Annotated in this window: 107 protein-coding genes (2 of these 107 cut by a window edge); 73 read left to right on the top strand and 34 right to left on the bottom strand. The window is 69.8% G+C overall.

Features of this window, described 5'->3' with window-relative positions; genetic code table 11:
• From GV015_RS14300 to GV015_RS14255, 10 genes are all read left to right on the top strand, one after another.
• Positions 1–822, top strand: the 3' portion of a protein-coding gene (locus GV015_RS14300) for a CaiB/BaiF CoA-transferase family protein (protein ID WP_159878958.1). Its footprint begins 465 nt before the window's first position; the window shows 822 of its 1,287 coding nt (coding positions 466–1,287); its start codon lies beyond the left edge, outside the window; it ends in the stop codon at positions 820–822.
• A complete protein-coding gene (locus GV015_RS14295; protein WP_159878956.1) occupies positions 822–1,601 on the top strand; it encodes an enoyl-CoA hydratase/isomerase family protein in 780 nt (259 codons plus the stop codon). Before GV015_RS14300 ends, GV015_RS14295 begins: the two co-directional genes overlap by 1 nt.
• 57 nt (positions 1,602–1,658) lie before the next feature.
• A complete protein-coding gene (locus tag GV015_RS14290; RefSeq protein ID WP_159878954.1) occupies positions 1,659–3,602 on the top strand; it encodes a GAF domain-containing protein in 1,944 nt (647 codons plus the stop codon).
• Between the two features lie 145 nt (positions 3,603–3,747).
• Entirely contained in the window at positions 3,748–4,908 is a 1,161-nt protein-coding gene (solA, locus tag GV015_RS14285) for an N-methyl-L-tryptophan oxidase (protein WP_159878952.1), read from the top strand.
• Positions 4,909–4,912: 4 nt separating this feature from the next.
• Complete coding sequence (locus tag GV015_RS14280) at positions 4,913–5,863, top strand: ABC transporter permease (RefSeq protein WP_159878950.1); 951 nt, start codon at positions 4,913–4,915, stop codon at positions 5,861–5,863.
• A complete protein-coding gene (locus tag GV015_RS14275) occupies positions 5,860–6,840 on the top strand; it encodes an ABC transporter permease (RefSeq protein ID WP_159878948.1) in 981 nt (326 codons plus the stop codon). The genes GV015_RS14280 and GV015_RS14275 overlap by 4 nt, the downstream gene beginning before the upstream one ends.
• Positions 6,837–8,408, top strand: a complete 1,572-nt coding sequence (locus GV015_RS14270) for an ABC transporter substrate-binding protein (RefSeq protein ID WP_159878946.1) — start codon at positions 6,837–6,839, stop codon at positions 8,406–8,408. The genes GV015_RS14275 and GV015_RS14270 overlap by 4 nt, the downstream gene beginning before the upstream one ends.
• Before the next feature lie 57 nt (positions 8,409–8,465).
• The gene (locus tag GV015_RS14265) at positions 8,466–9,335 is read left to right on the top strand and encodes an ABC transporter ATP-binding protein (protein ID WP_159878944.1); all 870 of its coding nucleotides are present in this window, start codon (positions 8,466–8,468) and stop codon (positions 9,333–9,335) included.
• Positions 9,332–10,105 (top strand): ABC transporter ATP-binding protein, encoded by a 774-nt coding sequence (locus tag GV015_RS14260; RefSeq protein WP_159878942.1) that lies wholly within the window; start codon positions 9,332–9,334, stop codon positions 10,103–10,105. The genes GV015_RS14265 and GV015_RS14260 overlap by 4 nt, the downstream gene beginning before the upstream one ends.
• A 36-nt stretch (positions 10,106–10,141) precedes the next feature.
• Positions 10,142–10,567 (top strand): cupin domain-containing protein, encoded by a 426-nt coding sequence (locus tag GV015_RS14255; RefSeq protein WP_159878940.1) that lies wholly within the window; start codon positions 10,142–10,144, stop codon positions 10,565–10,567.
• A gap of 14 nt (positions 10,568–10,581) precedes the next feature.
• Here the strand turns inward: GV015_RS14255 and GV015_RS14250 are convergent, their stop codons facing one another.
• Positions 10,582–12,405: a GAF domain-containing protein gene (locus GV015_RS14250; protein ID WP_159878938.1), complete on the bottom strand. Its 1,824-nt coding sequence runs from the start codon at positions 12,403–12,405 to the stop codon at positions 10,582–10,584.
• Positions 12,406–12,589: 184 nt separating this feature from the next.
• Here GV015_RS14250 and GV015_RS14245 point away from each other — a divergent pair, with 184 nt between their 5' ends.
• The 6 genes from GV015_RS14245 to GV015_RS14220 all read left to right on the top strand — a co-directional run bounded on the left by GV015_RS14245 (position 12,590) and on the right by GV015_RS14220 (position 21,135).
• Positions 12,590–13,864, top strand: a complete 1,275-nt coding sequence (locus GV015_RS14245; protein ID WP_124769450.1) for a hydroxymethylglutaryl-CoA reductase, degradative — start codon at positions 12,590–12,592, stop codon at positions 13,862–13,864.
• Positions 13,861–14,841 carry a hydroxymethylglutaryl-CoA lyase gene (locus tag GV015_RS14240; RefSeq protein WP_159878936.1) on the top strand — a complete coding sequence of 327 codons (981 nt, stop codon included), beginning with the start codon at positions 13,861–13,863 and terminating at the stop codon, positions 14,839–14,841. Before GV015_RS14245 ends, GV015_RS14240 begins: the two co-directional genes overlap by 4 nt.
• On the top strand, positions 14,838–15,512 hold the full coding sequence (locus GV015_RS14235) for an FMN-binding negative transcriptional regulator (RefSeq protein WP_159878934.1): 675 nt from the start codon (positions 14,838–14,840) through the stop codon (positions 15,510–15,512). Before GV015_RS14240 ends, GV015_RS14235 begins: the two co-directional genes overlap by 4 nt.
• A complete protein-coding gene (locus tag GV015_RS14230) occupies positions 15,509–16,978 on the top strand; it encodes an amidohydrolase (protein ID WP_159878932.1) in 1,470 nt (489 codons plus the stop codon). The genes GV015_RS14235 and GV015_RS14230 overlap by 4 nt, the downstream gene beginning before the upstream one ends.
• The gene (locus tag GV015_RS14225; protein WP_159878930.1) at positions 16,978–19,827 is read left to right on the top strand and encodes an amidohydrolase; all 2,850 of its coding nucleotides are present in this window, start codon (positions 16,978–16,980) and stop codon (positions 19,825–19,827) included. Before GV015_RS14230 ends, GV015_RS14225 begins: the two co-directional genes overlap by 1 nt.
• Before the next feature lie 123 nt (positions 19,828–19,950).
• Complete coding sequence (locus GV015_RS14220) at positions 19,951–21,135, top strand: ATP-binding protein (RefSeq protein ID WP_159878928.1); 1,185 nt, start codon at positions 19,951–19,953, stop codon at positions 21,133–21,135.
• Here GV015_RS14220 and GV015_RS14215 read toward each other — a convergent pair.
• The gene (locus GV015_RS14215) at positions 21,124–21,669 is read right to left on the bottom strand and encodes a CGNR zinc finger domain-containing protein (RefSeq protein WP_124769443.1); all 546 of its coding nucleotides are present in this window, start codon (positions 21,667–21,669) and stop codon (positions 21,124–21,126) included. The genes GV015_RS14220 and GV015_RS14215 overlap by 12 nt on opposite strands.
• Before the next feature lie 25 nt (positions 21,670–21,694).
• On the opposite strand from GV015_RS14215, the gene GV015_RS14210 reads away from it, so the two are divergent.
• Positions 21,695–21,913 carry a hypothetical protein gene (locus GV015_RS14210; protein WP_159878926.1) on the top strand — a complete coding sequence of 73 codons (219 nt, stop codon included), beginning with the start codon at positions 21,695–21,697 and terminating at the stop codon, positions 21,911–21,913.
• Between the two features lie 102 nt (positions 21,914–22,015).
• Complete coding sequence (locus GV015_RS14205; protein WP_079706065.1) at positions 22,016–22,480, top strand: carboxymuconolactone decarboxylase family protein; 465 nt, start codon at positions 22,016–22,018, stop codon at positions 22,478–22,480.
• A 6-nt stretch (positions 22,481–22,486) separates the two neighbouring features.
• Here GV015_RS14205 and GV015_RS14200 read toward each other — a convergent pair whose 3' ends face one another.
• From GV015_RS14200 to GV015_RS14175, 6 genes are all read right to left on the bottom strand, one after another.
• Entirely contained in the window at positions 22,487–22,672 is a 186-nt protein-coding gene (locus tag GV015_RS14200) for a hypothetical protein (RefSeq protein WP_159878924.1), read from the bottom strand.
• Positions 22,673–22,710: 38 nt separating this feature from the next.
• Positions 22,711–23,514, bottom strand: a complete 804-nt coding sequence (locus GV015_RS14195) for an ABC transporter ATP-binding protein (RefSeq protein ID WP_159878922.1) — start codon at positions 23,512–23,514, stop codon at positions 22,711–22,713.
• 34 nt (positions 23,515–23,548) lie between these two features.
• Positions 23,549–24,625, bottom strand: a complete 1,077-nt coding sequence (locus tag GV015_RS14190) for an iron chelate uptake ABC transporter family permease subunit (protein WP_236555478.1) — start codon at positions 24,623–24,625, stop codon at positions 23,549–23,551.
• Positions 24,622–25,665, bottom strand: coding sequence for an iron ABC transporter permease (locus GV015_RS14185; protein WP_236555586.1), 1,044 nt, complete (start codon positions 25,663–25,665; stop codon positions 24,622–24,624). Before GV015_RS14185 ends, GV015_RS14190 begins: the two co-directional genes overlap by 4 nt.
• Complete coding sequence (locus tag GV015_RS14180; protein WP_079706331.1) at positions 25,665–26,690, bottom strand: iron-siderophore ABC transporter substrate-binding protein; 1,026 nt, start codon at positions 26,688–26,690, stop codon at positions 25,665–25,667. The genes GV015_RS14185 and GV015_RS14180 overlap by 1 nt, the downstream gene beginning before the upstream one ends.
• A gap of 240 nt (positions 26,691–26,930) precedes the next feature.
• On the bottom strand, positions 26,931–27,758 hold the full coding sequence (locus GV015_RS14175; protein WP_079706061.1) for an AraC family transcriptional regulator: 828 nt from the start codon (positions 27,756–27,758) through the stop codon (positions 26,931–26,933).
• Positions 27,759–27,880: 122 nt separating this feature from the next.
• On the opposite strand from GV015_RS14175, the gene GV015_RS14170 reads away from it, so the two are divergent.
• Genes GV015_RS14170 through GV015_RS14160 form a run of 3 tightly spaced genes read left to right on the top strand, consistent with a single transcriptional unit; the run spans position 27,881 to position 30,533 of the window.
• Complete coding sequence (locus GV015_RS14170; RefSeq protein WP_079706060.1) at positions 27,881–28,558, top strand: response regulator transcription factor; 678 nt, start codon at positions 27,881–27,883, stop codon at positions 28,556–28,558.
• Positions 28,521–29,912, top strand: coding sequence for a cell wall metabolism sensor histidine kinase WalK (locus GV015_RS14165; RefSeq protein WP_236555477.1), 1,392 nt, complete (start codon positions 28,521–28,523; stop codon positions 29,910–29,912). The genes GV015_RS14170 and GV015_RS14165 overlap by 38 nt, the downstream gene beginning before the upstream one ends.
• A gap of 57 nt (positions 29,913–29,969) precedes the next feature.
• Entirely contained in the window at positions 29,970–30,533 is a 564-nt protein-coding gene (locus GV015_RS14160) for a hypothetical protein (protein WP_159878918.1), read from the top strand.
• An 83-nt stretch (positions 30,534–30,616) separates the two neighbouring features.
• Here GV015_RS14160 and GV015_RS14155 read toward each other — a convergent pair whose 3' ends face one another.
• Positions 30,617–32,446 (bottom strand): DEAD/DEAH box helicase, encoded by a 1,830-nt coding sequence (locus GV015_RS14155; RefSeq protein ID WP_159878916.1) that lies wholly within the window; start codon positions 32,444–32,446, stop codon positions 30,617–30,619.
• Positions 32,447–32,538: 92 nt separating this feature from the next.
• Entirely contained in the window at positions 32,539–33,375 is an 837-nt protein-coding gene (locus GV015_RS14150; protein WP_159878914.1) for a DUF1206 domain-containing protein, read from the bottom strand.
• Between the two features lie 116 nt (positions 33,376–33,491).
• On the opposite strand from GV015_RS14150, the gene GV015_RS14145 reads away from it, so the two are divergent.
• Together GV015_RS14145 and GV015_RS14140 are read left to right on the top strand one after the other, a co-directional pair.
• A complete protein-coding gene (locus tag GV015_RS14145; RefSeq protein WP_159878912.1) occupies positions 33,492–34,424 on the top strand; it encodes an alpha/beta fold hydrolase in 933 nt (310 codons plus the stop codon).
• Positions 34,425–34,597: 173 nt separating this feature from the next.
• Positions 34,598–36,079, top strand: a complete 1,482-nt coding sequence (locus GV015_RS14140) for an MFS transporter (protein ID WP_236555475.1) — start codon at positions 34,598–34,600, stop codon at positions 36,077–36,079.
• A gap of 21 nt (positions 36,080–36,100) precedes the next feature.
• On the opposite strand, the gene GV015_RS14135 is transcribed toward GV015_RS14140, so the two are convergent.
• Positions 36,101–36,649, bottom strand: coding sequence for a dihydrofolate reductase family protein (locus GV015_RS14135; RefSeq protein ID WP_159878910.1), 549 nt, complete (start codon positions 36,647–36,649; stop codon positions 36,101–36,103).
• Positions 36,650–36,767: 118 nt separating this feature from the next.
• On the opposite strand from GV015_RS14135, the gene ligD reads away from it, so the two are divergent.
• A complete protein-coding gene (ligD, locus tag GV015_RS14130; RefSeq protein ID WP_159880305.1) occupies positions 36,768–37,793 on the top strand; it encodes a non-homologous end-joining DNA ligase in 1,026 nt (341 codons plus the stop codon).
• A 64-nt stretch (positions 37,794–37,857) separates the two neighbouring features.
• Here the strand turns inward: ligD and GV015_RS14125 are convergent, their stop codons facing one another.
• Entirely contained in the window at positions 37,858–38,178 is a 321-nt protein-coding gene (locus GV015_RS14125; RefSeq protein ID WP_064295440.1) for a hypothetical protein, read from the bottom strand.
• A gap of 261 nt (positions 38,179–38,439) precedes the next feature.
• Here GV015_RS14125 and GV015_RS14120 point away from each other — a divergent pair, with 261 nt between their 5' ends.
• Both GV015_RS14120 and GV015_RS14115 read left to right on the top strand, forming a co-directional pair.
• On the top strand, positions 38,440–39,483 hold the full coding sequence (locus GV015_RS14120) for an NAD(P)-dependent alcohol dehydrogenase (protein WP_064296121.1): 1,044 nt from the start codon (positions 38,440–38,442) through the stop codon (positions 39,481–39,483).
• A gap of 21 nt (positions 39,484–39,504) precedes the next feature.
• Positions 39,505–40,728, top strand: coding sequence for an MFS transporter (locus tag GV015_RS14115; RefSeq protein WP_079706054.1), 1,224 nt, complete (start codon positions 39,505–39,507; stop codon positions 40,726–40,728).
• On the opposite strand, the gene GV015_RS14110 is transcribed toward GV015_RS14115, so the two are convergent.
• Both GV015_RS14110 and GV015_RS14105 read right to left on the bottom strand, forming a co-directional pair.
• Positions 40,725–41,492 carry a PIG-L family deacetylase gene (locus GV015_RS14110; RefSeq protein WP_159878908.1) on the bottom strand — a complete coding sequence of 256 codons (768 nt, stop codon included), beginning with the start codon at positions 41,490–41,492 and terminating at the stop codon, positions 40,725–40,727. The genes GV015_RS14115 and GV015_RS14110 overlap by 4 nt on opposite strands.
• Positions 41,489–42,721 (bottom strand): glycosyltransferase, encoded by a 1,233-nt coding sequence (locus tag GV015_RS14105; RefSeq protein WP_159878906.1) that lies wholly within the window; start codon positions 42,719–42,721, stop codon positions 41,489–41,491. The genes GV015_RS14110 and GV015_RS14105 overlap by 4 nt, the downstream gene beginning before the upstream one ends.
• Before the next feature lie 139 nt (positions 42,722–42,860).
• Here GV015_RS14105 and GV015_RS14100 point away from each other — a divergent pair, with 139 nt between their 5' ends.
• The 5 genes from GV015_RS14100 (at position 42,861) to GV015_RS14080 (ending at position 46,529) form a co-directional block, all read left to right on the top strand.
• Positions 42,861–43,283: a VOC family protein gene (locus GV015_RS14100; protein WP_370281952.1), complete on the top strand. Its 423-nt coding sequence runs from the start codon at positions 42,861–42,863 to the stop codon at positions 43,281–43,283.
• Positions 43,284–43,799: 516 nt separating this feature from the next.
• Positions 43,800–44,633, top strand: coding sequence for a DUF222 domain-containing protein (locus tag GV015_RS14095; protein ID WP_159878904.1), 834 nt, complete (start codon positions 43,800–43,802; stop codon positions 44,631–44,633).
• A complete protein-coding gene (locus GV015_RS14090; RefSeq protein ID WP_159878902.1) occupies positions 44,609–45,073 on the top strand; it encodes an HNH endonuclease signature motif containing protein in 465 nt (154 codons plus the stop codon). Before GV015_RS14095 ends, GV015_RS14090 begins: the two co-directional genes overlap by 25 nt.
• A 149-nt stretch (positions 45,074–45,222) precedes the next feature.
• Positions 45,223–45,948: a TetR/AcrR family transcriptional regulator gene (locus GV015_RS14085; RefSeq protein ID WP_124769425.1), complete on the top strand. Its 726-nt coding sequence runs from the start codon at positions 45,223–45,225 to the stop codon at positions 45,946–45,948.
• A 65-nt stretch (positions 45,949–46,013) separates the two neighbouring features.
• Positions 46,014–46,529 (top strand): CarD family transcriptional regulator, encoded by a 516-nt coding sequence (locus GV015_RS14080; protein WP_064296128.1) that lies wholly within the window; start codon positions 46,014–46,016, stop codon positions 46,527–46,529.
• A gap of 66 nt (positions 46,530–46,595) precedes the next feature.
• On the opposite strand, the gene GV015_RS14075 is transcribed toward GV015_RS14080, so the two are convergent.
• Positions 46,596–46,994, bottom strand: coding sequence for a hypothetical protein (locus GV015_RS14075; RefSeq protein WP_159878900.1), 399 nt, complete (start codon positions 46,992–46,994; stop codon positions 46,596–46,598).
• 67 nt (positions 46,995–47,061) lie between these two features.
• Here GV015_RS14075 and GV015_RS14070 point away from each other — a divergent pair, with 67 nt between their 5' ends.
• Positions 47,062–47,901: a siderophore-interacting protein gene (locus GV015_RS14070; protein ID WP_159878898.1), complete on the top strand. Its 840-nt coding sequence runs from the start codon at positions 47,062–47,064 to the stop codon at positions 47,899–47,901.
• Positions 47,902–47,944: 43 nt separating this feature from the next.
• On the opposite strand, the gene GV015_RS14065 is transcribed toward GV015_RS14070, so the two are convergent.
• Positions 47,945–48,943 (bottom strand): NAD(+)/NADH kinase, encoded by a 999-nt coding sequence (locus GV015_RS14065; protein ID WP_236555474.1) that lies wholly within the window; start codon positions 48,941–48,943, stop codon positions 47,945–47,947.
• A 160-nt stretch (positions 48,944–49,103) separates the two neighbouring features.
• Between GV015_RS14065 and GV015_RS14060 the strand changes: the two genes are divergently transcribed.
• Positions 49,104–49,877 carry an alpha/beta hydrolase gene (locus GV015_RS14060; protein ID WP_159878896.1) on the top strand — a complete coding sequence of 258 codons (774 nt, stop codon included), beginning with the start codon at positions 49,104–49,106 and terminating at the stop codon, positions 49,875–49,877.
• A 42-nt stretch (positions 49,878–49,919) separates the two neighbouring features.
• Here the strand turns inward: GV015_RS14060 and GV015_RS14055 are convergent, their stop codons facing one another.
• Positions 49,920–50,381 carry a DUF3817 domain-containing protein gene (locus GV015_RS14055; RefSeq protein WP_159878894.1) on the bottom strand — a complete coding sequence of 154 codons (462 nt, stop codon included), beginning with the start codon at positions 50,379–50,381 and terminating at the stop codon, positions 49,920–49,922.
• A 197-nt stretch (positions 50,382–50,578) separates the two neighbouring features.
• On the opposite strand from GV015_RS14055, the gene GV015_RS14050 reads away from it, so the two are divergent.
• Positions 50,579–51,628: an LLM class flavin-dependent oxidoreductase gene (locus GV015_RS14050; RefSeq protein ID WP_159878892.1), complete on the top strand. Its 1,050-nt coding sequence runs from the start codon at positions 50,579–50,581 to the stop codon at positions 51,626–51,628.
• 6 nt (positions 51,629–51,634) lie between these two features.
• Here GV015_RS14050 and GV015_RS14045 read toward each other — a convergent pair whose 3' ends face one another.
• Complete coding sequence (locus GV015_RS14045; RefSeq protein WP_159878890.1) at positions 51,635–52,849, bottom strand: sensor histidine kinase; 1,215 nt, start codon at positions 52,847–52,849, stop codon at positions 51,635–51,637.
• A 104-nt stretch (positions 52,850–52,953) separates the two neighbouring features.
• Here GV015_RS14045 and GV015_RS14040 point away from each other — a divergent pair, with 104 nt between their 5' ends.
• A complete protein-coding gene (locus GV015_RS14040; RefSeq protein WP_079706041.1) occupies positions 52,954–53,688 on the top strand; it encodes a response regulator transcription factor in 735 nt (244 codons plus the stop codon).
• 27 nt (positions 53,689–53,715) lie between these two features.
• Here the strand turns inward: GV015_RS14040 and GV015_RS14035 are convergent, their stop codons facing one another.
• Positions 53,716–56,160, bottom strand: a complete 2,445-nt coding sequence (locus tag GV015_RS14035; RefSeq protein WP_159878888.1) for an ATP-dependent DNA ligase — start codon at positions 56,158–56,160, stop codon at positions 53,716–53,718.
• A gap of 111 nt (positions 56,161–56,271) precedes the next feature.
• On the opposite strand from GV015_RS14035, the gene GV015_RS14030 reads away from it, so the two are divergent.
• The 3 genes from GV015_RS14030 to GV015_RS14020 all read left to right on the top strand — a co-directional run bounded on the left by GV015_RS14030 (position 56,272) and on the right by GV015_RS14020 (position 60,042).
• Positions 56,272–57,252, top strand: coding sequence for a Ku protein (locus GV015_RS14030; RefSeq protein WP_079706039.1), 981 nt, complete (start codon positions 56,272–56,274; stop codon positions 57,250–57,252).
• Between the two features lie 32 nt (positions 57,253–57,284).
• Complete coding sequence (locus GV015_RS14025) at positions 57,285–57,767, top strand: VOC family protein (RefSeq protein ID WP_371416572.1); 483 nt, start codon at positions 57,285–57,287, stop codon at positions 57,765–57,767.
• Between the two features lie 91 nt (positions 57,768–57,858).
• The gene (locus GV015_RS14020) at positions 57,859–60,042 is read left to right on the top strand and encodes an ATP-dependent DNA helicase RecQ (RefSeq protein WP_159878886.1); all 2,184 of its coding nucleotides are present in this window, start codon (positions 57,859–57,861) and stop codon (positions 60,040–60,042) included.
• A 7-nt stretch (positions 60,043–60,049) separates the two neighbouring features.
• Here GV015_RS14020 and GV015_RS14015 read toward each other — a convergent pair whose 3' ends face one another.
• The 7 genes from GV015_RS14015 to GV015_RS13985 form a co-directional block, all read right to left on the bottom strand.
• A complete protein-coding gene (locus GV015_RS14015) occupies positions 60,050–61,552 on the bottom strand; it encodes an MFS transporter (protein WP_256377216.1) in 1,503 nt (500 codons plus the stop codon).
• 114 nt (positions 61,553–61,666) lie between these two features.
• A complete protein-coding gene (locus GV015_RS14010; protein ID WP_159880301.1) occupies positions 61,667–62,428 on the bottom strand; it encodes an ABC transporter ATP-binding protein in 762 nt (253 codons plus the stop codon).
• A 17-nt stretch (positions 62,429–62,445) separates the two neighbouring features.
• Positions 62,446–63,267, bottom strand: coding sequence for an ABC transporter ATP-binding protein (locus GV015_RS14005; protein ID WP_079706034.1), 822 nt, complete (start codon positions 63,265–63,267; stop codon positions 62,446–62,448).
• Positions 63,264–64,130, bottom strand: a complete 867-nt coding sequence (locus tag GV015_RS14000) for an ABC transporter permease (RefSeq protein ID WP_159878884.1) — start codon at positions 64,128–64,130, stop codon at positions 63,264–63,266. Before GV015_RS14000 ends, GV015_RS14005 begins: the two co-directional genes overlap by 4 nt.
• Entirely contained in the window at positions 64,127–65,095 is a 969-nt protein-coding gene (locus GV015_RS13995) for an ABC transporter permease (protein ID WP_079706032.1), read from the bottom strand. Before GV015_RS13995 ends, GV015_RS14000 begins: the two co-directional genes overlap by 4 nt.
• Before the next feature lie 62 nt (positions 65,096–65,157).
• A complete protein-coding gene (locus tag GV015_RS13990) occupies positions 65,158–66,651 on the bottom strand; it encodes an ABC transporter substrate-binding protein (protein WP_191941141.1) in 1,494 nt (497 codons plus the stop codon).
• A gap of 50 nt (positions 66,652–66,701) precedes the next feature.
• The gene (locus GV015_RS13985; RefSeq protein WP_079706031.1) at positions 66,702–67,466 is read right to left on the bottom strand and encodes a DUF1684 domain-containing protein; all 765 of its coding nucleotides are present in this window, start codon (positions 67,464–67,466) and stop codon (positions 66,702–66,704) included.
• 150 nt (positions 67,467–67,616) lie between these two features.
• Between GV015_RS13985 and GV015_RS13980 the strand changes: the two genes are divergently transcribed.
• Entirely contained in the window at positions 67,617–68,081 is a 465-nt protein-coding gene (locus tag GV015_RS13980) for an N-acetyltransferase (protein ID WP_086473201.1), read from the top strand.
• Here GV015_RS13980 and GV015_RS13975 read toward each other — a convergent pair.
• From GV015_RS13975 to GV015_RS13965, 3 genes are all read right to left on the bottom strand, one after another.
• Positions 68,078–68,824, bottom strand: a complete 747-nt coding sequence (locus tag GV015_RS13975) for a GTP pyrophosphokinase family protein (protein ID WP_082916274.1) — start codon at positions 68,822–68,824, stop codon at positions 68,078–68,080. The two genes, GV015_RS13980 and GV015_RS13975, sit on opposite strands and share 4 nt — an antisense overlap.
• A gap of 111 nt (positions 68,825–68,935) precedes the next feature.
• Complete coding sequence (locus tag GV015_RS13970) at positions 68,936–69,391, bottom strand: VanZ family protein (RefSeq protein ID WP_159878882.1); 456 nt, start codon at positions 69,389–69,391, stop codon at positions 68,936–68,938.
• 97 nt (positions 69,392–69,488) lie between these two features.
• On the bottom strand, positions 69,489–69,860 hold the full coding sequence (locus GV015_RS13965) for an RNA-binding S4 domain-containing protein (RefSeq protein WP_079706027.1): 372 nt from the start codon (positions 69,858–69,860) through the stop codon (positions 69,489–69,491).
• Positions 69,861–69,898: 38 nt separating this feature from the next.
• On the opposite strand from GV015_RS13965, the gene GV015_RS13960 reads away from it, so the two are divergent.
• The 4 genes from GV015_RS13960 to GV015_RS13945 all read left to right on the top strand — a co-directional run bounded on the left by GV015_RS13960 (position 69,899) and on the right by GV015_RS13945 (position 72,566).
• A complete protein-coding gene (locus GV015_RS13960) occupies positions 69,899–70,597 on the top strand; it encodes a CDP-alcohol phosphatidyltransferase family protein (protein ID WP_079706026.1) in 699 nt (232 codons plus the stop codon).
• A complete protein-coding gene (locus GV015_RS13955; RefSeq protein WP_086473205.1) occupies positions 70,590–71,111 on the top strand; it encodes an FHA domain-containing protein in 522 nt (173 codons plus the stop codon). Before GV015_RS13960 ends, GV015_RS13955 begins: the two co-directional genes overlap by 8 nt.
• On the top strand, positions 71,111–71,815 hold the full coding sequence (locus GV015_RS13950) for a MerR family transcriptional regulator (protein WP_079706024.1): 705 nt from the start codon (positions 71,111–71,113) through the stop codon (positions 71,813–71,815). Before GV015_RS13955 ends, GV015_RS13950 begins: the two co-directional genes overlap by 1 nt.
• Positions 71,816–72,017: 202 nt before the next feature.
• Entirely contained in the window at positions 72,018–72,566 is a 549-nt protein-coding gene (locus GV015_RS13945) for a MerR family transcriptional regulator (protein ID WP_064297014.1), read from the top strand.
• 213 nt (positions 72,567–72,779) lie between these two features.
• On the opposite strand, the gene GV015_RS13940 is transcribed toward GV015_RS13945, so the two are convergent.
• Entirely contained in the window at positions 72,780–73,646 is an 867-nt protein-coding gene (locus GV015_RS13940; protein WP_079002579.1) for a ParA family protein, read from the bottom strand.
• Positions 73,647–73,719: 73 nt separating this feature from the next.
• On the opposite strand from GV015_RS13940, the gene GV015_RS13935 reads away from it, so the two are divergent.
• Both GV015_RS13935 and GV015_RS13930 read left to right on the top strand, forming a co-directional pair.
• Positions 73,720–77,127: a pyruvate carboxylase gene (locus GV015_RS13935; protein ID WP_159878880.1), complete on the top strand. Its 3,408-nt coding sequence runs from the start codon at positions 73,720–73,722 to the stop codon at positions 77,125–77,127.
• Positions 77,128–77,216: 89 nt separating this feature from the next.
• Entirely contained in the window at positions 77,217–77,708 is a 492-nt protein-coding gene (locus tag GV015_RS13930; RefSeq protein WP_064297012.1) for a peptide deformylase, read from the top strand.
• A 54-nt stretch (positions 77,709–77,762) separates the two neighbouring features.
• On the opposite strand, the gene GV015_RS13925 is transcribed toward GV015_RS13930, so the two are convergent.
• Positions 77,763–79,592, bottom strand: a complete 1,830-nt coding sequence (locus GV015_RS13925; protein WP_159878878.1) for a long-chain fatty acid--CoA ligase — start codon at positions 79,590–79,592, stop codon at positions 77,763–77,765.
• Positions 79,593–79,778: 186 nt separating this feature from the next.
• Between GV015_RS13925 and GV015_RS13920 the strand changes: the two genes are divergently transcribed.
• The 3 genes from GV015_RS13920 to GV015_RS13910 all read left to right on the top strand — a co-directional run bounded on the left by GV015_RS13920 (position 79,779) and on the right by GV015_RS13910 (position 82,908).
• Entirely contained in the window at positions 79,779–80,732 is a 954-nt protein-coding gene (locus GV015_RS13920) for an ROK family glucokinase (protein WP_064297010.1), read from the top strand.
• A 26-nt stretch (positions 80,733–80,758) separates the two neighbouring features.
• On the top strand, positions 80,759–81,442 hold the full coding sequence (locus tag GV015_RS13915) for a 1-acyl-sn-glycerol-3-phosphate acyltransferase (RefSeq protein WP_064297009.1): 684 nt from the start codon (positions 80,759–80,761) through the stop codon (positions 81,440–81,442).
• Between the two features lie 119 nt (positions 81,443–81,561).
• Positions 81,562–82,908, top strand: a complete 1,347-nt coding sequence (locus GV015_RS13910; RefSeq protein WP_056005400.1) for a class II 3-deoxy-7-phosphoheptulonate synthase — start codon at positions 81,562–81,564, stop codon at positions 82,906–82,908.
• Positions 82,909–82,995: 87 nt separating this feature from the next.
• Here GV015_RS13910 and pknB read toward each other — a convergent pair whose 3' ends face one another.
• Complete coding sequence (gene pknB, locus GV015_RS13905; RefSeq protein ID WP_236555473.1) at positions 82,996–84,942, bottom strand: Stk1 family PASTA domain-containing Ser/Thr kinase; 1,947 nt, start codon at positions 84,940–84,942, stop codon at positions 82,996–82,998.
• 130 nt (positions 84,943–85,072) lie between these two features.
• Here pknB and GV015_RS13900 point away from each other — a divergent pair, with 130 nt between their 5' ends.
• Positions 85,073–85,414 (top strand): Rv2175c family DNA-binding protein, encoded by a 342-nt coding sequence (locus GV015_RS13900; RefSeq protein WP_064297006.1) that lies wholly within the window; start codon positions 85,073–85,075, stop codon positions 85,412–85,414.
• Between the two features lie 25 nt (positions 85,415–85,439).
• Here GV015_RS13900 and GV015_RS13895 read toward each other — a convergent pair whose 3' ends face one another.
• The gene (locus tag GV015_RS13895; RefSeq protein ID WP_064297005.1) at positions 85,440–86,540 is read right to left on the bottom strand and encodes a polyprenyl synthetase family protein; all 1,101 of its coding nucleotides are present in this window, start codon (positions 86,538–86,540) and stop codon (positions 85,440–85,442) included.
• A gap of 75 nt (positions 86,541–86,615) precedes the next feature.
• On the opposite strand from GV015_RS13895, the gene GV015_RS13890 reads away from it, so the two are divergent.
• The 24 genes from GV015_RS13890 to GV015_RS13775 all read left to right on the top strand — a co-directional run bounded on the left by GV015_RS13890 (position 86,616) and on the right by GV015_RS13775 (position 113,739).
• Positions 86,616–86,990 carry a DUF3040 domain-containing protein gene (locus tag GV015_RS13890; protein ID WP_064297004.1) on the top strand — a complete coding sequence of 125 codons (375 nt, stop codon included), beginning with the start codon at positions 86,616–86,618 and terminating at the stop codon, positions 86,988–86,990.
• A gap of 314 nt (positions 86,991–87,304) precedes the next feature.
• Positions 87,305–87,736 (top strand): division/cell wall cluster transcriptional repressor MraZ, encoded by a 432-nt coding sequence (gene mraZ / locus GV015_RS13885; RefSeq protein ID WP_064297003.1) that lies wholly within the window; start codon positions 87,305–87,307, stop codon positions 87,734–87,736.
• A 139-nt stretch (positions 87,737–87,875) separates the two neighbouring features.
• Entirely contained in the window at positions 87,876–88,829 is a 954-nt protein-coding gene (rsmH, locus tag GV015_RS13880; RefSeq protein WP_159878876.1) for a 16S rRNA (cytosine(1402)-N(4))-methyltransferase RsmH, read from the top strand.
• Positions 88,826–89,419, top strand: a complete 594-nt coding sequence (locus tag GV015_RS13875) for a hypothetical protein (RefSeq protein ID WP_159878874.1) — start codon at positions 88,826–88,828, stop codon at positions 89,417–89,419. The genes rsmH and GV015_RS13875 overlap by 4 nt, the downstream gene beginning before the upstream one ends.
• A 73-nt stretch (positions 89,420–89,492) precedes the next feature.
• A complete protein-coding gene (locus tag GV015_RS13870; RefSeq protein ID WP_079706019.1) occupies positions 89,493–91,265 on the top strand; it encodes a penicillin-binding protein 2 in 1,773 nt (590 codons plus the stop codon).
• A 26-nt stretch (positions 91,266–91,291) separates the two neighbouring features.
• The gene (locus GV015_RS13865; protein ID WP_236555472.1) at positions 91,292–92,836 is read left to right on the top strand and encodes a Mur ligase family protein; all 1,545 of its coding nucleotides are present in this window, start codon (positions 91,292–91,294) and stop codon (positions 92,834–92,836) included.
• Positions 92,836–94,242: a UDP-N-acetylmuramoyl-tripeptide--D-alanyl-D-alanine ligase gene (murF, locus tag GV015_RS13860; protein ID WP_079706326.1), complete on the top strand. Its 1,407-nt coding sequence runs from the start codon at positions 92,836–92,838 to the stop codon at positions 94,240–94,242. Before GV015_RS13865 ends, murF begins: the two co-directional genes overlap by 1 nt.
• Positions 94,239–95,336 carry a phospho-N-acetylmuramoyl-pentapeptide-transferase gene (mraY, locus tag GV015_RS13855; RefSeq protein ID WP_079706018.1) on the top strand — a complete coding sequence of 366 codons (1,098 nt, stop codon included), beginning with the start codon at positions 94,239–94,241 and terminating at the stop codon, positions 95,334–95,336. The genes murF and mraY overlap by 4 nt, the downstream gene beginning before the upstream one ends.
• Positions 95,333–96,844, top strand: coding sequence for a UDP-N-acetylmuramoyl-L-alanine--D-glutamate ligase (gene murD, locus GV015_RS13850; protein WP_159878872.1), 1,512 nt, complete (start codon positions 95,333–95,335; stop codon positions 96,842–96,844). The genes mraY and murD overlap by 4 nt, the downstream gene beginning before the upstream one ends.
• On the top strand, positions 96,822–98,126 hold the full coding sequence (gene ftsW / locus GV015_RS13845; RefSeq protein WP_236555469.1) for a putative lipid II flippase FtsW: 1,305 nt from the start codon (positions 96,822–96,824) through the stop codon (positions 98,124–98,126). The genes murD and ftsW overlap by 23 nt, the downstream gene beginning before the upstream one ends.
• Positions 98,123–99,220, top strand: a complete 1,098-nt coding sequence (locus GV015_RS13840; RefSeq protein WP_159878871.1) for a glycosyltransferase — start codon at positions 98,123–98,125, stop codon at positions 99,218–99,220. Before ftsW ends, GV015_RS13840 begins: the two co-directional genes overlap by 4 nt.
• A 27-nt stretch (positions 99,221–99,247) precedes the next feature.
• Positions 99,248–100,660 carry a UDP-N-acetylmuramate--L-alanine ligase gene (gene murC / locus GV015_RS13835; protein WP_079706014.1) on the top strand — a complete coding sequence of 471 codons (1,413 nt, stop codon included), beginning with the start codon at positions 99,248–99,250 and terminating at the stop codon, positions 100,658–100,660.
• A 10-nt stretch (positions 100,661–100,670) separates the two neighbouring features.
• The gene (locus GV015_RS13830; RefSeq protein WP_159878870.1) at positions 100,671–101,759 is read left to right on the top strand and encodes an FtsQ-type POTRA domain-containing protein; all 1,089 of its coding nucleotides are present in this window, start codon (positions 100,671–100,673) and stop codon (positions 101,757–101,759) included.
• 159 nt (positions 101,760–101,918) lie between these two features.
• Complete coding sequence (ftsZ, locus tag GV015_RS13825) at positions 101,919–103,175, top strand: cell division protein FtsZ (protein ID WP_159878869.1); 1,257 nt, start codon at positions 101,919–101,921, stop codon at positions 103,173–103,175.
• Positions 103,175–103,888, top strand: a complete 714-nt coding sequence (locus GV015_RS13820) for a YggS family pyridoxal phosphate-dependent enzyme (protein ID WP_236555467.1) — start codon at positions 103,175–103,177, stop codon at positions 103,886–103,888. Before ftsZ ends, GV015_RS13820 begins: the two co-directional genes overlap by 1 nt.
• A gap of 44 nt (positions 103,889–103,932) precedes the next feature.
• A complete protein-coding gene (locus GV015_RS13815) occupies positions 103,933–104,448 on the top strand; it encodes a cell division protein SepF (RefSeq protein WP_079706012.1) in 516 nt (171 codons plus the stop codon).
• Positions 104,449–104,455: 7 nt separating this feature from the next.
• Positions 104,456–104,752 carry a YggT family protein gene (locus GV015_RS13810; protein ID WP_064296991.1) on the top strand — a complete coding sequence of 99 codons (297 nt, stop codon included), beginning with the start codon at positions 104,456–104,458 and terminating at the stop codon, positions 104,750–104,752.
• 174 nt (positions 104,753–104,926) lie between these two features.
• Complete coding sequence (locus GV015_RS13805) at positions 104,927–105,568, top strand: DivIVA domain-containing protein (RefSeq protein ID WP_079706011.1); 642 nt, start codon at positions 104,927–104,929, stop codon at positions 105,566–105,568.
• Positions 105,528–106,208, top strand: a complete 681-nt coding sequence (gene lspA / locus GV015_RS13800) for a signal peptidase II (RefSeq protein WP_159878868.1) — start codon at positions 105,528–105,530, stop codon at positions 106,206–106,208. Before GV015_RS13805 ends, lspA begins: the two co-directional genes overlap by 41 nt.
• The gene (locus GV015_RS13795) at positions 106,205–107,128 is read left to right on the top strand and encodes an RluA family pseudouridine synthase (protein WP_159878867.1); all 924 of its coding nucleotides are present in this window, start codon (positions 106,205–106,207) and stop codon (positions 107,126–107,128) included. The genes lspA and GV015_RS13795 overlap by 4 nt, the downstream gene beginning before the upstream one ends.
• 191 nt (positions 107,129–107,319) lie before the next feature.
• The gene (dnaE, locus tag GV015_RS13790) at positions 107,320–110,784 is read left to right on the top strand and encodes a DNA polymerase III subunit alpha (RefSeq protein ID WP_194718966.1); all 3,465 of its coding nucleotides are present in this window, start codon (positions 107,320–107,322) and stop codon (positions 110,782–110,784) included.
• A 61-nt stretch (positions 110,785–110,845) separates the two neighbouring features.
• On the top strand, positions 110,846–112,216 hold the full coding sequence (hisD, locus tag GV015_RS13785) for a histidinol dehydrogenase (protein ID WP_159878866.1): 1,371 nt from the start codon (positions 110,846–110,848) through the stop codon (positions 112,214–112,216).
• Positions 112,216–112,698: a transcriptional regulator NrdR gene (nrdR, locus tag GV015_RS13780; RefSeq protein ID WP_064296987.1), complete on the top strand. Its 483-nt coding sequence runs from the start codon at positions 112,216–112,218 to the stop codon at positions 112,696–112,698. The genes hisD and nrdR overlap by 1 nt, the downstream gene beginning before the upstream one ends.
• A 3-nt stretch (positions 112,699–112,701) precedes the next feature.
• Positions 112,702–113,739, top strand: a complete 1,038-nt coding sequence (locus GV015_RS13775; RefSeq protein WP_159878865.1) for a quinone-dependent dihydroorotate dehydrogenase — start codon at positions 112,702–112,704, stop codon at positions 113,737–113,739.
• A 69-nt stretch (positions 113,740–113,808) separates the two neighbouring features.
• Here the strand turns inward: GV015_RS13775 and GV015_RS13770 are convergent, their stop codons facing one another.
• Positions 113,809–114,296 carry the 3' portion of a DUF3043 domain-containing protein gene (locus GV015_RS13770; RefSeq protein WP_064296985.1) on the bottom strand. 112 nt of this gene lie beyond the right edge of the window, so only the last 488 of its 600 coding nucleotides appear in the window; its start codon lies beyond the right edge, outside the window — the gene reads right to left on this strand; it ends in the stop codon at positions 113,809–113,811.

Raw genomic sequence — 114,296 nt, 5'->3', positions numbered from 1 at the left:
TACGGTCAGACCGGACCGTACCGTGGCCGACCGGCCTACGACAACAGCGCCCAGGCGACCGGCGGTCTGTGGTCGATGAACGGTCCGGCCGGCGGACCGCCGACGAGGGTCGGCACCATCATCGGCGACCTCGCAGCGAGCCTGTACGGGACGATCGGCGTCCTCGCGGCGCTCCGGCACGCCGACGCCACGGGGTACGGGCAGCTCGTCGACATCTCGCAACAGGACTCGGTCCTCACCCTGACTGAGAACGCGGTCGTCGCCTACACGACCGAGGGCACGGTGCCGGTCCCGCTCGGGAACGCGCATCCCTTCGTGCGCCCCTACGAGGCGTTCCCCTGCCGAGACGGCTTCGTCTTCTTCGGCGGCTACACCGACAAGTTCTGGCGGATCTCCTGCGAGCTGTTCGGAGACCCGGGGGAGTACGAGGCCCACCCCGAGCTCCACGCGATGGGCGACCGGTTCGACGAGGAGGTCTACGAGCGCGCGGTCCGTCCCCTCGTCGAAGGCTGGTTCGCGGACCGCACTAAGGCGGAACTCGAGGCGCTCGCCGGGGACCTTGTCCCGCTGAGTGCGGTGAAGGACATCGGCGAAGTGGTGGCCGACCCGCAGATCGCGGCTCGGGACATGGTCGTCGAGACCGCCTATCCCGGATTCGGCGACCTCCGGACCTTCGGCTCACCCGTCAAGCTCGACGCGACCCCACCGAGGACGAACGGCCGAGCGCCGTCGACGGGGGCCCACACGGCCGCGGTGCTCCGGGAGCTGCTCGACTACGACGAGGCCGCCATCGACGAGCTGCGGGCGGCGGGGACCATCTGATGGGCGGAGTTCGACTGGACCGGTCCGGAGCGACCGCCGTCATCACGATCGACCGCCCGGACAAACTCAACGCGCTGACTCTCGCGATGTACGACCAACTCGGCGAAGCGTTCGCCGAGTTCCGCGACGACCCGCGCATCGGTGTCGCGATCCTGACCGGTGCCGGCGACCGGGCGTTCTGCGTCGGAGCGGACCTCGGCGAGTCGATACCGGCCCTGGCCGACGGCCGGTTCGACATCAGTGAGTGGGACGACGCGCATCAGAAGCACACCCGTCTCGACAAGCCGGTGATCGGCGCGGTCAACGGGCTCTGCCTCGGGGGCGGGTTCGAGATCCTGCTGTCCACCGACATCCGCATCGCCGCTGAGCACGCGGGGTTCGCGCTCCCGGAGACGGGTGTCGGCGTCGTGCCCGCGGGAGGCACGCTGAGTCGTCTGGTCCGCCAGATCCCGTACGCCTTCGCGATGGACCTCATGTTGCGTGGCGACCGCATCGACGCGGCGACCGCCCTCCGGTACGGCCTCGTCAACCGCGTCGTCCCGGCGACGGAGCTGATGGACACCGCGCACGAGGTCGCCGACGAGTTGCTCGCGAAGAGTCGCACCGCCGTCGCCACCGTCAAACGGGCGGTCCGCGAACTCTCGGACCTGCCGCTCGAGCAGGCCTTCCACCGTGAGGCGGTCCTCGGTCAGGAAGCCTTCACCAGCGAGGACGCCCGGGAGGGGCTCGTCGCGTTCGCCGCCCGCACTCCGCCCGTGTTCCCCTCGCACGACTCCTAGACTGAGGCCATCCTGCCCGAGGCGGACGTGTCCCGCCCCCACGCTGATGGAGTCCGCATGAGTCCGGCGATCGGCTCCGACGAACCGCGCCCGAGCGTCGCCGCTGCGACCTCGGGAGCGTCACTCGCGCTCGACCTCCTCGCGGCGTCCCGCGACAAGCCCGGGCGTCCCGGCGCAGGCGTCCGGGACCTGCTCGCCAGGGCCGGTGTCGCCGGAGCCGAGGCCGAGGCGGTGGTCGAGTCCGTCCGCGAGTCGCAATTGCGTGGCGCACGGTTGCGGCGTCGGGCGAACGAGCTCGAGGCGCTCTTTTCGACCGCGCGAGAGCTCGTCCGCCTGCAGGACGTCGACGAGGTCCTCGGCCGCCTGGTCGAGCGTGCGCACCAGCTCATGGGCACCGACGTCACCTATCTCTCCGAGGTCGAGAACGCCCGCGGAGACCTCCGGGTGCGGCACTCCGTCGGGACGGTGACGCCCGGGTTCCGAGACCTGGCCGTCCCGGCCGGGGTCGGGCTCGCCAGCCTGGTCGCGGGGACGCGTGAGCCCGCCTGGGTCGCGCGGTACGAGACGATGACCGAGGTCGGCCACGACGACCGCATCGACGCCGCCGTGCGGGCGGAGGGACTCGTGTCGTTCCTCGGTGTCCCGCTCGCGGTCGGGGACGAGGTGCTCGGCGCGCTCTTCGCGTGCAACCGGTTCGGGTACGACTACACGCCGGACGACGTCCTCCTGCTCTCGGCGTTCGCCGACCACGCCGCGGCCGTCCTGCACACGGCGCGGGCGCTCGCGGAGCGGGCGGCAGCCGTCGTCCGCGCCGAAGAGGCCTACCGTGACCTCGAACGTCACCTCGCCGCGACGGAGCTCGCGAGCGGTATCCATGAGGAGCTCACCTCGGCGGCGATGTCCGGCGGAACGGTGGTGGACCTCGTCGTGACCCTCTCCCAACGACTCGGACGACGAGTCTGGGCGCTTGACGACCAGGCGAGGCTCCTCGACGGCGGTGGTGAGCTGCCGAGCAGACCGGTGCTCCGCGACGCGGTCGGTCGGAGCCAGCTGAGCGGGCACGCCGAGCTCGTGGAAGCCCGAGGGCACCGCTGGCTCGTCGTGGCGATCGTCGGGGCCGACCGCGTCCTCGGGTCGATCGTCGCGGAGGCCGGTTCCGGTCCCGACGACAGCGTCCTCCGCCGCGCGCTGGAGCGGGCCGCCCAGGTGGCCGCGTTGGTCTCCTTCAAGCGCGACGCGGTGATCGCGTTGCGAGCCGAGCGTCGAGCGCGCTGGCTCCTGGCGGTCGTCGACGGTGCGGACGACCTCTCGGCGGACGTCGAACCTTCCCTGCGTGCCATGACGCCGGGAGCCTGCGCGGTCGTCGACGTCCTCGAGCGGGACGTCGCCGACGCGGCGTTCGTCGCCGCGGGTGCCGTCGGCGAGAACGGCGTGGTCGCCCGGCGCGATCACCGGGTGATCGTCGCCTGGTCGGTCGCGGACCCTGTCGCCGAGACGGAGCGGCTCCGACGGCTGCTGGCCGACCGGCTGCACGAATCGGCGCTCACGGCGGTGGTCTGCACCGGCCTCGGCGGATGGGCGGAGGTCGGCCCGGCCGTCGAACGCGCGACGGCCGACCTGCGGTTCCTCCTCCCACTCGGCATCGAGGCTGCAACGGTGCCCTCCGACAGTCTCGCGCCGTATCACGCGCTCACCTCGGGCGAGCCGACAGCGGTGATCCGCTTCGTGGACGAACTGCTCGGGCCCATCCTCGACTGGGACGAACGACGCGGCACCGCCCTGTTCGACACGCTGGCCGGCTACTTCGACGACGGCGAGAGCCGCCATGCGGTGGCGAGACGCCTCCGCATCCACCCGAACACGGTGCAGCAGCGCCTCGATCGCATCCGCTCACTCCTCGTCGGGGACTGGGACGACAGCGAGTACCGCTTCCGGGTGCAGGCCGCGGCGCGACTCGAGCGACTCCGGCGGTCGCTGCGCGACGTGCACTCGACCAGCTGAACCCGTGCGGTACGCCGACCGGCGCCGTCCGTCGTTCCGACACACTCTCGGAGCGGAAACATGGGTGCTCGGTCCATAGGTCGGTCTCCGGCGCTCCAGCACACTTGCCTGAATCGATCGGGCAAGCACGAGGGAGCACCACCGGATGGAATCGTTCGACGTCGCGGTTGTCGGCATGGGAGCTCTCGGCAGTGCCGCCGCCTACCACCTCGCCCGTCGGGGCGCGAAGGTCGTCGCCTTCGAGCAGTTCGAACTCGGGCACGTCCGCGGTGCCTCGCACGACACCTCGCGGATCGTCCGGTCGTCGTACGGCGCACCGCAGTACGTGCGACTCGCACAGTCGGCGTACCGCGACTGGGCTGACCTCGAGCAGGAGTCTGGCGAGCGGTTGCTCACCATCACCGGTGGGGTCATCTTCCTGCCCGTCGACGGGCCCTACTCGGCCACCGACTTCACCGCGGCCCTGGAGGAGTGCGGGGTCCCGCACGAGCTGCTGACGCCGGCCGAGGTGCAGGCGCGGTGGCCGCAGTTCCGGATCCCCGAGAACGTCGAGACGGTCTACACCGCCGACACCGGCATCGCCCACGCGGCGCGCACCGTGGCGACGCTGCAGCTCCGTGCTCGAGCACTCGGGGCGGACATCCGCGACCGCACCCGGGTCGACGCGCTGACCCCCGACGGCGACGGGGTCGTGGTGCAGACCTCCAGCGGCCCGGTGCGTGCCGGCAAGGTCGTCCTGGCCGCCGATGCCTGGGCCAACGAGCTGCTCGAACCCCTCGGTGCGGCGATCCCGCTCGACGTGATGCAGGAGCAGGTCACCTACTTCCGCCCGGCCGACGCCGATCAGCTCGATCGCGAGCGGTTCCCGGTGTGGATCTGGGAGGACGAGGAGTGCTACTACGGTTTCCCGACCTTCGGGGAACCGACGGTGAAGGCCGCCCGCGACGTCTCGGAGAACCGCATGTCGCCGGCGGAGCGCACCTTCGTCCCGTCGCCGGAGCTCACCGGGCAGCTGGCCGACTTCATGGCGGACCTCGTGCCGGCGTCGGGCCCCGAGCTCCGCACGGTGACCTGCCAGTACGCGCTCACCCCGGACCGGAACTTCGTCCTCGGCCCGCTCGAGGAGCACCCGGACGTCATCGTCGCCCTCGCCGCCGGTCACGGCTTCAAGTTCACGCCGGCCTTCGGACGCATCCTCGCGGAGCTCGCGCTCGACGGGGAGACGAGCGACGACATCGCGAGCTTCGCCCCGTCCCACGCCCGCAGCGCCGACCGCGTCTCACCGATGCCGACCTCCGCGAGCTGATCCCATGGCGCGATACATCGTCTCCCGGGTCCTGTCGTCGCTCTTCGTCCTGTTCGTCCTGTCCGTCCTCGTCTTCTCGATGGTCCGGGTGATCCCAGGCGACCCCCTGTCGGCGTTCGCGGACCCCTCGAACCCCGACCCGGCCGCGCTCGACGCCCTCCGCACGGAACTCGGCCTCGACCGACCCTGGCTGTCGCAGTACCTCGCGTGGCTCCTCGGCGTCCTGCAGGGGGACTTCGGGCGAGCCATCACCGTCCCCAACGAGGTGTCCAACCTCATCGCCCAGCGCCTCCCGCTCAGCCTCACCCTCGCCGTCATGGCGACCCTGTTCGGGACCGTCCTCGGCATCCCGGCCGGTGTCCTCGCAGCGACCCGGTGGCGTCGGGCCCCCGACAACGCGGTGCGCGGGCTGTCCTTCGTGCTCCTCGCGACCCCGCCGTTCGTGCTCGGCACCGTCCTCATCCTCGTGAACTCACTCACCCTGCGCCTGCCGCTCGTGGGTACCGCGGGGGCGAGCGGGGATCCGCTGCGACTCGTCGGGGTGCTCGTCCTGCCGGCGCTCCTCATCGGACTCGTCCTCGCGGCGATCGTCGCCAGGTACACCCGCGGCACCCTGCTCGACACGCTCGGACAGGACTTCGTCCGCACGGCGCGGGCCAAGGGGGCGTCACCGTCCCGATTGGTCGGGCGGCACGCGCTGCGCAACGCCCTCATCCCCGTCACGACCGTGATCGGCATCGAACTCGCCGCGCTCGTCGGCGGGACGGTCGTCATCGAGACCGTGTTCGCGCTCCCCGGGATGGGCTCGCTCCTCCTCACCGGCATCCGCTCGTCCGACTACCCGATCATCCAGGCGACCGTGCTGCTCATCGGCGCGGTCTACGTGCTCATCAACTTCATCGTCGATCTGATCTACCCGCTGATCGACCCACGAGTGAGGGTCCACACGTCATGACGGTCACCCGCGCCATCGCGCTCGCGAAGATCGACGGCCGCCGCCGTCGCAACGGGTTCGGTCCCGCCTTCTGGAGTGGGTCCGGCATCCTCGTCGGCATCCTCCTGCTCGCCGGGTGGATGACCCTCGCGCCGCCCTACGACCCGTTCGCCGCCTCCGGACCTGCCCTCGCCGCGCCGAGCCTCGACCACCTGCTCGGCACCGACAACCTCGGCCGCGACAACCTCACCCGCCTGGCGCTCGCCGCCCGGACGAGTCTGCTCATCTCGGGCGCCGCCGCCCTGCTCGGCGCCGTCATCGGTACGGCCCTGGGACTGGTGGCCGGGTACCTCGGCGGCTGGGTCGACGCGATCATCATGCGGATCGTGGACGCGGCGCTCGCGCTGCCGGCGATCCTCGTCGCGCTCGTCGTCGGGGTCGTCATCGGCACCGGGCCGTGGCCGCTCATCATCGCCCTCGGCCTCGTGTTCGCTCCGGGCTTCGCCCGCGTCATGCGGGCCCCGGTCATCGCCCTGCGCGAACGGGACTTCGTCCTCGCAGCGACGCTCAGTGGCGTGCGGGGACATCGGGTGATCGTCGAGCACCTGCTGCCGAACGTCCTGACGCCACTGTTCGTGCAGTTCGCGTCCGTCGCCTCGCAGGTGGTCCTCATCGAAGCCGCGCTCAGCTACCTCGGTCAGGGTGTCCAGGCGCCCGAACCCTCGGCCGGCCGCATGATCAGCGAGTTCACGCGCTTCATGCAGGTGCAGCCCCTCCTCATCGTCCTGCCCTCCCTCGTGATCATCCTGCTCTCGGCGGCCTGGAACCTCCTCGCCGACGGGCTCCAGGACCACTTCGCCCCGAGGCGGGAGCCCGCCTTCTCGCTCGGCCGCCCGCGCGGGCGTCGGGGAGCGGCAGCGGCGCACCACGGCACGTCATCCCGCACCACCATCGACGCGGCGTCCACGGACGACGCTCCAGAGAAGAGGCAGCAATGAAGACACGCATCCTCGCGGGGACGGTCGCCATCGTGGCGGCGTCCCTCGCGCTCAGCGGCTGTGCGCCCGGCGGATCCACGGCCGACGCGGGCGGCGACCCGGTCGCCGGTGGCACCCTGCACTGGGGTGTCCCGGCCGAGCCGTCGGCCGGCGGTCTCGACCCGATGGCCGCGAGCGCGATCGCCGCCGAGGTCATCAACGCCGTCGCGTACGACACGCTGCTCGCGAAGGACGACGACGGCGAGGTCATCCCGGCGCTCGCCACCGAGTGGTCACAACCGGACGAGCTCACCTGGGTCTTCCAGCTGCGGGACGACGTCACCTTCGCCGACGGCAGCGCGTTCAGCGCCGACGACGTCGTCTACTCCTTCAACCTGATGAAGGAGGCGACCACCTCGGCGAGCACCTACCTCGCGAACGTGTCGAGCATCGAGAAGACCGGTGAGACCGAGGTCACGTTCCGGTTCAGCGCACCGGACGGCACCTTCGTGGACGCGGTCTCCGCCCGCCAGACGTTCTTCGTCGTGAGTGAGGAGGGCTATGGCGCAGCGACCCCGGACGAGCGGCAGCGGACCACCTTCGGGACCGGCGCGTTCCAGGTGACCGATTGGAGCGACGGCGTCAGCGTCACGATGGAGAAGAACGAGAACGCCTGGCAGGACACGAAGCCGTACCTCGACGAGATCGTCTTCGATTTCATCCCCGACGAGTCCGCACGCCTCGCAGCGCTGCAGCAGGGCAGCATCCAGGCCGCGTACTTCACGGACGGGAGCCTCGCCGACCAGGCGGTCCAGGCCGGATTCACCCTCGGGGAGGCCTCCTACCGCCAGAACCTCGCGATCTACATCAACCCGGAGACCGGGCCGCTCGCCGACATCGACGTCCGTCGGGCCGTCGCGTTGTCCCTCGACCGCCAGGCCCTCGTCGACACGGCGATGCTCGGCTACGCCGCGCTGTCGTTCGTGCCACCGGCGGGCGACCCCGGCGCGCTCGACCCGGAGGGTCTGCCGTACTACGAGCGCGACGTCAGCCGCGCGAAGGAACTCCTCGCGGACGCCGGCCAGCCGAACCCGACGATCACGCTCAGCTACATGGGCGACGTCGCGCAGTCGCACCACCCCGTCTACGAGATGATGCAGCAGCAGCTCGCCGAAGCGGGCATCACCCTGAAGCTCGACGCGAAGCCGCTGTCGGAGATCGCCCCGGTCTTCACGACCGGTGAGAGCTGGACCGATCTCGTCGCCATCCCGGGCAGCCCTCGTGCTGCGTCGCTGTTCTACTACGACCCCGTGCTCGTCGACGGCGGTGTCTACAACCACTGGGAGGGCAACCCGGAGGCGGACGCCGCGCGCGAGCTGTTCCAGCGGGCGAAGAGCGAATCAGATCCGACCGAGTACGCGAAGCTCGTCGACCAGCTGGCGGAGGAAGCGGCCGAGCAGGTGCTCGAGATCGTGCCGGTCGCTGTCCCGGTCTACTTCGAGGTCTGGGACAGCGCCAAGCTGCACGACTACCAGAGCGACGCCTACTACTCGCGGTACCGGCTCGACGAGGCCTGGCTGAGCCAGTAGTCCTGTCGTCCACCCACCGTCCCTCCCGCCCCAATCGAGCGAAAGCTGGTCTGACCCATGGATCGAGACGTCGACGCCCTCCACGTGGAGGGGCTGAGCATCGCCTACGGTGGCGCTGCGCCATCGGTGCAGGACGTGTCCCTGCGTGTCGGTCCGGGGGAGATCGTCGGGGTGATCGGCGAGTCCGGGAGTGGCAAGTCGAGCATCGCCCTCGCGATGATGGGGCTGCTGCCGGACTCGGCGACGGTCACGGCGTCCCGCCTCGACGTCGCGGGGACCGACATGCAGGGCGCCACGGAACGGGACTGGTCGGGGCTCCGCGGTGCGCGCGCCTCGATGGTGTTCCAGGAGCCGATGTCCGCCCTCAACCCGTGCATGCGGATCGGGGCGCAGATCGCCGAGGTCCTCCGCATCCACGGGGTCGCCGACAGACGGCAGGCCCGGGCGCGGGCGTTGGAGATCCTCCACCTCGTGCGGATGCCAGACGCGGAACGCCGGCTCGGCTACTACCCCCACCAGCTGTCCGGCGGTCAACGCCAACGAGTCGTGATCGCCATCGCGGTGGCCGCCGGACCGACCCTGCTCGTCGCGGACGAGCCGACGACCGCGCTCGACGTGACGGTGCAGGCACAGATCCTGGAGCTGTTGCGGACCCTGCGCGACGAGACGGGGATGGGCGTGCTGTTCATCAGCCACGACCTCGGCGTCATCGGGCAGCTCTGCGAGCGGGTCGCCGTGATGTACCGCGGGCGGATCGTCGAGACCGGTCGCGCTGAGCGGGTCCTCGCGGACCCGCAGCATCCGTACACCCGGGCGCTCCTCGAGAGCATTCCGCGACCGTCGGTGCCGGTGCGGTCGCCGCTGGCGGTCATCCCCGTCGACAACGACTTCGCCGAGGCGCCGGCGGTCTTGGAGGAGGTCCGATGAGCGACACCCTGCTCCGCGTCGACGGCGTCACGCAACGGTTTGGCCACGGTGAGCATGCGACGCTCGCGCTCGACGACGTGTCGCTCGAAGTGCGTCGGGGCGAGACGCTCGGACTCGTCGGAGAATCCGGCTCCGGGAAGAGCACCCTCGCCCGGGCGATCCTGCTGATGCGGCGACCGAGCTCGGGCCGCATCGAGTTCGACGGTGGCGACGTCTCGCGGCTCCGCGGGTCGGCGCTGCGGACGCACCGGCGGCGGGTGCAGATGGTGTTCCAGGACCCCAACGACTCCCTCGACCCGCGCTTCACGGTGGCACGTTCGATCGCCGAACCGCTCGTCGCTGCGGGGATGGGCGCGGCCGCGCGTCGAGCCCGGGTCGTCGAGTCGCTCCACCAGGTGGGGTTGCCAGGGGACGCCGCGGGGCGCTTCCCGCACGAGTTCTCCGGCGGGCAACGGCAGCGCATCGCGATCGCCCGGGCCATGGCGGCGAAGCCGGAGTTCGTCGTCCTGGACGAGCCGACCTCGGCCCTCGACGTCTCCGTGCAGGCGCAGGTGCTCAATCTGCTCGTCCGCCTCCAGGAGGAGACGGGCGTGACGTACCTCTTCATCACCCACAACCTCGCGGTCGTCCATCACGTCGCGCATCGGGTGGCGGTGATGCGCAACGGTCGCGTTGTGGAGGAGGGGACGGGGGAGCAGGTCATGACCCGGCCTCAGGACGCCTACACGCGCGAACTCCTCGAGTCGATGCCCGTCCTCTACCGGACCTGATCCCACCACCGATCGACGACCACCAGGAGGAACCGGATGCGCGTGCAACGACTCGGCGACAACGCTCACGAGGTGGCGCTGTACGAGGGCCCTGGCCGGATCGAGCTGGAGTGGTACTTCCAGCAGACCACGGCCCTGCCGTCATCGGTCATGCGGTATCGCCTCGAACCCGGGACGGCCGAGGGCGAGCACCTCCACCTGGAGGGTGCCGACGCGAGTTGTTCGCCGAACAGCTCCGACGAACTGTACGTCGTCACCGCGGGTGAACTCGTCGTGACCTCGGGTGAGCACCGGAGGCTGTTGCGATCCGGCGACGCGTTCTACGCGCCGGCCGGGCTCGTCCACGGTGTCCGCAACGAGTCCGACGCCGTGGCCGAGATGATCCTCGTCTTCGGCACGCCGACGGGGAACCCGTTCCCGCAATCGGGCGAGGAGGCCTTCTCCATGGACACGGACCGCTGAACCGGCGACCTCGCCTACCGTCCGGCCTGCAACTGCTCGCGGAGCTCGTCGAGGCGGACGGCGATGCCGAGCCGGAACATGCGCTCGTCCTCGCGCCAGGAGGCTCCGAGGACCTGGTCGAGCCGGTCGAGACGCTGCAGGATCGTGTTCGTGTGGAAGTTCAAGGCGCGCGCCGTGCGGGTGGGGCTCGCGTTGTTCCGCACGAACGCGCGCAGCGTCCCGAGCAGGTCGGCGTTCCGCTCGGCGTCGTAGCGCCGGACGAGTCCGATGGTGTCGCGCAGGAAGTCCGCGAGCGCCCGCGCATCGGTGTCGAAGATCGCGGAGTAGGGCAGGAAGTCATCGGTCGATGCGGTGAGGTCAGAGAGCTCCAGTGCGGCGATGAGTCTGGCGGTGCGCATCGCGCTGGTGAACGCGGAGGTGAGGGCGTCGGGGGCGGTGCGGGGCACGACGGCGACGACGGGCTGCTGGATGCTGCCGGCGACGTGTCGGCGGACGGCGTCTGCGTCGAGCGGCCGACGGCCGGAGGAGTGTGCGGCGACGACGTACCCGCGGTACTCGCCGACGAGCGCATGGTCGTCGAGTCGGCGGCCGAGCGCTCGGGCGGCGGTGGTCTGCTGGTCTCCGGGGACAGCGAGGAGGAGCAAGGAGTCGAGTTCGTGCAGGTCGATGCCGAGGCGCCTGGCTCGTCGTTCAACGTCGGATCGGCGTTCGGGCACGTCGTCGAGGAGGTCGGCGATGAGTTCGCTGCGGACCCGGTGGTCCGCGCCCGAGGCCGCCTCCTGCTGCAGCTCGAGGAGCGCCGCGACCTGCGCCGCGCGTTCGACGGTGCGGAGGTCCACGGCGCCGAGCTCGAAGTCGCCGTCACCGAGGATGAGGGCGCCGAAGTGCTGGCTGCCGGCGGACAGGGCGGCGACCGCTCCGACACCGCCGCTCGCGACCAGGACGCAGTGGCCCGAGCGACGGCTGTCGGTGATGGCCGCGCGCGTGACGTCGTCGAGGTCGAGCATGCCGGGGGAGAGTGGGAGCCCGGCTGCCGCGATCACCCGGTCCTGCGCGTCGGTCACGGCGACCGCACGGCCGAGTGCCGTCGCGAGCGTGTCCGCGACGGGTGCGAATCCGCCCCCGGCGAGGACCGCCTGGACGAGTTCCTGGTGGACGGTGTTCGCCCGATCGCGTTCGACGAGGTGGGCGGTGAGGTCCGCGAGGTTCCGTCGGCTGGCGTCCTCGGAGTCCTGCAGGTCGCGGAGGGTCTGCGTGGTCTGGAGGATCACCGAGGCGTGGTCCGCGAGCGCCGCCAGGAGGGCGACCTCATCGGGGGAGAAGTCCTTCCGGTCGCGGTTGCCGACGAAGAGGACGCCGAGGACGTCGTCGCTCGTGAGCATCGGCACGCCGAGCAGGGAGACGAGCCCCTCCGCTGCGACCGCGTCGTCGATGCCGCGCTCGTGTCGATCGGTCGAGTAGTCGGAGTAGTCCGCGACCCACTGGGCCGTGCGCGATTCGACGACGACGCTCGCGAGCCCGCGCCCGGGAGGGACGCGGAGCGTCTGGAACGACGGGCTGACGGAGCCACTCGTCTCGCGGACCCGCAACTCGTGGGTGACCGGGTCGAACTCGGACAGGTAGGCCAGATCGACGCCCATCATCTGGTGGGCGCGCTGGACGAGTCTGGCGAGCACGGCGTCGCTGTCGCGGAGCTCGGCCAGTTCGCGGGCGCTCGAGAACAGGGCTGAGAGCTCGTGCTCGCGGCGTCGCAGCCGGATCAGCTCCCGCTCGGTGTCGTGGACGGGTTCGGCGTCGACGAGATCGGTGGCCGTTCGTACGTCGGCAGGCTCTCGCATCGGGTCTCCTGACTGGTCCCTCAGGAGTCTAAAGCGATGGCCGGTCCAGTGGGGTGTGGGATCCACCCACACGATCGCCGATCCGCTGAGTCTTCCACCCATCGTCGTCGACGATCACCGCTCCTAGGGTCGACTTGACCGCAGCACCGAGGATCCGGTGTCTGCCTGTACCGAAGGGCGACCCATGCCGAGAAACAGCCGAATCCAGGGGCTGCGCGACCACACGCCGGACGAGCGGCTCGACCTCGTCGCCGAGGGGGCCGGGATCGCGGCGGAAGCGCTCGCCGCACTGCGACCCGATGCCGGCTTGTCGATCGCCCAGGCGGACCACCTCGTGGAGAACGTCGTCGGCGTCATCGCCGTCCCGGTGGGCGTCGCGACGAACTTCACCATCGACGGCGAGGACCGACTCGTCCCCATGGCGACCGAGGAGCCGAGCGTCGTCGCCGCGGCTTCCAACGCCGCCCGCATCGCGCGCGTGCACGGCGGTTTCCGGACGTCGTCGTCGGGCGACGTCATGATCGCGCAGATCCAGATCCTCGACGCGGTCGACCCGCACGCCGCGCGGCTCCGCGTCCTCGAGGCCCGCGACGAACTGCTCGCCCTCGCGAACGAGCTCGACCCGATCCTCGTCTCCTTCGGCGGCGGCGCCCGCGACATCGACGTGCGGATCCTGCCGACGCGGGTGGGGACACAGGTCATCGTCCACCTCCACGTCGACGTCCGCGACGCCATGGGCGCGAACGCCGTGAACACGATGGCCGAGGCGATCGCACCCCGCATCGCCGAGATCGCCGGATCGCGGACCCTCCTGCGGATCCTCACGAACAAAGCCGACCAGCGCATCACCCGTGCCAGGGCGGTGTTCGACGCCGACCTCCTCGGCGGTGCGCAGGTCGTCGCCGACATCGTCGCCGCGAGCGCGTTCGCCGAGGCCGACCCGTACCGGGCGGCCACGCACAACAAGGGCATCATGAACGGCATCACGGCCGTCGTCCTCGCCACGGGCAACGACACCCGGGCGGTCGAGGCCGGCTGCCACTCCCACGCGGCGCGGTCTGGTCGCTACGCGGCGCTGTCGCAGTTCGAGCAGGACGCCGACGGGAACCTCGTCGGCACGATCGAGGTCCCACTGGCCGTCGGACTCGTCGGTGGAGCGACGAAGGCGCATCCGACGGCGCAGGCGGGCGTGACCCTCCTCGGCGTCGAGACGGCTCGGGAACTTGCGGCGGTCATCGCCTCCGTGGGCCTCGCCCAGAACCTGGCCGCGTGTCGGGCGCTCGCCGCCGAGGGCATCCAGCGCGGCCACATGACTCTGCACGCCCGGACGATCGCGGCGAGCGCCGGTGCGACCGTGGACGAGATCGGGGCGGTCGCGGCGAGGATCGTCGCTGACCGTCGGATCCGGGTCGAGTACGCACGCGAGGTGCTCGACGAGCTCCGGGCGACCTCGGCATGAGCGGCCTGCCGCAGCCCCGGATGGAACCGGTCGACGGTCTCCCGACGCGGGTGCGCGTCTACGAGGTGGCGCCGCGCGACGGGCTGCAGGCCGAGACGGACATCCTGCCCACGGCGGTGAAGGCGGAGCTCTGTCGGCGTCTGTACGAGGCGGGGTCGCGGGACCTCGAGGTGACGAGTTTCGTGCCGGCCACCTGGATCCCGCAGTTCGCGGATGCGGAACGGCTCGTCGCGGGCCTCGACGTGCCGACGGGTGCGCGGGCGGTCGGCCTCGTGCCGAACCTGCGCGGCCTGCATCGGGCGATCGACGCGGGTGTCCGGGAGGTCTCCGTCGTCGTGAGCGCATCGGAGTCGTTCGCCAGGGCCAATCTCAACACCTCGCGCGAGGGTGCCGTCGAACGGGCCGAGGAGGTCGCCGCCGCCGCGACCGCGGAGGGCGTGCCGGTGCGCGGCTACGTGTCGATGGCGTTCGGGGACCCCTGGGAGGGTGCGGTCGATCCGGCGACGGTCGTCGAGGCCGCCGTGCGGCTGTACCGCGCCGGGTGTTCGACCGTCGCCGTCAGCGACACGATCGGGGTCGGGACGCCCGGGCTCACGACCCGGGTCGTCCGGGACGTGCTCGCCGCCGGGATCCCGGTCGAGGCGGTCGCGCTGCATCTGCACGACACCTACGGGCAGGGACTCGCCAACGTGTACGCGGCGCTCTCGCTGGGCGTAGCCGAGTTCGACTCCTCCGTGGGTGGCCTGGGTCGCTGCCCGTACGCGAAGGGCGCCACCGGTAACCTCGCAACCGAGGACCTCGTGTGGATGCTCCACGGGCTCGGGATCGAGACCGGGCTCGACCTCGGGGCCCTCGCCGCGACGACCGCCTGGTTGGCGCGCGTCCGGGGCGTCGGAGCCCCCTCGAACGTGGCGACGGCCCTGGCGGCCGCAGCGTCCGCGGTCGACACCCCGAGCACCGCAGGAGGCGGCAGATGAGGCACACCACCGAGTACGTCCAGGACGACGTCGAAGCGGTCCGCGCACTCGTGCGCGAGTACCCCTGGGCGACGGTCGTCAGTCACGTCCCCGGTCGTGGGCTCGTTTCATCGCACTATCCGGTCCTGCTCGAGGAGGACGAGGACGGGATCGTGCTCCTCAGCCACGTCGGGCGGCCGGATGAGCGACTGCACGAGCTCGGTCAGCACGAGGCCATGGTGATCGTCTACGGTCCCCAGGGGTACGTGTCGCCGAGCTGGTACGACACGTCGCCGGCCGTCCCCACCTGGAACTTCGCGGTCGCGCACCTGTACGGGGTGCCCGAACTGCTCTCGGACGAGGAGAACCTCCAGGTGCTCGACCGCCTCGTCGCCCACTTCGAGCGTGTGCTGCCCGAGCCGTACCTCATGAACGGGACGATCGCGAACAGCGAGTACGCGGCACGCATCGTCCATGGGACGGTCGGATTCCGCCTGCGCGTGACCCGGTTCGAGGCCAAGGAGAAGATGAGCCAGGACAAACCGGCCGAGGTCGTCGAACGGGTCGTCACGGCGCTCGGGGAGCCGGGTCCGTACCAGAACGTGACCCTCGCCGCCCGCATGGCGGCCCTCCACGGGCTCGACGCAGGGACAGCTGCGCCGACCACCCACGACGGGACACCGGCACGGTGACCGCGACCGACCTCACGCTCCGGAACGCACGGCCCTCCGGCGGCGAGCCCGTCGACATCCTCGTCCGCGACGGTCGGATCGCCGGGATCGGACCGGCCGGGACGGCCCCGGCGTCCGGCGAGGTCGTGGACGTCGCCGGACGCACGATCGGACCGGGGCTCTGGGACGCGCACGTCCACATGACCCAGTGGGTGATCCAGCGGCGACGGATCGATCTGACCGACACCGCCAGCGCGGCCGACGTCCTCGTGGCCGTCCGTCGCGCGGTCGACACCGGTGCACCCCTCACCGACGGGTTCCTCATGGGGTACGGGTTCCGCGACGGACTGTGGACGCAGCCGGCGACGCTCGCCGCGCTGGAGGCCACCGAATCGGACATGCCCGTCGTCCTCGTCAGCGGCGACCTGCACTGTGCCTGGATGAACACGCGCGCCGCCCGACGGCTCGGCCTGGACCTCGACGCGAGCGGTGTCGTCACCGAAGCGCCGTGGATCGAGGCGCTGCAGCGGATCGACCAGCACTCGGGGCTCGCCGCGCACGCCTACCGGGACGCCGCCGACGCGGCAGCCCGACGCGGCGTCGTCGGAGTCGTCGAGTTCGAGAACACCGACAATCTCGGCGAATGGTCCGAGCGCATCGCGGACGGCGCGACGAGCCTGCGGATCGAAGCCGCCGCGTGGCCCGACCGACTGGAGTCCGTCATCGCGGCGGGACTTCGCACCGGCGACGCGATCGACCCGGCCGGACTCCTCACCATGGGGCGACTCAAGGTCGTCGTCGACGGTTCCCTCAACACGAGGACCGCCTGGTGCTGGGACCCGTATCCGGGCGTCGACCCGTCGAGTGCGCACGCCTGCGGGGTCGAGAGCGTCTCGGTCGACGAGCTCCGCCGACTGCTGGAACGTGCAAGGGGCGCCGGGATCGAGGCTGCCGTCCACGCGATCGGCGACCGAGCCAACACCGAGGTCCTCGACACCTTCGAAGCGCTCGGGATGCGCGGCGTCATCGAGCACGCCCAGCTCGTGCGCGAGCAGGACTTCGCCCGGTTCGCGAGCCTCGGGCTGATCGCGAGCGTGCAGCCCGAGCATGCGATGGACGACCGGGACGTCGCCGACCGCCACTGGAGCGGCCGCACGGGTCGCGCGTTCGCGTTCGGATCCCTGCACCGCGCAGGCGTCGGCCTCCGGCTCGGCTCGGATGCTCCGGTCTCGCCACTCGACCCGTGGCAGGCGATCGCCTCCGCGACGAGCCGGAGTCGCGACGGCCGCGACGCCTGGCACCCCGAGCAACGGCTCCCGCTGGACGTGGCCCTGGCCGCGAGCGTCCGCACGTCGATCGCGGTCGGGCAGCCCGCCGACCTCGTCATCACGGACCTCGACCCGTTCGACGCCGACGCCGAGCGGCTGCGGTCGATGCCGGTCGCCGCGACCCTGCTCGGCGGTCGCTTCACCTGGCGCGCGATCTGATGGCAGCTGAGACCGAGACGGAGACCCCCACCGTGACACCGCAACCCACCGCGACGCCGACCCACTCGCAGCTCTTCACGAACGCCCGGGTGTTCACCGGCACCGACGAGACGGACGTCGCCTCCGCGTTCCGCATCGTCGACGGCCGCTTCGACTGGGTGGGGGAGGCGTCTGCGATCGCGGGGGAACCCGCGGTCGACCTCGGCGGACGCACCGTGCTCCCCGGCCTCATCGACAGCCACACCCACCCGGCGCTCATGGCCGCCACCGCTGTGGCCGCCGAGTGCTTCCCGCCGTCAGTGGTCTCCATCGACGGACTCGTGGAGCGGCTGCGAGAGCACCAGGCGACGCTGACCGCGCCGAGCGCCTGGGTGCTCGGCCGAGGGTTCGACGACACGAAGTTCCCCGAGGGGCGGATGCCGACCACAGCCGACCTCGACGCGGTGTCCGCAGAACGCCCCGTCCTCGTCTGGCGCTGCGACGCCCACTCCGCCGTCTGCAACACCGCGGCGCTCCGCCTCGCGGGCATCACGGCCGCCACACCCGACCCGGCCGGTGCGCGTTTCGAACGCGGACCGGACGGCGAGCCGAACGGTGTCCTCACCGAGATCGCCGCGGTCGAGGCGGTCGCGAGGTTCATCCCGGTGCCGGAACGAGACGAACAGGTCGCCTCGCTCGTCGCGATCGGCGAGGAACTGGCCTCGCGAGGGATCGTCGCCGTGTGCGACCTGCTGTCCAACCGACTGCACGACCCCCTCGACGCCTTCCGCGCCGCTGCCGCCAAGGGGCTCCGCACCCGCGTCGCCCTCTACCCGGGCTGGGACCCCTCCGCGCCACTCGCCGAGCTCACTCCGGACGATCGCGAGGGGCGGATCCGCATCGGCGGGGTGAAGGTCGTCCTCGACGGGGCCTACTCGAACCGCACCGCCTGGGTCGCCGAACCGTATCCCGAGTCCTGCGACCACGGACTCCGACTCGTCGAGGACGACGACGTCCTCGCAGCCGGCGCCTGGGCTCGCCGCAACGGCGTCCAGCTCGCGGTGCACGCCATGGGTGACCGCGCCCTCGACCGCGTCGCGAGCCTCTTCGAAGACCAGGAGCCCTGGCTCGACGGCATCCCCTCCGTCCGCATCGAGCACGCGACCATCATCAGCGAGGAGTACGCCGAACGGCTCCGCTCCGCGCGCATGACGTTCGGGATCGCCACCCACACCGTGTTCTTCTTCGCCGAATACGACGGCTACGAGCTCGCCCTCCGCGCCGAACAGGTCCCCGACGCCTACCCGATCGCCCGGTTGTTCCGCACCATCGGGCCGCTCGCGCTCTCCTCCGACCGCCCGGCCACCGCCTGGAGCGGCGCCGACGACGTCATGCTCTCCGTCGAGGCCGCCGTCCGACGCCAGGCCTACAACGGCGCCGACTTCGTCCCCGAGGAGGCCATCAGCGTCGCCCAGGCGCTCCTGCTGTACACGGGACGAGCCGGCCTGCTCTCGCCGCTCGAGAGCGTCGGTCGGATCGCCACGGGATACGACGGCAGCTTCGCCGTCCTCGACCGCGACGTCTTCTCCGTCCCCGCGGACGAGATCGCCACCGTCCGGGTCGCCGAGACCTGGATCCGCGGCGAGCAGGTGTACCGGCGCTCGCCGCAGGACGAGGGGGGTCCGCTCATGACCGGCTTCCAGGAGGACGCGACCGCGATGCGCGACGAGCTCGTGGCCGTCCGACGCGAACTGCACCAGGCCGTCGAGATCGGCCTCGACCTGCCCGTCACCCAGGGGATCATCCTGCGCGAACTCGAGGGCCTCGGCCTGGAGGTCACGACGGGCACCGGGCTCTCCTCGGTCGTCGCCGTCCTCCGGGGCGGCGCCCCCGGCCCCACCGTGTTGCTCCGTGCCGACATGGACGGTCTGCCGGTCACCGAGGCGACCGGGCTGCCGTTCGCGTCGACGTCCGGGGCCATGCACGCCTGCGGCCACGATCTCCACATGGCGGGTCTCCTCGGCGCCGTCCGCCTGCTCGTCGCCCGTCGCGCCGACCTCGCCGGCACGGTCGTGTTCATGTTCCAGCCCGGGGAGGAGGGCCAGGCCGGCGCGCGGCTCATGCTCGATGAGGGTCTGCTCGACATCGCCGGAGAGCGACCCGTCGCGGCGTACGCGCTGCACGTCGACTGCAGCACCCCACGCGGGCAGCTCGTCACGCGGGAGGGCGCCATGATGGCGAGTGCCAACGTGTTGCAGCTCACCCTCCGCGGGACGGGCGGTCACGCGGCGTTCCCGCACCTCGCCGTCGATCCGGTGCCGGTCGCCGCACACCTCATCCTCGCCGTGCAGACCTTCGCGGCCCGTCGGCTTCCGGCCACCGACCAGGCCGTCATCTCCATCACCCGGCTGAGCAGCGACTCCGAGGCCAGCAACGTGCTCGCCTCGGCCGTCAGCCTGGAGGCGAACATCCGCACGCTGTCGAAGGCGACGCTCGAGACGGTGCGTGAGCAGCTGCCCGAGCTGCTGACCGCGATCGCCGAGGCGCACGGCTGCACCCTCGAGTCGACGTTCATCGCGTCCTACCCCGTCACCGTCAACGACCCGGAGGAGACGCGGTTCGTCCTCAGCACGCTCGACGCACTCGTGGGGCCCGACCGGGTCATCCGGCAGGAGGTGCCGTCGATGGCGTCGGAGGACTTCGCCTACATCCTCGACGAGGTCCCCGGCACGCTCGTCTTCGTCGGTGCCGCCCCCGATGAGGGCTCCGTCGCCCTGCATTCCGAACGCGCGGTGTTCGACGACGGTGTCCTGGACCTGCAGGCCGCGGTGCTCGCCGAACTCGCCTGGAGGCGCCTGCAGCTCGCCTGAGCGACGGTCGACCGTCCGGGTGGCGAGTGGGACATCCCGGACGTATCCGACAGTCGAGGCAGCGCATGTGCCCTGGATGGGTAGCATGGACACGTTCCGGATTCCGACGACGAAAGGGCGCGCGTGATCACCGCAGAGGACATCACGAGGCGCTCCGCGATCGCCGAATACCAGGTCGTCGGTCGTCCGCCCGAGACGGACCTCGAGAGCCTCGTCCACCTCGCCGCGGCGATGTGCGGCGTGCCGACCGCCGTCATCAACATCATCGACGACCGGTTCCAGCACCAGATCGCTGCGGTCGGGTTGGAACCGGCGAGCTGCTCGCGTGAGGACTCGATGTGCGCGGTCGTGTTCCAACAGCAGGTGCGGACGATCGTCCGAGACGCTCGTGAGGACCCGCGCTTCGCGGCGAACCCCTTCGTCACCGGTGAGCTCGCCAACGTCCGCTTCTACGCATCGAGCCCGCTCGTCACCCCCGCCGGCGTCCCGATCGGCACCCTGTGCATCTTCGACGACCGTGTCCGTGAGCTGACTCCGGAACAGGGCAAGGCGCTCGACCTCCTCGCGAGGCAGGTCGTCGACGTCCTCGAGCTGCTCCGCCTCACCTACGAGCTCGGCCAGTCCAACGAGCAGCTCGCCCAGTTCGCCGGCCAGGTGAGCCACGACCTGCGCAACCCGCTCATGGCGGTCTCCGGGTTCCTCGAGCTCGCGACCGACAGCCCGGAGATGGCGAACGCGCCGCACGCGGCGAAGGCGCTCGCGCGAGCCGAGTCCGCCGCCGATCGGATGGCGGCGATGATCACCGACCTGCTCGACTTCGCCCGGATCGGTGGCGCCCGTCCGCGACGCGCCCCGATCGACCTCGGGCCGCTCGTGTCCTCGGTGGTCGAGGACCTCGATGCGACCATCACCTCGACCGGCGCGACCGTCGACGTCGACACGCCTTTCCAGGTGCACGGCGACGAGACGTTGCTGGGCGCGCTGCTGCAGAACCTGATCGCGAACGCGGTGAAGTTCAGTGCGGCCGCCGGAGTCGTCCCGCACGTGCTGGTGCAGGCCGAGCGGGTCTCCGCCGGGGTGCTGGTCGCGGTCGAGGACAACGGTCCTGGTGTCGCTCCGGAGCAGCGTGAGCGCGTCTTCGACCTCATGGAACGCGCGGCGGGGAGCGAGGTCGCCGGCCTCGGCATCGGCCTCTCGACCTGTCGACGCATCGTCGAGGCGCACGGTGGCCGGATCGAGATCGACGAGTCGGGGCTCGGGGGAGCGAGCGTCTGGTTCCTGTTGCCCGACGCCCGATCAGCGGCCTGAGCCGCCCGCGCGTGCGCGGTGCCTGCGGACGCCCGACCGGTTGGCGCACCGCACCGAGCAGTAGCGCTGACGACCGTTGCGGGTGACGTCGACGACGACCCGCCGGCAGGTGTCGCCGGGTTCGGTCCCCGCGGCACACCGACCGAGACGCTGCATCCCCCTCGTCGTCAGGTGGAGGGCGGTCCCGACGCTGATCACCGCGCCGAGGACCTCGGGGAGCGCCTGGTGCTCGTCGCGGTAGTGCAGGTGCCACCCCTCGCCGTCATGGTCCGTCAGCCGCGGGAACGCGGCCGCAGCGGCCATCTGACGGTTGAGCGCGGCCGCCCTGGCCTGATCGTCTGCCGCGTCGACGACGGTCAGCCACTCGTCGACGACCCGGCGGACGCGGGCGTGGTCATGGGGGACCTCGGTGAAGGGCATCGTCATCCCGTGCTCCCGGGTGCGGGCGACGATGGCGTCCCGGTCGTCGGGCCAGTCGTTCGCCAGCGAAGCGGCCAGGAGGACGGCGTACGAGCCGTAAGGGTTGAGATGCATAACGCCATTACATCATGGTGGAGTCATGACCCTCCTCGACGCACCCCCGCAGTCCTCCGAACCGTCGCCGAACGCCGTCGACGCCTGCCGCCACATCTGGGCGACGGAGTCGGCGCACACCACCTCGGAGGGGTCGCTGCGCTACCTCCGGTGCGCCGCCTGCGGCAGTCGTCGGGTGGAACTGCGACCCCACGGCGACGCACCGGCGGAGCCGGTCACGCGCCAGGACATCCCGCCGCGGTGACGCATCACCGAGACCGTCCACGCTGACGTCCTCCCGCCGCGCGCGTTAGCGTTGGAGGAGTGGTCTGCGGGACCGCACCCGCCCAGTGACGAGAGGAACCCCATGAGCGCCGACGTCTGGCTCGACAAGGAATCACCCGAGGTCTATCAGGCGCTCGTCGAGACCGGACGTGCCGCGGGTCGCGCGGCACTCGACGCCGGCATCGACAAGCGGCTCATCGAGCTGATCCGGATCCGGGCCTCGCAGATCAACGGTTGCGCGTACTGCCTGCGTCTCCACGTCGCTGACGCGATCGCGCTCGGCGAGACCACGGAACGCCTCGCCATCCTGTCCGCCTGGCGCGACAGCGAGTACTTCAGCCCGGTGGAGCAGGCCGCACTCGCGATCACCGAGGACGTCACCCTCATCGCGGATGTGCAGCACCGCCGGCGCCTGCCGGACGACGACCTGTCGACGCTCACGAACGGTCAGATCGCCGCGGTCCGGTGGCTGGCGATCGTCATCAACGCCTTCAACCGCGTCTCGATCACGAGCCACTACCCGGTGCACCCGGAGCAGGCGGACTGACGGCGCTCAGTCCTTCCGGCTCCTCGCGCCACGGAACCACGCTGCGACGCGGGTGCGCAGTCCGTCGGAGTACTCGTTCGAGAGGTCGAGGGTCTCTCTGCCGAGATCGCCGCCGTTCCTGATCGATTCGAGCGCACGCAGCGCCCGGGCCTCCTGCTCGGCGGCTCGCTTCCTGCGGTCCTCATCACCCATGCGCCCAGCCTAGACGCGGTCGACGGTGACGCCCCCGTTCAGACCGTCACGTGGTGACGGCCGATCGGCAGCATGAGCGGCTTGCCCGAGGTCGGGTCGGTGATGACCTGGTTCTGCAGTCCGAACACCGCGCGCACCGTCGACTCCGTCAGCACCTCGTGGGGTGTCCCCGCCGCATGGAGGCGCCCACCGGCAAGGGCGACGAGGTGGTCGGCGTAACGTGCGGCGAGGTTCAGGTCGTGCAGCACCATGACGATGGTCGTCCCGCGGGAACGGTTGAGGTCGGTGAGGAGGTCGAGCACCTCCACCTGATGGCTCACGTCGAGGAAGGTGGTCGGTTCGTCGAGGAGGAGCAGGTCGGTCTGCTGCGCGAGCGCCATCGCGATCCACACGCGCTGACGTTGTCCGCCGGACAGCTCGTCGACGTGCCGGTCCGCGAGCTCGCTCGTCTCGGTGGCGTCGAGCGCCGCAGCGACCGCGACGTCGTCCTCGGTGCTCCAACGAGAGAGGAGGCCCTGGTGCGGGTGTCTGCCTCGCCCGACGAGGTCGGCGACCGTGATCCCCTCCGGCGCGATGGGCGACTGGGGGAGCAGGCCGAGCGTACGTGCCAGCTGCTTCGCCGGCAATCGGTGCACGTCCTTACCGTCGAGGACGACGCGGCCGCTCCGAGGCGTCAGTAGGCGGGACATCGAACGCAGCAGCGTCGACTTGCCACAGGCGTTCGCGCCGACGATCGCCGTCACCTCGCCGGGCGGCACGAGGAGGTCGAGTCCGTCGATGACGGTCCGGTCGCCGTAGCCGAGCGCGAGTCGCTCGACGAGGAGCTGGTGTTCCGTGGTCACAGGGTGCCTCCGGGATGTCGGGGTGGCGTGCCGGTCACAGCGAGCCACCGGCGCGGTTGGTGCGGATGATGAGCCAGATCAAGAACGGTGCCCCGAGCACCCCGGTCACGACGCCGACGGGGTAGCGCGCGCCGAGGAGGTACTGCCCGGTGAGATCGGCAACGAGGACGAGGAGGGCGCCGACGAGCGCGGCGGGCATGAGCATCGACCCGCCGCGTCCGACGATCCGCGAGGCGATGGGGCCGGAGAGGAACGCGACGAACGCGATGGGGCCCGACGCCGCTGTCGCGAACGCGATGAGGCCGACTGCCGCGACGATCACGATCAGGCGGGTCCGGTCGACGCGGACGCCGAGTGCGGCGGCGGTGTCGTCGCCGAGTCGGGTCGCGGCGAGGTTCCTGGACTGGGCGAGGAGGACGGGGCCGAGCACGAGCAGCGCGACGACGACCGGACCGACCTGCGACCAGCTCGTCCCGTTGAGACTGCCGGTCAGCCACCGGGTCGCCTCCTGCAGGTCCCACTGGGCCGCCCGCGACAGGATGTACGTCGTCACACTGTCGAGCATGGCGGCGACACCGATGCCGATCAGGATGAGTCGGGTTCCGGCGACGCCGCCGCGGTAGGCGAGGACGTACACGAGGACCGCGACGGCGAGGCCGACGACGATGGCGAAGACCGACACCTCGGTCGCACCGAGGGAGAGGGTGACGATCGCGAATGCGGCGGCCGCGCTCGACCCGGCGCTGATGCCGATGATGTCCGGGCTCGCGAGGGGGTTCCGCAGCATCGTCTGGAAGGTGACGCCGGCCAGACCGAACGAAGCCCCGGCGATGACCGCGAGGACCGCCCGGGGGAGCCGCAACCGTCCGACGGTGAAGGAGGCGCCCGGCACGTCCTGACCGAGGACGACACGCACGACGTCGCTCGGCGGATAGAAGGTGTTGCCCACCATCAGGGAGATCAGGAAGACCGCGACGATGAGTGCGGCGAGGGTGGTCATGACGGCGACCCGGCGACGGCGGCGCCCCCGGCGTCCACCGACAACGCGGTCGAGGGTCGAGGGCGTCCGTCCACCGAGGCCGGGCGCCGCGACGGGTTGGCGCTCGGTCACAGGGCGCTCACCTTCTGCCGACGGACGATCGCGATGAAGATCGGAGCGCCGATCAACGCGGTGATGATGCCCACGTCGATCTCCGCGGGGCGGGCGACGATGCGGCCGAGGACGTCGGCGACGGTGAGGAGGATCGCCCCGACGACGGCTGAGAAGGGGAGGAGCCACCGGTGGTCGACGCCGACGATGAGCCGACAGGCATGCGGCACGACGAGCCCGACGAAGCCGATGGGACCGGTGACCGCGGTCGCTGCCCCGCAGAGCACCACCGAACCGAGGGCCGCCGCACCGCGTGCGATGGCGACGCGTTCACCGAGGCCGGCGGCGAGCTCGTCGCCGAGCGCGAGGGAGTTGAGACCGCGTGCGGACAGCAGGCAGACGAGGAACCCGACGACCAGGAACGGCAGCACCTGCTCGAGTTGGACGACGGTGGCACCACCGACGCCACCGATCTGCCAGGACCGCACACTGCTCGCGATGTCGCCGCGGGGCAGCACGACGGCAGTGATGACGGAGGCGAGCGCGGCGGACGTCGCGGCGCCCGCGAGGGCGAGCTTGAGCGGTGTCGCGCCACCTCGGCCGAGCGAGCCGACCGTGTACACGAAGACCGCCGTGGCTCCGGCGCCGATGATCGCGACCCAGATGGTGGTGCTCGCCGCTGCGAGCCCGAAGTATGCGAGCCCGGTCACGACGGCGAGGGAAGCGCCGAGGTTGATGCCGAGGATGCCGGGGTCGGCCAACGGGTTCCGGGTGACGCCCTGCATGACGGCTCCCGAGACGCCGAGGGCGGCACCGGCGAGGACGGCGAGGAGCGTCCTCGGGATGCGCTTGGCCACCGCGGCCTGATCGAACCCGTCCACGCCGCCCGAGAAGGCGCCGAGCACGGCGGACCACTCCACGTCACGCGATCCGACGGTGACGGAGAGGAGCATCGCGGCGAGGAGGACGAGGGCCGCGACGAGGAGCCAGAGCCCACGAACCCGCCTCGGGCGTCGCACGACGGCGACACCCGAGGCGGGTGGGGTGGCGGTACCGGTGATCACGCCGCCTGGTCAGCCGCCTGCGCGAGCAGCTTCAGGTAGTCGTCGAGGATCCAGGAGATCGAGAGCGGCGTCGGGTTGGCGGCGGTTCCGAGGGGGCTGGTGCCGGGGAGGGCGACGATGGCGCCGTTCGCGACGGCGGGCATCTGCGACAGCAGCGGGTCGGCCTCGAGCGCCGCGATGAGCTCGTCGCCGCCGTACGTCACGATGATGTCGACATCGCTGAACGCGTCGGCCTGTTCGGCGCTCTGCGTCAGGGAGAACAACTCGGTCTCGGCGGAGGCCGTCGCGACGCTCTCGGGGAACGCGAGGCCCAGGTCCTCGAAGAACGCGGTGCGGGTGTCGTGGGTCGTGTAGTAGCTGACCTCGCTGAGATCACTGGTGTCGACGTGGGTGAGGAACATCGCGGTCTTGCCCTCGAGCTGCGGGTACGCCGCCGCCGCGTCGCTGATCTCGTCCTCGAGCTGCGTCACGAGTGCTTCGCCCTCGTCGGCCATGCCCATCGCCTCGCTGTTGAAGAGGATGGTGTCGCGCCAGGACGTGCCCCAGGCGGTCTCCGGGTAGGCCACGACGGGGGCGATCTCGGTGAGGGTGTCGTAGTCCTCCTGCGTGAGCCCCGAGTAGGCGGCGAGGATGACGTCGGGGTTCGTGTCGGCGACGGCCTCGAAGTCGATCCCGTCGGTCTCGTCGAAGAGCACCGGGGTCTCGGCGTCGAGCGCTTCGAGTTTCTCCTCGACCCAGGGGAGCATGCCATCGCCGTCGTCGTCACCGAAGTTCGCAGCGGCCATCCCGACGGGCACGATGCCGAGGGCCAGTGGAACCTCGTGGTTCGCCCAGTTCACGGTGGCGACGCGCTCCGGCTTGGCGTCGATCGTCGTGGTGCCGAGGGCGTGCTCGATCGTGATCGGCGTGAAGCCGTCGCCACTGCCGGTGCCTTCTTCGGCCGATGACGACGAGCAGGCCGCGAGGCCGATGGTGAGGAACGCCGCCGCGGAGAGGGCGACGAGACGTGATGCGCGCTGCATGGGGTCCTTTCGGGTGCTGCTGGCTGACACCTGCGTGCGGGCACGACGAACGACGGCGTCGGAGGACGTCGTCGAGGGGTCGGGCATGGCGGCCGTGAACGGCCGGCGTCACACGCGAGGAGGGGATGATGAAGGATTGCCTAACCAAAGTTAGCTGGCATCCCACCCTGACGCAATCGAGCGGATCCGACGTGTTCCTTCGCGAATCGGACAACCGATCGCGGGTGCATCGATCCGTCCTCAGCGGTTCCGGAATCGCCCGGGGCTCATGCCGGTGACGCGGCGGAAGGCGGTCCCGAACGCCGTCGACGAGCGGTACCCGACGGCGGTCGAGACCTCGTCGATGCTGTCACCCGCCGTCAGTCGGGTGATCGCGTGCTGAGCTCGCGCGGCGGCGACCCACCGGGTGAACCCCAACCCGGTCTCGGATTCGAAGGCGCGCGTCACCGTCCGCGTGCTCACGCCCAGCCGGGTGGCCCATTCGGCGAGCGAGGTCGTGTCGGACGGGTTCGTGCGCATCCGCTCGGCGATGGGTGTCAGGAGCGCCGACCGGGGGAGTCGGAGGAGCAGTTCGTGCTCGGCCGGCTCCAGCACGTCCACGATGGCCGCCTCGGTGGTGGCACGCGCGCGGTCCTCGAGCTCGGCGTCGCCGAGCCGGTCGAGCAGGAGGCGCAGCAAGGGCGTCACTTCCACCGCGGTCGGCTGCTCGGAGATCGTGGGGACGCGGTCGACGCTGAACATCGCGGCCCGCTGCCAAGTGCCGGCCGGGGTCCATCCGGTGTGGCGGACACCGGCCGGGATCCAGAGACCGTGGTGCGGGGTCACGGTCCAGACGCGCTCGCCGACGGTCGCGGTGGATGCGCCGCGATCGTTCCACAGGAGCTCGTGCGTGGGGTGGGAGTGCTCGTCCCAGTGTGTGTCCCGCGCGATCCGCTCGGTGTTGCCGCGGATGACGAACGGCACGGGGATCGCGCCGGCCTCGTAGAGGGGGAGTCTGCGACGCGCCGGTGCCGTGTCCGTCGCGTCGAGGGACTGCTCCCACGGGTCGGCGGCGGCGGGGACTGGCACCGCTCCAGCGTACGGGGGTCCACGCCGGACCGTCCCGCTTCAGCGCTGCTTCAGCTTGTCCGCGCCAGACTGGGACGCGCCGCTCGACCGTCGACCGGCACGGAGCCTGGAGGTCGCACCGGATGCGGATACTCGTCGTGGACGATGAGGTGCGACTCGCCGACGGCGTTCGGAGGGGACTCGAGGCGGAGGGCTTCGCCGTGGACGTCGCGGCGAACGGCGTCGACGGACTCTGGATGGCCGGAGAACACCGCTACGACGCGATCATCCTCGACATCATGATGCCGGGCCTCAGCGGCTACCGCGTCTGTCAGCAGCTCCGCGACGCGGGCGACTGGACCCCGATCCTCATGCTCACGGCGAAGGACGGCGACTGGGACCAGGTCGAAGCCCTCGACACCGGTGCCGACGACTTCCTGAGCAAACCCTTCTCCTTCGCGGTGCTCGTCGCGCGGATCCGCTCACTCGTCCGACGTGGATCGCGGGAGCGGCCCGCGGTGCTCGAGGTCGGCGAACTGCGGCTCGACCCGGCGTCGAAGCAGGTCCACCGGGGCGACGTCCCGATCGACCTGACCTCGCGCGAGTTCGCGGTCCTCGAGTTCCTCATGCGACGCGGCGGCGAGGTGGTGTCGAAGCGCGAGGTGCTGCAGAACGTGTGGGACGACGACTTCGAGGGCGATCCCAACATCGTCGAGGTCTACGTCGGGCATCTCCGCAACAAGGTGGACCGCCCCTTCGAGCGGGCTTCGATCGAGACGGTGCGTGGGTTCGGATACCGGTTGGCGGGCGGACGTGGCTGACGGCGGGCCGCACGGAACGGTCGCGCCCCGACAGCGGCTGTGGCGTTCGGTCCGAGCCCGCGCGGCACTGGGATCGGTGCTCGCGGTCGGACTGTTCCTCGGGGTCGGCTCCGTGGCGTTCGTCGGCCTGTTCTCCGCGGCGCTCCGTTCCGGCGTCGAACAGAGCGCCTCGGCCGAGGCGGAGGGCGTGTCGGCGCAACTGGTCGCGGCGGACGCGACGACGCTGCCCGAGGACGACGGTCGACTCCTGGTCCTGGTCGAGGACGGCCGTGTCGTGGACCGGACGGACGACGAGATCGAGCTCCCGACGCCGATCCCGGACGGTGACGTGTTCGTCTCGGTCGTCGACGACGAGCCGGTGGTGTTCGCAAGTGAGGACGTCGACGTCGACGGCCGTGACCTGGTCATCCTCGCGGGCCGCTCCCTCGAGGAGACCGACGACGCCGTCGGACTCGTGTCGATGCTCCTGCTCATCGCTGTCCCCGTGCTCGTCGCCCTCGTCGGCGGCCTGACCTGGCTGCTCGTCGGGCGTGCGCTGGCGCCGGTGGAGCGGATCCGCCGCGAGGTCTCGGAACTGGGGGCCGGCGAACTGGATCGACGGATCGCGGTCCCCGCCACGGGCGACGAGATCGGTCGCCTGGCCGGGACGATGAACGGCATGCTCGAGCGGCTCGAGGACGCCCAGACGGCGCAGCGGCGGTTCGTGTCGGACGCCTCGCACGAGCTCCGCTCACCGCTCGCGGTGATCAGGCAGTACGCCGAGGTGGCGGCGCTCCACCCGGACCGGGTCGACCCGGCCGAGCTGTCCTCGACGGTCCTCGAGGAGGGCGCCAGGATGCAGGGGCTCGTCGAGTCGCTCCTGCTGCTCGCGAAGCTCGACGAAGGGGCGACGGGCAACGCGCGGCGCACGGTCGACGTCGACGACCTCCTGTTGACGGAGGCTGCACGTCTCCGATCCGCCGGTGGACTGCGCGTCGAGTCCGCGGCCGTCGCGGCGGCGAGGGTCGACGGCGACGAGGTGCTCCTCGCCCGCGTGGCGCGGAACCTCGTCGACAACGCCGTCCGGCACGCACGCTCCGTGGTCCGAGTGGGATCCGCCACCGACGGTCGGATCGTCAGGATCTCCGTGGAGGACGACGGCCCCGGTGTGCCGGTCGAGTCCCGCGCACACGTGTTCGAACGGTTCGTCCGCCTCGATGAGAGTCGTTCGCGCGACGCCGGTGGTTCGGGCCTGGGCCTGGCGATCGTGGCCGACGTCGTGCGGCTGCACGGCGGGTCGATCGAACTCGTCGACAGCGCCGCGCTCGGCGGGGCGGCGTTCATCGTCACGCTCCCGGCGTCGTCCGCTTCCTGAACGCGGCTTCAGCTCGCTTCAGGTCCGCTTCAGCGCTCCTTGGACAGTCTGGGGCACATGAACGAGAACACCGCCTCCCAGCCCACCGATCCCACACAGCCCACCGCAGCCACCGAGCGCATCGAACCCGTCGAGCGCGTCGAGGCGACCGACCACACCGCCATCCCCGCGACCCCGGCGACCACCGGCAAGCCGGCCTTCTGGCGCCGGAAGCCCGTGTGGATCACCGCGATCGTCGTCGGGGCCCTCGCCCTCGGCGGAGCCGGCGCCGCCTACGCGGTGGACGAGTTCGGAGACACCGACGACGACCGCGCCACCGCGGCGTCGAACACCGACCGCGACGGCGGCACCGCCATCGACGACGGTGACACCACGGCTGCCACCGATGACCGTGATGTCCGTGACGCCGACGACGTGCCGCTCACCGACACCGAGTTCGACGCGGCCTCGAAGGCAGCGCTCGCCGAAGCGAAGGGCGGCACCGTGACCGATGTGGACCGCAGCGACGACCCGGGCGAGGCGTTCGAGGTCGACGTCCTCCTCGAGAACGGCGACGAGCTCGAGGTCGCGCTCGACGCGGACTACGCCGTGGTCACGAGCGTGCTCGACCCGCGCGACTGACGGACGCACCCCGCCGGGTGCGGAACGACGAGGGCCGGACGGAATCCTGGGATTCCGTCCGGCCCTCGTCGTGTGCGTGCGAGCTAGGAACGCGGCTTGCGGTCGTACGAGCCGCCACTCGTGCCACCCTCGTCGTCGCGTCGGCGGGCGGGGCCGCCACGGTCGGGACGGAGCTCGATGAGCTTGCCGCTGATGCGGGTGTTCTCGAGACGGTCGAAGACGTCGTTGCCGAGGCTCGCGGGGAGTTCGACGATCGAGAAGTCCGGCTTGATCTGGATCGCGCCGAAGTCCTCGCGCTTCAGACCGCCCTCGTTCGCGAGCGCGCCCACGATCTGACGCGGGTCGACCTTCTGGCGACGGCCCACCGCGATGCGGTACGGAGCCATCGGTCCGCTGGACGGACGGCTGCGACGCTCGGGACGGTCGCCCTGATCGCCGCGGTCGCCGCGGTCGAAGCGTGAGCCGCGGTCGCCGGAGTCACGACGGTCGCGACCGGCGCGGTCGTTGCCACGGTTGGTGTTGTCGAACTCCTCGCGGCGGCGGCGCTCGTCCTCGGCCGAGAGGAGCAGCGGCGTCTCGCCCTGGGAGACGACGGCCAGGGCCGCGGCGACGTCGGCCTCCGGGACGTCGTGGTGGGAGACGTAGTGGCCGATGATCTCGCGGAAGCGCTCGATGCGGTCGGTCTGGCCGAGTGCTTCGGTGATCGCGTCGTCGAAGCGGGTGAGGCGCGTGGCGTTGACATCGTCGACGCTCGGCAGCTGCATCTGCGTGAGCGGCTGGCGGGTGGCCCGCTCGATGGCCTTCAGGAGGTGGCGCTCGCGCGGCGTGACGAAGCTGATCGCGTCACCAGTGCGTCCGGCGCGGCCCGTGCGGCCGATGCGGTGCACGTAGGACTCGGTGTCGACGGGGATGTCGTAGTTGACGACGTGGCTGATGCGCTCGACGTCGAGACCGCGCGCGGCGACATCGGTCGCGACGAGGATGTCGAGCTTGCCGGCCTTCAGCTGGTTGACGGTCCGCTCGCGCTGCACCTGGGCGACGTCGCCGTTGATGGCGGCCGCCGAGTAGCCGCGCGCCCGGAGCTTCTCCGCGAGCGTCTCGGTCTCGTTCTTCGTGCGCGTGAAGATGATCATCGCGCTGAAGTTCTCGGTCTCGAGGATGCGGGTCAGGGCGTCGACCTTCTGCGGGTACGAGACCGTCAGGTAGCGCTGCGTGATGCTGGCCGAGGTCGTGGTCTTCGTCTTGACCGTGATCTCTTCCGGGTTGTTCAGGTACTTCGCGGAGATGCGACGGATGGACGACGGCATCGTCGCGGAGAACAGCGCGACCTGCTTGTCCTTCGGGGTGTCGGCCAGGATCGTCTCGACGTCCTCGGCGAAGCCCATCTTCAGCATCTCGTCGGCCTCGTCGAGCACGAGGTACTTGAGCTCCGTGAGGTCGAGGGTGCCCTTCTCCAAGTGGTCCATGATGCGACCCGGCGTGCCGACGACGATGTGGACGCCGCGACGGAGGGCCGACAGCTGGACGCCGTAGCCCTGGCCGCCGTAGACGGGCAGGACGTGGACGCCGCGCAGGTGCGTGGCGTACTTCTCGAACGCTTCGCAGACCTGGAGGGCGAGCTCACGGGTCGGTGCGAGGACGAGCGCTTGCGGCGTCTTCTGCGTGATGTCGAGGCGGGACAGGATCGGCAGGGCGAACGCCGCGGTCTTGCCGGTGCCCGTCTGTGCGAGGCCGACGACGTCGCGTCCCTCGAGCAGCAGCGGGATGGTGGCCGCCTGGATGGCGGACGGGGTCTCGTAGCCGACGTCCTTGAGTACCTTGAGCACCGCGTCGTCGAGGCCGAGGTCGGAGAAGGTCTGCGTAGCGCCGGCGGGTTCCGCCTCGGGCTGCGTCGTGGAATCAGAAGACGTCATACTCCTAACGGTAGTCGCAACGCAAGCGTTTGCAGGACATGGTCTGGAGCCGACCCGTCCGCGTCGTCGCCCGAGGCGCCCACCTCACCGTCCTAGAGGCTGCCCCAGCGCGCCCGGGCGCCGCAGAAGAGTCCGTAGGCGATGAGCCCGACGCCGACCACGAGCAGGATGACGACGCCGAACGGGAGCGCGGCCAATGCCGAGATGGCGCCGTCCATGCCGGAGGCCTTCTCGGGGTCCTGGGTCGCAGCGGCGACGATGAAGAGGATCCCGACCGTGACGAGCGCGACGCCCTTCGCGATCCACCCGACGACGCCGAGGACGACGACGGCGCGCTTCGTCGTGCCGGTGGGCGGGTGGACGTCCTCGAGGAACTTGCGGGTCGCGCCCTTGAAGACGAAGAAGCCGCCGATGCCGATGACCACGAGGCCGACGACGATGACGACGAACACCCCACCGGGGGAGGATAGGAGGGTCGCCGTGAGGCCCTGGCTGGACTGCGAGGAGTCCTGGCTGCCGCCGAGGGCGAAGGTCAGCGCGGTCGATCCGACGGCGAGGTAGGCGATCGCGCGTCCGGCGGTCGAGATCCGCTTGCTCCACCGCTTGCGGGTGTCGGATTCGCGCACGAGGAAGGCGGAGATCGCCGTCCAGAGACCGAGGGCGAACAATCCGACGGCGACGACCCAGATGATCACGATCCCGCCGGGCGTGCCTGCAAGCGTCTTGAGCGCACCCGATTGGTCCGCGTCACCGCCGCCGCCGGATCCACCGCCCGCGCCGGACAGGGCGATGGAGATCGCGATCCCGCCGATGAGGACGTGGAGCAATCCGTTGACGGCGTGGCCGGTGCGGGCGAGGGTGCGGAGGGTCGTGCTGTTCTGTGCGGTTCCAGCGGCTTGGTCTGCGGCGGCGCGTGCGTTCTCAGGCATCAGACCACGGTAGCGGCCGGGTTCCCGACCGGAAGGGGGGTTGCGCGCCGCACCGGGGGACCGGCGTCGTCGATCGAGCACCGATCCGAGCGGTACCTCGTTTCCGAATGACACGCATGCCCGTGAACTCCTCGCGTCCTGCCCCGCCGGACGACCCCTCCGTGATCACCGCCGACGCGACCGCGCTCGGCCTGCGACGCGTCACGGTGGACACCGACATCGGACCGGTCACCGTCCGGGCGGGTCGCGAAGCGGGCGGACCGGCCATGATCCTGCTGCACGGCGCCGCCGGCTCCTGGACCACGTGGTCACCCCTCCTCCGTGCCGACGACGAGCGGGGCGCGGTCGTCGACGACGTCATCGCCGTGGACCTCCCGGGGTGGGGCGAGTCGGCTCTACCCACCGCCGACCCGGTGACGGTCGGAGACCTCTCCGCAGCCGTCGCGACCGTCGCTCGCTCGCTCGGCTACCGGTCCTGGCGCGTCGTCGGGCACTCGCTCGGCGGGTTCGTCGCGCTCGACCTCGCCGTCCGCGAGCCCGAGGCGACGATCCGGGTCGACCTCGTCTCGCCGACGGGGATCGGAGTCGTCGAGGCGATCCGCCAGCCGGTCGGTGGCGGCGCCCGGCTCCCGTGGTTCGCGGGCATGCTCCTCGCGATGCGCATGCTGCAGGCGCTCGGCGAACACGGACCCGGGCTCGTCCGCGCGCTGAACCGGATCGGCCTGCTCGCACCGCTCATGTCGCCCCTGTTCGGACGACGCCGGGACCTCGACCGGTCGGTCGTCGATGCGCTCGCAGCCGACGTCCGGCCGGCGTCGTTCCTCCTGGCGGCCCGAGCGGCCGCCGCCTACGACCTGCACGTCTGGCGCGGCGTGCGGTGTCCTGTCCGCGGCATGATGGGCGACCGCGACGTCTTCATCGGGCCCGACGACACAGCCGTCCTCACCGCCCTCGTCCCGGACCTCCGGCTGCGCACACTGCCGGCGACCGGGCACTTCGCGGCGGTGGAACACCCGGAGGCCGTCCTGGAGCTCATCACCTCGGAGTGATCCGCGTGGCCTCACGGGTGCAGCGACGTCGGCATCCGCTATCCTGGTCCTCTGCCCGACTTCGTGGTTGGGGTGGTTGATCGTCCGCACCGTGCTGCACTCGCGCCGTGTGCCGAGCATCGATCTGGGGCTGGAAACCCCCAGCACCCCCACCCCTCGCACGGAGGTCCTCCTTGTCTGCATCCGCAGCCACCGCATCGCATCCCACCGAAGCACCGTCCGGTTCCCCGGCCCGCCGCTGGTGGGTTCTCGTCGTCCTCGCGATGACGCAGCTCATCGTCGTCCTCGACGGCACGATCGTGAACATCGCCCTTCCAGCAGCCCAGCAGGAGCTCGAGCTGTCCGACACGCAGCGTCAGTGGGTCGTCACGGCCTACGCGCTCGCGTTCGGCGCCCTGCTGCTGCTCGGTGGCCGCATCGCCGACTACTGGGGTCGGAAGCGCACCTACCTGGTCGGTATGGTCGGCTTCGGCGCCGCGTCGGCCTTCGGCGGGTTCGCCCAGAGCGGGACCGAGCTCATCGTCGCTCGCGGTCTGCAGGGCGTCTTCGCAGCGCTCATGGCACCTGCCGCACTCGCGCTCCTCACCGTCACCTTCTCCCACGGACGCGACCGCAACACGGCCTTCGCCGTCTTCGGCACCGTCGCCGGTGCGGGAGCGGCCGTCGGCCTCATCCTCGGCGGCGTGCTCACCGAGTTCGTCGACTGGCGCTGGTGCCTCCTCGTCAACGTGCCGTTCGTGATCGTCGGGCTCATCGCCGGCCTCATCCTCGTGACCGAGAGCAAGGCCGAGGGCGACAACCGCTACGACTGGCTCGGCGCGATCACCGTCATCCTGGGCCTCGGTTCCCTCGTCTACGGCTTCACGCTGGCCGAGGGCGGCTGGGGGAGCGCCGACACCATCGGCTTCCTCGCGCTCGGTGCGGGACTCCTCTCCCTCTTCGTCTTCATCGAGATGCGTGTCGCGCAGCCCCTGCTCCCGCTGCGCATCGTGGCGGACCGGGTCCGCGGCGGTGCCTTCCTCATGCAGATGATCGTCGGCAGCGTCATGATCGGGGCCCTGCTCTACCTGACGTTCCACCTGCAGATCGTGCTCGGCTTCCCGCCGCTCGAGGCCGGCATCGCGACCCTCCCGATGACCGTCGCGATCATGATCGTCGCCCCGATCGCCACGAAGCTCCTGCCGGCCATCGGCCCGCGCCCGCTGCTCATCATCGGTCCGCTCATCGCGGCGGCCGCTCTCGTGTACCTCAGCCGCATCACGGCCGACGGCGACTACTTCGTCCAGGTGCTGCCGGCGCTCCTCGTGCTGGGGATCGGCATGGCGATGATCTTCGTCCCGATGCAGAACCTCGCGCTGACGGGCGTCGCACCGCACGACGCCGGTGCGGCCTCCGCCACGGCGAACGCCTCCATGCAGATCGGTGGGTCGATCGGCCTGTCGGTCTTCACCACGGTCTACGCGAGTGTCACCGACCAGGCGACGGTCACCGATCAGGCGTCACAGCTCGTGGCGTTCACCCAGGGCTACTCGGCGGCGTTCATCGCGGCTGCGGTCGGCCTCGTGATCGCGAGCGTCATCGCCATCGTCTGCATCCGCGGTCGCAAGGAGGACCTCCTGCCCTCGGGCGACCAGCAGGCCGTCCACCTGGGCTGAGTCGGCCGTGCGGCGACCCGCCTAGGCGCGGGGAGCGTACGTCGAGAGCACGTTGCCGGAGCTCGTCCGCACCGAGTGGACGAGCTCCAGGCGTGTCACCGGGTCGCTCGGTTCGAACAGATGACGCCCGGCACCGGCGACGACGGGGTGGATCATGAGGGTGAGCCGGTCGAGCAGACCGGCGAAGAGGAGCTGCCGCACGACGGAGATGCTCGCCTGCACCGCGATGCGCCCGCCGTCCTGCCGCTTGAGCTCCTCGACGAAGGACTCGAGCGTGCCGGGGATGAGCGTCGCGTTCTCCCAGGACAACGGGCCCGCCAGGGTGCGTGATGCGACGTGCTTCCGCACGGGGTTGATGAAGGAGCCGAACGGGTCGTCGTCGCCGACCGTCGGCCAGAACCCGCTCCACTGCTCGTAGCTCACGCGTCCGAGCAGGACGTCGTCGATCGGCGCGATCGCCTCGGTCATCATGGCGCCCATGTCGGCGTCGAAGTGGTCGAACTGCCACTGATCGGGCGACTCGACGACGCCGTCGACGGATTGGAAGAGGGAGGCGTGGACCTCGCGCATGGTGGCTCCTCGGCAGGGTGGTGACGGCGAGTTCGATGGACAGCTCCCGTTCTACTCCGCTGCGGCGACGAGCACCACCCTCGTGACCACGCCGGGCGGGGCGCGTACGGTGTCCGACATGGCCAGCACCGCGATCGTCCTCACCGTCCCCGGACCGCACGGCGACCGCGAGGTGCGTCTCTCCAGTCCCGACCGCGTGCTCTGGGAGGAGTCCGGTGTCACGAAGCGGGAGCTCGCGGAATACCTCATCGAGGTCGCGCCGGCCTTCCTCGCCGCCAACGGCGACCGCCCGGTGTCCCTCCAGCGGTTCCCGGGCGGTGTGGACGGTGAATGGTTCTTCTCGAAGAACCCGCCGAAAGGAGCACCCGAGTACGTTCGGGCGGTCGACGTCGTGTATCCGAGTGGCCGGCGGCATCCGCAACTCGTCCTCGACGAGGCCGCTGCGGTCGTCTGGGCCGCGCAGATGAACACGGTCGTGTTCCATCCGTGGCCGTCACGGGCATCGGACACCGACCATCCCGACGAACTGCGGATCGACCTCGACCCGCAGCCGGGGACCGACTTCGCCGACGCCGTGCGCGTTGCGGGCTCGCTGCGGGAGATGCTGACGGAGGTCGGACTGACCGGGTTCGTGAAGACCTCCGGCAACCGAGGTGTCCACGTGTTCGCGCCCATCGTGCCGGAGCACGAGTTCCTCGACGTCAGGCACGCCGTGATCGCGGCGGCTCGGGAACTGGAGCGACGGTATCCCGACCTCGTCACGACCTCGTGGTGGAAGGAGGAGCGCGGTGAACGCATCTTCGTCGACTACAACCAGGCGAACCGCGACCGGACGATGGCCGGCGCCTACAGCCCCCGTGCGCTGGCCTCGGCGACCGTCTCATGTCCGGTGACCTGGGACGAACTCCCCGAGATCGACCCGGGCGCCTTCACCGTGCGGGCCGTCCCGGAGCGACTCCGGACGACCGGAGACCCGTGGGCCGGCATGCACGACACCGCCGGGCGCATCGACGTCCTCCTGCAGTGGTGGGAGCGGGACCTCGAGCAAGGACTGGGGGAGCTCCCGTTCCCTCCCGACTTCCCGAAGATGCCGGGCGAGCCGCCGCGGGTGCAGCCGAGTCGCGCCAGACACTCCGAGGACTGAGCCCACCCGGACACACGAACGCCCGGTGATCGTGGATCACCGGGCGTTCTGCTGAATCAGGGCGCTATTCGGCCTTGCCGAGGGCGAAGCGGACGCCGCCCTGCTCGTCGATCTGCGCGTCGAGGACCGCGTCGCTCAGGGCGACGGCTGCGGACTCCTCGAGGAAGACGGTCGCTCCTGCGCTCTCGATGACCTGGTCGGCCTCGTGCGGTGTCGCCGTCATGGTGACTTCGAAGTTGTTGTCGTCGGAGCTGCTGCTGATGCGCAGTCCGGCGCCGTGCGTGAGCGACGACGCGTCGTCCGGGACGACCAGTCCCGGGGTGAGTGGTGCGTTCTCGGCGAGGGTCTTGACGACTCGGCCGGCGTTCTCGGTCAGGGTGAGCATGTGTGTTCTCCGTTCCGTTCGCGAATACGAGTTCCCCACCTTGCTCGGGTTCGCGGCAGGATGCCACCCTGAGGCCGATCCTCTGCGGGAACTGCCAAGCAACTCTGCAGGGATTCACACCTCCGCGCCGCTCGTAGCACAGCTCGGGTGATCGTCCCTTGGGGGTTCGTCCGGTGGAGTGGGCTGCTAGCGTCGAACGTGCTGTCCGGCGCGTGCATCCCGCCCCACGGCACCCCCAACACCCCCAGCCCGAGGAGTCCTATGACCACCGTCGCCGCCATCATCAAGCCCACCGCCGACGCGCCTTTCGAGGTCGGCACCATCGAGCGCCGTGCGCCGCGCGCCAACGACGTCGTCATCGACGTCCACTACGCCGGCATCTGCCACAGCGACATCCACCAGGCCCGCGAGGAATGGGGCAAGGCCATCTTCCCGATGGTCCCCGGCCATGAGATCGCCGGCATCGTCACCGAGGTCGGCGACGCGGTCACCAAGCACCAGGTCGGCGACCGCGTCGGCATCGGATGCTTCGTCGACTCCTGCCGCGAGTGCGAGAACTGCCTCGCCGGCGAGGAGCAGTTCTGCCTGAAGGGCAACGTCGCCACCTACAACGGCCGTGAGTACGACGGCGAGCCCACGTACGGCGGCTACAGCAAGCAGATCGTCGCCGACGAGAACTATGTGCTGAGCATCCCCGAGGGCATCGAGCTCGACGTCGCGGCACCCCTGCTGTGCGCCGGCATCACCACCTACTCGCCGTTGAAGCACTGGGGCGCCGGTCCCGGCAAGCAGGTCGCCATCGTCGGGATGGGTGGCCTCGGTCACATGGGCGTCAAGATCGCCCACGCCCTCGGCGCAGAGGTGACCGTGCTCAGCCAGACGACCTCGAAGGAGGAGGACGGCAAGCGCTTCGGGGCCGACCACTACTACGCGACCGGTGAAGAGGGCACCCTGAAGTCGCTCCGCGGACGCTTCGACCTCATCATCAACACGGTCTCCGCCGACCTCGACATCGACGCCTACCTGTCGACGCTCAAGCTCAACGGCTCGATGGTCTTCGTCGGACTGCCCGAGAACACGCAGCAGTTCCGGGTGTTCTCGCTCGTCGGTGGCCGCCGCTCGCTCGCCGGCTCGAACATCGGCGGCATCCGCGAGACGCAGGAGATGCTCGACTTCTGCGCCGAGCACGGCATCGGCTCGCAGATCGAGCTCATCGGTGCCGACGAGGTCGAGGGTGCCTACGACCGCGTGGTCCGCAGCGACGTCCGCTACCGCTTCGTCATCGACACGGCGACGATCGGCTGATCGCACCGATACCCTGAGAGCATGATCCGGCTCCCGTTCCGTCGTCCAGGCGGAGCGGGAGCCGTTCCTCGTGAGCCCCTCGGCCGCGAGGTCCTCGTCCTCGGCGGTGTCGCGTTCTTCGTGATGCTCGGGTTCGGTGTCGTGATCCCGGTCCTGCCCGTGTACGTGCGGAGTTTCGGCGTCGGCTACCTCGAGGTCGGGGCGGTCGTTTCGGTCTTCGCGCTCATGCGGCTCATCGCGAACCCGTTCGTGGGTGCGCTCGTCGATCGGATCGGCGAGCGGGTGGTGCTGGCCACCGGCATCGGGATCGTCGCGGTGTCGAGCGCGCTCGTCGGGCTCGCGGCGGACTATCCGCAGCTACTCCTGCTCCGCGGGGTCGGAGGTATCGGGTCGGCGATGTTCTCCGTCGCCGCGATGACACTGCTGCTGCGCACCACCCCACCGCACCGTCGTGGACGGGCGGTCGGGTTCTACCAGGGCGGGTTCCTCGTCGGCGGCATGGCCGGACCGGCCGTCGGTGGCCTGCTCGCGACCATCTCGCTCACGGCACCCTTCTTCTTCTACGCCGGGACCCTCGCGGTCGCCGGCGTCCTCGGACTCGTGATGCTGCGCGGCAGTCGGATCGCCGCGCCGGTCGAGACCGCCACGCAGGCCGAGCCGTTCCGCACCGTCCTCGCCGATCGCCGGTACCAGGCGGCGCTCCTCGCGAACTTCGCGAACGGATGGGCGTCGATGGGCGTCCGTGGCGCACTCGTGCCGGTCCTCGTGGTGGAGGCGCTCCATGAGGAGGCCGCCTGGACCGGGATCGCCTTCGCGATCGCCGCTGTCGCCCAGACGCTCGCGCTCGGTCCCGCCGGCCGCTTCGTCGACACCGTCGGGCGACGACCCGCGATGCTCGTCGCATTCCCGGTCGCGGCAGGGGCGCTGCTCGCCATGCCGTTCGTCGGTGAGCTCTGGCTGCTCGTCGTCGCCCTGTGCGTCTACGGCGTCGCGGCGGCCTTCCTCGGGACTGCTCCGGCGGCTGCCGTCGGAGACGCCGCGGGTGGTCGGGGAGGCCGGGCCGTCGCGGTCTTCCAGGCGACGTCCGATCTCGGCGCCATCGTCGGCCCGCTGGTCGCCGGCGCACTGCTCGACGCCTTCTCGTTCCCCGCGGCCTTCGGTTCCGCGGTCGTGCTCATGCTGCTCGTCCCCGTGCTCGCGGCCCGCATGCCGCGGGAGCACCGGAACCAGCCGGCGACCACCTAGCGGGACCGGAGTCGCAGACCCACCGAGGTGGTGATGCCCTCGCGCTGACCGCCGGAGTGAACGAGCTGCTCGCCGTCGACCGTCAGCTGGCTGGCGTGTTCCGCGAGTGCCGCGGCGACGATCGGGAGGCGGTGATCGAGTGGGAACCACACGGCGTCGTCGCCCAACGATTCCAGGTCGGTGCGGTGGTGCACGAGTTCCGCGAACGGCACCCCGCTCTTCCGCGCCGCGACGATCGCGGCCTCGTGCATGCGGAGGTGGTCAGGGTGCCCGTACCCGCCACCGTGGTCGTAGCTGATCACCAGGTCCGGCGAGACGTGTCCGATGAGCGCGACGAGGTCGTCGGCGACGAAGTCGAGCGGAGCGAGTGAGAACGCGCCGGGGGAGACGTCGTCAGCGGGGCCGGCGAGTCCCTCGCGCACCCACCGCATGCCAGAGTCCACGTACCGCGTCGACGTCCCCGGCCGGGCCGCCGGACCCGTACCCAACCAGAACTGCTCGGCCACGCCGAGCGTCCGGCAGGCGGCGGCGAGCTCCGACTCGCGGTGGGACGCGAGTGCAGCGGAGCCGGCGAGGGACCGGAGCGGGCCGTCGACGACCTCGCCGCGCTCGCCTCGCGTGGCCGTCACGAGGACGACGCGAGCCCCCTTGTCGACGAGCTCGGCGATGAGCGCACCCGAGGCGAGCGTCTCGTCGTCGGGGTGCGCGTGTGCGAGCAGGACGGTGCGCCCGCTGTCGACGAGCGGGAGGAGTCCGCGGTTCACGAGACGGAGGTCGCCGGAGCGGAGGCGGCGGCCGGAGTGGTGTCGAGCAGGGTCCGGTAGACGTCGACGAGGGCGTCGCCCGAGCGCTGCCAGTCGAACCGTTCTGCCCGACGTCGCGCTGCCGAACCGAGCTGCGCGAGGCGCTCCGGGTCGCCGAGGATGGACGAGACGGCCGCACCCCAGACCTGCGGGTCACGGGAGTCGATGACGATGCCCGTCTCACTGTCGACGACGGCCTCCCGCAAGCCGCCCGAGGCCGCCACGACGGTGGGCACGCCGCTCGCCGCGGCTTCCAGTGCGACGAGACCGTACGTCTCCGAATGGGAGGGGACGAGCACGAGCGAGCTCTCGCGGAACAGCGTGGCGAGCCCGACGCGCGACTGCGGCCCGACGAATCGGACGTCGTCGGCGACGCCGAGGTCGCGGGCGAGGGCGGCGAGTTCCTCGGCGTAGCGGTCGTAGTCGACCGAGACGTCCCCGGCGATGACGAGTTCGGGGCGGAGCTCGGGCGCGACCGCGGCGATGGTCTCGATGGCGAGGTCGAAGCCCTTCAGCGGGTGCAGGCGACCGGCGACCACCGCGGTCGGACGACCTGCACGAGGACCGTCGAGCGGGTGGAACAGCGTCCCGTCGACACCGGGTGGCACGATCGACACCCGATCGGGGCGGGCTCCGAGCCGGGTGATCGCGGTGTCGGCCTCGGCCGCGCTGATCGCGACGACTGCGTCCGACTCCGCGGCGAGCCGTGCCTCGCCGGCCAGGCGCCCGGGGGACTCGGCGCGCTCGCCGTGCGAGAGCGGCGTGGTGGACTCGGCGGCGATGCTGTGGAAGCTCTGCACGTGCGGGATCCCCAGCTCCCGCGCGAGGGGAAGTGCGGCCATGCCGGAGAACCAGTGGTGGGCGTGCAGGACGTCGTATCGCGGCAGTCGGGCGAGTTCCGAGCGGAAGTCCTCGACGAACTCCTCGTGCCGACCCTTCGCGACCGGCTCGACGGGACCGGCGTCGAGGAAGCGCAGGGTCACGCCGGGGGCGAGGGAGGCGGCGGACGGCTGGTCGGCCGAAGACCGCCGGGTGATGACGTCGACCTCGTGGCCCGCTGCGCCCATCGCGACGGCCTGATGACGGACCACGACGTTCATCCCGCCGGCATCACCGGAACCCGGCTCGTCACCGGGACTGGTGTGGAGCGAGATCATCGCGATGCGGAGGGGCTGGGGTTGCGAGGGCACCAGACGAGCCTAGTAGTCGTGGGCGTCCCGGCCCCTCGTGACGGAGACACCGGAACGTGCTCGCGCATCCGACGTCGGAGCGTGAGAATGATCGCGAGACGAGCGCGACGATGCGCCCGCCCAGGCGAAAGGGACGATCATGACGACGCTCAACCCGTACCTCGGCTTCCGCGGGACAGCCCGCGAGGCGATGGAGTTCTATCAGGGGGTCTTCGGCGGCGAGCTGCTGCTCTCGACCTTCCGTGACTTCGGTGCCGAGGTCGAGCCGGACGAGCTGGATCTGGTCATGCACGCCCAGCTCACGGGTGATGCTGGTGTGGTCTTCATGGCGTCGGACACCCCGAAGCACATGGACTACAGCAGGGGCAGCGACTTCTCGATGTCGCTGAGCGGGCCGAACGAGGACGAAGCGCAACTGACCGGCTACTTCGACAGCCTTGCAGCCGGCGGGACGGTTCAGCAGCCACTCACGGTGGCGCCCTGGGGTGACTCCTTCGGCATGCTGCAGGACCGCTTCGGGGTCGCTTGGATGGTGAACATCGCCGCCCCTGCAGCCGCGTAGCCGGGGAACCCTTCCAGCTGGAGACGCCCGGCGAGGGACCTCCCGTTCCGGTGATCTTCTCCCGGTCCCTGATCTTGTCGAAGGGCTCGCGTAGGCACTTCGACAGGCTCAGTGACCGGGAGAGGTGCACTCGCATTCACTCCGTTCGCCGAGCAACCCTCTCCGGTCCCTGAGCCTGTCGAAGGGCGCGCCAGAGACCCCGCGAAGCCGGTATCTCTCTTCCGGTCCCTGACCCTGTCGAAGGGCTCACGAGCAACCTCCTGCTCCGGTGATCCTCTCCCGGTCCCTGAGTAACCTCTTCCGGTCCCTGAGTAACCTTTCCCGGTCCCTGAGTAACCTCTTCCGGTCCCTGAGCCTGTCGAAGGGCACACGAGTGACCTCCGGCTCCGGTGATCCTTTCCCGGTCCCTGAGTAACCTCTTCCGGTCCCTGAGCCTGTCGAAGGGCACACGAGGGACTTCCACAACCGGAACCACTTACCATCTGGAATGTCAGTGGTCCATGGTGAACTTGTTCCATGACCGAGACCACCCCCGCCGCCGCGATCCGCGCTGGCGACGAGTACGCCGCGCAGCTGGCTGAATTCTCGGACGAGTGGGCGGAGCTCCACCGGCAGCAGGCCTTCCTGGACGCGCGGAAGGCGCGCCTCCTGGCCCGCTCCGCCGCCTATGCCGATGCCTTCGCGGACGCCACGGTCCCGGCTATCTTCCCGCCGGCTGAACGTCAGGCGCTCTCACGCCGGTCAACGTGCGCGGCCCTCGCGATGGCGACCCGGATGCCGGAGCGGACGGTCCAGCTTGCGACGAACGACGCCGAACGTCTGGTGAATGACTCACCGGCTGTGCTGGCGTCGCTCGAGGCCGGCCGCATCTCGGCCTGGCATGCGAAGGTGATCACCGACCAACTCCGCGACGTCCCGATCGCAGGCCGCGCAGCGTTCCTCGACCAGGTCCTGCCAGAGGCGGAGCGCATGACCGCCGCAGGCCTCAAGAGCCGCGCCCGCGTCCTGCGGGAGCGTCTCCACCCGGAATCCATCACCGCCCGCGCCGTCCGCGCCGAGGCTGACCGCCGGGTCGAGTTCGAACCCGCAGCCGACGGCATGGCCTGGGTGCACCTCTTCACCACCGCACCCATCGCGCAAGGCATCATCGAGCGGATCGAGGCGGCTGCCGCGGAATCGCGCAAGGCCGGTGACACCCGCACGTGCGCGCAGCTGCAGGCCGATGCCCTCGCGGCGCTCGCGCTCACCGGAGTGACCCCGGACGACGTCATGTCGAGCCCAGTGCTCCGCACCCGATCGAGGTGCAGGAGCACATCAAGCCCACCGTGCAGATCACCGTCCCGGCATTGAGCATGGCCGGTGTCAGCGACGCTCCGGCCACCCTCGACGGCTACGGCCCGATCGACCCGGAGACCGCCGCACGTATCGCAGTGAACGCGCCCAGCTTCACCCGGATCCTCGTCCAGCCGGAAACAGGTGCGATGCTCTCCGTTGGGCGGGGCCAGTACCGCGTTCCGGCCGACCTCCAACGCGCGGTCCGCCTGCGAGACGGCACCTGTCGCGCACCGGGCTGCGGCAGGCGAGCCAGGGCCTGCGACCTCGATCATTCGGTCGCCTGGCAGGACGGCGGCGCAACAGATGTCGGCAATCTCGCCTGCCTCTGCCGACATCACCACCGGATGAAGCACCTCCCCGGGTGGGACCTCGCGCATCGGCCGGGCGGGGTCCTCGACTGGACGACACCCGACGGGAAGCAGTGTCGGACCGAACCGGATCCCGCACCGTTCTGACCGTTTCCGGCCCCTGAGCCTGTCGAAGGGTTCCTCGTGGGCACTTCGACGAGCTCAGTGACCGGGAAATGTCTGTCCGCACCGCTTCGGTCCCCGAGCCGACACCTGTCTCGGACAGTTGTCCGAGAAGTCGTGGTACACTGGTGGGAATGCCTCGCACATCAGGAGTTCCCGCCCTCGGTGTCGAGCAGTCCACCACTGAACGTCCCGCTCCGCCGTCGCGCGTCGAGCGCTTCGCTCCCGTCCTCCGAGTGACGGGCGACCCACGTGCCGAGCGCACCAGGCAGACGATCTTCGACGCCGTCGCCACCATCCTCGCCGGTCGGCCGGAACGCGTGTCCGTCGGCGACATCGTCCGGGTCGCCGGCATCAGCCGCAGCTCGTTCTACGCACACTTCTCCAGCCTCGACGACCTCACCGCGGCCTACCTGCGGGTGCAGTTCGCCGGCCTTGCCGCGTCCGGTGTCTCGGTGCGTCCCGCCGGGGAGTCGCTGGGCAGCGCCGAGCGCGCCCGCGAAGCCTACCGACGCCTCGTCGCCCAGCTCCTCGAAGACGCACCGCTCTACTCGAGCGTGCTCGAGCTCCCCGTCGCCCGCAGTGCGTTCGACGACCTCGTCGGCGAGCACGCCGACCACCTCATCGGCTCGCTGCTCGAGCGCACCGAGGTCCCGGTCGGCATCCCGGCGGGCCTGGTCTCCGCCTATGTCGCCGGTGGCACGCTCTCCCTCGTCGACGGCTGGCGCCGCGGACGCATCGACGTCTCGGACGACGAACTGGTCGAAGCCCTGGTCGCCCTGCTGCCCGCCTGGCTGCTCGACGAACGTCCCGTCGGCGCGTCACCGCCACCACCGACCCCCGAACCATCCGGCCGCTGAACCGCCGGAGCACGACGACGCCGGTGCGCGAGTACCGGTGACGACCTGAGAAGAGAAGAGGAACCATGCAGTTCATCGTTGGAGAGACCCTGGTCTACCCGCACCACGGAGCGGTCACCATCACCGAGTTGTCGAAGGTGACGATCAAGGGTGTCGAGCAGGACGTCATGACGCTTCGCGTGCACACGTCCGAGCTCACCATCAAGCTGCCGATCGCGAACGCCGACCTCGTCGGTGTGCGCGACGTCATCGACCACGACGGCGTCCAGGCCGTCTACGGCGTGCTCCGCGAGCCGTTCGTCGAGGAGCCCGGCAACTGGTCGCGTCGGTACAAGGCCAACCAGGAGAAGATGGCCAGTGGTAACGTCCACCGCGTCGGCGAGGTCGTCCGCGACCTGTGGCGTCGCGACCAGGACAGCGGCGTGTCGGCCGGCGAGAAGCGCATGCTCCAGAAGGCGCGCCAGGTGCTCGTCTCCGAACTCGCGCTCGCGCAGTCGATGACGGACGAAGAGGCGTCCGCGGGCCTCGACGAGGTGCTCGCCTCGTCGATCGCGACCCCCGAGGCCGTCGCCGCCAAGTAGGACCCATGTACACGAGGAGCGCCCCGCCGGTTCGGCGGGGCGCTCCTCGTCGTCGTGGAGGGCGCCTCAGTTCCCGGTGTTGCCACTCACGATCGCCAGCACGCCGACGACCGCGATGGCGATGATCGGACCGAACGACAGGGCGGCCTTGGTGACCGTCCAGGCACGGCTCTCGCGTTCCGGTGCCGGCAGTTCTGCGGGCGACACGTAGACCGGCGCCTGCCCACCGTCACCGGAAGCGCCGCCGCTGAGCTGCAACACCCGCGTGTCCGTCCACGCTCGTCCGTCGAAGTGGACCTGGCGTTCCTCGTCGGTCGGGTGCGGGTACCAGCCGGCGGCTTCGGCCTGCGACGGCTTGTCCCGCTGGAACCGCAGCACCCTCGAGTCGCCCCAGGTCTCGCCGTCGAAGTGGAGTTCCTTCGTCGGGTCGTCGGGGTGCGGATACCAGCCTGCGGTCGTAGCCATCCCTCAAGTATGACAGCGGGATCGGGGATGCCGAGACCGTCCGATGGGCGGCAGAATGGAGACAATCATGACGACGACACCGCGACCTCGAGCCCCACGTCCACAGATCATCCTCGAGGTGGTCCGCAGTTCCTGGGTCACACCGCACCTCGTGCGCCTCACCCTCGGCGGTCCCGGCTTCGCCGACTTCCAGCCCAAGGACGCCACCGACAGCTACGTGAAGATCTCCTTCGCCAAGCCCGAACTCGGCCTCGAGCCGCCGTACGACCTCGCGGCGCTCCGCGAGACGCTGGCACCCGCCGACCTCCCGGTCACCCGCACCTACACGGTGCGACGCGTGGACCAGGCGGCGGGCACCATGGACATCGACTTCGTGGTGCACGGCGATGAGGGGATCGCCGGCCCGTGGGCCGCTGCCGCTCAGCCGGGAGACCGCGTCGTGCTCGCCGGCCCCGGCGGTGCCTACCGGCCCGACCCGACCGCCGACTGGCACCTCTTCGCGGGCGACGAGTCGGCGATCCCCGCGATCGCCGCCGCCCTCGAGGCACTCCCGGCGGATGCGACGGGGCTCGCGTTCCTCGAGATCGGTGGGCGGGACGACCTCGTCGACCTCGACCACCCGGCCGGGGTGCAGCTCATCTGGGTCGGCCGTGCGGCCCGCGACGAATCGACGGCTGCGCTCCTCGCGACCGCCATCAGCGGACACCCGTGGCCCGACGGACGCGTGCAGGTCTTCGCCCACGGCGAGCGGGAGTCGATGAAGGCGTTGCGCGAGGTGTTCCTCACCCAACGAGGGCTCGACCGCTCCCAGCTGTCACTGTCCGGGTACTGGGCCTACGGACGCACGGAGGACCGCTTCCAGGCGGAGAAGCGCGAACCGATCGGGGTCGTCCTGCCGACGTCGTGACGCCCGCCCCGCCCCGGCGCCGCGCTGCGGGCGGGCGCGGGACTCAGTGCGAGGGGTCGGCCGGCTTGCTCCGCGTCCGGCGGACCCGCGACGGACGCTCGACGCGCGCGCGGATGTCCGGTGGAACGAGGTCGAGCAGCTGATCGCGCCGCAACGGGAGGTCGAGCAGGCTGAGTTTCATCCGGCCCTTGCGCGAGTGCCGGCTCGGGTCGAGACGGACGACGTTGGCTGCGTCGCGCACGAGCCGGACGGTCACGACCGCGCCACTTGCAACATCGGCGAGGACCTGGCCGTCGATCTCGACGGCGGCCTGCTTGGTCGCCGTCCCGATCGAGAACTGCAGGCGCTCCGCCGGCCCGAGGATGAAGGAGCGGTCGATGCCCGACATCGGGGCGACCGGCGTCACGACGGTGGCGGCGACGGCGGGGGAGAGCACCGGTCCGCCGGCCGCGTAGTTGTAGGCGGTCGATCCGGTCGGGGTGGCGATCACGATCGCATCGGCTTTGAAGTACCCGTAGGCGGTGCCGTCCACGGCGAGGTCGGCCATGACCACGCCGGTTCCCGGGCGCCGGGCGATGGAGACGTCGTTGAAGGCGAGGAGATGGGCGACCTGCTCGCCGGTGGTGATCGTCACCTCGAGGCCGTGGTGCGGTTCGAGGGAGAACTCGTTGTCGCTGACCCGTTGGAGCGCCTCCGCGAGTGCGGCCGGTTCGACCTCCACGAGGAAGCCGACGTTGCCGTAGTTGACGCCGAGCACCGGTGCGGACCGGCCGGCGAGCAGCCGCATCGCCCCGAGCATCGTGCCGTCGCCGCCCATCGCCACGGCGACGTCGACCGACGACGCGAAGGCGTCCTCGTCGAGCAGTTCGACGTCGTCGCCGAGCCGGTTGGCCTCGGCGCGGAGTCCGACGAGGCGCGCGCCGTGTTCGAGCTGCCATGAGCGGAGGATGCGGACGGAGTCGTCGATGTTCTTCGTCGGGTGCGTGATGAGGCCGATCGTCATCGACGGCCCGGTGGGGTGCTTCGTGCGAGTGGTGGTCACCCGTCGAGCATAGGCCGATCGCCTGACAGCGCGACCGGGACTCGAGCGCCCAGCGGGCAGCAGCGTGGCTCGCGACCGACGCGCGCCGGACCGGGTTTGGGATACTGGAGGGAGCCGGTCCGCCGTGATCCTCGCGGCGCGCCGAGCGTGGAGGAACGACATGAGCGATGTGACCGAGCACCCTGGCCGACCACGGCGGGCGGGGCGGCTGAAGCCGATCCTCATCGGAATCCTCTGTGCGGTGCTCGTCGTCGTCCTCGGGTTCGTCGTCTGGACCCAGATCGTCATGCAGGGCACCCGTCCCGCCGCACTCGCGGTGTGGGAGAACCCGGCGGTCTCCGTCACCGACGTCGGCGACGCGGTGGTCCTCGCCCCGACCGCGGACGCCGAGCGTCCGGCCTCCGGTACCGGTCTCGTCTTCATCCCCGGCGCGAAGGTCGACCCCTACGCCTACCTGTTCAAGCTGTCCGGCGTCGTCGAGGAGGCCGGCGTGACCGTGGTCATCACGAAGCCGACGCTGAACCTGGCGTTCTTCGACCAACGGCCGCTGGAGACGTTCACCGCCGCCGCCCCGGACGTCGACACCTGGTTCGTCGGTGGCCACTCACTCGGTGGGGTGCGCGCCTGCCAGCTCGCGGAGGATCCCGCGGTGACGGGTCTCGTCCTGTTCGGGAGTTACTGCGCGAACGATCTCTCCGGCTCGGCCCTCGAGGTGCTGAGCCTCGCGGGGAGCGACGACGGACTGAGCACCCCGGAGAAGGTCGCCGACGCGCGCGTCCGGCTGCCCGCTGACGCGACGATGATCGAGATCGACGGCGCGAACCACGCGAGCTTCGGTGACTACGGGGTGCAGCCCGGTGATGGCTCGGCGACGATCTCCACCGATGTGGCCCGCTCCGAGATCACGCGGGATCTGGTCGAGCTGCTCGGCTGAGCGCAGGGGGTGGGCCCCAGTGTGCAGCAGGGATCCTGACGATCAGCCCTTCGGGACCGGCGGCCCGACGACGAGCAGGGCCGCGAAGACGGCGACGACCACGAGGCCGCCGACGACCACGAGCAGGATCGGGTGTCGGACGAGCCAGCGCGTCAGGCGGTCGAGCACGCGCTGGTCGCGCGGGTCGGCGCCCGCCTCGCGGCGCCACGCCCCGTCGAGTCGGCCGGTGCGGTCCGCCCAGACGTCGAAGGGGATGGTCGCGTACGGGACGACGGCGCTCACGAGGCCCACGAGGATCGTGCCGATGGGCCAGCGCTGGTTGATCCCGATGAGCAGGACCGTCGCGCCGTACACGAGGAACACGAAGCCGTGCAGCGCGCCACCGATGCTCACGCCGAGGTCGGTCGTCTTCGTGACGTACTTGAGGATCATCCCGATGATGAGCAGGGTCCAGGTGATCGCCTCGGCGATCGCGATCAGGCGGAAGAGGCGGCGCGGCGACACAGGGGCTCCAAGGCTCGGGGTGCAGGTCTTCCAGCTTGCCAGGGACGGCTGAGAAGGCGCTCCCAGCCGGCATCCGGTTCTGCCACCCTGGGGGGATCGGGAATACCCGTCGGAGTGACGGGGTTCACCGATATGTATGCAAACACATACAATCGCCTTGACAGCTCGCGGCGAGCCACACGACGTTGGAGAACCCCATGACCACACCCCTCGAGTTCGGCATCGACACCTTCGGTGACGTCACGGTCGACGCCGACGGCGCGCCACTGTCCCAGGCGCAGGTCCTGCGCAACGTCGTGGAGCAGGGCGTCCACGCCGAGGCGGTCGGCCTCGATTTCATCGGCGTGGGGGAGCACCACCGTGAGGACTTCGCGGTCTCGTCACCCGAGGTCGTGCTGGCGGCGATCGCGGCCCGCACCGAGCGCATCCATCTCGGATCCGCTGTCACGGTGCTGAGCTCCGACGACCCGGTGCGCGTCTACCAGCGGTTCGCGACGCTCGACGGCATCTCCGGAGGGCGGGCCGAGGCCATCCTGGGCCGCGGATCCTTCACCGAGTCGTTCCCGCTCTTCGGGTACGAGCTGTCGCAGTACGAGGAGCTCTTCGAGGAGAAGCTCGAGCTGTTCGTCGCCCTCCTCGAGCAGGAACCGGTCACCTGGTCGGGCAAGACGCGCGCGCCGCTCCGGGAGCAGTCGGTCTACCCCCGGGTGGAGCACGGGAAGCTGAAGACGTGGGTCGGTGTCGGCGGAAGCCCCGAGTCGGTCGTGCGGACCGCTCGATACGGCCTGCCGATGATGCTGGCCGTGATCGGCGGTGGGCCGCTGCGGTTCGCCCCCTTCGTCGACCTCTACCACCGCGCACTCGCGCAGTTCCAGCTGCCGACCCAGCCCGTCGGCATGCACTCGCCTGCCCACATCGCCGAGACCGATGAGCTCGCGCAGGAGCAGCTCTGGCCGCACTACCGGGCGATGATGGACCGGATCGGCCGCGAGCGGGGCTGGAGCCCGATGACGCGCGGGCACTTCGAGCAGGAGGCCGGCCCGGAGGGTGCGCTGTTCGTCGGTTCGCCCGAGACGGTCGCACGGAAGGTCGCGACCGCGGTCGACGGCTTGGGGCTGTCCCGCGTGGATCTGAAGATCAGCAACGGTTCGCTGTCGCACGAGCACCTCATGGACAGCATCGGTCTGTACGGGTCCGCGGTCGTCCCTCGCGTCCGCGAACTGCTCGCCGAGACCTCGGCCGCCTGATCCGGCTCAGCGGATGGCCGGCGCGCGGTAGGGCATCGTCAGGGTCAGGACGGTGCCGCCGGTCTCGTCGTCGGTTGCCGGGCCGACCCTGAGGGAGCCGCCGAAGGCGCCGGCCCGTCGATCCAGCTGCAGCAGGCCGCCGGACGGTTCGGCGTCGTCGCGGAGACCGGAGCCGTTGTCGACGACGCGCAGCTCGACGGCGCCCGCCATCGTCCCTCGCCGCTCGGTGGCGGGCGACGAGACCCGGAGGTCCACGACGAGTCGGTCGGCCGCCCCGTGGGTCAGTGCGTTCGTCACGGCCTCCTCGAGCGTGCGGACGACGACCGCGCGCTCCGCGGTCGTGAAGACGTTGTCGATCGGGTCGTCGAGCAGCCGGAATTCCGGAGAGACGTCGAGACTGGTGGTGATCGACGGGGGGAGCCGTTGCAGGATCGCGCGGATGCTCGGTGCGATCCCGACCTCGAGCAGCGGCGGTGACAGGAGCCGGCTGAGTTCGCGCACGTCGCGCTCGCGCACGGTGCGGAGTTCCTCGCCGAGCGACCGCAGGGTCCTGGCCGCATCCGACCCGACGTCCGGGCCGCCCTGCTCGAGGGCCGTGGTGACGGATGCGAGCTGGGCGCTGATGAGGACGAGGTGCTGCTGCAGGGTGCCGTGCAGGCCTTCCGCGACCTCCCGCTTCACCCGCAGCTCCTCACCCTGCAGGGACTGGAGGGCGAGGTCGGCCCGGTGTCGCTGATCGGCGTGCGCGCGCTCCTCCTCGCGGGCGCGTCGCCGGGCGGCACTGAGGCTGAACCCGAACGTCGCGCAGACCGCCAGGGCGAGCGTCGTCGTTCCGGCTTCGACGAGGACCGTCTGCAGGCTCGGGTCGCGGTACACGCCCAGCAGGAGCTGGAGTCCGCTTCGCAGCAGCCCCGTCAGCATCGCCACGAGGAGGACGCCCGCGAGCACCTTGGGGCGCCACCATTCGTGGAGCGACGGCCCCCACCTCGACCACAGCAGGAGTGCGAGCACGAGGATCGCCGCGCTCAACGAGACGAGGTTCGCGGTGACCCGTTCGGCGAGCATGCCACGCGTCCCGCCCGGGGCGACCCAGGTGTAGATGTAGACGCTCTGGAACGACACGGCGAGTCCGAAGACCGCGGCCATGGCGCCGCTGGCCGTGATGAACGCCCGGCTGTCGCTCCAGCGCTCAGCGCGAGGGGTCCGGGCCTCCTGGGTCATGGCTCCATTCTGACCTGCCGTGCGCGCCACCGCCGACATCGACGTGCGGCCGGTCGGGAGCTTCCCCCTCGGTCGTTCCCCGGTCGATCCGGGATACTCGGAACATGCACCACCAGTCGCACTCCGACCCCTCGCCCGCCGCGCTGTCCACGGTCGGTGACGCGACGACGGACGCCGCGACCACCAGGCCGCTGCGTGTCGGGGTGATCGAGGATCAGCCGCTGCTCGGCGGCATGCTCGCCGAGCTGCTCGACGGGGCGCCAGGCGTGGAGTTCGTCGGGCGTGCCGGTACGGTCGCCGAGGCCCGCAGGCTGTTCCTCCCGGGAACGGTGGACGTGCTGACCATGGACATCGAGCTGCCCGACGGCAACGGGGTGAGCCTCGGCGTCTCCCTCCGCCGTGCGCAACCCGGCCTCGGTGTCGTCCTGCTGTCCGCCTACGACCTCATGGACATGCTGCTCGAGATGCCGGCGGACGTCCGCGACGGGTGGAGCTACCTGTCGAAGACCTCGTCGCTCACGCGCGAGATCCTCCTCGAGGCCATCCGGGTCTCCGCACGTGGCGAGACGATGCTCGATCCCGAACTCATCGACCGGACCCGGCCCAGGGCGGGATCGAGTCTCGAGTCGCTCACCGACCGGCAGTACGCCGTCCTGCAGCTGCTCGCGACCGGTCGTTCGAACACGGGGATCGCGACCAGGCTCGGGATCGCGGAGAAGTCCGTCCAGAACCACCTCACGGCGATCTACGCCGCACTCGGGATCGAGCACGACACCTCGAGCAACCCGCGGGTCTCGGCCGTCCTCGCCCTCCTCGCCGAATCCGGCCGCTTGTCCTGACGGGACGTCCGCGGTCGATGCGCGGGCTCAGCGTCCGCGGTCCGGCGCTTCGAGGTCGTCCACCGTCCGATCGGGGCGCCACCCACGCCAGACCGGATGCCTGAACCGTCCGTCCGGTGTCCACTCGCTGAAGCGGACCTCCCCGACGAGGACGGGTTCCACCCAGTTGGCGTCGGCCGCATCGGCCGGCGGGACACCCACGAGGGCCGTCGATGCCCGGCCCAGCCGTTCGAAGCGGAGCGCGGTCGCCGCCAACTCCTGATCGCTGAAGCCGCTTCCGACCCGTCCCGCGTAGTGCAGCAACCCGTCCGAGCCCGGCACCCCGAGCAGGAGCGACCCGATCCCACCCGAGCGCCCGCCCCGACCGGGACGCCAGCCGGCCACGACGACCTCCTCCATGCGTTCGTGCTTGAACTTGACCCAGGTGCTGCTGCGCCGACCCGGGCGGTAGCGTCCGTCGAGCTCCTTCGCCATCACCCCCTCCAACCGCAACCCCCGACTCACCTCGAGCGCATCGTCGAGCGAGCCGTCGATCGTCGGTGGCACCTGGACGACGGTCCCGGATCCGATCGTCCGCTCGAGCAGTTCGCGACGCTCCCGGTAGGGCAGCTCCGTCCGATCCGTGTCGTCCAGCGCGAGCAGGTCGAACAGCAGCAGCCGGACCGGCGTCCGACGGCGCTCCCGTTCGACGTCCCGCTCCGCGGTGAGCTGCATCCGACGCTGCAGCAGCGAGAAGTCGGGACGGCCGTCAGGACCCGACGCCACGATCTCGCCGTCGAGGACGACCGCACGGCCGGCGAGCGACGCCGCGAGTTCCTCGACCACCTCCGGGTACGCCGCCGTGAGGTCCTTGCCGTTCCGGCTCGACAACCGCACCCGCCCCGTCGAGCCGTCGACGCTCGCGATCGCACGGATGCCGTCCCACTTCATCTCGAACGCCCAGGATCCGTCGTCGACCAGCTCGCCGGGTGCCGCGACACTCGCGAGCATGGGGGTGGGGATCCCCCGAGGCCGTGCGACCGGGGGAGCCGGCGGGTCGCCCGGGGCGCGCATCCGGTGGATGAGCCACGACGGCGCCTCCCGTCCCGTCCCGCCCGCGGTCCGGATGAGCGCGAACCGCATCGGCCCGCCGAGCGCACCTCCCGCCCGGCCGTGCAGGGTCCCGATGACCTCGTCGTCGCGCCACTTCTCCAGCTCGTAGGTGCCCGCGTCCCAGATGGTCACCTCACCGGCCCCGTACTCACCAGCAGGGATCGTGCCCTCGAAACTGCCGTACTCGATGGGGTGGTCCTCCGTGCGCACCGCCAGATGGTTGCTGCTCGGATCCGTCGGCACCCCCTTCGGCAGGGCCCACGACACCAGCACGCCGTCGTGCTCGAGTCGGAAGTCATGGTGGAGTTTCCTGGCGTCGTGCCGCTGGATCACGAACGAGCGCGGTGTCCCGGCAGCGGCAGGCGACGGCGGTCCGTCCGGGACGGGCTCGGGCGTCCGCTCCGCGTCCCGCTTCCGCCGATACTCCACGAGCCGGTCCTCGTGTTCCGACGGGCGGATCGTGATCGACGGACGCGGGTCGCCGAGCACCCGCAACGGGTCCTCACCGTCCGCAAGACGCTCGAGCACCGCAGGGAACTCCAGCTGCGCCAGCCCCGGATCGTCGAGCTCCTCCCACCGGCGGGGAGCCGCCACCGTCGGCCGCGACCGACCCCGCAACGAGAACGGCGCGATCGTCGTCTTCGACCCGTTGTTCTGACTCCAGTCGACGAAGACCTTCCCCGTCCGCCGCTGCTTCGACATCTCACTCACCACGAGACCCGGCTCGTCCGCAGCCAGCGCCCGCGCGAGCTCATGCGCCACGAGCGACACCTCCTCGGAGCTCTGCCGACCGTCCAACGCCGCGTACAGGTGGATCCCCTTGCTCCCACTCGTGAGCGGGACCGGATCCAGCCCCATGTCCACCAACACCGCCCGCGCCAGGCCCGCGACCCCCGCGCACTCGGCGAGGGACACCCCCTCACCCGGATCGAGGTCGAGGACGAGACGGTCGGGCGGACGGCGCTCGCCGGATCGGTCGAACCGCCACTGCGGCACGTGCAGCTCGAGCGCACCCAGCTGCGCCAGCCACGTGAGAGTCGCGAGATCGTCGACGATCGGGTACTCGTTCGTGTGATCGCTGTGCTCGATGGGGAGCCGTTGGACCCAGTCGGGAGCCGAGGCACCCAGGTCCTTCTGGAAGAACCCCGACTCCGGCGACGCAGCCGTCCCGACGCCGTGCACCCAGCGTTTCCGGGTCACCGGCCGATCGGCGAGGTGCGGGAGCAGGTGTTCGGCGACCGCGGCGTAGTAGGCGAGGACCTCGGCCTTCGTCGTGCCGGTCTCGGGGTACAGCACCTTGTCGAGATGGGTGAGCTGGATCCGGCGTCCGTCGACGTCGACCCACTGCGTCTGCCCGCCGCCACCGCTCGTCCTCGCCATGGCGATCAGCCTGCCGCCCACGGGCGTCAAGGGCTAGCCCTTGACGATGTTCCGGGTGTCTACTGGTCACCACGACAGCGCGGGAGGATCCGCCCGCGGACGGGAGCGGTCATGCGCGCGATCTGGAAGGGTGCGGTCACCTTCGGTCTGGTGAACGTCCCGGTGAAGGTGTACAGCGCCACGGAGGACCACGACCTGTCGTTGCACCAGGTCCACGACGCCGACGGCGGGCGCATCCGGTACCAGCGCAAGTGCGAGGTCTGCGGGAAGGTCGTCAGCTACGACCACATCGACAAGGCCTACCAGGACGGCGAGCAGACGGTGGTCCTCACCGCCGACGACCTGGCGTCGCTCCCCGAGGAACGCAGCCGCGAGATCGAGGTCGTCGAGTTCGTGCCGAGCGACGACCTCGACCCGATCATGTTCGACCGCAGCTACTTCCTCGAACCGGACTCGTCCTCGTCGAAGGCCTACGTCCTCCTCCGGCGGACGCTCGAGGAGACCGACCGCACGGCCATCGTGCGGTTCGCCCTCCGCCAGAAGACGCGTCTCGGTGCCCTCCGGGTGCGCGAGGACGTCATCCTCCTGCAGACGCTGCTCTGGGAGGACGAGGTCCGCGAGGTGCGGTTCCCGGCCCTCGAGGAACGCGTCCGCATCTCCGCCAAGGAACTCGAGATGTCGGAGGCGCTCGTCGAGTCCTTCTCCTCCCGCTTCCGCCCGGACGCGTTCGTCGACGAATACCAGGCACAGCTCCGGAAGCTCATCGACGCGAAACTCGAGCAGGGCGACGCACTCGACACCGCCGCCACCTTCGGCGAGCAGCCCGAACCCGACGACGACACGGGCGCCGAGCCGATCGACCTCATGGAGGTGCTGCAACGCAGCATCGAACGGCAACGTGGTACGACCGGCGCGAAGACGGCGAGTGGAGCGAAGCGATCCGGCGCCGCCAAGCCCGCCGCGACGAGCAGCTCGGCGAAGACCGGTACCGCGAAGACGGGTACCGCCAAGACGAGTGGCGCGAAGACCGCTACCGCCAAGACCGCGGCGTCGAAACCGTCGACCGCGACGAAACGCAAGAAGAGCGCCTGAGCGACGACGCCCGGGCTGAGAGGGAGCACGACATGATGGAGCACCGCGTCACCCCGTTCCTCTGGTACGACTCGCAAGCCGAGGAGGCGGCGACCTTCTACGTGTCACTGTTCCCCGACTCCCGGATCACCTCGGTGAGCCGCTACCCGGAGGGCGGACCCATGCCGGCCGGCCAGGCGATGGTCGTCGAGTTCGAGCTCGAGGGACTCCCCGTCAGCGCGATGAACGCCGGGCCCATCTTCTCGTTCACCGAGGCGTTCTCCTTCTCCGTCAGAGCCGACACCCAGGACGAGATCGACCGGCTCTGGGACGCCCTCATCGCCGACGGCGGCGCCCCGAGCCAATGCGGCTGGCTCAAGGACCGCTGGGGACTGTCCTGGCAGATCGTGCCAGGCATCCTCGCCGAACTGCAGAACGACCCCGACCGGGAACGCGCGGCACGGGCCATGCAATGCATGATGGGGCAGACCAAGTTCGTCATCGCCGAACTCGTCGCCGCAGCGGACGGTCGATAGCGGCTCCTCCACAACCGACCAACCGACGGGACACCGCCCCTCCGAGACGCCGACGCAGTCCACCGTCAGCAGCTCCTGACAGACTTGCCGCATGTCCCACCCCAGCGCGCCCACCCCCGCCCACCCCGAACCGACCCCCACCGGATCGGTCGCCGAGGCGACGGCGGCGCTCGCCGCACTCACGGGCGTTCCGGGGGCCACGTTCCACGACGGTCAACTCGAAGCGATCCTCGCGCTCGTCGACGAACATCGTCGTGCGCTCGTCGTCCAGCGCACCGGTTGGGGCAAGTCCGCCGTCTACTTCATCGCGACCGCCCTCCTGCGCCGACGGGGCGGCGGGCCGACGCTGCTGGTCTCGCCGTTGCTCGCGCTCATGCGCGACCAGGTGGCGGCCGCCGAGCGCGCCGGCGTGCGCGCTGTGGCGATCAACTCGGCGAACGCACACGAATGGGACGACGTCCGGGCGCGCCTGGAGGCCGACGAGGTCGACGTCCTGCTCGTGTCACCCGAGCGGCTCAACAATCCACGCTTCCGCGATGAACAGCTCCCGACCCTCGTGGCCCGCACGGGCATGCTGGTGGTGGACGAGGCGCACTGCATCTCCGACTGGGGACACGACTTCCGACCCGATTACCGGCGGCTCGCCGAACTGATCGGACGCCTCCCGGCCGAGGTCCCGGTCCTGGCGACCACCGCGACGGCCAACGCGCGCGTCGTCCGCGACATCGCCGAGCAGCTCACCGCACCCGGCGCCGCAGGATCCCACGGAGCCGAGGTGCTCACCATCCGCGGCTCGCTCGCGAGGGCGTCCCTCCGGCTCGGCGTGCTCCGGCTGCCGGAGTCCCGGGACCGCCTCACCTGGCTGCTCAGCCACCTCGGCGGGCTCACCGGGTCCGGCATCATCTACACGCTCACGGTGTCCGCCGCGGAGGACACCGCGCGGCTGCTGCGCGAGGCCGGTCACGAGGTCCGGGCCTACACGGGCCGGACCGATCCCGATGAACGCGAGGAGTCGGAGCGGCTCCTCAAGGAGAACCGCTTGAAGGCGCTGGTCGCGACGAGCGCGCTCGGCATGGGGTTCGACAAACCGGACCTCGGGTTCGTCGTGCATCTCGGCGCTCCGTCCTCGCCGGTCGCGTACTACCAGCAGGTCGGTCGCGCCGGCCGCGCCACCGAGCATGCCGACGTCCTGCTCCTGCCCGGGGCGGAGGACGAGGAGATCTGGCAGTACTTCGCGACCGCGTCGATGCCGGACGAAGCGCGGGCCACCGCGGTGCTCGACGCACTCGACAGTCAGCCGCGGTCCACGCCCGCGCTCGAGGCGCTCGTCAACCTGCGTCGCACACCCCTCGAGCTCCTCCTCAAGGTGCTCGACGTCGACGGCGCGGTGCAGCGGGTGGCCGGGGGATGGGTGTCGACCGGGCAGCCGTGGGTCTACGACCGGGAGCGGTACCGGCGGATCGCCGAGGCCAGGGTGGCGGAGCAACAGGCGATGCTGGCTTACGAGCGGGGCGACGAGTGCAGGATGCTCGTGCTGCAACGTGAGCTCGACGACGCGAGCGCGGTGCCCTGTGGCCGGTGCGACCGCTGCGCCGGGCCGTGGTTCCCCACCGAACTCGACAGTGCGGCGGCCGCCTCCGCGTCGGAAGCGCTCGGTCGGGTCGGCGTGGAGCTCGAACCGCGGGCGCAGTGGCCCACGGGAGCCGACCGCCTCGGCGTCACCGCCGACGGCGCAGCGGTGAAGGGACGCATTGCGCTCGACGACCGCCTCGAGGCCGGGCGTGCGCTCGCTCGGCTCACCGACCTCGGCTGGGGTGGTGTGCTGCGTGAGCTCTTCGCCGCGGGTGCACCCGACGCTCCCGCCTCCCGCGCGGTCATCGACGCGAGTGTCCGCGTCCTGGCGGATTGGCCGTGGACGCAACGGCCGGCCGCCGTGGTCAGTGTGCCGTCACGGTCGCGTCCGCAGCTCGTCGACTCGGTGGCGAGGGGCATCGCGTCGCTCGGGCGACTGCCGTACCTCGGGGAGCTCGACCTCGTCGGCGACGGCCCGCGCGGTGGTCCCGGCGGCAACAGCGCCTACCGTCTGGCGGGCGTCTGGGACGCCTTCACCGTCGGATCCGAACTCCGGGCGCAGCTCGCAGCGCTCGAGGGCGCGCCGGTGCTGCTCGTCGACGACCGGGCCGACAGTCGGTGGACCCTCACCGTCGCCGGTCGCGCGCTCCGCCGCGCCGGATCCGGCCCGGTCCTCCCGTTCGCGCTCGGGATCGTGGGCTAATCGACGGTCAGCCCTCGTGGAGGCTGGAGCGGGTGTCCTTGGCCAGGTGCCGCGGCAGCAGGATCGTGCAGACGAGTCCGACGACGGCTGCTGCAGCGCAGATCGCGAAGCTCAGGCGGAAGGCGTCCGCACTGGGTGTCGTGACAACTCCGTCGGTGACGACCTGGGAGGCCAGGATGGCGCCGATCACCGCACTCGCGATCGTGGAACCGAGCGTCCGCATCACGGAGTTGAGTCCGTTGGACGCTGCCGTCTCGCTGGGCGGGACGGCACCCATGATGAGCGTCGGCATGGCGGCGTAGGCGAACCCCACCCCGAAGCCGACCGCGGTGGCTGTGAGCACGGTGTGCCAGACCTCGGTCATGAGTCCGATCGCGATCGCGTAGCCGACCGCGATGATCGTGATGCCGATCAGCAGGCTCAACCGGGCGCCCTTGGCCGCGGTCAGTCGAGCGGCGACCGGCGACATCGCCCACATGATGAGACCGCTGGGCATGAGGCAGAGGCTCGCGATGAGCATGTTTTGCCCGAGACCGACCCCGGTGCCGACCGGCGCCTCGAGGATGCCCGGGAGGACGACCGTGCTGCCGAAGAAGGCGAAGCCGACCGTGATGGATGCGAGGTTCGTGAAGAGCACCGTCCGCCTGGCGGCGATGCGCAGGTCGACGAGCGGGCTGGAGGACCGCACCTCGAACCACCCCCAGAGCAGGAGCACGACGACGCCGCCGATCAAGCAGCTGAGGGTCCCGACGCTCGTCCAACCCCACTCGTTGCCTTTCGAGACGGCGAGGAGGATCGGGACGAGGCCGGCGGCGAGACCGATCGCGCCGATCCAGTCGAAACCGCCTTCGCTCCGGAGGGTGCTCACCGGGACGAAGCGCGCGACGAGGACGAAGCCGATGAGCCCGAGTGCACCCGCGACCCAGAACAGCACATGCCAGTCCAGGTACTGCGAGATCACGGCGGAGATCGGGAGACCGACGGCACCACCGATGCCGAGGGTGGCACTCACGAGCGCGACCGCGGGGCCGAGCCGCTTCGCGTGGAGCACGTCGCGCAGGATGCTGATGCCGAGCGGGATCACGCCCATCGCCATCCCCTGGAGGGCACGGGCGACGATGAGCGGGACGATCGTGGACGAGAAGGCGGCGAGCACCGATCCGGCCATCATGATCCCGAGCAGGATGAGCACCATCCGTCGTTTGCCGTAGAGGTCGCCGAGCCGACCGGCGATCGGGGTCGCGACCGCGGCCGACAGGAGCGTGGCCGTCACGACCCACATGCTGTCGGAGGCGTGCACGCCGAGGATCGTGGGAAGCGTCGGCACGAGTGGGGTGACGAGCGTCATCATGAACGCCGCGACGAGACCGGTGAACGCGAGGCTCGTGACGACCGCCCGCTCCGGAAGTGGTTTGCGGAGTGCCGCCCGCTCCTCGTCGCTGAGCCAGGGGCGCTCGGCCCCAGGCTGGTCCTCGTCGTGGTCGTCGGGCTGCGCTGAATCCTGCGTCACGGGTCCTGTTCCTGTGGAGAGTCGATGCGGCCGAGGCCACTCGGAGTCGAACACCGTCCGCCGGCGCCGTATTCCCGGCTCGGCCGGGCCGATGGCGTCGGCCTCGTCGTCGACTCAGCGCGGGAGGCGGGGGATCGCCGCGATGAGCTGCTTCGTGTAGGCCTCGGCGGGATCGTGGAGGACCTGCGCGGTGGCGCCGGCCTCGACGACCTGCCCGTGTCGGAGGACCATCGTGCGTTCACACAGCGCGGCCACCGTGCCGAGGTCGTGCGAGACCATTACGAGCGCCAGACCGTTCGAGGCCCGCAGCTCGGCGAGGAGCTCGATGATCTGGATCCGGGTGCTCATGTCGAGGGCACTGACGGGCTCGTCGGCGAGGAGGAGCCGGGGGTTCGGGACGATCGCGCGGGCGATGGCGATCCGCTGCCGCTGGCCGCCCGAGAACTCGTGCGGGAACCGCGACGCCGCGTCGGCGGGCAGTCCCACCGCCTCGAGTGCCTCGGTCGCGCGGACGGTCGCCTGCTCGGTGGTCGCCAGACGGAGGGATCGCAGCGGTTCGGCCACGATGCGCCCGATGCGCTGCCGAGGATCGAGCGAGGAGTACGGATCCTGGAAGACGGCCTGCACCGATGCGCGGAACCGACGGACCCGTGTCCGATCGCGGGGGTCCAGTGCGCCACCGTCGAACCGGACCGAGCCCGTGGTCGGCCGGTCGAGGCCGAGCAGCAGCCGGAGGAGGGTGCTCTTACCGGCGCCGGACTGACCGACGATCCCGACGGCCTCTCCTGCGCCGACGGCCAGCGACACGTCGGCCAGGGCCTCCTGACCGCCGCGGTACCGGAAACCGACCGCATCCAGCTCGAGGATCGGCGTCATCGTGATCGGTGCATCGGTCATCGTGGGTCCTCCAGCGCGTCGTCGAGCGCGCGTGCGCTGGTGACCAGACGACGGGTGTCCTCGTGCTGCGGTGCCGTCAGCACCTGCGCCACCGCGCCGCGTTCCACGGCCCGACCCTCGCTCAGCACGACGACCTCGTCGACCATGGTCGACACGACGGCGAGGTCGTGACTGATGAACAGGAGCGCCATGCCGCGTTCCCGGACGAGCCGGTCGATGAGCGCGAGCACCTCCGCCTGGACGGTCACGTCGAGCGCCGTCGTCGGCTCGTCCGCGATGAGGAGCTGCGGGCGACCGGCGAGCGCGATGGCGATCGCGATGCGCTGCCGCTGCCCGCCGGACAGCTCGTGGGGGTAGGAGGCGGCGATGCGCGCAGTGTCGGTGAGGGACACCTCGACGAGGGCTGCTTCGACGGCCTCCTTGAGCCGTTCGCCCCGGAGTCCCAGATGGCGACGCAGGGGCTCGGCGAGCTGGGCGCCGACCCGCATGAGCGGGTCGAGTGCGGTCAGCGGCTCCTGGAAGACGAGTCCGGCAACCCGACCGCGGAGTGGCCGCAGCGCGCGGTCCGGGGCACCGATCACCTGGGTGCCGGCCAGTTCGACGCTGCCGCTCGCGCTCAGCTGTTCGCCGAGCAGCCCGATCACCGCGAGGGAGGTCAAGGACTTCCCGGACCCGGAACCGCCGATGAGTCCGAGGCGACCCCCGGCGGCGATGGTCAGGTCCAGCCCGTCGAGGAGCGGCTGGTCAGCGCCGTCGGGAGCACCGCGCCGGACGCCTCGGGTGATGGTCAGTCCGGAGATGTCGAGGAGATCGCTCATGCGCCGCGCCTCCTCGTCGGATCGCCGAGGTCCCGCAGGCCGTCCGCGATGAAGTTCACGCCCACCACGAGCATCACCACGGCGACACCCGGAGCGATCGCGCCGACCGGTGCCGTCGTGACGGTGGCCTGGGCCTCCTGCAGCAGGCGTCCCCAGGAGGCGTTCGGCGGTGGCGCGCCGAGGCCGAGGTACGACAGGCTCGCTTCGGCGAGGACGGCGATGCCGAACTGCAGCGCGAGGTTGACGCTCAGGGTGGGCCAGATGTTCGGGAGCACATGCTGGCCGATGACACCGGCCCAGCTCGTCCCGGCAGTCCTGGCCGCGACCACGTACTGCTCGCTGAGGACCCGCTTCGTGAGGATCCGGGTCAGGCGGGCCACGATGGCCGACATGGCGAGTCCGATCGCGATGATGGCGGTGCCGAGTGACGCGCCCTGGGCTGCCACGATGAGCATGGCGAGCAGGAGCACCGGGAAGGCGATCACGACGTCGAGCGCGGCGGAGATCGTGTCGTCCAGCCAGGCCGACGCGAAGGCCGCAGCGAGTCCCACGGCGATACCGATGACCGCGCCGACCGCGACGGCCCCCGCCCCGGTCGCGAGCGCGATGCGCGCACCGATCATGAGCTGGGTCATCAAATCGCGACCGAGCTTGTCCGTACCGAGCCAGTGGGTGCCGGTCGGGCCTTCGAGACGACCGCCGGAGGTGTCCGTGGGGGCGAAGGGCAACCACACGAGCGAGACGGCCGCCAGGACGGCGATGACGCCGACGAGGACGAGTCCGACGGTCAGCGTCGCGGACCGGGCGCGGCGCCGCACCGGGCGTCGGTCGGCGAGCGCGGTCTGGGCGTCGACGGCGCTCATCGGAGCCCGTTCCCCGAGATCGAAGTGCGCAGACGCGGATCGATGAGCCGCTGCGCGATGTCGGCGACGAAACCCGTCAGGAGGACGACGAGGGTCGAGACGAGGAGGATGCCCTGGATGTTCGGGTAGTCGTGCTGCTGGATCGCCGTCAGGAGCATCGACCCGAGGCCGGGCAGGCTGAAGACGCTCTCGACCACGACGGCGCCGAGGAAGGTGGTGGCGAGCTCGATGCCGAGGATCGCCACGACGGGCACCGCGGCGTTCCGGGCGCCGTGTCGGAGCAGGGCCTCACCGAAGCCGGCTCCCTGCGCCCGTGCCGAGCGCAGATAGTCGCTCCCGACCACGTCGAGCGTGGCGGAGCGGACGTATCGGGTGATCGACGCACTCATGACGATGGCGATGGTGATGACCGGGAGGGCGAGGCTCGTGAGTGCCGCGGCAGGATCTGCCCAGTCGTCGCGAGGGAAGCCGCCGGACGGGAACAGTCGGAGCGTCACCGCGAACACGCTGACGAGCAGGATGCCGACCCAGAACACCGGCACGGCGATCCCGAGCTGCGAGAGGCCGGACAACGCGATGCCGTACCAGCGGTCGGCCCGGAGTGCGGACACGACACCGGCCACGAGGGCGAGCACCACGGCGAGGAGGAACGCGAGGAGCGTCAGCGGCACGGTGACCTGGAGGCGCGACGCGATCTCGGGTCCGACCGGGAGCGAGCTCACGAACGAGGAACCGAGGTCGAGGGTGAGGACACCGCCGAACCAGGCGGCGAACTGCTCGCCGAGCGGCCGGTCGGCTCCCACCTGCTCGCGCGCCGCGTCGATCTGCTCCTGCGTGGCGTTCACCGAGAGCAGGGCGTTCGACGGGTCGCCCGGCAGCAGCCGGAGCAGCACGAACAGCACCGTCATGGCGACGAGGAACGACACCACGAGGAACGCGGATCGGCGCAGCAGGTAAGCGAGCATGGTGGACCTCAGCGTAGCGAGGCCCGGGCCGACCGGGCGGTGCCGGTCGGCCCGGGCGACGACTACTTGCGGACGATGTCCGCCACGAAGAACTGCGAGTTCAGGCCGTTGACGCCGTACCCCGAGACGTCGCTCGCGGCGACGACGATCTGCGGGTAGAGGTAGAGCCACACGCTCGCCGCGTCCTCGGCGATCTGCTCGTTGACGAGCTTCAGCTTCGCCGTCTGCTCCTCGGTGGTCGTCGCCTGCTCAGCCTCCGACACCCACTGGGTCACCTCGGGGTTGTCGTAGCCCCAGTAGAAGTCCGGGTTGCCGTACCAGACGACGTCGCGGTCGTTCACGTGCTCCTGGAGGGTCGCCTGGAAGTCGCGTTCCTTGAACACCTTCGAGTACCACTCGTCCGCGCTGATCGTGTTGATCTCGACCGTGATGCCGACCTTCGCGAGTTCACTCTGGAGGAACTCGGCGACGGCCGGGTGCGGGTCGTAGCTCGGGGTGTCGAGGGTGAAGGTGAAGCCGTCGGCGAAGCCCGCTTCGGCGAGCTGCTGCTTGGCGAGCTCGGGGTCGTACGGGTTCACCTGCGTGAGGTCCTCGTACCAGGGGTCCGTCGGCGGGACCATCGACCCGATGAGCGTGCCGTAGTCGCCCCAGATCGACGAGAGCAGCTTCTTGGTGTCGATCGCGGAGTACACGGCCTTGCGGACGAGCGCCTGGTCGAACGGGGCGACCCGGTCGTTGAAGGCGAGCAGCTCCTTCGTCGTGGAGTCGCCGTCGGAGACGACGTAGTCCGCGTTGTCGGTGAACTGGCTCAGCTGGTCGGGGCTCTGCACGCTCGTGATGATGTCGATCTGCTTCGTGACGAGCGCATTGCTGAGCGCGGTCGCGTCGGTGAAGTAGGTGAAGACCACCTCCGCGTTCTTGGCGGGCTCACCCCAGTAGTCGTCCCAGCGCTCGAGGCTCAGGGTGCTGCCGCGCTTCCAGTCGCCGAGCGTGTACGGACCCGTGCCGTCCTCGGTGGTCTTGAGGTCCTTCGCCGCGTCGTTGACGATCCAGACGTAGCTCAGGTTGTAGATGAAGGAGATGGAGCGCTCGGAGAGGGTGATGACGACGGTCTTGTCGTCGGGGGTCGCGATGCCGGAGATCACCGCGAAGCTGCTCTTCCGTGCCGACTGCGAGTCCTCGGCGGTCACGGCTTCGATGCTCGACTTCACGTCCGCCGAGGTGAGCGGGTCGCCGGAGTGGAAGGTGACGCCGTCCTTGAGGGTGAAGGTGTACGTCAGGCCGTCGTCGCTCACCGTGCTGTCGGCGGCGAGCACCGGTTCGACCTCGCCGTCGTCCGTGAGGCGGTACAGGCCCTCGTACACGTTGCCGGTGAAGGCCTCCGTGACGCCCTGGCCGCCGCCGCCGGTGTTGCTGAGGTTCTGCGGCTCGTAGAGCGAGCCGACGGCGATGGTCGCGTCGTCGCCCGTCGCCGAGCTGCCACCACCACCGGCGCAGCCGGCGAGGGCGACGGCGGCGGCGACGGACAGGGCGACGAGCCCGATGGTTCTCTTCACGGATACTCCTGTGGTGTGGGGGTGCTGGTGCAGGTGTGGGGTGCTGGGGGTCAGACGGCGTAGAGGTCGAAGCCTTCGCGGAACCGGACGATCCGTTCTCCGGCGAGGACGTCTCCGGCGAACCGGTTCTGCGGCGGCGGCATCGGACAGTTGTACTGCACGGAGAAGCCGCAGGGCGGCACGAACGCGCGGTTGAAGTCGAGGACGACCTCGCCCGCCGTGCCGAAGCCGCCGTCGTCGGTCCGCTGCACGAACAGGAACCGGCCGGCGCCGTAGGTGCCCGACTCGTCATCGCGCCCGTTCGTCGCGTCGCCGAACACGAGGAGGAGCGTGCCGCCGTCGTCGAAGGCGCTCATCGTGTACTCGACGCCGTCCCGCGTGAACACGATGTCGCCGGGGACGACGAGCTCCCGTGATCCGCCATTGTCTCGGATGTGCTCGAACGGGACGGTCCGCGAGCCGTCGACGGGCGTGAACCGCGCCGTCTGGACCCAGGCGGGGTCGTACGGGAAGACCTCGATGCCGTCGAACGCGCGGATGGCGGGTGCGTTCGCGTCCCATCGGCGGATGCCGACCTCGTCCTGGCCCGTGTCGAGGTGGGTGCGGCGGAGCGTCGTCACCGTGACGCCGCTCGGCTGCTCGGCGGCGATGGCGGCTGCGGCTGCATCGACGGTGGCTGGCGTCTCCTCCGCGAGCCACCGCGTCTCGACGAGGGCGAGGTTGCCGAGCGGCGCGGTCACGGCGGCTCGACGCTCCTCGCGCCAGGCGTCGTGCTCGGCGATCGCGTTCGGCTGCGGGGCGGTGTGGATCGGCATGTCTCGATTCTCCGGATGACGGCGGGCGGGTCCCAATCGTGTGTCCTTCGGAGTCCAGCTCGTTTCGGGCGGGAACTATTCCCGAGCCCGGCGACGACCCTGCGCGGGACGGCGAGCGACCGGGTCGCGACGGTCTGGGAGGATGTCCTCATGAACGCCACGCTCGTCCGCATGCCCGCCGATCGACTGCGGGGGTGGATGCTCGCCGCGAACGCGCAGTACCGCCTCGAACGCATCGAGGCGGGGGAGACCGAGGCAGAGGCGACGGCGAAGGCTGCACAGTCCCTCGCCGAGACGTTCCCGGCCGGCCGACTCCAGGTCGGACACCTCGTCTTCGAGGTGGTCCTCGACGAAGCCGCAGTCGGCGTGCTCTGGATCGGACCGCGGAGCACGAGCCACCCGGACGAGTGGTGGGTCTGGGACGTGGAGATCGACGAGTCGTTCCGCGGGCGTGGGCTCGGCCGGCAGGCCATGCAGCTCGCCGAGACGGCGGCCAAGGAGCAGGGCGCGAAGACGCTCGGGCTGAACGTCTTCGGATTCAACCGGATCGCGCGCGGCCTGTACGAGTCGCTCGGCTACGAGACGATGGCCGTGCAGATGCGCAAGGCGCTCTAACGCGGGTCCAGCCCGTCGATCAGCTCGGTCATGACCCGGTCGGCGAGTGACGGAGGCTTCGGGTGCCCGTCGGCGGTGGTCCGCGAGGTCGTCGCCCGGTCGAGCGCGAGGACCTCACCGTGGAGGTGCTCCATCTTCGCGTCGAGCCTGGAGGCAGCCTCGGCGGCGTGCTTGAGCTCGGCGAGCAGGCTGTCCGGCACGGCCTTGTCGTACTTGTAGTAGATCTTGTGTTCGAGGCTCGCCCAGAAGTCCATGGCGATCGTCCGGAACTGGATCTCGACGGGCACCTGCACGACGCCGTCGGACATGAACACCGGAACCTCGACGATCACGTGGAGGCTCTGGTACCCGTTCGGCTTCGGGTTCGCGATGTAGTCCTTGACCTTCACCACGGTGATGTCCTGCTGGCTCGTCAGGAGTTCGAACACCTTGTACGTGTCGGAGATGAAGCTGCAGGTGACGCGGATGCCCGCGATGTCCGTGATGTGTTCGCGGATGTCGTCGATGTCCTGCCCGTACTGCTTGCGCTCGATCTTGCCGATGATGCTCTCCGGCGACTTCAACCGCGAGCTGATGTGCTCGATCGGGTTGTAGTCGTGGATCTGCGTGAACTCCTCCTTGAGGATGTTGAGCTTCGTGGTGATCTCGTCGATGCCGAACTTGTACAGCATCATGAACCGCGTGAACTCGTCCTTGAGGCGCTTCAGCTCCTCGAGGTTGTCCGACGACGTTGGTCCGGTCATGGGCGTGCGCTCCAGCTCTGTCTCCGACGGGCCGACGGCCCGCTCGCACTCTACTGAAGCGGCCTTGGAACGCCTCTCAGCCTCCTGTGAATCAGGACCGTCGCGAGCAGTTCAGTGCTGCAGGGCCGCGCGGCGACGTGACGAGGCCTGGAGCCGGCGGGCGCGCCCGGCGGTCAGCATCAGGCCGAGGACGACCCCGGCGACGGCCCCGGACGTGTTCGCGAGGAGGTCGCGGGGATCGCTCACGCGTCCGGGGATCGCGAGTTGCGCGGCCTCGATGCCGACCGTCAGCGCGGCTGCGACGAGGATGGCGAGCCACCAGCGCCGCCGTCCGAGCAGGAGCAGGAAGAAGACGCCGATCGGGACGAACATGGCGATGTTCGCTCCGAATTCGAGGCGCTCGTAAGTGACCCACGCCGTCGACTCCCACCGGGCGAGGAGGTCGACGAGTCGGTACACGAGGGACTCGGTCCGGCCGTCGAAGGGCCGTGGGCCGAGGGTGATGGCCGCCACGAGCGCGAGGTACACCACGGTGAGGGTGCTGAGCACGGGATGGCGGCGGAACATCGGCCCAGCATGCCCGAGCCACCTTGGCGGCGCTTGAGTGTTCCCTGGACGGGGACGATGCGTCGCCGATGAGGCCGGTCGGGTCGTCAGCAGCGCGTCAGCGCCCTCGCAACCGCTCGATGTCGCGTCGTTCACGCTTCGTCGGTCGACCGGCGCCCCGGTCTCGGACGGCCACGACCTGCCGTTCCGCCGGCGTCGGCAGCGGGGGAGAGCGGTCGATGAGACATTCCGCCGCGACGTCCGCCCCGACCCGTTTCGCGATGAGGCGTCGGACCTCCACGACCCGGTCGAAGCCCGCCACGCGGAGTCGGACCTCGTCGCCGATCCTGACGGCCTGTGCCGGCTTCGCCCGCTCGCCGTTGACCCGGACGTGGCCGGCTCGGCAGGCGGTCGCGCCGGCCGAGCGGGTCTTCGTCAGCCGCACCGCCCAGATCCATGCGTCGACGCGCACGCTCGACGGGCTGTCCATCCTCCGATGGTAGAGCAGCCCATCGGTAGACTCGACCCGTGACTGACGGGGCGGGGCGCGGGGTTCGACGGACCGGTGAAGACCGCGTCGTCACCCTCCCCAATGCACTCAGCGTCTTCCGGATCCTCCTCGTCCCGGTCTTCCTGATCCTCCTCGTGCAGGGGCAGGACCTGTTGGCTCTCGCGACGCTCGCGTTCTCGGGCGTCACCGACCTCCTCGACGGGTGGATCGCGCGACGGTTCGACCAGATGACGAAGCTCGGTCGACAACTCGATCCGGCCGCCGATCGCCTCTACATCCTCGCAGCGTTGATCGGTCTCGCGGCCCGCGGACTCATCCCGTGGTGGTTGCTCATCGTCGTCTTCGCCCGCGACCTGCTACTCGTCGGGCTCGCCGTCGTCCTCCACCGGTCCGGTACGGGCGTGCTCCCGGTCATCCGCGTGGGGAAGTGGGGCACGGCTCTCCTCTTCATCGGGCTCCCGGTCCTCATGCTCGGTCAGGCGTTCCCAGCCGTCGCGATGATCGCGACGCCGCTCGGTTGGGTGTCGGTGATCGCCGGAGCGACGCTCTACTGGTGGGCCGGCATCCTCTACCTGCTGCAGACCGTGCGCATCTCGGGGGATGCCCGTTCGAAGCAGCGGGAACGGGCCCGATCCGACGGATCACCCTCGACCGGGCGGCTCGACAGTGACGCCACATCGGATACGCTTGACGGAGAGGAGGTCGACGGTGGCTGAGCACGATGAGAAGTATCCCGCGACCGGGGCGTACACGCCGGGAGCTGTCGATGACGGTGCCCCGACGAGCGGCTCGGGCGATCGGGAAGTCGACACGACACTCACCTTCGGTGAAGACCTCGGAGCGGCCCTCGCGGCGATCGACTCCGACGTCACCGCTGAGGAGCACGAGGCGATCGCGGCCCTTCCGTCCGGTTCAGCGCTGCTGATCGTCCGTCGTGGTCCGAACGCCGGTGCGCGGTTCCTCCTCGACGCCGACGTCACCACCGTCGGACGTCACCCCGAGGCCGACATCTTCCTCGACGACGTCACGGTGTCGCGTCGGCACACCGAGTTCCACCGTCACGGGACCGCGTTCGAGATCCGCGATCTCAACTCCCTGAACGGCACGTACTTCGACGGTGTCCGCATCGACAAGGCGATCCTGCGCGACGCCGCCGAGGTGCAGATCGGCAAGTTCCGCCTCACCTTCTACGCGTCGCGGATCGACCTCGCCTCCCAGCTGGGAAGCTAGTGGCGGCAGCCAGCGCGAACGCGCGAAGCGACGGTGCTCCGCTGCTGAGCATCGGGCAGGTCCTCGCACGCCTCACTCCGGAGTTCCCCGAGCTGAGCAATTCGAAGCTCCGGTTCCTCGAGGAGCAGGGGCTGGTGTCCCCGGCACGGACGAAGTCGGGGTACCGGAAGTTCTCGAGCGATGACCTCGAACGCCTGCGGCTGATCCTGTCGATGCAGCGAGATCACTACTTCCCCCTCAAGGTCATCCGCACCTACCTCGTCGAGGTCGACGCGGGACGGTCGCCGCTGTTCCCTGGCAGTGGGCAAGCCGTCGGCGCGCCGTCGATCCACCCCGGGGTCCGCAGATTCTCGCGGAACGAGCTGATCCGCGAAGCCGGCGCCACCCCGATGCTCTTCAACGACGCCGTGAGCGCGTCGCTGATCCTGCCCGCCGAGAACTACGGCGAGGACGTCGCGTCCCTCCTGCGGATCCTCGTGGAGCTGCAGCGCTCCGGCATCGAACCACGGCACCTCCGCGGGTTCCGCGCCTCGATCGAGCGCGAGGTCGGGCTCATCGAGAGCGCGTTGAGCGCCGTCGCCAAGCGGAACGACGCCGCCGGCCGGGCACGTACCGCCGACCGGGCGCTGGAGATCGCCGCACAGCTCGAGGGTGTGCGGTCGAACCTCGTCCGCTCGGCACTCGAGCGACACCAATCCTCCTGATCGACCTCCCAGGGCGTAGACTGCCCTCATCCATCACGGCCAGGTCACAGTTCGATCACTCGTCACGACACGCCGTCCGTTTCGAACGGATGTCGCAGCGTTGACCGGGGCGGATCGGTAGCGTGGTGGGAGTGGTCAAGCCGGCTCGACGCCCCCGTCGAGACCGTACCGACCGTGCAGCGAACATCGAGGAGAAGCAGACATGAGTGAACTCAGTCGCGACGGGGCGTCACGGTACGGTGACCTCGGGCTGCTGTTCACCGACGGGCTTCCAGAACTCGAAGAGGGCCAGGGCTACCGCGGAGCGGTCGCCGCCCGTGCAGCCGGCATCAGCTACCGCCAGCTCGACTACTGGGCCCGGACGGGTCTGGTCGAGCCCACCGTCCGCGGTGCATCCGGATCCGGAACGCAGCGTCTCTACGGCTTCCGCGACATCCTCGTCCTCAAGCTCGTCAAGCGCCTGCTCGACACGGGCATCTCCCTGCAGCAGATCCGCACGGCAGTCGACCAGCTCCGCGAAGCGGGCATCGTCGACCTCGCCCAGACCACGCTCATGAGCGACGGCGCCAGTGTCTACCTCTGCACCTCGAACGACGAGGTCATCGACCTCGTCAGCCGCGGACAGGGCGTCTTCGGCATCGCCGTCGGCAAGGTGCTGCGCGAGGTGGAGTCCACGCTCATCGAGTTCGACGCACAGTCGGCCGACCCCATGGACGAGCTCGCAGCACGTCGCTCCGCTCGCAGCGCCTGACCCGAGCCGAAGGCGCCGGTCCCTGAGTCTGTCGAAGGGCTCACCGACGCGCGCCACACGTTCCCTGAGCGCGCATCCCGGGGTACTGGGTGTTCCTGCCGGTCCTGGAGCTCCGGCCGGTCCATGAGCGCGCCTGCCGGTCCCTGAGCCTGTCGAAGGGCGACCCGAGCGAGCGCGTGGTCCGTGAGCCGACCGAACGGTCTCGCCGCGACCTCAGCTGTCGGTGGAGGGTGCCTCGACGGCAGCGGGACTCGTGACGGCAGCCGGCTCCGGGGGAGCGCCGTCGGCGTACTCGCCGACGCGGCCCGTGCGCAACACGCGGTCGAGGAGCGAGTCGAAGTTCTTCGCCATCTCCTGCGCCGTGTCACCCGGCCACACGTGGACGGGCTTGGCGGCACCCTGAGCCTGCTGGAGTGACGTGCGCTCCAGCAGCTGCGGGTTGAGGATGAGGGGACCGAACATGTCGCGCAGTTCCTTGATGCGGAACTGGTGCTCCATCGACTGCGGACGCACCCGGTTGACGATGATGCCGAGCGGCTGCAGCCGGGGGCTCAGCCCACGACGGATCTCCTCGACGGCGCGGAGGGCACGGTCGGCTGCGGAGACCGAGAACAGGCCCGGCTCCGTGACGACGGCGACGCGATCGCTCGCCGCCCAGGCGGTGCGGGTGAGCGCGTTGAGCGAGGGGGCGCTGTCGATGAGCACGAGGTCGTACTCCTCCTCGACGTGCGCGAGTGCCTCTTCCAGGCGCCAGATGTCGCGGATGCTGGGGTGCGGGCCGTCGAAGTTGATCGCAGACGGGCTGCCGATCATGACGTCCATCTTGCCCGGGTGGATCTTCGTCCAGCCGCTCGCCACGATCGCCTGCTCGACGATCTTCTTCTTCGGCGAGGTCAGCACATCCGTCACCGTGAGGTGCCCTGCGACGTCGACGGCCATGCCGGTCGAGACGTCGGATTGGGGGTCGAGATCCACGACCAGCGTGCGGATGTCCTTCGAGAACGCGGCGGAAGCCAGGCCAAGGGTGACGGTGGTCTTGCCGACGCCCCCCTTCAGGGAGCTAACGCTGAGTACATGCACAAGGCTCAACGTTACCGTGACTAGGCTAGGGAATCTCAACGTTTGCTGAGTTGGCTGTTGTGGGAAGGGTTCCATGTTCAGGAAGATTCTTGTCGCCAATCGCGGAGAGATCGCCATCCGGGCGTTCCGTGCCGCGTACGAGCTGGGGGCGAAGACGGTTGCGGTGTTCCCCTATGAGGACCGCAACTCGATGCATCGGCTGAAGGCCGATGAGGCTTACCAGATCGGCACGGAGGGTCATCCGGTGCGTGCCTACCTCGACGTCTCGGAGATCATCCGCGTCGCGAAGGAGTCGGGCGCCGACGCGATCTACCCCGGGTACGGCTTCCTCTCCGAGAATCCGGAACTGGCCGAGGCCGCTCGAGCCGCCGGCATCACCTTCATCGGTCCGCCGTCCTCCGTCCTGGAGATGGCCGGCAACAAGGTGACCGCGAAGGAGCACGCCATCGCGGCCGGGGTCCCGGTCCTGAAGTCCACGCCGGCCAGCCGCGACATCGAAGAGTTGCTCGCCGGTGCCGCCGACATCGGGTTCCCGATCTTCGCAAAGGCGGTCGCCGGTGGTGGTGGACGAGGCATGCGCCGCGTCGACAACGCCGAGGACCTCCGCGGCGCCCTCGAGGCCGCCATGCGTGAGGCGGACAGCGCCTTCGGCGACCCGACGATGTTCCTCGAGCAGGCCGTCGTCCGCCCCCGGCACATCGAGGTCCAGATCCTGGCGAGCGCCGACGGCGAGACCATCCACCTCTTCGAGCGCGACTGCTCGGTGCAGCGCCGGCACCAGAAGGTCGTCGAGATCGCGCCGGCCCCGAACCTCGACGAGGACACTCGTCAGGCCATGTACCGCGATGCCATCGCGTTCGCCAAGTCGATCGGCTACGTCAACGCCGGGACGGTCGAGTTCCTCCTCGACACCGCGGGGGAGCGGGCCGGACAGCACGTGTTCATCGAGATGAACCCGCGTATCCAGGTCGAGCACACCGTGACCGAGGAGGTCACCGACGTCGACCTCGTCCAGTCGCAGATGCGCATCGCCGCCGGCGAGTCGCTCGGCGACCTCGGCCTCACGCAGGAGTCCCTGCACCTCCGCGGCTTCGCGCTCCAGTGCCGCATCACCACCGAGGACCCCACGGCTGGCTTCCGTCCAGACACCGGGAAGATCACGACCTACCGCTCTCCGGGCGGTGGCGGCATCCGACTCGACGGCGGCACGGTCGCCTCCGGTGCACAGATCAGTCCCCACTTCGACTCGATGCTCGCGAAGCTCACCTGCCGTGGGCGCACCTTCGAGGCGGCCGTCACGCGAGCCAAGCGCGCCCTCGCCGAGTTCCGCATCCGCGGCGTCTCCACGAACATCCCATTCCTGCAGGCGGTCCTCGAGGACGCCTCGTTCGTGGCCGGCGACCTCAGCACCTCCTTCATCGACGAGCGTCCGCAGCTCCTGCGCGGGCACGTCTCGAAGGACCGCGGGACGAAGATCGTCAACTGGCTCGCCGACGTCACGGTCAACCAGCCCAACGGGTCGCGTCCGTCCGGCGCGGACCCGGTCGACAAGCTGCCCGCGATCGACATCACCACCGACGCGCCGGCCGGCTCGCGTCAGCGACTGCTCGAGCTCGGCCCGAAGGGCTTCGCTGACGCCCTCCGCGCTCAGACCGCCCTCGCCGTGACCGAGACCACCTTCCGCGACGCCCACCAGTCGCTCTTGGCCACGCGCGTCCGGACGAAGGACCTCCTGGCGGTCGCACCGTTCGTCTCCCGGCTCACCCCCGAACTGCTGTCCGTCGAGGCCTGGGGTGGCGCGACGTACGACGTGGCCCTCCGCTTCCTCGGTGAGGAGCCGTGGGAGCGACTGGCCTCGCTGCGGCAGGCGATGCCGAACATCGCGATCCAGATGCTGCTGCGCGGCCGGAACACCGTCGGCTACACGCCGTATCCCACGGAGGTGACGAACGCCTTCGTGCGGGAGGCCGCCGACACCGGGATCGACATCTTCCGGATCTTCGACGCCCTCAACGACGTGTCGCAGATGCGCCCCGCCATCGATGCGGTCCTGGAGACGGGGACGACCGTCGCGGAGGTCGCCGTCTGCTACACCGGTGACCTGCTGAACCCGGCCGAGGGCCTCTACACCCTCGACTACTACCTCCGTCTCGCCGAGAAGATCGTCGAGTCCGGTGCCCACGTGCTCGCCATCAAGGACATGGCGGGGCTCCTCCGTCCGTCCGCGGCGGCCAAGCTCGTCGCGGCGTTCCGCGAGCGGTTCGACCTGCCGGTCCACGTGCACACGCACGACACCCCCGGTGGACAGTTGGCGACCCTCCTCGCGGCGAGCAACGCGGGCGCCGACGCCGTCGATGTCGCGAGCGCGCCGATGGCCGGCACGACGAGTCAGCCGTCCGCGTCCTCGCTGGTCGCCGCGCTGGCCCACACGGAGCGCGACACCGGCATCTCCCTGCAGGGGATCGCCGACCTCGAGCCCTACTGGGAGGCCGTCCGCGCGATGTACCGGCCGTTCGAGTCAGGACTCGCGGGCCCGACCGGTCGCGTGTACACGCACGAGATCCCGGGCGGTCAGCTGTCGAACCTCCGCCAGCAGGCGATCGCCCTGGGACTCGCAGACCACTTCGAGCTCATCGAGGACATGTACGCGGCCTCCAACAAGATCCTCGGTCGGGTGCCCAAGGTGACCCCGTCGAGCAAGGTCGTCGGCGACCTCGCGCTCCACCTCGCCGCCGTCAAGGCGGACCCGGCCGACTTCGAGGCCAACCCCGACAAGTACGACGTCCCGGACTCCGTCGTGGGGTTCATGGCGGGCGAACTCGGGGAACTCCCGGGCGGATGGCCAGAGCCGTTCCGCTCGAAGGTCCTCGCCGGTCGTTCGGTCGACATCGGGATCACGCCGATCTCCGCTGAAGATCAGGCCTCGCTCGACGGCGAGTCCGCCGAGCGCCGCTCGACCCTCAACCGGTTGTTGTTCCCGGCGCCGACCAAGCAGTTCGAGCAGCAGCGCGACCTGTACGGCGACCTCTCCGTCGTCGACACCGCCGACTACCTGTACGGCCTCGAGCCGGGCATGGAGCACGTCGTCGAGATCGACAAGGGCGTCCGGCTGTTCGTCGGGCTCGAAGCGATCGGTGCGGCCGACGAGAAGGGCATGCGCACCGTCATGGCGACCCTCAACGGTCAGCTGCGTCCCGTGTTCGTCCGCGACCGCAGCATAGAGGTCGACTCCCGCGCGGCCGAGAAGGCCGACACCTCCGTCCCCGGTCAGGTGGCCGCGCCGTTCTCCGGCGTCGTGACCGTCAAGGTCGCCGTCGGCGATCGCGTCGAGGCCGGCCAGCCGGTCGCCTCGATCGAGGCCATGAAGATGGAGGCGGCGATCACGACCGCCGTCGCCGGCGTCGTCGAGCGCCTCGCCATCCCGGCGACCCAGCAGGTCGAGGCGGGCGACCTGCTCGTCGTCGTGAAGCCGAGCGCCTGACCCTCCCGAGACCGGCCGCGTCCCTCCTCGAGGTGACGCGGCCGGTCTCCGCGTCCACCACACCTGTCCCGCCCGGAAGGATCCAACCCGTGACGACACGACCCATCAGACACTTCGGTGACCCGGTCCTGAAGGCTCCGACGGCCGAGGTCGTCACGATCGACGACGACATCCGCAGCCTCGTCCGCGATCTCGTGGACAGCGTGGAGCTCCCCGGTCGTGCCGGCGTCGCCGCGACGCAGATCGGCGTCGGACTCCGCGTGTTCAGCTACAACGTGGACGGCGTCATCGGGTACCTCATCAACCCGAAGCTCGTCGAGGTGCGCGGCGAACTCGAGGAGATCGGCGAGGGCTGCCTGTCGGTGCCCGGGCTCTGGTTCCCGACGCCGCGCCATCCCTACGCGCGTGCCGTCGGCATCGACCTCGACGGGCAGGAGCTCGTCGTCGAGGGTGAAGGACTCCTCGCCCAGGCCCTGCAGCATGAGACCGACCACCTCGACGGCATGCTCTACCTCGACCGGCTGTCGAAGGAGCACCGCCGCGAGGCGATGAAGCAGGTCCGCGAGAGCGACTGGTTCTAGGCGCCGGTCGACGGGCTCGGCGGTCGTCGACCGACCGCCGAGCCCGTCGAGGCGCTACTTCAGGGACATCCCCTGGGTCTCGGGCGAACCCGCTCCGAGGTACATGCCCTCGATCGTCTCCGCGAAGTCCTTGAGGATCACGTTCCGCTTGATGCTGAGCTTCGGCGTGAGGTGACCGCTCGCCTCCGTGAGCTCGTCGTCGAGGATGACGAACTTGCGGATCGACTCCGCGCGGGACACCTTGGTGTTGGCCTCGTCGATGGCGCGCTGGACGGCGGCGAGCACCGCGGGGTTCCGAGCAGCCTCGGCGGCGCTCATCGACGCGTCCTGGCCGTTGTTGGCCAGCCATGACGGCAGCATCTCGGTGTCGAGCGTGATGAGTGCGCTGATGAACGGCTTCTGATCGCCGACGACGACGACCTGGCCGACGACCGGGGTCGCGCGGATCGGGTCCTCGAGCGCCGCCGGGGCGACGTTCTTCCCGCCGGCGGTGACGATGATCTCCTTCTTCCGCCCGGTGATCGTGAGGAAGCCGTCGGCGTCGAAGGACCCGATGTCGCCGGTGCGGAACCAGCCGTCGTCGAAGGCCTCCGCCGTGGCCTCGGGGTTCTGCCAGTACTCCTTGAAGACGTTGATCCCGCGCACCTCGACCTCGCCGTCGTCGGCGATGCGGAGCGAAACGCCGGGGAGTGCCGGTCCGACCGTCCCGATCTTCGACTTCTGGGCGAGGTTGACCGTTGCAGGCGCGGTGGTCTCGGTGAGGCCGTAGCCCTCGAGGATCACGATGCCGAGCGCGTGGAAGAAGTGACCGAGTCGCGGACCGAGTGGAGCGCTGCCGGAGACCGCGTACCGCACCCGGCCGCCCATGGCCGTGCGGATCTTCGACAGCACGAGGCGGTCGAGGACCCGGAACTTCACCTTCAGGCCGAACGGCACCGAACCGCTCTCGAGGGCCTTCGAGTAGGCGATCCCGGTCTCGGCGGCCGCACGGAAGATCTTGCCCTTGCCGCCGGCCTCGGCCTTCTGCTCGGAGGAGTTGTAGACCTTCTCGAAGACCCGGGGGACAGCGAGGAGGAACGTCGGCTTGAAGGTGCCGAGCGAGGGGAGCAGCTGCTTCGTGTCCGGCTGGTGGCCTGTCTTCACGCCGGAGTGCACGCACAGCACGGCGATGAAGCGCGCGAAGATGTGCGCCGTCGTGATGAAGAGGAGGGTGGAGGCGCCGGGAGCGGACACGACGTCCTTGAGTGCGACGGCCGAGTTCCGCGACAATTCGACGAAGTTCGAGTGGGTGAGGACGCAGCCCTTCGGCCGGCCGGTCGAGCCGGAGGTGTAGATGAGGGTCGCCATGTCGGAACCCACGGCGAGGTTGCGGCGGCGTTCGATCTCCTCGTCGGGGACGTCGACGCCGGCGGCCGCGATCTTGTCGAGGTCTCCGAGGTCGATCTGCCAGACCCGTTCCACATCGGGGAGGTCGCCGTGCACCTCGTCGAAGCGGGCGAACTGGTCGGGCGTCTCGACCAGCACGCTCGTCGCTCCCGAGTCGCTGAGGATCCACTGCACCTGGCTCGGCGAGCTGGTCTCGTAGATCGGGACGAGGAGTGCTCCGGCGAACCACACGGCGAAGTCGATGAGGGTCCACTCGTACCGGGTCTTGCACATGAGCCCGATCTTGTCGCCGGGTTCGATCCCCGCGGCGACGAGCCCCTTCGCCAGGGCGACGACCTGGGCGTGGAACTCGGCGGTGGTCACGTCCACCCACTCCGACCCGCGGGGAACGGCGAACAGTGCGGCGTCGGGCGCAGCAGCCAGGCGCTTCACGAGCAGATCGGTCGCATTGGCGGATGGGTCTGCTGCGACGACTGCAGGGACGTCGAACTGTTCCACGGCAACTCCTTCGGTACCAGGTCGGCAAGATGTGGCTCCATCCTAGAGCACGGGTGTTTGCGCGGTTTCTGTGGCGCGCAGACGCTCAGTAGACTCGACTGCGGCGCGCGGGCGACCGACTCGATCGGCCCCGGCCGCACGCCACTGCCGGTATCGGCGACATCAGGACAGGGAGACGGCACCGTTATGGCAAACGCGATCGGCATCGACATCGGCGGGACGAAGATCGCGGGCGGGGTCGTCGACGACGACGGCCGGATCCTCGCGGCCGGGCGCACGCCGACGCAGGCCTCCGATCCCGACGCCATCATCGACGACGTCGTCGCCATGGTCCGATCCTTGGACGACGGCAGCATCTCGAGCGTCGGCGTCGCCGCCCCCGGGTTCTTCGACGCCACGCGCTCGACCGTCTACTACTCGCCGAACATCGCCTGGCGGAACGAACCCCTGCAGGCCCGGCTGGCCGCGCGGTTGCCCGACAAGGTCGTGACCATCGAGAACGACGCGAACGCCGCGGGTTGGGCCGAGTTCCGGTTCGGTGCGGGGCGCGAGGAACGCAGCATGGTCATGGTGACGATCGGCACGGGTGTCGGCGGAGCGATCGTCCTCGACGACCGGCTCCTCACCGGTGGCTTCGGCAGCGGTGCGGAACTGGGACACATGCGCCTCATCCCGGACGGTCTGCCCTGCGGCTGCGGCGCGCGTGGCTGCGTCGAGCAGTACTGCTCGGGGAACGCGTTGCTCCGACTCGCGAACGAGGCAGCGGACGCCGGTGGCGACGGTGCCGCCCTCGCCCGAGCCCGGGCAGCGGCCGGCGGGCTGCTGAACGGACACCACGTCTCCGCCCTGCTCGAGTCCGGTGATCCCGGCGCCCTCCGGTGCCTCAATGAGCTCGCCGATCTGCTGGGGCAGGCCCTCGCGAGCATGTCGGCCATCCTCGACCCCAACATCTTCGTGATCGGCGGCGGCGTCGCCCAGGCCGGCGACCTCCTTCTGGACCCCGTTCGTGAGGCGTTCCTCACGCACCTCCCGGCGCGCGGGTTCCACCCGGAGCCGTCCTTCAGCATCGCGCAGCTCGTGAACGACGCCGGGGTCATCGGCGCCGGCGATCTCGCCAGGAGCGCCCTCGTCCTCGGCTGACGACGACGGCAAGACGGAGGAGCACGATGTTCTACTGGTTCATGAAGTACCTGGTCGCCGGCCCGATCCTCAAGTCGATCTTCCGGCCGTGGGTGATCGGCGCCGAGAACATCCCGGAGCACGGCGGCGCGATCATCGCCAGCAACCACCTGTCCTTCATCGACTCGGTGATCCTCCCGCTGTGCGTCGATCGGCGGATATCCTTCCTGGCCAAGAGCGAGTACTTCCGCGGCAAGGGTTTCGGCGGCTGGGCCACGAAGACCTTCATGCTCGGCACGGGGCAGCTGCCGATCGACCGGTCGGGAGGTAAGGCCTCCGAGGCCTCGCTCAACACCGGGCTCGCGGTCCTCGGTGGCGGTCACCTGCTCGGGATCTATCCGGAGGGCACGCGCAGTCCCGACGGGACGATGTACCGAGGCCGCACCGGGGTCGCGCGGATGGTGCTCGAGGCCGGGGTCCCCATCGTCCCCGTCGCGATGATCGACACCGAGAAGGTCATGCCCATCGGCACGAAGCTGCCCCGGATCCGTCGGATCGGGATCGTCATCGGCAAGCCGCTCGACTTCTCGCGGTTCGAGGGCATGGAGGGGGACCGCTTCATCCTCCGCAGCGTCACGGACGAGTTGATGGTCGAGCTCCGCAAGCTCTCGGGCCAGGACTATCGCGACGTCTACGCCACGAGCGTCAAGGAGCGCGCCGCGTCGGCGTGACGCTAAGCTGAAAAACCGGGCCGCGATCGCGGTCCGTTCCACCTTCCGGGCGGGCTCCGGAGCGCGTCCGGTCGAAGAGAAACAGGAAATCCGTGTCCCACGCTACAGAACCAGTCGTCATGGCCGAACCCTCGGTGATCGCCGGACTGGACTATTGGCGTGAGCTGCCGATCAAGCAGCAGCCGTCATGGCCGGACCAGGCCGCGGTGGCGCGTGCCTCCGCCGAACTCGCGACGCTCCCTCCGCTCGTCTTCGCCGGCGAGGTCGACATCCTGCGCGACCGGTTGGCTCGGGCGGCGAGCGGCAATGCGTTCCTGCTCCAGGGCGGCGACTGCGCGGAGACCTTCGCCGGTGCGACGGCGGAGCAGATCCGCAACCGTGTGAAGACGGTCCTGCAGATGGCCGTCGTGCTCACGTACGGTGCGTCGATGCCGGTCGTCAAGATGGGCCGGATGGCCGGGCAGTTCGCCAAGCCGCGCTCCAACGACTCCGAGACGCGGGGCGACGTCACCCTGCCCGCCTACCGCGGCGACATCGTCAACGGCTACGACTTCACCCCGGAGTCGCGCACGGCCGACCCCGCTCGGCTCGTCAAGGGTTACCACACCTCCGCATCGACGCTGAACCTCATCCGGGCGTTCACCCAGGGCGGGTTCGCCGACCTCCGCGAGGTCCACAGCTGGAACAAGGGGTTCGCCGCCAACCCGGTGAACCACCGGTACGAGGGACTGGCGCGAGACATCGATCGTGCGATCAAGTTCATGGAGGCGGCCGGAGCCGACTTCGACCAGCTGCGCGGTGTGGAGTTCTACTCGAGCCACGAGGCGCTGCTCATGGACTACGAGCGACCGATGACGCGGATCGACTCGCGGACCGGGACGCCGTACAACACCTCGGCCCACTTCGTGTGGATCGGTGAGCGGACCCGTGAGCTCGACGGCGCGCACGTGGACTTCCTGTCGCGCGTGCGCAACCCGATCGGCGTGAAGCTCGGCCCCACCACCTCGGCCGACGACATGCTGCGTCTCATCGACAAGCTCGACCCCGAGCGCGAGCCCGGGCGCCTGACGTTCATCACGCGGATGGGTGCGGGCAAGATCAGGGACGCCCTGCCTCCGCTGCTCGAGGCGATCAAGGGTGCCGACGCGACGCCGCTGTGGGTCACCGATCCGATGCACGGCAACGGACTCACGACGCCCACCGGCTACAAGACGCGTCGTTTCGACGACGTCGTGGACGAGGTCAAGGGGTTCTTCGAAGCCCACCGCGCCGCGGGGACGCACCCGGGCGGCATCCACGTCGAGCTCACCGGCGACGACGTCACCGAGTGCCTCGGTGGCTCCGAGCAGATCGACGAAGCGACCCTGGCGACGCGGTACGAGTCGCTGTGCGATCCGCGCCTCAACCACATGCAGTCGCTCGAGCTCGCCTTCCTCGTGGCGGAGGAGCTCGCCGCCGCGAAGTAGGTCTCACACGACGAAGCGCCCATGCCGGGTCCGGCATGGGCGCTTCGTCGTCTGGCGGCTGCGTGGGTGGATCGCGCTTCGCCGTGGCTACAGACCGAAGTCGGTGATGTTGACGGTTGAGCCCTTCTTGACGGACTTGCCCGCCGGGGGATCGGTCTTCTTCACCTTGAAGATGTCGCGGAAGGCCTCGGCTACGGCGATGTCACCCACGGTGAAACCCGCGTCCTGCAGCGTCGTGATGGCCTGGTTGATCGTCTGGCCGGTGGTGTCCGGGACGGCGACCAACTCGACGCCCTTCGACACGATCAGCGTGACGTCGTCGCCCGGGATGAACGCCGTCTCGTTCCCGTCGGCATCGGTCTTGGCCTGGATGCCGATGACCTGCCCCGCGGGGATCGTGTCGTCGAACGCCTCGTCCGAGGCACCCACGCCGAGCCCGACGGATTCGAGGGCGTCGCGCGCCTGGTCCGGCGTCATCCCCGAGACCGAGGGCACCTGTCCGGCCGAGACGAGCAACGTCACCGTGGAGCCCTGGAAGGACGGTCCGCCCTGGCTGTAGTCGGCGCCCGAGGTCGCGTCGGTCGCCGCGAGCACGATGTCCTTCGCAATGCTCGGGTCGAATTGCTGGTTCACGGTGCCGACGGCGACGCCGAGCGCGTCCAACTGCTGTTCGGCGTCGGATTGTGCGAGCCCGGCGAGGACCGGGATGTCCACCGGCTGCGGTCCCTGCGAGACGAGGACCGTGACGGAGCTTCCCTTGTCGATCTTCGAGCCGGACGGCGGATCGCTGCCGGCGACCGTGCCGGCCGGGACGGTGAGGCTGAACGTCGCGCCTTCGACGGGCACGAAGCCCAGCTCCACGAGTTTGGCGGACGCCTGGTCGAAACTCCCGTCGGCGACGTTCGGGACCTCGACGAGCGAGCCGGGGCCCTGGCCGAAGTACCATCCGGTTCCACCGGCGAGCGCGGCGAGCATGAGGACGATCGTGAACAGCGCGACGCCCACGCGGCTGCGCTTGCGGGCCTTCGTGGCGAGCTTGCCCGGACCGTCCGTCGCGTCGGCGCGCACCGGGACCTGCTGCGGTTTGGTGTTGCGGCCGATGACCTGGGTGACGTCGTCGGCGTGCTCGCTCGAGTAGGAGGCCGGCATGACGATCGTGGGCTGCGCCCCGGTGGCGACCGAGGTGAACCCGAGACTGGACTCGATGGAGCGCAGGCGCTCGAGCATCTCGCCGGCGTTCGACGGACGATCGTCCGGTTCGCGCTCAGTCGCCCAGAAGACGAGGTCGTCGAGTTCCTTCGGGACGGCGGGGTTCTTGGCGCTCGGTGCCGGGACCGACTCGTTGGCGTGCTGGTAGGCGATCTGCATCGGCTGCTCGCCCTTGTAGGGCTGTTCGCCGGTGAGCATCTCGTAGAGCATGATCCCGAGCGCGTAGATGTCGCTCCGCGCGTCGGCCTGTCCACGGGTGACGAGTTCGGGGGAGAGGTAGGCGATCGTCCCGAGGAGTGCCTGGCCGGTGGCCGTGTTCGCGCTCGCGGCTCTCGCGAGGCCGAAGTCGCCGATCTTGATGCGTCCGTCGTCGGCGAGGAGGACGTTCTCCGGCTTGACGTCGCGGTGGACGATGCCGGCGCGGTGCGCGGCGGCGAGGCCGGACAGCACGGCGTCGAGGATGTCGGCGGCCTGCCGCGGGGTCAGTGTGCCGTTGTCGCGGATGAGGTCGCGGAGGGTGATGCCCGGCAGGTGCTCCATGACGAGGTACGCCATGTCGGAGTCCTGGCCCTGGTCGAACACGCTGACGACATGCGGGTTCGCGAGCCGGGCGGCGGAGCGCGCCTCCTGGATGAATCGGTTCTTGAACGTTGTGTCGTCCGAGAGGTGGCCGTGCATGACCTTGATCGCGACGCGCCGTTCCAGCCGGAGGTCCGTGGCGAGGTAGACCGTCGCCATGCCGCCACGGGCGATGCGTGAGCGCACCTGATATCTCCCGTCGAGGAGACGGCCGATCATTGGATCGGTCTGCTGGTTGCTACTCACCAGTCGAGTGTATGGAACGTCGAGCGCGAAGAGCTGTCAACACCCCGGGAGGGCGGCGAGGTGCCTGGATCGTTACCCGAACGCGATCCGACGGCGCCGAGCGGAGCGCGGTCGTGGCAGACTGCTGTGCGTGACTGAGCAGAATTCCGAACTCGTGTGGTTCACCCTTCCCGATCTGGCGACCGAACTCGGGCTGCCGATCCGCCGCATCCGCCAGTACCTCGAGGAGCGCGACCTCCTCGCCGTCCGACGTGACGGCGTGCTGCAGGTGCCGTCGTCGTTCATCGCGGACGGCGGGCCGGTGCACAACCTGCGCGGCACGCTCACGCTGCTGTCCGACAACGGCTTCGACGATGAGGCCGCAATGGTCTGGATGCTCGAGGACGACGACGCGATCGGGACCTCGCCGATCCAAGCCCTCCGCGAGGGACGTCGTTCCGAGGTGCGCCGGGTGGCTCAGGCGCTCGCCTGATCCCGCGCCGTCCGAGCCGGACGGCTCAGGTCTCGCGGCGTGCGACCGCGACCGCGAGGCCGCGCAGGTGGGCCCGGGCGTCGTCGTTGATCGGAGCCTCGCCCAATGCGGAGAGCGCCCGCGCGACGTGGTCCTGGATGAGCTTCTCCACCTGGTCGACGGCCCCGCTGTCGCGGATGGTCGCTTGGAGCAGGCCGATCTGGTCGTCGTCGAGTTCGGGATCCCCGAGCAGCTCGTCGAGGATGGCGCGCGCGCCCGGCTGGAGGGCCTCCCTCGTGAGCGCGATGAGGATGGTTCGCTTCCCTTCGCGGAGGTCGTCGCCACTCGGCTTGCCGGTCACGGCGGGATCGCCGTAGACGCCGAGGAGGTCGTCGCGCAGCTGGAAGGCGATGCCGAGGGGGAGGCCGTACCCGCGGAGCGACGCGAGCTGCTGCTCGTTCCCGCCACCGAGGAGCGCCCCGAGCGCGAGCGGGGACTCGATGCTGTACTTGGCCGATTTGAAGATCAGGACGCGCTCGGCCCGGCGGCGCTGTTCGTCGTCGGCGGCGTCGCGCCAGGCGCGCTCCTCGAGGATGTCGAGGTACTGGCCGGCCGTGACCTCGGTCCGCATCCGGTTGAACTCGGCCCGCGCTGCGCGAGCGGCGGTGCGGTCGTCCAGCTGGTCGAGTCCGTCGTCGAGGAGTTCGTCGCTCCAGCCGAGGAGCAGGTCGCCGAGGAGTGTGGCGGCTCCGGTGCCGAAGGTGGTCGGGTCGCCGTCCCATCGGCTGCGACGGTGCAACTCCGCGAAGGAGACGTGAGCCGACGGTGCACCCCGGCGGGTGTCGGAGTTGTCGATGATGTCGTCGTGGACGAGCGCCGCGGCGTGGAACAGCTCGAGTGCTCCACAAGTCGCGATGACGGTCTCGAGGCCGCCCTGGCCGCTGGCGTGCCTCCCGGTCGAGACGGCCTGCCAGCCCCGGAAGCAGAACTGTGCTCGGAACCGCTTCCCACCGCTGAGAAATTCCCGGGAGAAGTCGAGGAACGGGGAGAGCTCCGGGCCGATCTGCGCGACAATGGAGCTTCGCGAGGAGAGAAAGTCGGAGAGCCCGCGGCCCACCAGGGTGGCGAGTTCATTGCTTTCGATCACGCACCTAGCCTAGTCATGCTTCGGTGGCTAGACTCGATCAACAACGTCGCGTCGTGTGACCTTGAGGGGAATCAGATGCCACTTTCAGAGCAGGAGCAACGGCTCCTCGATGAGATGGAACGCCACCTCTACCGCAGCGATGCCGATTTCGTCTCCAAGGTCAGCGCTGGCGCGGGCAAACCGAGTTACCGCGGAATCGCGCTCGGCTCCCTCATCGCGGTGGTCGGGGCGATCGGCCTCGTGCTCGGAGTCGTGATCCAGCAGCCCATCGTCGGTCTGCTCGGGTTCGCGATCATGCTCACGGGCGTGCTCGTGGCGACGAAGCCGACCCGGGCTCCACTCGAACAGCCGCGACCTCGTCAGGCTGCGCCGGCAGGACAGAAGTCCTCGCGTCTGATGGACCGCTTCAACGACCGCTGGGACAAGCGCCAGTCGGGCGACGAGCGGTAGCGAGGCCCGGTCTCCTGGTCGCTCCTCGGTCGGCCACCTGACTCCACTTCCCTCCCTCGCGGCGCCGCCGCACCACGACTCCAAACGGGGCCGATCTTCGGATCGGCCCCGTTTCGTCGTTTCGGGCCCTCCCTGATCGTCCCGAGTATGGCAAAACCCCTCCATTTCCCTCCACCCCGCAGAGTCCCGACTTTGCGGGGTTTTTTCATGAGCAAATGGTTCAATGTGGGGGAATGTGCTGCACTAGTGGTGCAAAGTGGAGTAAAGTGGAGCCCAACCAAGATGTTGGCCAGAACGATTGGGGGCGGGGGCGTATGTTCCTCGGTAGTCACGCCCCCAAACTCGACGAAAAAGGCCGCATCATCCTGCCGGCGAAGTTCCGCGATGAGCTCTCCGGCGGGGTCGTCATGACTCGAGGCCAGGAGCACTGCATCTACGTCTTCAGCACGCGGGAGTTCGAGGCGCTCCACGAGAAGATCCGCCAGGCTCCGGTCACCAGCAAGCAGGCCCGCGACTACCTGCGCGTGTTCCTCTCCGGAGCGAGCGCCGAGACACCCGACAAGCAGCACCGCGTGACCATTCCGTCCAACCTCCGCCAGTACGCCGGGCTCAGCCGCGACCTCGTGGTCATCGGCGCCGGCAGCCGCGCGGAGATCTGGGACGCCGAGGCATGGGAGTCCTACCTCGCCGAACAGGAGAGCGTCTTCTCCGAGACCGCCGAGGAGGTGATCCCCGGACTCTTCTAGTGCCCTGCCCCCTGACTCCCAGCCGTCCCGCCCTGACACACTTCCCCGGTGCCAGGTCGGAGCCCGCCCTGACACACTTCCCCGGTGCCAGGTCGGAACGGATGGGGATCAGGGGTCAGGGACCGTCCGGATTACGCATATGGCCATCAACGACATCCACACCCCGGTCCTCCTCGAGCGATGCATCGAGTTGCTCGCCCCCGCCGTGTCGCACGAGGGCGCGGTCCTCATCGACGCCACGCTCGGCATGGCGGGCCACGCCGAAGCGATGCTCGAGCGGTTCCCGCAGTTGACCCTCATCGGGCTCGACCGCGACCTCGATGCACTCGACATCGCTCAGGAGCGGCTCGAGCGATTCGGGTCGCGAGCCCGGTTCGTCAAAGCCGTCTACGACGACATCGACGAGGCGGCCGAGGAGCTCGGGTTCCCACAGGTGGACGGGATCCTGTTCGACCTCGGTGTCTCCTCACTGCAACTCGATCGGACCGAACGCGGCTTCTCGTACTCGCAGGACGCGCCACTCGACATGCGGATGGACGCCTCGAGCGAGCTGACGGCGGAGACGATCCTCGCCACCTACGACGAGGTCGCGCTTCGGAAGATCTTCTGGGAGTACGGCGACGAGAAGCTGGCGCAGCGCTACGCACGCCGCATCGTCGAGGAACGCCAGCAGCGACCCCTGACGAGTTCCGGTCAGCTCGTCGAGCTCATCGATCGGGCCACGCCGGCGGCCGCACGTCGCACCGGACACCCGGCCAAGCGGGTCTTCCAGGCGCTGCGCATCGAGGTCAACGCGGAGCTGTCGGTCCTCGAGGCCGCCGTGCCCCGCGCCCTCGACCTGCTGCGGGTCGGCGGCCGGATCGTGTTCCTGTCCTACCAGTCGCTGGAGGACCGGATCGTCAAGCGCGAGCTCCAGGCGCGGGCGAAGTCGACCACGCCGGCGGGGCTGCCCGTCGAGCTCCCGGAGCACAGTGCGGAGCTGAAGCTCCTCGTCAAGGGCGCCGAGCTCGCCACCGAGGCGGAGATCGACGAGAACCCCAGAGCGAAACCCGTGCGACTCCGCGCGGCTGAACGGCTGAGGAGGCCAGCATGAGCGGAGCGACCGCAGCACTCGATCTCGCACCCGAACGGCTCGGACGCGTTCGGCCGCAGCCGACCCGGACGGCGCCCGAACGGCAGCACATCCGTGCGGTCACGACCGGGGCGCGCCCGAAGCTCCGACCACGGCCGATGTACGCGGTCATCGTCGTCGGTGCGGTCGTCGCCATCGTCGTCGGCCAGTTGCTGCTCAGCGTCGGGTTGAGCCAGGGTGCGTACCAGATCCAGCAGCTCGAGGGGAAGCAGGTCGAACTCGGCCGCACCTCGGCTGCGCTGGCCGAGGACCTCGACCGCCTGGCCTCCCCGCAGTACCTCGCCGTGAACGCGCAGGCGCTCGGCATGGTGGGCAACTCGCTCCCGACCTACCTCCGGCTCTCCGACGGTGCTGTGCTGGGGACGCCCACGCCGGCGTCGGCGAGCACGAGTCCGATCTTCAACGCCGCCCTCGTGCCGAACGCACAGGCCGCGACGCTCCCGCTCGTCGGCGGACAGAACGCCGCCGCCGCAGACGGCGCGTCGAGCCAGGAAGCGGTCACCCCGCCCGTACCGTTGCAGGACGGGCTGCCGTCGCCGACCACACGATGACCGGACGGCTCACGGTGGAGGACGACGCCCTGCCCGGAGGTGCGACGTCAGGAGAGGACGCGGTGCGGGCATCATGGTGAGACACACGAAGACCACGCGCCGACGCCTCGCGTTCACCATCGTCGCGGTCTCCATCGTGATGACGCTGTTCGTCCTCCGTCTGGTCGACATCCAGGTGGTCCGCGCGAGTGCCTTGAGCGCCGAATCCCTCGAGAAGACCGAGACGGGTGACACGATCCTCGCCACCCGTGGCAGCATCCTCGCCTCCGACGGTTCGGTGCTCGCCGAAGCGGTCATGCGCTACAGCATGGCGGCATCTCCGAAGGACGCCGGCCCGTTCGAACGCGACGTCGACGGCACCGAGCAGACGATCACCCTCGAGCAGGCGACGAACGAGATCGGCGCGATCATCGGGAAGCCCGGCCCGGAGGTCCTCGCGCTCATCACGGACGCCCTCGCCGCGGACAAGGACTCGCTCTACGCCCTCCTCGCGAAGAAGCTCACCCTCGACCAGCTCCGCGCGCTCAAGGCGTTGGAGATCCCGTGGACGACCTTCAAGGAAGAGCCGTACCGGGTGTACCCGAACGGTGCCGTGGCCGGCAACATCGTCGGCTTCGTCGGCGAGGAGGGCGAGGCACAAGCCGGCGTCGAACTCATGGAGAACTCCTGCCTCGCGGGGGAGGACGGTCGCACGACCTACGAGAAGGGCAGCGGCGGTCTCCCCCTCCCCGGCACCACGGTGACGAAGCCGGCGAAGGACGGCGGCGACGTCGTACTCACGCTCGACAAGGACATCCAGTGGTTCTCGCAGCAGTCGCTCGCTGCGCAGGCCGAAGCGGTCGGTGCGAGCTGGGGCGTCGTCACGGTGATGGAGGTCAAGACCGGCAAGCTCCTCGCCGTCGCCGAGTACCCGGCCGTCGACCCCGGCAACGTCAGCGCGACGCCTGCGGAGGACCGAGGCTCACGTGCCTTCGCGGCCCCGTTCGAACCGGGATCGACGTACAAGTCCCTCACCGCCGCTGCACTCATCGACCAGGGTGTCGCGAACCCGAACTCCCAGGTGGTCGCTCCGTTCCGGTACAAGCCGTCGAACGGTGCCGACATCAACGACAGCGAGTTCCACGAGGACATGAACCTCACGCTGGCGGGTGTCATGGTCGAGTCGTCCAACACGGGGATCTCACAGTTCGGCGAGAAGATGAGTGCCGACACCCGCTACGCGTATTTCCAGAAGTTCGGTCAGCTCCAGAAGACCGAGGTCGGCTTCCCGAGCGAGTCCGGAGGCCTGATGTCCGACCCGGCGGACTGGGACAACCAGACGGACTACGCGACCATGTTCGGTCAGGGCTTCTCGACGACCGCCATCCAAGGTGCCAGCCTCTACCAGACGATCGCGAACGGTGGCGTCAGGATGCCGGTGCAGCTCGTCGAGGGGTGTCGCAACGCGGACGGCACGGTGACGGACGTCCCCGACGCGACCGGGACCCAGGTCGTCTCGCCCGATGCCGCGAAGCAGGTCAGCGACATGCTCGAGATGGTCGACCAGGAGAGCTGGGTCGCGGCGAACGTCGACGTTCCCGGCTACCGCGTCGCGATGAAGACCGGAACGGCCCAGCAGCCGGACGGCGATGGCGGATACAGCTCGAGTTACCTCGTCTCGATGGCCGGCTTCGCACCCGCCGAGGCCCCGCAGTTCGTCGTTTCGGTGAACCTGGCGGACCCGGTTAAGATGAACACATCGGCTGCGGTCGCTCCCATCTTCCGGGATGTGACCACCCAGGTGCTGAAGAGCAGGGGAGTGCAGCCGTCCACGGAGCCGGCACCGAACCTGCCGCTCAGATTTTGAACGACCTCATGAAGGATGGGCTCAGCGTGAACAATCAGGGCCCGATCAGCCTCAGACCGGAACATCCGCAACGGCGGGCGCTCTCGCAGCTGGTGACCGAATTCGACCTCGACCTGCACGGATCAGCCGACGGCGTGGAGATCAGCGGTGTCAGTCTGAGCTCCGGTGCCGTCGAGCCCGGTGACCTCTACATCGGCATGCCGGGTGTCCGTGCCCACGGTGCCGCGTACGCGGAGCAGGCGAAGGAACGCGGCGCCGTCGCGGTGCTGACGGACGACGCCGGACGAGACCTGGCCGCAGCGGCCGGTCTGCCGATCATCGTCGTGCCGGAGCCGCGTGCCGCACTCGGCCACCTCGCCGCCTGGGTCTACCGCACCGCCGAGGAGCCGCCGACGTTGTTCGGCGTGACCGGCACCAACGGTAAGACGAGCGTGGTCTACCTCCTGAGCGGCATGCTCGCGCAACTCGGGATCGTCTCCGGTCTGAGCTCGACCGCGGAGCGGCGCATCGGCGACCTCGCGGTGACGAGCTCCCTCACCACGCCGGAGGCCAGCGAGCTGCACGCGTTGCTCGCGCGCATGCGCGAGTCCGAGGTGCGCGCGGTCGCCATCGAGGTCTCCGCCCAGGCGCTGACCAGGCACCGTGTCGACGGCATCGTCTTCGACGTCGTCGGCTTCACCAACCTCAGTCACGACCACTTCGACGACTACGGCGACTTCGACGAGTACTTCGCGGCCAAGCGGGAGCTGTTCGAACCCGACCGGGCCCGACGAGGCGTGGTCACGATCGATTCCGAGTGGGGCGGCCGGCTCGTCGAGCAGAGCCGGATCCCGGTGACGACCCTGACGACCCGCCCGGAGGTCGACGCCGACTGGCGCATGACGATCCTCGAGGAGACCGCCGGTTCCACGACGTTCCGCCTCGACGGCCCCGGCGACCAGGTGCTCGTGACGAGCGTGCCGCTGCTCGGCTGGTTCATGGCGGCGAACGCCGCGCTCGCGATCGTGATGCTCGTCGAGTCCGGTGTGGAGTTCGACATGATCGCTCAGGCCCTCGAGCGGGACGGTGGGATCGACGCCTACATCCCCGGGCGTGCCGAGCGGATCAGTGGCGACCGCGGCCCGGTCGTGTACATCGACTACGGGCACAGCCCCGACGCGTTCCTCAACACCCTCGCGGCCATCCGGGCCGTCACGCCGGGCCGCGTGATCATGGTGTTCGGCGCCGACGGAGACCGCGACACGACGAAGCGTCGCGACATGGGTGCGATCGCGGCCCGGGGTGCCGACGTCGTGGTGGTCACCGACTTCCATCCACGGAGCGAGGACCCGGCGTCGATCCGACGCGTGCTCCTCGAAGCCGCCCGCGAAGCCGCACCGGACGGCGAGTTGCACGAGGTCGCCGACCCGGCGACCGCGTTCCGCACCGCCCTCGCGCTGGCCGGTCAGGGCGACACCATCCTCTACGCCGGACCCGGGCACGAGGACTACCACGAGGTGGCCGGTGTGAAGCTCCCGTACTCGGCGCGCGACGACTCGCGCGACGCGCTGCGTGAGGCAGGGTGGCTCTGATGATCGACCTGACCCTCACCGAGATCGCCGCGGCTACCGACGGCCGACTGATCTCCGGTTCGGCTGACCCCGGCCTCGTCGTGTCCGGCGTCGCCGACACCGACTCCCGACTCATCACGCCCGGCGACATCTTCGTCGCGAAGCCCGGCGAGGAGACCGACGGACACCTGTTCGCCGATGCGGCGGTCGCGAACGGCGCCGCCCTGCTGATCGTCGAACGAGAACTGGCCGTCGCCGTGCCGCAGATCGTCGTCGAGAACTCCGTGACCGCGCTCGGTGCCCTCGCCACCGAGGTCATCACGAGGGTGCGCGCGCTCGGACGACTCCGGATCGTCGGTATCACCGGCTCCAACGGCAAGACCACGACCAAGAACCTCCTCGCCGCGGTCCTCGAGCGCGTCGGGGAGACGGTCAGCCCCAAGGCCTCCTTCAACAACGAGGTCGGAGCGCCGATCACCATGCTGCGCGTGACGAACGAGACGCGGTTCCTCGTCGCGGAGATGGGTGCCAGCGGCATCGGCGAGATCGCCCGACTCATCCGCATGGCGAAGCCCGACATCGGCGTGGTCCTGAAGGTCGGACTTGCCCACGCGGGGGAGTTCGGCGGGATCGAAGCGACCGTCACGGCGAAGACCGAGATGGTGTCAGAGCTGCTCCCGGAGGACGTCGCCGTCCTCAACCTCGACGATCCACGGGTGGCCGGTATGGCCGATGCCACCCGGGCACGCGTGCTCTGGTTCGGCCTCGACGACCGCGCCGCCGTTCGAGCGACCGACATCGTCGCGACGGCGTCCGGGACCGCGTTCACGCTGCACCTGCCCGACGGTTCCTCTGCGCCCGTCCGGTTCAAGGTGCTCGGTGAGCACCACGTCATGAACGCCCTCGCCGCGGCCGCAGCCGCCCACGAACTCGGCGTGGAGATCGACCTCATCGTCGACGCCCTCGAGAGCGTGAGCAGGGCGGAGCGGTGGCGGATGGAGCCCCTCGGCGGACGCGACGACGTGTCCATCATCAACGACGCCTACAACGCGAGCCCCGACTCCATGTCGGCCGCGATCCGGACCCTCGCCCAGATCGGTGCTGAACGCGGCCGGACCATCGCGGTCCTCGGCGCCATGAGCGAATTGGGCGACTGGGCGGGCGAGGAACACGACCGGATCGGGCTCCAGGTCGTCCGGCTCGGCATCGGCCGCCTCGTCGTGGTCGGCCCTGAGGCCCGCCGCATGCACATCACCGCGATCAACGAAGGGTCGTGGGACGGGGAGTCGGTGTACTTCGCGACGGCGGACGAAGCGTTCGCGTACTTGAGCGCGGAGATCGCCCCGGGCGACACCGTGCTCGTGAAATCGTCCAACGCGGCCGGACTCCGGTTGCTGGGCGATCGACTGGGGGAGTTGTACGCATGAGAGTCCTGTTGGCTGCGGGAGCGATCTCGCTGGCGTTCTCCCTCTTCCTGACCCCGCTCTTCATCAGAGCGTTCCGCAAACTCGCCTGGGGTCAGTTCATCCGCGACGACGGACCGCAGAGCCACCACACCAAGCGCGGAACCGCGACGATGGGCGGCGTCATCATCATCGTCGGTACCCTCGTCGGCTTCTTCGCGAGCTATCTGATCTTCCAAGAGCAGGTCGGCGTCTCGGCGCTCCTGGTCCTGTTGATGATGGTCGGACTCGGCATCGTCGGGTTCATCGACGACTTCCTGAAGGTCCGCAAGAAGCAGAGCCTCGGACTCGGTGGGTGGGCGAAGGTCTCCGGGCAGCTCATCGTCGCGACGGTGTTCGCCGTCCTGGCGATCAACTTCCCGAACACCGAGGGGTTCACCCCGGCATCGACGAACATCTCGATCATCCGCGACATCCCGATCAACTTCATGGCGATCGGCATCCCGGTGATCGGCATCCTGCTGTACATCCTCTGGACCTCGGTGATCGTGGCGGCGACGTCGAACGGCGTGAACGTCACCGACGGGCTCGACGGGCTCGCCACCGGTGCCTCGATCCTCGCGATCGGCTCGTACATCATCATCGGGTTCTGGCAGTTCAACCAGTCGTGCTTCAGCTCCTCGCTCGCTTCCGACGTGGCCTACAAGTGCTACGACGTCCGGGATCCGCTCGACCTCGCCGTGGTCGCGGCGGCGATCGTGGGCGCGCTCATCGGGTTCCTCTGGTGGAACACCTCGCCGGCACAGATCTTCATGGGTGACAGCGGTTCGTTGGCGCTCGGTGGAGCACTCGCGGCGCTGGCGATCCTCAGCAAGACCGAGCTCCTCCTGGTGCTCGTCGGTGGGCTGTTCGTGATCGAGGCCGGTTCCGTGATCGTGCAACGCGCCTACTTCAAGGTGACCCACGGCAAGCGCATCTTCCTCATGAGCCCCATCCATCACCACTTCGAACTCAAGGGTTGGGCTGAGGTCACCGTCGTCGTCCGGTTCTGGATCATCGGTGGTCTGCTCGTCGCCGCGGGTGTTGGTTCCTTCTACCTCGAGTGGCTGAGCCGTTGAGCGCCGAGCGCCTCGACGGACTCCGGAGCTGGCACGCCGACTGGCGCGGACTCCGGGTCGCCGTCCTGGGGCTCGGCATGACCGGGTTCTCCGTCGCTGACACGCTCACCGAGCTCGGCTCGGAGGTACTGGTCCTGGCCGGCGAGGCCGCGGACGAACGTGCCGAACTCGTCGGCGTCATCGGTGCGCGGCTCATCCAGCGGGACCTGTCGACCGTGCCGTCCGAGCTCGTGGAGTTCGCTCCGGAACTCGTCGTCGTGTCACCCGGCTTCCACCCCGACCACCCCGTCGTCGCGTGGGCGCAGACGGCCGGGGTCGCCGTCTGGGGCGACATCGAGCTCGCCTGGCGGGTCCGCGACAAGGTCGGAACCCCGGCCGAGTGGATCTGCGTCACCGGCACGAACGGCAAGACCACGACCGTTCAGCTGACGGCGTCGATGCTCGTCGAGGCGGGCTTCCGGGCGGCGCCCTGCGGCAACATCGGCGTCCCGGTCCTGGACGCCGTCCGTGATCCGCAGGGCTTCGACTTCTTCGTCGTCGAGCTCTCGAGTTACCAGTTGCACACCCTCGGCCTGCAGGGCGGTCGGAGCATCGTCTCACCGCTCGCGAGCGTCTGCCTGAACCTTGCCGACGACCACCTCGACTGGCACGGCTCCGCCGCGGCGTATCGGGCGGCGAAGGCCGTGGTGTACGAGAACACGAAAGTCGCGTGCGTCTACAACCGCGCTGACGCGGCGACGATGTCGATGGTCGAGGAGGCGGAGGTCGTCGACGGCGCCCGCGCCGTCGGGTTCGGCCTCGACGTCCCCGGACCGAGCGACTTCGGCGTCGTGGACGGCATCCTGGTCGACCGCGCGTTCCTCGACGACCGTCGGACGAGCGCCCTCGAGATCACGACGGTCGAAGCGCTCGCCCAGCGCGGGCTCGCCGCCCCGCACATCATCGCCAACATCCTGGCGGCAGCGGCACTCGCCCGGGCCGCCGGCATCACGGTCGAGGCCGTGCGCGACACCCTGCTGTCGTTCGGCCTGGACGCGCACCGGATCCAGCTCGTCGCGCGGAGGCTCGAGGTGGACTGGATCGACGACTCGAAGGCCACCAATCCGCACGCCGCCGACGCTTCACTCGCCGCCTACCGCTCGGTGGTGTGGATCGTCGGCGGGCTGTTGAAGGGCGTCTCGATCGATCATCTGGTCGAGCGGCACGCCGACCACCTGCGCGCGGCCGTCGTGATCGGCGCCGACCGCTCGGAGGTCCTCGCGGCATTCGCGCGACACGCGCCGACGCTGACCGTCATCGAGGTCGACGCAGCGGAGACTGAACACGTCATGCCGGAGGCCGTTCGCCGGGCCGCCGAGGTCGCGCAGGCAGGGGACACCGTGCTCCTCGCTCCTGCAGCCGCCTCGATGGACCAGTTCACGGACTACGGACACCGTGGTCGCCTGTTCCAGGCCGCCGTCGAAGCACAGCTGGGAGGTGAGGCGGATGATCGATCCGCCTCGCGCTGACCCGCGCCGCGTGCGGTCGTCGTCGTCCCGGATGACGACGATCGCCTCAGGTCGTGGGACACCCGACGCGCCGACGTCGCCGAGAGGCATGTCGAGTGCGCGGATCTCGTTGGGCAAGGTGCTGCGTCCGGAGTCGAAGAACTACTTCCTCCTGCTGGGTGTCACCCTGTTCCTCGTCGGGCTCGGGCTCGTCATGGTGCTGTCCTCGTCCTCCGTCGAGTCCTACGAGGCCGGCGACGGGTACTTCGGGTTGTTCTGGCGCCAGGCCACGTTCGCGATGATCGGTGTTCCGCTCATGCTCATCGTGAGTCGCTTCCCGGCACGGTTCTGGAAGAAGTGGGCGTGGGTGTTCCTCCTGGTCGCCATGGGCCTCCAACTGCTCGTCTTCACGCCGCTCGGCTACGAGATCGGTGGCAACCGCAACTGGATCGAGATCGGCGGCTTCACCGCGCAGCCATCGGAAGCGGTCAAGCTCGCGCTGGTCGTGTGGCTCGGGCTCGTGCTGACGGTCAAGCAACCGCGTCTCCTCGAGTGGAAGCACGCCCTGATCCCGGTCATCCCCTTCGCCGGTCTCTCCATCGGCCTCGTCCTGCTCGGTGGCGACCTCGGTACCGTCGTGATCATGGCCCTCATCGTGTTCTCGGCGCTGTACTTCGCCGGGGTGCGACTGCGCTACATCGCGATCCCGGTGGTAGCGGGGGCCGTGCTGTTCCTCATCATGGCCGTCACGAGCGCCAACCGCATGCAGCGCATCATGGCGTTCTTCGGCGACGGCAAGGGGGACTACGAGAACGCCGACTGGCAGTCGACCCACGGCACGTGGGCGCTGGCGAACGGCGGCCTCTGGGGAGTCGGCCTCGGCAACTCGCGCGCGAAGTACGGGTGGCTGCCGGCGATCTCGAACGACTTCATCTTCGCGGCGATCGGCGAGGAGCTGGGCCTCATCGGCGCGGTCCTCGTCCTCGGGCTGTTCGTCTTCCTCGCCGTCATGTTCATCCGGGTGATCCGCACCAGCGACGACTCCTTCGTGAGGATCACCACCGGCGCCGTCATGGCCTGGATCATCGGCCAGGCGCTCGTGAACATCGGCGTCGTCCTCGGAGTCCTCCCGGTGCTCGGCGTGCCGTTACCACTCTTGTCCTCGGGCGGAACGGCGCTGCTCACCACCCTCGTCGCGATCGGGATCGTCCTGTCGTTCGCCCGGGAGCGGGGGCGCCCCGCGTCCCAGCAGTCCCGTCGGTCACCCGCTCGACGTCCCCGATCCTCCGGAGCCACCCGATGACCACCTACCTCCTCGCCGGCGGCGGCACCGCCGGCCATGTCAATCCGCTGTTGGCGGTGGCCGACGGACTCCGCGCCAGAGACCCCGAAGCGACGATCCTCGTCGTCGGCACGGCGGAGGGCCTCGAGGCGCGACTCGTCCCGGAACGCGGCTACGAATTGCTGACGATCCCCAAACTGCCCTTCCCCCGCCGGCCGAACATCGACGCCCTCCGCTTCCCCGGTCGCCTCCGCCGGGCGGTCGCAGCCGTGGTCGCGATGATCCGGGAGCACCGGGTGGACGTCGTGATCGGTTTCGGCGGCTACGCGGCAGCGCCGGCGTACACGGCTGCCAGGCGCGCCGGTGTCCCGCTGGTCATCCACGAGGCGAACGCTCGTCCGGGCCTCGCGAACCGGCTCGGCGCGAGGTACACGCCCTACGTCGGTGTCGCCTTCCACCACACGCCCATCCGCAACGCACGCTTCGTCGGCATGCCGCTGCGTCGCGAGATCGAGGAGTTGGACCGCGAGGCGCTCCGGCCGGCGGCCCTCGCCGAGTTCGGCCTGGCGTCGGACCGACCACTGCTGCTCGTCACCGGCGGTTCGCTCGGCGCGAGACGGATCAACGCGACGATGAGCCAGAGCGCCGAAGACGTCGTCGCCGCAGGCTGGCAGGTGCTCCACATCACGGGTGCGAAGAGCGAGATCTCGGATCCCGGTGTCGCCCAGTACCACCTCCTCGAGTACTGCTCCCGGATGGAGCTCGCCATCGCCGCAGCCGACTTCGCGGTGTCGCGTGCCGGCAGCGCCACCGTCAGTGAGCTGTGCGCGGTCGGGCTCCCCGCCGTCTACGTGCCCTACCCGGTCGGCAACGGTGAGCAGCGCTTCAACGCCGCCGACGTCGTGCGTGCCGGGGGAGCGGTTATGGTAGATGACGCGCAGTTCGTGCCGGCCTGGGTGCGTGAGCACCTCGTCCCGTTGCTGAGCGATCGGCACCGGGTCGACGACCTGGCCGCCCAATCCAAGAGCGTCGGTGTCTCCGACGGCACGGCTCGTGTCATCGCCCTCATCGATGAGGCGCTCCAACCATCGGTGCAGCGCGTGCGCGGCCGGTGATCCAGTCTTTCCAGAAAGCGTGACACCGTGATCAAGCCAGACCCCACCGTCGAGATCCCCGCAGACCTCGGCGTCGTGCACTTCGTCGGTATCGGCGGCAGCGGGATGAGCGGCATCGCACGGTTGTTCGTGAGCGCCGGATCCCGCGTGACCGGCTCGGACGTGCGCGAGTCGAAGAACATCGACGCCCTTCGCGAGCTCGGCGTCCCGGTCGCCATCGGTCACGATGCACAGAATGTCGGCGACGCGGACACCCTCGTCGTGACCGGAGCGCTGTGGGCTGACAATCCCGAGTACCTGCTCGCGAAGGAGCGGGGTTTGACGATCCTGCACCGGTCGCAGGCGCTCGCGTGGCTGACCTCCGGGACACGACTCATCTCCGTCGCGGGGGCCCACGGGAAGACGACGTCGACCGGCATGATCATCACGGCGCTCCTGGAGCTCGGCGCCGATCCCAGCTTCGTCAACGGTGGGGTGATCGAGTCCCTCGGGCTGAGCTCGGCCAGAGGCGCCGGAGAACTGTTCGTCGTCGAGGCGGACGAGTCCGACGGTTCGTTCCTGCTCTACGACACAGCCGTCGCGCTCATCACGAACATCGACCCCGACCACTTGGACCACTACGGCTCGCTCGAAGCGTTCGAGCAGGCGTTCGTCACCTTCGCACAGCAGGCTCGCGAACTCGTCGTCATCTCCTCGGACGACGCCGGCGCGGTCCGGATCACCCCGGCGCTTCGCGCGGCCGCCGACGGCAAGCGCGTGCTGACCTTCGGAGAGGCCCCCGACGCGGACGTCCGACTGCACGACGTCGGCTCCACCGGTCCGGTCTCGTTCCAGCTCAGCTATGAGGGCACCAGCTACGCGGCGACCCTCCGCGTGCCCGGGCGCCACAACGCCATCAACGCCGCCGGTGCCTTCGCCGTCCTCGTCGGTGTCGGGTTCGACCCGGCGGACGCGCTCCGAGGCATCAGCGCCTTCGGCGGGACGCAGCGTCGATTCGAGCTGCACGGGGTCGTCGACGGTGTCAGCGTCTACGACGACTACGCGCACCACCCCACCGAGGTCGCCGCCGCTCTCGCCGCCGCGCGCACGGTGGTCGGCGACGGACGCATCATCGCGGTCCACCAGCCGCACCTGTACAGCCGGACCCGCCTCTTCGCCCAGGAGTTCGCCGACGCCCTCGAACGGTACGCCGATCACACGGTCGTCCTCGAGGTCTACGGCGCGCGAGAGGACCCCGAGCCCGGTGTGACCGGTGCGACCGTGTCGACCCGGTTCTCCGACGCGGACCGCGTCGCGTACATCGACGACTGGCAGCGCGCCGCGGACTACACGGCGACGGTCGCGCGACCCGGCGACTTCGTCATCACGCTCGGATGCGGCGACGTCTACCGGATCGTGCCGCAGCTCCTCGAGGCCATCGCCGGTCGCGAGTCCGTCTGATGGGCGTCCGGTGAAGCGCCCGGACGGCTTCGACCCCGCGGCCGGTCCGCGTCCCGAGCGTCAGACGCGACCGTCGGCGTCCGCGCCGGTCGACCGTGCCGGCGTGCGCGCCGAGCCCGTCGCCGAGCAGGAGACGGACGTCATCGAGCTCGACGCCGCCCGGGTCCGGCCGAAGCGGTCGGGTGCCGGCGCACCGTCCCAGTCGTCGGGGCTGAAGCCGGCGTCGGCCGGAACCTCGCCGAAGGTGGCGCCATCGTCGAAGCGCCGCGCGAAGCCGGCGACGACGACCTCCCCCTCGGCGACGGCGACCCTGGAGCGTCCCGACGAGCCGGAGGATGAGGCGTTCCTCACCCCACGTGAGGCCGCGAAACTGCGACGTCGCCACGAGCGCCAGGAGATCCGTCGGTTCACGGCCCGCAAGCGGGGTCGCCACCGTGCCTGGGTGGTCGCGGCCGCGATCCTCGGGGTCCTGATCGTCGTCTCGCTCGCCGGAGCCTATTCGCCCCTGCTGGCCGTCCGGACCATCGAGGTCGTCGGTGCGAGCCGGGTGAACCAGGCCGAGATCACCGAGGCGCTCGGCGATCAGCTGGGTCGCCCGCTCGCGCTGGTCGACGCTGGCGCCGTCAAGGCGGTACTCGTCGGGTACCCGCTCATCGCGAGCTACTCCCTCGAAGCACAGCCGCCGAGCACGCTCGTCGTGCGGATCGTCGAACGCGAGCCGGTGGGCGTGCTGCAATCAGGGTCGGTGTACACCCTCGTCGACGCCGCCGGGGTCACGATCGAGCGCAGCGACCAGCCGATCACCGGGTATCCCACGCTCATGGTCACCGGTGGCCCGACCTCCAAGGGCTTCGTCGCAGCGGCCGCGGTGATCCGGGCGCTGCCGACGGATCTGCGCGCCCGCGTGGCGTCGGTCTCGGCGTCGACCGCGGACGACGTCACCCTCACACTCGTGGACTCGCCCGCCGAGGTCGTATGGGGGAGTGCGGAGGACTCAGCCGAGAAGGCTCTGATCCTCGCCAAGACGATGGCGGCCACCGACCCGTCCCAGGTGAACCAGTACGACGTGTCATCGCCCTCCGCCGCGATCGTCCGCTGAGCAAGCGCACCGGGATATTCCCGTCGATGTGCCGACACGCCCGGAAGCGTCCCGACACGGTCGAGGCTGGGCCCTAACGTCGTGCTCAGGACAGAAAATGCATACGCAGCATAACTTTAAACCTTAACTAGAGGTTGAGAGTTCTCACGGAGGCCTGAAGTGACTACAAACCAGAACTACCTCGCCGTCATCAAGGTCGTCGGTATCGGCGGCGGCGGCGTGAACGCGGTCAACCGCATGATCGAGCTCGGCCTCCGAGGCGTGGAATTCATCGCCATCAACACGGACGCGCAGGCGCTGCTGATGAGCGATGCCGACGTCAAGCTCGACGTCGGCCGCGAGATCACCCGCGGCCTCGGCGCCGGCGCCGACCCCGAGGTCGGACGCCGTGCGGCGGAGGATCACGCCGAGGAGATCGAAGAGGCCATCGCCGGAGCCGACATGGTGTTCGTCACCGCTGGTGAGGGTGGCGGTACCGGAACCGGTGGCGCACCCGTCGTGGCACGGATCGCGAAGTCGATCGGTGCGCTGACCATCGGTGTCGTCACGAAGCCCTTCGGCTTCGAGGGTCGTCGCCGTCAGGCCCAGGCCGAGCTCGGCGTCGCCCGCCTGAAGGAAGAGGTCGACACGCTCATCGTCGTGCCGAACGACCGCCTGCTGGAGATCAGCGACCGCGGCATCAGCATGCTCGAGGCCTTCGCGACCGCCGACCAGGTGCTCCTCGCCGGTGTCCAGGGCATCACCGACCTCATCACCACCCCCGGCCTCATCAACCTCGACTTCGCCGACGTCAAGTCGGTCATGCAGGGAGCCGGCTCCGCCCTCATGGGTATCGGCTCCTCGCGGGGCGCGGATCGTGCCATCAAGGCGGCCGAACTCGCCGTCGCCTCCCCGCTCCTCGAAGCGAGCATCGAGGGCGCGCACGGTGTCCTGCTGTCCATCCAGGGTGGCTCGAACCTCGGCATCTTCGAGATCAACGACGCCGCCAAGCTCGTCCAGGAGGCCGTGCACCCCGAGGCGAACATCATCTTCGGTGCGGTCGTCGACGACACCCTCGGCGACGAGGTGCGCGTGACGGTCATCGCCGCCGGATTCGACGGTGGTGAGCCCCTCACCAGGACGGCGGCATCGCCGGCCGACGCGGTCATCTCGGGCGGCGTCATGAGCACCTCGGACGAGGCGCCCAGTGCTCCGATCAGCACCTCAGCCAACACTTCCTCCGAGTCGTCCGAGCACCGCTCGGCACCTGCTGCGGCGCCGGTCTCCTCCGGCGGCGACTGGGGCTCCAGGCAGAACGCGTCCTCGCCCTTCTCCGGTGCGACGCACCGCCAGCCTGAAGCGGTCGTCGAGACCGCCGTCGTCGACCCCTCGTTCGACGACGAGGGCGAGCTGGACATCCCCGACTTCCTGAAGTAGTGGGCGGCGACACGATCACCCCGGCCGGATCGGGCTCTTCGGAGCCCGATCCGGCTCTGCTCGATCGCCTCGCCGCGATCCGCGGCCGCGTCGCAGACGCCGCCCGTGCGGCCGGTCGCACCCACGAGCCGACGCTCATCGTCGTGACGAAGTTCCATCCGGTCGCCCTCGTGCAGCAGCTCGCGGCCGCGGGGGTCACCGACGTGGGGGAGAACCGACACCCGGAGGCCCGCGACAAGGCCGAGGGGGCCGCCGGACTCGGGTTGCGGTGGCACTTCATCGGCCAGTTGCAGACGAACAAGGCCAAGCAGGTGCGCCGATACGTCGACGCCGTGCACTCGGTGGACCGCCCCGAACTCCTGCGCGCGCTGTCATCACCGGACCGCCTCCTCGAGGTGTTCCTCCAGGTGAACCTGACCGACGACCCGGGTCGCGGCGGTGTGGTCGGCGACGAGGCGCTGGAAGCGCTCGCCACGGAGACGCTCGAAGCCGAAGGCGTCCTCCTGCGAGGCGTGATGGCCGTCGCCCCGCTCGACGAGCCGCCGGCTGCCGCGTTCGCGCGGGTCGTCGCGGCGTCCGCGCGGGTGCGATCCCTCGCTCCGCAGGCCGACGGCCTGTCGATCGGGATGAGCCACGACTACGTCGAGGCGATCGAAGCGGGCGCGACACACCTACGCATCGGCACGGCAATCACCGGGAATCGTCCGGTGTGACGTTAATCTCGAAGGTGCAAGGACCGCAGATCACGGAGGAAACGATGTCGAACCCACTGAAGAAGACCATGGTGTACCTCGGGCTCGCCGACGATGATCTCGAGTACGAGCAGCAGCATGCTGCCCAGGCCGAGCCCACGCAGCAGTCCGAGCCTCGCCGGGCAGAACGTCCCGAGCGCGCAGAGCGTGTCGAGCGCGTCGAGAAGGCCGCTCCCGTGACCCCGCTGCGCAAGCCGGTCCCGGTCCGCCAGCCGGTCGCCCCGAGCTCCGACCTCAACGAGATCCTCACGGTGCACCCCAAGCAGTACCGCGACGCTCAGATCATCGCCGAGAGCTTCCGCGACGGTGTCCCGGTCATCATCAACCTCTCCCAGATGAGCGACGGCGACGCCCGACGCCTCATCGACTTCGCCAGTGGCCTCTCGCAGGGCCTCTACGGGAAGATCGAGCGAGTGACGAGCAAGGTCTTCCTGCTCTCGCCCGAGCACGTCGCCGTTTCCGGCGACAACGGGCAGGGCGCACCGGAAGCGACCGAGGCGACCTTCTTCGCTCAGTCATAATCGAGGGGTGGCTTCTCTCATCTCCGTGATCGGCACGATCCTCTATCTCGCGCTGCTCCTGTACTTCTTCGTCCTCTGGGCGCGGTTCATCCTCGACCTGGCTCGGGTACTCCGACCGCAGTGGCGACCGTCGGGCGTCGGCCTGGTCCTCGCCGAGCTCAGTTTCACGGTCACCGACCCGCCGATCCGGTTCTTCCGCCGTGTCCTGCCGCGCGTCGCGGTCGGTCCCGTCGCGCTCGACTTCGGTTGGACGCTCACGATGCTGTGTTGCATCATCGCGATGACGCTCGTCCAGCTCCTGTAGCCGCCGACGCCGGTGCCCGCGCAGGGTTCACCACGATTGTGCGGCTACGATAGAACGCCCGTCACCTGACGGGAAGCTCCGACGCTGACAACATGTCTCACCCACTGGGTCAGACTTTGCTAGCGTGGGGGCGTTGTACACAGATTTTCGATTCGACAGTGAAGGTGGTTCGCTATGGCGCTCACTCCCGAAGACGTGGTCCAGAAGCGGTTTCAGCAGACCAAGTTCCGCGAAGGCTACGACCAGGACGAGGTGGACGACTTCCTCGACGAGGTCGTCGTCGAACTGCGTCGCCTCATCCAGGAGAAGGACGAGGTTCAGCAGAAGCTGACCGCGGCCGAGGCCAAGGTCGCCGAGCTGCAGAAGGGCGGCTCCTCCGCTCCCGCCGCGCTCGCCAAGGCTGAGCCCGCTCCCGCACCGGCTCCGGTCGTCGCACCCGCAGCGGCTCCTGCCGCCGAGTCGACCGACAACACGGCCGAGAGCTCCAACAACCTCCTGCAGCTGGCCCGCCGCCTGCACGACGAGCACGTCGCAGAGGGCGCTCAGCGTCGCGACGCACTCATCGCCGAAGGTCACGCGACCGCGGCACGTGTCGTCGCCGAGGCCGAGGCCAAGCAGCGCGCACAGATGCAGATCCTCGAGCAGGAGCGCTCCGTGCTGGAGCACAAGATCGACGAGCTGCGCAACTTCGAGCGCGAGTACCGCTCGCAGCTCCGCGGCTACATCGAGGGTCAGCTGAAGGACCTCGACGCCTCGTCGTCGAGCTCCGCACCCGATGCGAAGTCCGGCGTCACCGCCGACAGCGCAGCGGTCTAGCGCAGACACCCGGTTGTCTCCCGCATCACCGTCGAAGGCCAGCGCCAGGACTCTTGCAGCCCTGGCGCTGGTTGCCGTCGTGGCCTATTCGGCCGATCAGTTCACGAAGTTCCTCGTCACCACCAACCTGACGGTCGGTGAGTCCGTCCCCGTCTTCGGACAGGCGCTGGTCCTGTACTTCGTCAAGAATTCGGGCGCCGCCTTCTCGCTGGGTGCCGGCTACACCTGGATCTTCTCGATCCTCGCCGCGGTGGTCGTCGTCGTCATCGTCTGGTTCGCGCGCCGCATCCGTTCGCGCGCCTGGGCGATCGTCTTCGGCCTGCTCCTCGGAGGCGTGCTCGGCAACCTGACCGACCGCCTCTTCCGAGAGCCGTCCTTCGGCCTCGGCCACGTCGTCGACTTCATTTCGACGCCCTGGATGCTCCCCGCGATCTACAACGTGGCCGACATCTGCATCGTGGTCAGCATGGCGCTGTTCATCCTCCTGACGCTCTTCGGTGTCAACCTCGACGGCACGCGCACGACGCGAGCCAGTGAACGGGCCGCCCAGGAAGCGGAGGACCGCGAGGCTGAAGCCGACGCGGCCGTCCTCGATCCTGCGGAGCCTGGCGACGCGAGCCCGGACGCAGGTCGTCCGTGAACGAGTCCCGCAGCCTGTACGTCCCCGACGGACTCGACGGCGAGCGCGTCGACGCCGGACTCGCCAAGCTCCTGGGCTTCTCGCGCAGCTACGCAGCCGAGGTGGCCTTGGCCGGCGGCGTCACCATGAACGGGAAGTCGGTCGACAAGTCCGATCGCCTGCTCGGCGGCGCTTGGCTCGAGATCGAATGGACGCCTCGACGGGAGGCCGTGATCGTCCCGATCGCCGTCCCCGACCTCGGCATCGTCCACGACGACGACGAGATCGTCGTCGTCGACAAGCCTGCGGGCGTCGCGGCGCATCCCTCGGTCGGGTGGGAGGGCCCGACGGTGCTCGGTGCCCTCGCGGCGGCGGGCTTCCGCATCTCGACCTCGGGAGCCGCCGAGCGCGCGGGCATCGTCCATCGGCTGGACGCCGGGACGAGCGGCCTCATGGTCGTCGCGAAGACCGAACGGGCCTACACCTGGCTCAAGCGGGCCTTCCACGACCGCGAGGTCGAGAAGATCTACCGTGCGGTGGTGCAGGGGCATCCCGATCCTCTCGCCGGCACCATCGACGGCCCGATCGGACGCCACCCCCGGCACGACTGGCGGTTCGCCGTGACCGCCGACGGCAAGCCGTCGATCACGCACTACGAGACGCTCGAGGCGTTCCCCTACGCCTCGCTGCTCGAGGTGCACTTGGAGACCGGCCGCACGCATCAGATCCGCGTGCACATGGCGGCCCAGCGGCACCCGTGCGTCGGCGACACGATGTACGGGGCCGACGCGGCACTGTCAGCGCGGTTGGGACTCACCCGGCAGTGGCTCCACGCCACGAAGCTCGGGTTCGCCCACCCGGCCACGGGGGAGTTCGTGCGGTTCGAGGCGGCCTACCCGGCCGACCTCCAGCACGCGCTGTCCGTGCTCGAGCTCGACTGAGCCGACGCCCGCCCATCCCGTCGGTGTCCGTGACGGCATCGCCGGAGCCGACCGTCGGCGGTGACGGTTAGGCTGGATCACAGACCACCTCGGCGTCCGCGCCGAACCCCACAGCACGATCCCCGGAGGCGCCGTCCGTGCCCACGTCCACCGATTCGTTCGTCCATCTGCACGTCCACAGCGAGTACTCGATGCTCGACGGAGCAGCCCGCGTGAAGCCGCTCATCCAGGCCGCGGTCGAGCAGGGGATGCCCGCCGTCGCCGTGACCGACCACGGCAACATGTTCGGCGCCTTCGACTTCTGGCGCACGGCGACCGATGCCGGTATCAAGCCGATCATCGGCACCGAGGCGTACATCACCCCGGGGACCGCGCGCGGCGACCGGACGAGGATCAAGTGGGGCGACGGTGGGGGAGACGACGTCTCCGGCGCCGGCGCCTACACGCACATGACCTTGCTCTCGGAGACCACCGAGGGGATGCACAACCTCTTCCGGCTCTCGTCGAAGGCGTCGATCGAGGGGTACTACTTCAAGCCGCGCATGGACCGCGAGATCCTGAGCCAGTACAGCGCCGGCCTCATCGCGACGACCGGCTGCCCGAGCGGCGAAGTGCAGACGAGACTCCGTCTCGGCCAGTACGACGAAGCGGTCAAGGCCGCGGCGGACTTCCGCGACATCTTCGGCGCGGAGAACTACTTCTGCGAGATCATGGACCACGGGCTCGGGATCGAGCGCCGGATCATGGCCGACCTCATCAGGCTGTCCAAAGACCTCGGTCTCCCGCTCCTCGCGACGAACGACCTCCACTACACGCACGCTGCGGACGCCAAAGCCCACGCCGCCCTCCTCTGCGTGCAGTCCGGCTCCACCCTCAACGACCCGAACCGGTTCAAGTTCGACGCCGACGAGTTCTACCTGAAGTCCGCGGACGAGATGCGCCGACTGTTCCGCGAGTATCCCGAGGCGTGCGACAACACCCTCGCGATCGCCGAGCGGTGCGACGTCGCCTTCGACACCTCGGCCAACTACATGCCGCGGTTCCCCGTGCCGGAGGGCGAGAACGAGGAGAGCTGGTTCATCAAGGAGGTCGAGACCGGGCTGAACCTGCGGTACCCGAACGGGATCCCAGCCGACGTCCGGGAACGGGCGAACTACGAGACGCGCGTCATCGTGCAGATGGGTTTCCCCGGGTACTTCCTCGTCGTCGCCGACTTCATCCAGTGGTCGAAGCGCAACGGCATCCGCGTCGGTCCCGGTCGTGGTTCCGGTGCGGGCTCCATGGCCGCGTACGCGATGCAGATCACCGACCTCGACCCGCTCCGCCACGGGCTCATCTTCGAGCGGTTCCTCAACCCCGACCGCGTGTCGATGCCCGACTTCGACGTCGACTTCGACGACCGCCGCCGCGGCGAGGTCATCAAGTACGTCACCGAGAAGTACGGCGACGAGCGCGTCGCGCAGATCGTCACCTACGGCACCATCAAGGCCAAGCAGGCGCTCAAGGACTCGTCGCGCGTCCTCGGATTCCCGTTCGGCATGGGCGACAAACTGACGAAGGCCATGCCGCCGGCGGTCATGGGCAAGGACATCCCGCTCGAGGGCATCCTCGACACCAAGCACCCGCGGTACAAGGAGGCGGTCGACCTCCGTGGCATCCTCGACACCGACCCGGAGGCGCGGACCGTCTTCGAGACCGCGCTCGGCATCGAGAACCTGAAGCGCCAGTGGGGCGTGCACGCGGCCGGCGTGATCATGTCGAGCGACCCGCTCATCGACATCATCCCGATCATGAAGCGCGAGCAGGACGGCCAGATCGTCACGCAGTTCGACTACCCGGCGTGCGAGTCCCTCGGATTGATCAAGATGGACTTCCTCGGGTTGCGCAACCTGACGATCATCAACGACGCCCTCGACAACATCAAGAGCAACCGCGACATCGAACTCGTCCTCGAAGACCTCGAACTCGACGACCGCGGTGCGTACGAACTCCTGTCCCGAGGCGACACCCTCGGGGTGTTCCAGCTCGACGGCGGACCGATGCGCGCGCTGCTGCGCCTCATGAAGCCCGACAACTTCGAGGACATCTCGGCGCTGATCGCCCTTTACCGGCCAGGGCCGATGGGCGCGAACTCGCACACGAACTACGCGCTGCGGAAGAACGGCCTCCAGGAGATCACCCCGATCCACCCGCAGCTCGAGGAACCGCTCTCCGAGATCCTGTCGACGAGCTACGGCCTCATCATCTACCAGGAGCAGGTGATGGCGATCGCGCAGAAGGTCGCCGGCTTCTCCCTCGGGCAGGCCGACATCCTCCGTCGCGCGATGGGCAAGAAGAAGAAGTCCGAACTGGACAAGCAGTTCGAGGGCTTCTCCGGCGGCATGGTCGCGAACGGCTTCTCGATGGAGGCCGTCAACAAGCTATGGGAGATCCTCCTCCCGTTCTCGGACTACGCGTTCAACAAAGCGCACTCCGCCGCCTACGGGGTCATCTCCTACTGGACGGCGTACCTCAAGGCGCACTACCCGGCCGAGTACATGGCCGGTCTGCTGACGAGTGTCGGCGACTCCAAGGACAAGATGGCGCTCTACCTCAACGAGTGCCGCCGCATGGGGATCCAGGTCCTGCCGCCCGACGTCAACGAGTCCATCGGGTTCTTCGCCGCAGTCGGGGAGGACATCCGGTTCGGTCTGGGTGCCGTCCGCAACGTCGGTTCGAACGTCGTGGAGCTCATCCGGCAGGCACGCGAGCGCGAGGGCAGGTTCACCTCCTTCCACGACTTCCTCCGCAAGGTGCCGCTGCCGGTGGCGAACAAGCGGACCATCGAGTCGCTCATCAAGGCCGGCGCGTTCGACTCCATGGGCGACAGCAGACGTGCGCTCTACGAGATCCACGAGGACGCCGTCGACTCGGTCGTGAAGGACAAGCGTGCCGAGGCGTCCGGGAGCATCGGCTTCGACTTCGACAGCCTGTTCGCCGAGGTCGGCGAAGTGCCGCTCGCGAGCGTCCCCGCGCGTCCTGACTGGAGCAAGCGCGACAAACTCAACTTCGAGCGGGAGATGCTGGGGCTGTACGTCTCGGACCACCCGCTGGCCGGACTCGAGATCGAGTTGGCGAAGCACGCCACGACGACCATCACCGACCTCATGACCTCCGAGGGCATGGACGGCGAGACCGTCGTGATCTCGGGGCTCGTCACGAGTGTCCAGCACCGGATCGCCAAGGCCTCCGGCAACCAGTACGGCATGATCCAGGTCGAGGACTTCGGCGGCGAGATGACCGCCATGTTCATGGGCAAGGCGTACCAGGAGTTCGCATCCGAACTCGTCGGCGACTCGATCGTGGTGGTCCGCGGACGGGTCAGTGTCCGAGACGACGGGATGAACCTCCACGCGTACAGCATCTTCTCGCCCGAACTGCCCGAGGCCGGTGCCGACCGCATGCTCCAGCTGTCGATGGCGGACGCCCGGGCGACGACCGAGACGGTGACCACGCTCAGCGATGTGCTGACGCGGCACGCTGGGTCGACCGAGGTCCGATTGAAGCTCATCCGAGGCGAGATCGCGCGGGTGTTCGAGCTGCCCCATCGCGTCAGTCTCTCGTCCGGACTCTTCGGCGAGCTGAAGTCCCTGCTCGGCCCGAACTGTCTCGGCTGACCCCGCTCGGGCGCGGGCGGCAGCCGGGACGGACCGCTGCGGACGATAGGCTGTGACGGCCATGATCACCACCATTGACCTCAGGGGAGTGCGGCCGAGCCGCACCGAGCTCCTGGACATGCTGCCCCGTCCCGTCGTCGACATCACCGCGGCAGCGCACGCCGCTCAGGCGTTGATCGACGACGTCCGAGCGGACGGTTCCGAGGCGCTCTCGGCGCAGGCAGACCGGTTCGACGGGGGACGCCCTGAGCGGATCCGCGTCCCACAGGCCGAGATCGACGCCGCCGTCACGGCACTCGAGCCGGCGGTGCGCGCCGCGCTCGTGGAGGCCATCGACCGGGTCCGGACCGCCACGAGAGCGCAGGTCCCGCCGGAGCGCACGACCGAGCTCGCCGACGGCGCGACCGTCGTGCAGCGCTGGGCCCCGGTCGGTCGCGTCGGCCTCTACGTCCCGGGCGGGAAGGCCGTCTACCCCTCGAGTGTCGTCATGAACGTCGTGCCGGCCCAGGAGGCCGGCGTCGGCTCCGTGGCGCTCGCTTCGCCCCCGCAGCGCGAGTTCGGCGGCCGGGTCCACCCGACGATCCTCGGCGCCGCCGGGCTGCTCGGGGTGACCGAGGTCTACGCCATGGGCGGCGCCGGAGCGATCGGTGCGTTCGCCTACGGAGTACCCGACCTCGCCCTCGACCCGGTCGACGTCGTGACCGGCCCGGGCAACATCTTCGTGGCGGCCGCCAAGCGCCTCGTGAAGGGGCAGGTGGGGATCGACGCCGAGGCCGGGACCACCGAGATCCTGGTCATCGCGGACGCCGGGGCCGATGCCCGGCTCGTCGCAGCCGACCTCGTGAGCCAGGCGGAACACGACGAGGCGGCGGCATCGCTGCTCGTCACCGACAGTGCGGCGCTCGCCACCGCGGTGGAGGAGTGGCTGCAGCGGTACGCCGCAGGCACACGTCACGGAGCGCGCGTCGTCGAGGCCCTGGGCGGGCCGCAGTCGGCGATCGTGCTCGTCGACGACCTCGAGGCGGCCGTGGCGTTCAGCAACGCGTACGGGCCCGAGCACCTCGAGGTGCAGACCCGCGACCCGGAGTCGCTCCTCGGTGCCATCACGAACGCCGGCGCGATCTTCCTCGGCGACCACACCCCGGTGAGCCTCGGAGACTATCTGGCCGGGTCGAACCACGTCCTTCCGACGGGCGGCCAGGCGCGGTTCTCCTCGGGCCTCGGAGCCTTCACCTTCCTCCGGCCGCAGCAGGTCGTCCGGTACGACGAACCGGCGCTCCGTCAGGTCTCGGCCCACATCGTCGCCCTCTCGGGCTCGGAGGACCTGCCGGCGCACGGCGAGGCGGTGACGGCCCGCTTCGGGCTCGTCGATGCCGAGGTCCGCGCGACGGACGACTCCACCGCCCCCACCACCCCCGAGGGAGCCCGCTGATGTACTGCCCGTTCTGCCGCCACCCGGATTCCCGTGTGATCGACTCGCGGACCAGCGACGACGGACTCGCCATCCGCCGACGCCGGCAGTGCCCCGAGTGCGGGAGGCGCTTCAGCACCATGGAGACCTCGAGTCTCGGCGTGATCAAGCGCTCCGGCGTGGTGGAGCCCTTCAGTCGGGAGAAGGTCGTGAGCGGTGTCCGCAAGGCCTGCCAGGGCCGACCGGTGACGGACTCCGACCTCGCCGTCCTGGCTCAGCGGGTGGAGGAGTCCATCCGTGCCACCGGCGCGTCGCAGATCGACGCGAACGACATCGGTCTGGCGATCCTCGCACCGCTGCGGGAGCTGGACGAGGTCGCGTACCTCCGCTTCGCCAGTGTGTACCAGGCCTTCGAATCGCTCGACGACTTCGAGTCCGCGATCGCGCTGCTCCGCGTCGAGCACGCGTCGGGCGCCGCCCCCGTGCCGTCCGAGGAGCTCTGAGCCGTGTACCGCTTCCTCTTCTCGCACGTACTGTCCAAGCTCGATCCCGAACGCGCACACCACCTGGCCTTCGACGTCATCCGTGCGCTTCCCGCGACCGGCCTCGGCCCCGTCATCAGGCGCTGGACGGCGCCGCGACTCGACCAGTCGGTGGAGACGCTGGGGCTGCGGTTCGAGACGCCCTTCGGTGTCGCCGCCGGTTTCGACAAGGACGGCAAGGGCGTCCTCGGCCTCGGACTCCTCGGGTTCGGCCATGTCGAGGTGGGCACGATCACGGCGATCCCGCAGCCGGGCAATCCCAAGCCCCGACTGTTCCGACTCATCGCCGATCGGGCGGTCGTCAACCGCATGGGCTTCAACAACGGGGGAGCCGACCAGGCCAGGCGTCGGCTCGAACGGACCGCGCGGGTGAGCCGCCGACCCGTCCTCGGCGTGAACATCGGCAAGAGCCGTGTCGTGGACGTCGCCGACGCCACGGCCGACTACGTCCGGAGCGCGACGCTCCTCGCGCCCGTGGCCGACTACCTCGTCGTCAACGTCAGCTCGCCGAACACCCCGGGGCTCCGCGGCCTCCAGGAGCTCGACCAGCTCTCGCCGCTGCTGGAAGCCGTCCGTGCCGCCGCCGGTTCCACGCCGTTGCTCGTCAAGATCGCACCCGACCTCAGCGATGCGGAGGTCGACCGCATCGCAGAACTGGTCGTGGAACTCGGCCTGGACGGCGTCATCGCGACGAACACGACCATCTCGCGCGACGGACTCACCACCGATCCCGCCGTCGTCGAGGCGGCCGGAGCCGGTGGGCTGTCCGGTGCACCGCTGGCCGCCCGCTCGCTCGTCGTCCTGCGGCGCATCCGGGCCATCGTGCCGCCGGAGTTGTGCGTCATCTCGGTCGGAGGCGTCGACACCGCCGAAGACGTCCGGGAGCGCCTGGCCGCGGGAGCCACCCTGGTGCAGGGCTACACGGCGTTCCTCTACCGCGGGCCGCTCTGGGCGCGACACATCAACCGCGGGCTCGACCGATTGGCCCGAACGGGCCGCTGATCGGCACAACGTGCCATCGACGACGAACGCCCGCCGGTCTGGGACCGGCGGGCGTTCGGTTTCGTGGGACTACTTGTTGGGGAACTGGCCGCGCTTGACCTGCGGCTTCGGCAGACGGAGCGGGCGCAGCTGCAGCGCGCGCATGGCGGCGTACCAGCGCACGCCACGCTCGTCCTGCCCGAACTTCGCCCGCAGCGCTTTCCGGACGCGGAAGCCGAGGAAGAAGCAGTCGGCGATCGCAATGATGAAGAACACCCAGAGGGTGAGCATGCCGTAGACCTGGATCTCGGGCACCGGCATGAAGGTGAGGATGATCACGAGGAACATCACCGGGATCATGAACTCGCCGATGTTGAACCGGGCGTCGACGTAGTCGCGGACGAACTTCTTCTGCGGGCCGCGCTCGCGTGCCGGGAGGAACTTGTCGTCGCCGGCGGCCATACCGGCCTGCGCCCGCCGCCGTGCCTCGGCCTGCTGCGCCTTCGCCGCCTTCGAGGCCTCCTTACGGTCGGAGGGGACGAGTGGACGCTTGTTCTGCGCCTCGCGTTCCGCCCGGG

The sequence above is a fragment of the Plantibacter sp. T3 genome, assembly GCF_902506515.1.
Classification (GTDB): Bacteria; Actinomycetota; Actinomycetes; order Actinomycetales; family Microbacteriaceae; genus Plantibacter; species Plantibacter auratus.
The sequence above is the reverse complement of the archived record's forward strand: the minus strand, read 5'-3'. Positions and strand labels throughout refer to the sequence as shown.

What these genes read in the sequence shown, in the direction of transcription:
- GV015_RS14045 (WP_159878890.1), bottom strand. Translation starts at nt 52,849, where the DNA reads ATGACCCAGGAGGCCCGGACCCCTCGCGCTGAGCGCTGGAGCGACAGC.
- GV015_RS13980 (WP_086473201.1), top strand. Translation starts at nt 67,617, where the DNA reads ATGAACGCCACGCTCGTCCGCATGCCCGCCGATCGACTGCGGGGGTGG.
- GV015_RS14020 (WP_159878886.1), top strand. Translation starts at nt 57,859, where the DNA reads ATGTCCCACCCCAGCGCGCCCACCCCCGCCCACCCCGAACCGACCCCC.
- GV015_RS14070 (WP_159878898.1), top strand. Translation starts at nt 47,062, where the DNA reads ATGACGACGACACCGCGACCTCGAGCCCCACGTCCACAGATCATCCTC.
- GV015_RS14150 (WP_159878914.1), bottom strand. Translation starts at nt 33,375, where the DNA reads ATGCCTGAGAACGCACGCGCCGCCGCAGACCAAGCCGCTGGAACCGCA.
- GV015_RS13915 (WP_064297009.1), top strand. Translation starts at nt 80,759, where the DNA reads ATGTTCTACTGGTTCATGAAGTACCTGGTCGCCGGCCCGATCCTCAAG.
- nrdR (WP_064296987.1), top strand. Translation starts at nt 112,216, where the DNA reads ATGTACTGCCCGTTCTGCCGCCACCCGGATTCCCGTGTGATCGACTCG.
- GV015_RS13870 (WP_079706019.1), top strand. Translation starts at nt 89,493, where the DNA reads ATGGTGAGACACACGAAGACCACGCGCCGACGCCTCGCGTTCACCATC.
- GV015_RS14170 (WP_079706060.1), top strand. Translation starts at nt 27,881, where the DNA reads ATGCGGATACTCGTCGTGGACGATGAGGTGCGACTCGCCGACGGCGTT.
- GV015_RS14295 (WP_159878956.1), top strand. Translation starts at nt 822, where the DNA reads ATGGGCGGAGTTCGACTGGACCGGTCCGGAGCGACCGCCGTCATCACG.
- GV015_RS14050 (WP_159878892.1), top strand. Translation starts at nt 50,579, where the DNA reads ATGACCACACCCCTCGAGTTCGGCATCGACACCTTCGGTGACGTCACG.
- GV015_RS13985 (WP_079706031.1), bottom strand. Translation starts at nt 67,466, where the DNA reads ATGCCGATCCACACCGCCCCGCAGCCGAACGCGATCGCCGAGCACGAC.
- GV015_RS14125 (WP_064295440.1), bottom strand. Translation starts at nt 38,178, where the DNA reads ATGCTCACCCTGACCGAGAACGCCGGCCGAGTCGTCAAGACCCTCGCC.
- GV015_RS14030 (WP_079706039.1), top strand. Translation starts at nt 56,272, where the DNA reads ATGCGCGCGATCTGGAAGGGTGCGGTCACCTTCGGTCTGGTGAACGTC.
- GV015_RS13890 (WP_064297004.1), top strand. Translation starts at nt 86,616, where the DNA reads ATGCCACTTTCAGAGCAGGAGCAACGGCTCCTCGATGAGATGGAACGC.
- GV015_RS13965 (WP_079706027.1), bottom strand. Translation starts at nt 69,860, where the DNA reads ATGGACAGCCCGTCGAGCGTGCGCGTCGACGCATGGATCTGGGCGGTG.
- GV015_RS14040 (WP_079706041.1), top strand. Translation starts at nt 52,954, where the DNA reads ATGCACCACCAGTCGCACTCCGACCCCTCGCCCGCCGCGCTGTCCACG.
- ftsW (WP_236555469.1), top strand. Translation starts at nt 96,822, where the DNA reads ATGATCGATCCGCCTCGCGCTGACCCGCGCCGCGTGCGGTCGTCGTCG.
- GV015_RS14115 (WP_079706054.1), top strand. Translation starts at nt 39,505, where the DNA reads ATGATCCGGCTCCCGTTCCGTCGTCCAGGCGGAGCGGGAGCCGTTCCT.
- GV015_RS14085 (WP_124769425.1), top strand. Translation starts at nt 45,223, where the DNA reads ATGCCTCGCACATCAGGAGTTCCCGCCCTCGGTGTCGAGCAGTCCACC.
- GV015_RS13995 (WP_079706032.1), bottom strand. Translation starts at nt 65,095, where the DNA reads ATGCTCGCTTACCTGCTGCGCCGATCCGCGTTCCTCGTGGTGTCGTTC.
- GV015_RS14205 (WP_079706065.1), top strand. Translation starts at nt 22,016, where the DNA reads ATGAGCGCCGACGTCTGGCTCGACAAGGAATCACCCGAGGTCTATCAG.
- GV015_RS14225 (WP_159878930.1), top strand. Translation starts at nt 16,978, where the DNA reads ATGGCAGCTGAGACCGAGACGGAGACCCCCACCGTGACACCGCAACCC.
- GV015_RS14265 (WP_159878944.1), top strand. Translation starts at nt 8,466, where the DNA reads ATGGATCGAGACGTCGACGCCCTCCACGTGGAGGGGCTGAGCATCGCC.
- mraY (WP_079706018.1), top strand. Translation starts at nt 94,239, where the DNA reads ATGAGAGTCCTGTTGGCTGCGGGAGCGATCTCGCTGGCGTTCTCCCTC.
- dnaE (WP_194718966.1), top strand. Translation starts at nt 107,320, where the DNA reads ATGCTCGACGGAGCAGCCCGCGTGAAGCCGCTCATCCAGGCCGCGGTC.
- lspA (WP_159878868.1), top strand. Translation starts at nt 105,528, where the DNA reads ATGCGAAGTCCGGCGTCACCGCCGACAGCGCAGCGGTCTAGCGCAGAC.
- GV015_RS14180 (WP_079706331.1), bottom strand. Translation starts at nt 26,690, where the DNA reads ATGCAGCGCGCATCACGTCTCGTCGCCCTCTCCGCGGCGGCGTTCCTC.
- GV015_RS14280 (WP_159878950.1), top strand. Translation starts at nt 4,913, where the DNA reads ATGGCGCGATACATCGTCTCCCGGGTCCTGTCGTCGCTCTTCGTCCTG.
- GV015_RS14025 (WP_371416572.1), top strand. Translation starts at nt 57,285, where the DNA reads ATGATGGAGCACCGCGTCACCCCGTTCCTCTGGTACGACTCGCAAGCC.
- GV015_RS14075 (WP_159878900.1), bottom strand. Translation starts at nt 46,994, where the DNA reads ATGGCTACGACCGCAGGCTGGTATCCGCACCCCGACGACCCGACGAAG.
- GV015_RS14160 (WP_159878918.1), top strand. Translation starts at nt 29,970, where the DNA reads ATGAACGAGAACACCGCCTCCCAGCCCACCGATCCCACACAGCCCACC.
- GV015_RS14210 (WP_159878926.1), top strand. Translation starts at nt 21,695, where the DNA reads ATGACCCTCCTCGACGCACCCCCGCAGTCCTCCGAACCGTCGCCGAAC.
- GV015_RS14135 (WP_159878910.1), bottom strand. Translation starts at nt 36,649, where the DNA reads ATGCGCGAGGTCCACGCCTCCCTCTTCCAATCCGTCGACGGCGTCGTC.
- GV015_RS13815 (WP_079706012.1), top strand. Translation starts at nt 103,933, where the DNA reads ATGTCGAACCCACTGAAGAAGACCATGGTGTACCTCGGGCTCGCCGAC.
- GV015_RS14120 (WP_064296121.1), top strand. Translation starts at nt 38,440, where the DNA reads ATGACCACCGTCGCCGCCATCATCAAGCCCACCGCCGACGCGCCTTTC.
- GV015_RS14290 (WP_159878954.1), top strand. Translation starts at nt 1,659, where the DNA reads ATGAGTCCGGCGATCGGCTCCGACGAACCGCGCCCGAGCGTCGCCGCT.
- GV015_RS14215 (WP_124769443.1), bottom strand. Translation starts at nt 21,669, where the DNA reads ATGCATCTCAACCCTTACGGCTCGTACGCCGTCCTCCTGGCCGCTTCG.
- GV015_RS14235 (WP_159878934.1), top strand. Translation starts at nt 14,838, where the DNA reads ATGAGGCACACCACCGAGTACGTCCAGGACGACGTCGAAGCGGTCCGC.
- GV015_RS13840 (WP_159878871.1), top strand. Translation starts at nt 98,123, where the DNA reads ATGACCACCTACCTCCTCGCCGGCGGCGGCACCGCCGGCCATGTCAAT.
- GV015_RS14240 (WP_159878936.1), top strand. Translation starts at nt 13,861, where the DNA reads ATGAGCGGCCTGCCGCAGCCCCGGATGGAACCGGTCGACGGTCTCCCG.
- GV015_RS14275 (WP_159878948.1), top strand. Translation starts at nt 5,860, where the DNA reads ATGACGGTCACCCGCGCCATCGCGCTCGCGAAGATCGACGGCCGCCGC.
- GV015_RS13975 (WP_082916274.1), bottom strand. Translation starts at nt 68,824, where the DNA reads ATGACCGGACCAACGTCGTCGGACAACCTCGAGGAGCTGAAGCGCCTC.
- ligD (WP_159880305.1), top strand. Translation starts at nt 36,768, where the DNA reads ATGGCCAGCACCGCGATCGTCCTCACCGTCCCCGGACCGCACGGCGAC.
- GV015_RS14035 (WP_159878888.1), bottom strand. Translation starts at nt 56,160, where the DNA reads ATGGCGAGGACGAGCGGTGGCGGCGGGCAGACGCAGTGGGTCGACGTC.
- GV015_RS14250 (WP_159878938.1), bottom strand. Translation starts at nt 12,405, where the DNA reads ATGCGAGAGCCTGCCGACGTACGAACGGCCACCGATCTCGTCGACGCC.
- GV015_RS14155 (WP_159878916.1), bottom strand. Translation starts at nt 32,446, where the DNA reads ATGACGTCTTCTGATTCCACGACGCAGCCCGAGGCGGAACCCGCCGGC.
- GV015_RS14200 (WP_159878924.1), bottom strand. Translation starts at nt 22,672, where the DNA reads ATGGGTGATGAGGACCGCAGGAAGCGAGCCGCCGAGCAGGAGGCCCGG.
- GV015_RS13970 (WP_159878882.1), bottom strand. Translation starts at nt 69,391, where the DNA reads ATGTTCCGCCGCCATCCCGTGCTCAGCACCCTCACCGTGGTGTACCTC.
- solA (WP_159878952.1), top strand. Translation starts at nt 3,748, where the DNA reads ATGGAATCGTTCGACGTCGCGGTTGTCGGCATGGGAGCTCTCGGCAGT.
- GV015_RS13935 (WP_159878880.1), top strand. Translation starts at nt 73,720, where the DNA reads ATGTTCAGGAAGATTCTTGTCGCCAATCGCGGAGAGATCGCCATCCGG.
- GV015_RS14255 (WP_159878940.1), top strand. Translation starts at nt 10,142, where the DNA reads ATGCGCGTGCAACGACTCGGCGACAACGCTCACGAGGTGGCGCTGTAC.
- rsmH (WP_159878876.1), top strand. Translation starts at nt 87,876, where the DNA reads ATGGCCATCAACGACATCCACACCCCGGTCCTCCTCGAGCGATGCATC.
- murF (WP_079706326.1), top strand. Translation starts at nt 92,836, where the DNA reads ATGATCGACCTGACCCTCACCGAGATCGCCGCGGCTACCGACGGCCGA.
- GV015_RS14010 (WP_159880301.1), bottom strand. Translation starts at nt 62,428, where the DNA reads ATGACGCCGATCCTCGAGCTGGATGCGGTCGGTTTCCGGTACCGCGGC.
- GV015_RS13945 (WP_064297014.1), top strand. Translation starts at nt 72,018, where the DNA reads ATGAGTGAACTCAGTCGCGACGGGGCGTCACGGTACGGTGACCTCGGG.
- GV015_RS14060 (WP_159878896.1), top strand. Translation starts at nt 49,104, where the DNA reads ATGAGCGATGTGACCGAGCACCCTGGCCGACCACGGCGGGCGGGGCGG.
- GV015_RS13805 (WP_079706011.1), top strand. Translation starts at nt 104,927, where the DNA reads ATGGCGCTCACTCCCGAAGACGTGGTCCAGAAGCGGTTTCAGCAGACC.
- GV015_RS14080 (WP_064296128.1), top strand. Translation starts at nt 46,014, where the DNA reads ATGCAGTTCATCGTTGGAGAGACCCTGGTCTACCCGCACCACGGAGCG.
- GV015_RS14145 (WP_159878912.1), top strand. Translation starts at nt 33,492, where the DNA reads ATGCCCGTGAACTCCTCGCGTCCTGCCCCGCCGGACGACCCCTCCGTG.
- GV015_RS13910 (WP_056005400.1), top strand. Translation starts at nt 81,562, where the DNA reads ATGGCCGAACCCTCGGTGATCGCCGGACTGGACTATTGGCGTGAGCTG.
- GV015_RS14100 (WP_370281952.1), top strand. Translation starts at nt 42,861, where the DNA reads ATGACGACGCTCAACCCGTACCTCGGCTTCCGCGGGACAGCCCGCGAG.
- GV015_RS13875 (WP_159878874.1), top strand. Translation starts at nt 88,826, where the DNA reads ATGAGCGGAGCGACCGCAGCACTCGATCTCGCACCCGAACGGCTCGGA.
- GV015_RS13920 (WP_064297010.1), top strand. Translation starts at nt 79,779, where the DNA reads ATGGCAAACGCGATCGGCATCGACATCGGCGGGACGAAGATCGCGGGC.
- mraZ (WP_064297003.1), top strand. Translation starts at nt 87,305, where the DNA reads ATGTTCCTCGGTAGTCACGCCCCCAAACTCGACGAAAAAGGCCGCATC.
- GV015_RS14000 (WP_159878884.1), bottom strand. Translation starts at nt 64,130, where the DNA reads ATGAGCGCCGTCGACGCCCAGACCGCGCTCGCCGACCGACGCCCGGTG.
- GV015_RS14005 (WP_079706034.1), bottom strand. Translation starts at nt 63,267, where the DNA reads ATGAGCGATCTCCTCGACATCTCCGGACTGACCATCACCCGAGGCGTC.
- GV015_RS14260 (WP_159878942.1), top strand. Translation starts at nt 9,332, where the DNA reads ATGAGCGACACCCTGCTCCGCGTCGACGGCGTCACGCAACGGTTTGGC.
- GV015_RS14095 (WP_159878904.1), top strand. Translation starts at nt 43,800, where the DNA reads ATGACCGAGACCACCCCCGCCGCCGCGATCCGCGCTGGCGACGAGTAC.
- hisD (WP_159878866.1), top strand. Translation starts at nt 110,846, where the DNA reads ATGATCACCACCATTGACCTCAGGGGAGTGCGGCCGAGCCGCACCGAG.
- GV015_RS14245 (WP_124769450.1), top strand. Translation starts at nt 12,590, where the DNA reads ATGCCGAGAAACAGCCGAATCCAGGGGCTGCGCGACCACACGCCGGAC.
- GV015_RS14270 (WP_159878946.1), top strand. Translation starts at nt 6,837, where the DNA reads ATGAAGACACGCATCCTCGCGGGGACGGTCGCCATCGTGGCGGCGTCC.